Origin of the sequence: Bacillus sp. AFS018417 (assembly GCF_002560985.1) — a bacterium.
GTDB lineage: Bacteria > Bacillota > Bacilli > Bacillales > Bacillaceae_G > Bacillus_A > Bacillus_A rhizoplanae.
The window spans coordinates 55,503-170,845 of record NZ_NTTM01000013.1 but is presented as its reverse complement, the minus strand read 5'-3'; the positions used below and the strand labels follow the sequence as shown (position 1 = coordinate 170,845).

Here is a 115,343-nt window from a genome sequence, read left to right as displayed (position 1 = left end):
GAGTCCGTCTATGAGTGTAGCGGAAGTAACAGATAGCATTACAGCTGGAAAGGTGCATAGCAAAGCATATTATAAGCTAACAATTCCTGAAGGAATACAAGTTGTAGAAATTGCTGATTTAATAGCGAAGGAATTTAAGTTAAATAAAGAAGATGTTATTCGTCAGTTGAATGATAAAGCGTTTGTGCAAAAACTCCAGCAGAAGTATCCAACATTGCTTACTGATAAAATTTTTGATAGCAATATTAAGTATCCATTAGAAGGTTATTTATATCCAGCTACATACCCGTACTATAAAGAGCAAGTAACGTTAGAAGAAATCGTAACGCCAATGCTTGATAAAACAAATAAATTGATTGAGCAAAACGCGCAAAAAATGAAAGAAAGACAATTGGATGTTCATCAATTATTGACAATGTCTTCTTTAATCGAAGAGGAAGCAACGGGTTATACAGATCGGAAAAATATTGCTAGTGTGTTTTATAATCGTTTAGCAAAAGGAATGCCGCTGCAAACAGATCCAACAGTGCTATATGCATTAGGTAAGCATAAGGGACGTGTACTATATGAGGATTTAAAAGTAAATTCTCCGTATAACACATATGTTGTGAAAGGATTACCAGTTGGACCAATTTCGAATTCTGGTGTAAAATCAGTAGAAGCGGCACTTGAACCTGCACAAACAGATTATTATTATTTCTTAGCAGCACCAGACGGTCAAGTGTATTACGCTAAGACGTTAGAAGAACATAACGCGTTAAAACAAAAATATATTACACAAAAGCAATCGTAAATTTTTTGAGGGAAGCGAGAAAAATTCGCATATCCCTCTTTTTTATGATAAAATATATCGGGTTAAAAACTGGTAGAAGAATCGTTTTTAATATAGAAACGGGACGTACAAGCTAAGGATAGAGCAAGCTTGTATTTTTCTTTCCAAAGAGACAATATTCTTTTTTACTTCTCCATGCGATAAGGAGGACTATCTATGGAGCAACAAGATGCAGTTTATGAATATTTGCAGTCTTTTATCGATCCGAAAGATGAGCTGATTCTTGAAATGGAACAGTATGCGATGGAGTACCATGTACCAATTATGGATCGTCTTGGCATGGAGTTTATGTTGCAATTTTTGCGTCTAATTGAGCCAAAGAGCATATTAGAACTAGGTACAGCAATTGGGTATTCTAGCATTCGCATGATGCAAGCCATTCCGAATTCACGCATTGTCACAGTAGAGCGAAATGCGGATCGATATGAAAAAGCACTTGAATATATAAATCGTTCCCTAGTAAAAGAACGCATTTCTGTTATTTTTGGAGATGCTTTAGAAACGGGGGAGCAAGTAAAAGAACATGGCACATTTGATGTCATTTTTATTGATGCAGCAAAAGGGCAATATCGTCGCTTTTTTGATATATACGAGCCGTTATTAAATCCTGGCGGCGTTATTATTTCAGATAATGTACTATATCACGGTCTTGTGACGACAAAAGAGCACATTGAAAATAGACGTACACGCGGTTTAATTAGAAGAATTAAAACGTATAATGAGTGGCTCATGAATCATGAAGGATATGATACAACCATTTTTCCAATTGGTGACGGGGTAGCAGTGAGTAAAAAGAAGGGGTGACGTATAATGAAAAAACCTGAGTTGTTAGTAACGCCAAGAACAGTGGCGGATATTGCACCACTTGCAAAAGCAGGTGCAGATGCAGTAATGATTGGTGAACAAAAGTTTGGTTTACGTTTAGCTGGTGAATTCTCTCGTGAAGACGTAAAAGAAGCAGTAGCTATTGCACATGAAAATAATATGAAAGTGTATGTTGCAATGAATGCGATGTTCCACAATGAGAAAATAGAAGCTTTAAAAGATTACGTTGCATTTTTACAAGAAGTAAATGTAGATGCAGTTGTCTTTGGAGATCCAGCTGTATTAATGACAGTGCGTGAAGTGGCACCAAATATGCAAATGCATTGGAATACAGAAACAACAGCAACAAACTGGTTTACATGTAACTATTGGGGACATAAAGGTGCAAAACGCGCTGTTCTTGCCCGCGAATTAAGCCTAGATGAAATTGTGGAATTAAAAGGAAATGCAGAAGTCGAAGTGGAAGTACAAATTCACGGAATGACATGCATGTTCCAATCAAAGCGTTCTTTAGTAGGAAACTACTTTGAGTATCAAGGCCGCGATATGGAAATTGAAAAGAAGAAATATGAAGAAAATATGTTTTTACATGATAAAGAACGTAATAATAAATATCCAGTCTATGAAGATGAGAACGGCACTCACATTATGAGTCCGAATGATATTTGTTTTATCGATGAATTAGAAGAGTTAATCGATGCTGAAATCGATAGCTTAAAAATTGATGGTGTATTAAAAAGTTCAGAATACATCGTTGCAGTAACGAAGAAATATCGTAAGGCCATTGATTTATGCGTAGAAGATCGCGATGCGTATTATGACGTAAAAGACGACTTATATAAAGAAATTGAAGAAATCCAATCGGTAAATCGCCCGTTAGATACAGGATTCTTCTTCAAAGAAACGGTTTATTAAAAAGGAGGTTCAGCATATGACTGTCAAAGAAATTTCACGTGTAATTGACGGAAAACGTGTTATTGTAAAGAAACCTGAGTTGTTAATACCAGCAGGTAACTTAGAAAAATTAAAAGTAGCTATCCATTACGGTGCAGATGCTGTATATTTAGGTGGACAAGAATTTGGTCTTCGCTCAAATGCAGGTAACTTTACGCTAGAAGAAATGGCAGAAGGCGTTGCATTTGCAAAGAAATATGGTGCGAAAATATACGTAACAACAAATATCTTTGCTCATAATGAAAATATGGACGGCTTAGAAGAATATTTAAGAGGGATTGAAAAAGCGGGTGTAACGGGTATTATCGTTGCAGATCCTCTTATTATTGAGACGTGTAAACGTGTAGCGCCTTCTGTTGAAGTGCATTTAAGTACACAACAATCACTATCCAACTGGAAAGCAGCGCAGTATTGGAAAGAAGAAGGGTTACACCGTCTTGTATTAGCTCGTGAAGTAGGCTATGAAGAGATGAAAGAAATTAAAGAGCACGTTGATATTGAAATTGAAGCATTCGTCCACGGTGCAATGTGTATTGCGTACTCTGGAAGATGTACATTAAGTAATCATATGACGGCACGTGACTCTAACCGTGGTGGTTGCTGTCAGTCTTGCCGCTGGGATTATGACTTAATTCAAACAGTATCGCAACATAAAGAAGCAGAAGAACTTCCTTTATTTAAAGAAGGCGATGCTCCTTTTGCAATGAGTCCAAAAGACTTAAATCTTATTTTATCTATCCCGAAAATGATTGAAATTGGGATTGACAGCTTGAAAGTTGAAGGGCGCATGAAATCAATTCACTACGTTGCAACTGTTGCAACTGTGTATCGTAAAGTGATCGATGCATATTGTGCAGATCCAGACAACTTCGAGTTTAAACAAGAATGGTTAGAAGAACTTGATAAATGTGCAAATCGTGACACAGCTCCTGCATTCTTTGAAGGCGTTCCTGGGTATCAGGAGCAAATGTATGGAAATCATAGTAAGAAAACAACGTATGATTTTGCTGGTTTAGTGTTAGATTATAATGAAGAAACAGGCATTGTGACAATAGAGCAGCGTAACTACTTCAAACCAGGTCATGAAGTTGAGTTCTTTGGACCAGAAATTGAAAACTTTACACAAACGGTGGAAAAAATTTGGGATGAGGATGGAAACGAATTAGATGCAGCGAGACATCCGTTGCAAATCGTGAAATTCAAAGTGGATCGACCAGTGTATGTGAACAACATGATGCGAAAAAGCATACTTCAATAAGAAAGAGTGGTAGTTGAATGGGGACGAACAAGCCTGTTGTAATTGGAATCGCTGGTGGTTCAGGATCGGGTAAAACAAGTGTAACAAAAGCAATCTTTGATCAATTTCAAGGTCATTCTATTTTAATCTTAGAGCAAGATTATTATTATAAAGATCAAAGTCATCTGCCAATGGAGGAGCGCTTAAAAACAAATTATGATCATCCGTTGGCATTTGATAATGACTTGTTAATTGAGCACTTGCATCAGTTGCTTGCGTATAAGCAGATTGAGAAGCCTGTATACGATTACACATTGCATACACGCTCGGAAGAAATTATTCCAGTAGAACCGAAAGATGTAATTATTCTAGAGGGAATTCTTATTTTAGAAGATCCACGTCTTTGCGATTTAATGGACATTAAAGTGTTTGTTGATACAGATGCTGACCTTCGCATCTTACGCCGTATGCAGCGAGATATTAAAGAACGTGGCCGTACGATGGACTCTGTTATTGAACAATATGTAAATGTTGTGCGTCCAATGCACAATCAATTTATTGAGCCGTCTAAGAAATTTGCGGATATTATTATTCCAGAAGGCGGACAAAATCATGTTGCTATCGATATTATGGTTACAAAAATTGCAACAATTCTTGAACAAAAAGTGAATTTGTAATAGCATAGTAAAAGATATACGATAAGAAGGGATTTTTTCCCTTCCTATCGAATACAATGAAACATGCAACCTCACCTAATGTTAGGTGGGGGCATATTTATATGAAATTTCCATACATATCTTCTTTATATAAGGAAGGATTGGAAAAATACGGGGTTGTATGTGACAACTCCACTAGTGTCATTGTGCTAGAAACCTCCGCTATATGATAAGGCGGGGGAGTTTTCATATTGAACTCCTCTTTTTTTCAGGGGATTGGTATATAAAAGGAGTGGAAAACATGGCAACAGAAAAAACATACCCTATGACACTTGAGGGGAAACAAAAGTTAGAGCATGAAGTTGAACAATTAAAAACAGTAAGACGTAAAGAAGTTGTAGAGCGTATTAAAATTGCGCGTAGCTTCGGTGACCTTTCTGAGAACTCTGAGTACGATGCAGCGAAAGATGAGCAAGCATTCGTAGAAGGTCGCATTACACAGCTTGAAAACATGATTCGCAATGCAGTTATTATTGAAGATAACGGTGAAGCTTCTACAGTAGTAACGCTTGGTAAAACAGTTATTTTCCAAGAGTTACCAGGTGGTGAAGAAGAAGCATATACAATCGTTGGTAGCGCGGAAGCTGATCCATTTGAAGGCAAAATTTCTAACGATTCTCCAATCGCGAAGAGCTTAATGGGTAAGCAAATTGGCGAAGAAGTAATCGTACAAACGCCAGGCGGAGATATGCGCGTAAAAATCGTTTCTGTAAAGTAAAACATGAAAAGCTAACTCATCGTATGGTGAGTTAGCTTTTTTCATTTCAAGACTCAGAGAAAATGAAGAAAATCCTCATAGGTGAAAGTTTCACTTCGTATGAATTTCTTCTGTCTGTTTGTATAAAAAGAATTACACCTCGTCAACAATGAAAGACGAGGTGTTTTTTTATGAAAATGCAGCAGCGAATTATCATAATTTTAGTAACCTTTATGTGCATGATGTTTATTTTACTTGGCCGCTTAATACAAATTCAGCTTGTGGAAACGGAGTCGTTTACAGATAAACATATTAATTTAATTGAAAAAAGCGTTGCTCAGCGTACACAGGCAGTTATTGTAGACGATGGGCGCGGTCGTTTTACGGATCGAAATGGTGAAGAGTTGGTGGATGATGATCAGACAGTTTTAATTTTATTTCCATTTCTAAGACGTACGAACTGGCCGGTGCAAAAGATTGCCAATATCATCGGAGTACGAGAGAAAGAAATAGAGCAGCAAATACAAATAGCAAACAAGCCCGTTGTATTTCAACAAGATGAAAAGCCATTGAAATTAACGAAAGAACAAATGCAGCAAATTAACGATCTAAAGATTCCAGGTATTATAGCAGCACATGCAAGATTGAAGCAGAATGGCATCATAGCAGAGCATCTCATTGGAATTACTGGAGAAAATGAGGAGCAGTTTGTAAAGAGGTACGGGGAAAAAGAAAAGAAGAAAACACCGATCGGTATTTCAGGGTTACAACGCTCGTTTGATGAGTTTTTATTATCAGATGGAGAAGCAAAAATACTGTATCATGTTGATGGGCAAGGAGAACCGATTTTTGGAAAAAATGTTAAGTATACATATCCTGCTAATCCTTTTTATCCACTCATTATAGAAACAACATTGGATAAAAGTTTACAAGTGAGAGCGGAAGAACTTATTAATCAGTACAAGCTTGTGAAAGGTGGTCTTATATTACTTGATATTCAAACGAATGAAATTTTAGCGATGGTGAGTAAGCCGTCTTTACATACAAACAACAAGGAAGCGTATAAGCGAGGTGCAAGTAATCAAATGCTTATCCCGCATTTTCCAGGGTCTGTTTTTAAAACAGTTATAGCAGCTGCTGCAATTGAGGAAGGAATACTTACAGCAAAGCGAAGATTTGACTGTGATATGGATCTTTACGGAGAAGGGAAAGCAGATAGGTTGATGGGGACGCTATCGTTTACAGAAAGCTTTGCTCGCAGCTGTAATCGTACGTTTGCAGTGCTTGGGCGTGAACTCTTACAAAAAGATAAAATGATGATTGAGAAGTATGTAGAGGCGTTAGGGGCAGCGAACAGCGTTGGATGGAAAGGCTCTGTTTTTCATACATCTTTATTTCAGCAGCTCGTAGAAGAAAAAGAGGGAACGATTTGGCGTGATGAAAGAGATAAAACAGTTCGAAAAGCAATTGCACAAACTGCAATCGGTCAAAAAGATGTTCGGTTATCACCGCTAGCTGTTGCCAATATGATGGCAACAATTGCAAGAGGAGGTGAAAAGAAAGAAGTCAAAGCTGTTCGGGGCATTACATATAAAAACGGAACGAAATTATTTCATTTTGAAGATCATCTACTACGAGGGAAAACACTCAAAAGAAATACGATAAAGAAGGTGCAGCAATTGTTAAGAGGTGTTGTAACGGCATCAAATGGTACAGGCTCCGCTTATCAATCATTACCATTTACAATAGCAGGGAAATCAGGAACTGCACAAACAGGGAAAGAAAATCATGAAAATCGTTGGTTCGCTGGTTATTTTCCGTATGAAAACCCTCGCTATGCTTTAGTCGTCGTTGATTTAGAAACGAATAGGCAAGACAATGTTGTACCACGCATTTTTGCTGATTATGTAGAAGCGATTGCTAAATGGGAACATAAGAGAAAGTGATAAGGAATATTTTCATTTTGTGAAAAAATAGTCCTAATCCTTCAACCTTTGTGCATTTGATGTTACAATAACAAGTATGAAAAATGTCATGGAGGTTTGAATAATGGCAGGAACTAGATTTCAACAAAAGCAACAAAGGCGTCGTCAAAATGGTGTTTTGAACATTGCAATTGGTATCGTGCTATTAGCGGTCGTGATTGTAGCATATCAACTAATCTTTACTTCTGATAATACAGAGCAAGTTGCTTCTAGTGATAAAAAGGTAGCACAGCAAACTGAAAAAGAAAAAGAAGCTGCGAAAAAGAAAGAAAAAGAAGAAGTAGCTAAGAAGAAAGAAGACGCGAAAGCAGCAGAACAAAAGAAAAAAGAAGAGGAAGAGAAAAAGAAAGCGGAAGAAGAAGCAAAAGCAAAAGAGAATGAAAAAGTATCCGCAGAGAAAACAATTGCAACAGCGACAGAAGCATATACAAAACCAGCTTGGAAGCCAGTTGGTACAGAGCAAGGCCAATCACCAGCAATGACATTCCAAAAAGGAAGTACTGACTGGAATGAGATGATAAAGGCCATTGCTTATGCAATTGATATCCCAGCAGATCAGTTGGTGATTCACCGTATTGGAAATAGCGGAAAACAGAAAGCATACGGAAATGTACAAGATAAACAAACAGGTAAAAAATATTATGTAAATATTGATTGGGTAGAAAATGAGGGTTGGAAACCAACGCTTGTTCAAGTCCTAAATTAAAAAAGAGAGAGGTGATAAAGCCTCTCTCTTTTTTAGCGCAATTTTTTCAATTTAAAATGGACAACAGCGCTATAATATGGTCGTTTACTTTCAGGATCCATAATCATTTGATGTGAAACGTGATGTACTTCCATCATAAGTGCCTTATTATTATCAATTTGTTCATTGATTTTCTTCTCTAGCGATGCTAAATTAGCTGCTTCAAAAAATTCAATTTTATCTTCCATCATTTCAAATGTAAACGACATGAATCACACCTCTTTCCGCATGTTCATAGTTTAGTGTATCAAAGTAGACTAAGAAATACCATGTGCATTTTTGTTGACTTTTTAGTGTATAAGGCATATTATACTGATAAATCCGATAAGAAAAAGGGGAATTTTTATGGGTACAGAATTTAATGAACTATTTGATGAATGGGCTCATACGTATGATTCTTTCGTACAGGGCGAAGATGTACAATATAAAGAAGTTTTCGCTCATTATGAGGAAATTTTAGAGGATGTAGTAAAAAAATCTTTTGGAAATATTTTGGAATTCGGTGTTGGTACTGGCAACTTAACAAATAGATTATTAGCTGCTGGTCACACTGTTTATGGTATAGAGCCGTCACAAGAAATGCGTACGATTGCGAAACAAAAACTTCCGCAAGATGTATTGATTACAGAAGGTGATTTTCTGAACTTTGTTATTCCTTCACATGTTGATACGATTGTCAGCACCTATGCTTTTCACCACTTAACAGATAAAGAAAAAAATGTGGCAATTGCGAAGTATAGTCAATTGCTAAATAAAGGTGGTAAAATAGTGTTTGCTGACACGATATTTGTAGATCAGGAAGCATATGATAAAACTGTTGAAGCTGCGCAGGAGCAAGGATTTCATCAGTTAGCAAATGATTTACAAACGGAATACTATACTCGTATTCCTGTCATGCAATCTATTTTTGAAAACAATGGCTTTCAAGTCACGTTCACCCGCATGAATCATTATGTTTGGGTAATGGAGGCAACGAAGCAATAGAAAGAGGGATTAGATTGAGAATTGCTGTAATCGGAGCGATGGAAGAAGAAGTACGTATTTTACGTGACAAGTTAGAACAAGCAGAAACAGAAACAGTTGCAGGTTGTGAATTTACGAAGGGTACATTAGCAGGACATGAAGTTATCTTGTTGAAGTCTGGTATTGGTAAAGTAAATGCAGCAATGTCAACAACGATTTTATTAGAGCGTTATAAGCCAGAAAAAATTATTAATACAGGTTCAGCTGGTGGATTCCACCATTCTTTAAATGTAGGAGATGTTGTGATTTCAACAGAGGTTCGTCATCATGACGTAGATGTAACTGCATTTGATTATGAATACGGTCAAGTACCAGGAATGCCAGCAGGATTTCCAGCGGATGAAGAACTTGTTGCATTAGCTGAAAAATGTATGCAAGCAGCAGATGGCATTCAAGTTGTAAAAGGTATGATTGCAACGGGAGACTCTTTCATGAGCGATCCAAATCGCGTTGCGTTTGTTCGTGAGAAATTTACTGATCTATATGCAGTAGAAATGGAAGCGGCAGCAGTTGCACAAGTATGTTATCAATATAAAGTGCCATTTGTAATTATTCGAGCACTTTCTGATATCGCTGGTAAGGAATCAGATATTTCGTTCGACCAATTTTTAGATCAAGCAGCTCTTCATTCTACAAACTTTATCGTAAAAGTATTAGAAGAGTTAAAGTAATGTAGCAAAAAGGCAACTGTTTCATATATAGGAAATACATACAGTTGCCTTTTTCTTTTGAGGTGTTAGGTAAGGAGGAAATACGATGAAAGTGTATCGCAGTGTTCATGACCTAATCGGACATACACCGCTTGTTGAAATTACGCGCTTTTTACTTCCAGAAGGTGTTCGGCTTTTTGCGAAGCTTGAGTTTTATAACCCAGGAGGAAGTGTGAAAGATCGGTTAGGGCGAGAATTAATTGAGGATGCTCTTGCTAAAGGGCTTGTTACGCCAGGTGGAACAATTATTGAACCAACAGCTGGCAATACAGGAATTGGACTGGCACTTGCAGCACTTGAGCATAACTTACATGTTATCGTTTGCGTTCCAGAGAAATTTAGTATTGAAAAACAAGAACTTATGAAAGCTCTTGGTGCAACGATTGTTCATACACCAACCTCAAAAGGTATGACAGGTGCTATTGCAAAAGCAGAAGAGCTTCTTGAAGAAATTCCAAATTCATATTCTCCATGTCAATTTGCTAATGAAGCAAATCCACGTGCATATTATAAAACATTAGGTCCTGAACTGTGGGAAGCACTAGACGGAAACATTAACATATTTGTCGCTGGTGCTGGTACCGGTGGAACATTTATGGGAACGGCGTTATATTTAAAAGAGCAAAATCAGCAGATTAAAACAGTTATTGTTGAACCAGAAGGCTCAATTTTAAATGGAGGCGAAGCCGGCTCCCATGAAACAGAAGGAATTGGGCTTGAATTTATACCGCCATTTCTGAATCCAGTATATTTTGATGCCATTCATACGATTTCAGATCGTGATGCATTCTCACGTGTGAAACAATTGGCACAAAAAGAAGGACTTCTTGTTGGCAGTTCTTCGGGTGCAGCGCTTCATGCAAGCTTATTAGAAGCAGAGACAGCAAAACCAGGCACAAATATTGTAACAATTTTTCCAGATAGCAGTGAACGCTATTTGAGTAAGCATATATACAAAGGGTGGGAATAAAAAATGAGAAAAAAAACAAAACTAATTCATGGTATTCATATCGGAGAACCTTCAACTGGAGCTGTGACAGTACCGATTTATCAAACGAGTACGTACAAACAAGAAGGTGTAGGAAATCATAAAGGGTACGAATATTCACGTACGGGAAATCCAACTCGTGCAGCTCTTGAAGAAACAATTGCTGTTCTTGAAAATGGTCATGCAGGATTTGCATTTGGATCAGGTATGGCAGCAATTACAGCGGTGATGATGCTCTTCTCTAAAGGGGATCATGTTGTTTTAACAGATGATGTATACGGCGGAACATACCGTGTGATGTCAAAAGTATTAAATCGCTTTGGAATTGAACATACATTTGTTGATACAACAAACTTAGAAGCAGTAAAAGAAGCAATTCTTCCAAATACAAAAGCAATTTATATGGAAACACCGACGAATCCACTTTTAAAAATTACAGATATTAAACAAATTGCAGCACTTGCTAAAGAACAAAGCTTATTAACAATTGTTGATAATACATTTATGACACCGTATTGGCAAACACCAATCTCTCTTGGTGCAGATATTGTACTTCATAGTGCAACAAAATATTTAGGTGGTCATAGTGATGTTGTTGCTGGAGTAGTAGCTGTAAATAGTGCAGAGTTAGCAGAGGAGCTTCATTTCGTACAAAATTCAACAGGCGGTATTTTAGGACCACAAGATAGCTTTTTATTACTACGTGGTTTAAAAACGTTAGGAGTACGTATGGAGGAGCATGAAGCAAATGCTCGTGCAATTGCTGAGTTCTTACAAAATCATCCGAAAGTAAACAAAGTGTACTATCCAGGACTTAGCAGTCACCATAATCATGACTTAGCAGCAGAGCAAGCAAATGGCTATGGCGCAATTATTTCATTTGATGTAGATAGTAAAGAAACATTAAACGCTGTCCTTGGGAAAGTACAATACTTTACACTTGCTGAAAGTCTAGGTGCAGTAGAAAGCTTAATTTCAATTCCTTCTCAAATGACACATGCTTCTATTCCAGCAGAGCGCCGTGCAGAACTAGGAATTACAGATACATTAATTCGTATTTCAGTCGGAATTGAAGACGGAGAAGATTTAATTGAAGATTTAGCACGAGCATTAGCATAATGGAACAAGCACTACTTCACTCAGTAGTGCTTGTTTTTTATATTTTGAATTTGTGAAACTTTTCACAAATTAGACACACACAAATGAAAAGATCTCGTGTATAGTAAAAAGCATGAAACGAGAAGCTTCACATATATTTATGTGAAATGTTTCACAAACAATGGGATTCATGTAGAAAAGGTAGTTCTATTTTTTTAGCTAATAGGGACATATTTAGACCCCAAGGGACATTATGCGTCCGGAAGCAGAATAGGAGGAAATTACATGGCAGTCAAAGAGAAAGTTGTAAATGAAATGCAAGAAGTAACAGAGATAATTGAGGCGTTAGTAAAGAACGGTCAAAAAGCTTTACAAGCATTAGAAGGATTTACACAGGAACAAATTGACAACATTGTACATGAAATGGCACTTGCGGGTGTGGATCAACATATGCCACTAGCAAAAATGGCTGTTGAAGAAACAGGTCGCGGTGTGTATGAAGACAAATGCATCAAAAATATTTTCGCAACTGAATATATTTGGAATAGTATAAAAAATGATAAAACAGTGGGAATTATTCGTGAGGATCCACATGAGGAAGTTATAGAAATTGCAGAGCCAGTTGGTGTGGTTGCTGGGGTAACGCCAGTAACAAACCCAACTTCAACAACGATGTTTAAAGCAATCATTGCGATGAAAACGAGAAATCCAATTATTTTTGCATTCCATCCTTCAGCGCAGCAATGCTCTATCGCAGCTGCTAAAGCAGTACGCGATGCTGCAGTAAAAGCAGGAGCACCAGAAAATTGCATTCAATGGATTGAAAGACCTTCTGTTGAAGCCACAAAGCAACTTATGAATCATGAAGGAGTAGCACTTGTTCTAGCAACAGGAGGCGCAGGAATGGTGAAATCAGCGTATTCAACTGGTAAACCAGCTTTAGGGGTAGGACCAGGTAACGTTCCGTGTTATATAGAAAAATCAGCACATGTGAAGCGAGCTGTAAATGATGTGATCTTATCGAAAACATTTGATAACGGTATGATTTGTGCTTCTGAACAAGCAATTATTGTAGATAAAGAAATCTATAATGACGTGAAACAAGAAATGATAGCGAACAATTGTTACTTTGTAACAACAGAAGAACGAAAAAAATTAGAGAAACTTGTTATAAATGAGAATACATGTGCAGTAAATAGTGATATTGTTGGGAAATCCCCTCATTACATTGCAGCGTTAGTGGGAATTACAGTACCAGAAGATACGAAAATGCTCGTTGCAGAAATTAAAGGGGTCGGCGCAGCTTATCCGTTATCCCGAGAAAAATTAAGTCCAGTATTAGCTTGTATAAAAGCAAATTCATTAGAAGAAGGGTTGCAGCATTGTGAAAACATGTTAGAGCTTGGCGGTTTAGGTCATTCTGCAGTCATTCACTCTACGGATACAGAAGTACAAAAGCAGTTTGGATTACGTATGAAAGCATGCCGTCTTATTGTAAACGCGCCGTCATCACAAGGCGGAATTGGTGATGTATATAATGCTTTTATTCCATCACTTACACTTGGATGCGGATCATACGGAAAGAACTCTGTTTCTCAAAACGTGACAGCAACACATTTACTGAATATAAAAAGACTTGCAAACAGAAAAAAGAATATGCAGTGGTTCAAGCTGCCACCAAAAATTTATTTTGAAAAACATGCTACGCAATATTTAGCAAGTATGCCGAACATTTCACGTGCATTTATTGTGACAGATCCTGGAATGGTGAAGCTTGGATATGTTGATACAGTAACGTATTATTTACGTCAACATATGAATGATGTAAAGGTAGAAGTATTCTTTGAAGTAGAACCAGATCCATCAGATGAAACGGTATTTAAAGGAGCAGAAATGATGCGAAGCTTCAAGCCGGACGTGATTATTGCTCTTGGCGGTGGGTCAGCAATGGACGCAGCAAAAGGAATGTGGCTATTTTATGAGCATCCAGAAACAGAATTCTTTGGTATCAAACAAAAGTTTTTAGATATTAGAAAACGTACATGTAAATATCCAAAACTAGGAACTAAAGCGCAGTTTGTTGCGATTCCGACAACATCTGGAACAGGATCAGAAGTGACGCCATTTGCAGTTATTACAGATAAAAAGAACAATATCAAATATCCGCTTGCTGATTATGAGTTAACACCAGACGTTGCGATCGTTGACCCGCAGTTCGTTATGACAGTACCGCCGCATGTGACTGCTGACACAGGAATGGACGTATTAACACATGCGATTGAAGCGTACGTATCTATTATGGCAAATGATTATACAGATGGATTAGCTTTAAAAGCAATTGATCTTGTCTTTAAATATTTACCACGTGCATATAAAGATGGAAATGATGAAGAGGCGCGTGAGAAAATGCATAATGCTTCTGCAATTGCTGGGATGGCATTTGCCAATGCGTTTCTTGGTATTAACCATAGCTTAGCACATAAAATTGGACCGGAGTTTCATATTCCGCACGGACGTGCCAATGCGATATTAATGCCGCATGTTATTCGCTATAATGCAATCAAACCGAGAAAACATGCGCTGTTCCCTAAATATGAGTACTTTGTTGCAGATGAGCGTTATGCACATATCGCAAGAATGCTTGGTCTTCCAGCAAGCACAGTAGAAGAAGGCGTGGAATCATTAGTACAAGCCATTATCGCTCTTGGAAAAGAATTAAATATTAATATGAGCGTTGCTGGCCAAGGTGTTGAAAAAGAAGCATTTGAAGCGGTTGTTGATATACTTTCTGAAAGAGCATTTGAAGATCAATGTACAACAGCCAATCCGAAATTACCGCTTATTTCAGAACTAAAAGAAGTATATATGCAAGCATATAAAGGTGTGTAATGAAAGAAAGAGCCGCGTGTATTGCGTCTCTTTTTCTTATGGAAAACTTCTCCCTCATTGGTTGTATTTACTTGCCTACGAAACGATGAAAATATGATACAGTGAAAAGGAGGAGTGATTAAAGAATGAAAGAATTACAGCAAAAAATTGCTGATTATATTCGTTTCGGTCAAGTCATGCTAGCACTAAGTGCATTTTTAATGCTCGGCTTATTACTCCCAAATGGACAAAAAGAAATGGTGCAAATGTTTGCCATGATGGGTGTGATTGCTGCTTTTTTAGGCGGTTCTTTTTATTTTTTCTACCGTGCAAGAGAGCTGCGTGACAAGTTAGAGGAGAACGAAAATGAACAGGTATTATAAATAGAAACGTTACTTAAAGAGTACATACCTTTAAGTAGCGTTTTTTTTATGATAAAAAACAAAAATAGAAAGTAATAGAATGATGAAAAGTGGCATCCTGGTGGGGATAAAGTGAAGCCTCCATCAGTACGTGGCTTAGTGCTCGTTAGTGCAGGATAAGTAGTTATATGTTTAGTGAATCGGAAAAAATCTTATCTCTCTTCATTAGATTTCATTATGCTAGTATGAATTGGATTGTTTGCAAAAAGTGTAAATATTTTCTGTTATTTTTTGTAAAAATAATATTCTTTTGTTTATAATTTACATAAGGGGGAGAGGCTATGTTTCACACAGAACGTTTACAATTTCGGAAATATACAATCGATGATTTAGGTTTCTATGCTTCTTTATGGGCAAACGAACAAGTGATTCGCTACATTGGGAAAGGAACTCCTAAAACGTATGAACAATGCAAAAAAAGTCTTGAAAGCTGGATTCTTCCAGGATATGAGCGTGGACTCGGTTTATTCATGATGTTACATAGAGAGACGGGAGAACCAATCGGTCATGCAGGACTTGTCCGTCAGCGTGTTGATGGAAAAGAAGAAATTGAAATTGGATATTGGCTGCTTCCAAAGTATTGGGGAAACGGATATGCGAAAGAAGCCGCAGCGGCTTTTCGTGATTACGGCTTTCAAGTACTTAAGCTTGAAAAACTCATTTCTCTTATTAATCCCGATCACCCAGCTTCTATTTTTGTAGCAAGAAGAGCAGGTATGGCTTATGAGAAGACGGTGTTATTTCATAATATGGATGTTCTCGTTTATTCAATGAGAAGAGCAGGGATAGGAAACTAATAACCTGCTCTTTTTTATTTCATAAAAAAAGCACTGCAAACAAATTTGTTCACAATGCTTCAATACACATGTTTTCGATTTTCAGTATAGCTTGAAATAAGAAGAAGTGCAGCTTCAACCCCAATATTACGAACGATATGCGGTACGCAAGCACTCCAAGAAAACGAATCTCCTTCTTCTACAATTGCAATATCTTCTCCGTGTTGTACTTCTAATTTTCCGCGCAAGACAAGATGACATTCTTCTCCTTCATGAGCATTTGGCGTGTTTTCTTTCGGAAAGCCAATAGGAATTTCTACTAATGATAAACGCAGTCCGCCTTGCTCAGCTACATGTTCAATTCTTTGCTGGTCTTTTCCGTAAATACTATATTTTCGTTCTTCTTTTTTAACAACTTTCATTCGATCTTTTTGCTCTAACAATAAATAAGGAAGAGGAACATTTAGAAAATGAGCAATTGTTTCTAGAGTAGAAATAGATGGAGATGTTTTATTGTTCTCCACTTGGCTCATAAATCCTTTAGAAAGCCCTGTTCCTTCACAAATTTGCGCAATTGTAATGCCTCTGCGCTGTCGAATTTCACGTATTGTCGAACCGATATTCATAATGCTCGATCTCCTTTTTCTAAACAGATATTTGTATCATAGCAAATCTTTTTTATTTTTTCTCAATAAAAATCAATTGACGAACAAAAAAAATTATTGTATGTTTTGTATTGTAAATAAAAGTTTTATATAACAAAACAATAAAGGAGAAATAACAATGAATCAATATATTGGTAATTTAATTATTCGAATTGTATTAGGAGTTACGTTTTTTGCTCATGGTTTAGCAAAGTTCCAAGCAGGAATCGATAACATTGCAGGCTGGTTTACAAGTATTGGTTTACCAGGGGGTCTTGCATATGGCGTTGCGACAGTAGAATTAGTTGGTGGTATTTGTTTAATTATCGGTTTAGGCGTAAGATATGTCGGACTATTATTTGCACTTATTTTAGTTGGAGCAATTGTAAAAGTAAAATGGTCAGCTGGTTTATTAGGAGATGGAAAAAATCCTGGATATGAAATGGAGCTTGCATTATTAGCAATGGGCGCTTACTTATTTGTTGTGAAAGCAGAAGGATTTGTAGATCGTTTCTTAAAAGCGACAGTATTGAAAAAAGACTAATTTGAACTAGAATAATAGTATGAGTTTTTGATTTTACCTTAATATAGAAATTTGTACAGTGAACTGTGGTCATCATATTCCATTTATTATGAAATAAAGAAAAGGAAGCCTGAATTAGGCTTCCTTTTCTGCATCTCCCGCTATTCGTGGGCAGTAAGCCCCCCCACCTTAAGATTGAGAGAAAAGCGAAGAAGAGAGGTGGGGGATAAAGAACCCCCCCACTGATGGAAGTTTCACTTTATCGTACAATTGCTTTTTCATTTTGTAAAAACATTTCATCAAACTGTTTTGCCATTTCAAAATCAAGTTTTGTCAAACCTTTTGCATTCCATGATGACAACGTGATAATAACTGCTTTATACTGGATAAGGATAAATGGATGATGATTGCGTTCTTCTGATAGTTTGGCCGCTTCAGAAACAAATTCGACACCTTTTAAGTAGTCGGAGAACATGTATTTTCGTTCAATCCATTTTTCGTCTTTTACTGTCCATTTATCCAATTTCATTAACTCTTCTTGAACTTCTTCATTAGTTAGTCGTTGCATTATTTGTCACATCCTTTATTGGGAGTAAGGCAAGCCCGTTATTGATTAAACGCTGAACTTCTTCATTATTTTTAAAGGAAGAAAGCTGTTGTAACAATGCTGCACGTTCTGGAATCTTCACTTTATGTTCTAGTAATAACTCTAAAATCTCAAGGCGCAGTAGCCATTCTTTTTCATAAAACTTATCTAATACGTGATGGATTGCTGCAAGCTGTTCTATATGCTGTTCGTGTAATAAACCTTCGCTGCGAATATCACGAACCGTTTCGTACATTTTTTCAAGTTCTGTTTGCGCGCGTGGTGCAGGTATTACTTCGTCTTCTTCTGTTATTGGGAAGAATGCTGTTGGATCTGCTGCACCAGGGAAAACAGAAGGAATTGCTGAACCAACTGCCATATCAAATGTACCCCAGGCCGCATCAAATAATAAGCGATCTTTTAAAGTGACTGTACAATTTGTAAATGAAATGACAGCGACTTTTTCCTCATTTTTAATAATGTCGGTTACTGTCCCTGTTACATGTACACCGCTTGTAAAAGTAAGCTCAGCTTTGTTACCAACAGAGATTCCTAATGTGTTTAATTCTTCGTCTGTGCAAGACTCTAATGCGATATTATTTTGTAACAATCCAATTGGTGTACCAAACCCATCTTGGTGCACATCTGTAGAATGATTTGGCAATTGTGTATGATTGATAGCTAATGCAGTTGGACTACCTGTTTTTATATAAATAGCCTCGCCACTTTCATCTTTTACTACTTCAACTAGTGTTCCTGTAATTTGTAATCCGCTGTTTAAAGTAACTGTCGCTGTATTTTCAGAACGCAGTGCTTTATCTAAACCTTTTGCACCACCTGATTTGAATGCCATTGTTTCTGAGAATTTTTTAAGTGCTTCAATCAATTCTTCGAAAGAACCACATACAAAAAGCTGCGGTTGCATTTTTGTTACATCGTAGCTCGTTTGAATACATGATTCAATGGAGAATGGAACTTTTTTAACAGCGTCAGTTAAACAATGTTTGCTTTCACCTACAGATGAAAGAAGTCCAGCACCGTAAATTTTCGGATTCTGTATATCACCAATCAATCCGTATTCTACTGTCCACCAGAAAAGACGGGAAATTTGTTCTGCTTCTGATAGGCCAGAAACATGTTTTTGTTTTTCTTCCACTTCTTTCTCTACCGCAATAATTTCCTCTGGAGTAGATGTGCGGCTCTCTTTTACAATCGTTAATTGGCGAACCGCTTCAAATAATTCGTGCTCTTCCTTTGTAGAGAAAGCTTTTGCTCCAATCTGTCCGAACAATTTTACATATTTTGCATATGTAGGATCGAGTAGAATTGGTGCATGTCCAGCTGCTTCATGAACAATGTCAGGAGCTGGTGTATATTCAATATTTTCTACTTTGCGAATATCTGTCGCAATTGGCAGGAGACCATGTCCTTGGAAATCAAAGAATGCTACGCCAGGAATTAAGCCGTCAATTGTAACAGCTCCCCAGCCGCTCGGTGCTAAACAATTGTTCATTTCTTCTACTTTTGGAATGGCATCTATATTAATACCGGAAGACTGTAATCCGTTTACATACGCTGGATGTGCAACGTCTTTTAAAAAGTTATGATTTTGTCTCATAATGTAGCGCCATACAGCGTGATCAATAGGTGTGTATTGGTCGTAATGCTGCTTTGATACAAATGGTTTTAAATGTGATGGAATTTCTGCTGTTTTTGTCATATAGATATATCCCCCTTTATGTAAAAATTGCTATGTTCCGTTTTTTATGCGCGTCACTCCTTCCAAAATAATGTAAACGCTTATAAAATTTTATCATAAAATTCCGAATTATTTAATATTTGTTTTTGCTGCAAATAAGAAAATCCCTATCGGAAAATACGATAGGGATGATAAAAATTGCGGTACCACCCTACTTGTAAACAAAAAACTGTTTACCATTCTCTTAAGATAACGGAAAGAAATCAAATGTAATCTGTTTGCATTATCGACAAAAAAGAAATCGTTTCTATCGTATAACTTCCTAGATTGTTTGTTTAAAACAATGAAACAACAAGAATATATGAACCTACCGATGTAAACGAATCAAGCGGTATGGAAGTTTCACTTTATTTTTGCAAACTTTGTATACTCTTCGCTTCAGTAACGAAAAGCTATAAGAAAATGAAAGGCAGGGGATAAAGTTCATGGAAATGGAGCAAGAGATATTACCATTATTAATACGCGGGGCAACAATCTTTTTATTGGTTTCTTTTGTTATTGCTGCACTGTTATGGTGGAAAACAAAATGTGGTGTATATGGCTGGTTTTTTAGTCATCTTATATTTCTAAGTTTTGGGATTGCAGCTTTGGTACATATTTTACAAGAACCGTCTGTTGGAGAGGGATTTGAGTCGGAAAATAATTCGCTTTATATTGGAATTGCCGGCTTATCGTGGGGAGTTAGCATGCTATTGTTTATAAAAGGAATGCAGGGAATTGCAAAGCTTGTAAAGTGAGGTATTCCTATAATAGAAAATGGATTTCATTTTTAGCAACACCAACTGCCTCTTGGTCGATGGATAGGTTATGTATAATCCGAGCGGATGGAAGTAAGTTTGAAGCAGTTGATCACATGCTGATTCAACCAAAATGGTTTCAATGGGCACCGTCAAAAAATATTTTGGCATATATAGAAGGAGAAGGACGCTTTATCGTCGAAAATAAACATTTAAAATTAAAAGAACTTCCTGCTTTTCAGCAAGCTACTTTCACTCCAAAAGGTTATGTTGATTGGGATTTCACTTGGAACAGTAATACGTTGATTACAATTTCTAGAGCAAAGGAAATGGAATGGTCCAATGATCCGAAGCAACGCCCGCAGCCTTCACTATATCAAATCAATGTTGCGAATGCACAGCAACGTCAAATTACAACCCCACCAAAAGGGTACGGAGATTATTATACGTACTATATAAAACATACAAATCAACTTTTATGGATGCGTTCTAATCGAGAGCAAGCTGATATGTGGATTGCAAACGAAGACGGTTCACAAGCGAGCAAATGGATTCAAAATATAGACGAAGCAGCAAATTATTATGAGGAACGAGATTGGGAAAATGTTGTATCAGTAAAAGAATAAAATATGCGCTCTCTACTGGCAGAGACGCATATTAAAAGAGTGTATAATTTGTGAGAGATTTTTCGGCATCTCTGCAACGTTTTATCCATTGCGTTTCATATTGTGAATGAGGTAAAATTCGATGCTGTAAATGACCAATATGAAAAACCTGTTCTGTTAAGCACCAATCTACACATAATTTATATAAGTCATAATGTAAAGGATCGTCATCCCAATACACAGGAATCTCTTTTATATTTGCTTGCCAATATAAATATGCACGGGTATGACCATCTGTAAAAATAATTTTATCGTCTAATTGTTTAATGGGTAATGGCGTATGTAAAGCAAATACAGGTGGTGAAAAAGTCTGTTGCAATCTCATTATTTTGTCATTGTTTAGAAATAATTGACTTGGCTGCACTTTAAATATATCGATAAAAAAAGAGTTCATTTTGGATCACCTAAGTCTTTTATAAGATTTTCGCCATATAGTATTCATTTCTTGGTTGTCCATCAACAATCAAACCATGCACTGCTTCACCTTCAATAGCAAACCCTATCTTTTTATATAACGTAATGGCTCTTTCGTTATGAGACATGACTGTTAATTCTAGACGCAGTAATTGTTGTGTGCGAGCCCATTGTTCGATTTCCTGAAGTAATCGTTTGCCGATTCCTTGACCTGCATATTGCTGGAGGACGCCAATAACTAAATATGCAGCATGTTGCTTTCGCCTTACTGCTCCGCCGCGAGCTATTATGTAACCAACAAGTTGCTCATCTTTCTCCGCTACTAAGAGTGTTGAATTATGAGGAGAGAGAAGTGCTTGAATCATAGATGTTTGTTTCTCTATCGTAAAGTTTCGCTCATTAGGCTCAAATAACATAAAATTTGTTTCTTGATCAATTGTTTGACATAGCTGCAAAAACGGAGCTGCATCTACTTCTGTAATTTCACGAATCATCAAAATCACCCATTTCTATTTTTGCATAACACATTATATTCGTTATGTAGATGCTGAACTCCTGTAAGGAAAGGGTCATATTACTTTGTTTCCCCCTTAAATTTAGATATATGTGGATCCTCTCTTTTTTTATAAAGAGAGGATTTTTTTGTAAAGAAGAGAAGGAGAAACTTCTATGAGCGAAGGGACTTTATGTTAATACGGAATAGAAAGGGACGTTGATATGAAACTTATTTTTGTCAGACATGGAGAAGGAGAGCATACAACAAATCTGCCGGATAGTTTGCGGAAGAATCATCCATATCTCACAAATAAGGGAAGGGAACAGGCATTATTACTGCAAGAAAATTTACCTCTGCATGAGAGCGATGTATTGATTGTAAGTCCAACAGTGCGAACGTTGCAGACAGCTGCGTTATGGAGTGAGCATGTTGCTTGTAGGAAAGTTGTCCATCCATATATTTCGCCTCGTATTTTTCCATATCGAGAAGGAGCAAGAACGTTGCCTTGTGACAAAATGTTAAGCCAAAAGAACATGCAGCAGTTGTTCCCTCAATTTTCATTAGCAGAAGAACACAATGAAGAGTTATGGAGTAATGGGATCAATACGATTTCAGAGCTTGAGTTTTGCACGGCTGCTCATAGCTTCATTGAATGGTGTAAAACGTTACAAGTTTCACGCGTAATAATTGTTTCTCATGATGGAACGATTACAGCATATAGACAATATGTAATGAAACAAGTATTAATGAGGGAAGACTTTTTAGAGGAAACAGGGATGTATGAAATTCAATTATAGTAGAAAAAAGATTAAAATAAAGTGAAACTTCCATCAGTGAGGGGGAGGTGTTTATAAAAGCCTGGTTGTGTACTAACGATAAGTAGGAGTCTACCCATCTAAAAAGATAAAAATATGCTTTTTTATAAAATTTGACATTGAGAACATAATTTTTTTGTAAATAGTAATGAAAATCATTATCGTCTGTGTTATTATAGGTTCAAGTTTTTATTTGCAAATAAAAGTGGTTATAAAACGTACGTTTGAAATATTTTGTAAAAATTGATAAAAAGCATTCATAATGAATGAAACGAAACCGGTTACGAATGTTGTTGTATTCATGTAATTAATTTAATTACAAAAATCAGGAGGAATATATGGTTATTCAGTTTTTAAGAGAGAACAAAGCAGTTTCCTATGTACTAGCAGTAGTGCGTATTTATATTGGTTATACGTGGCTTATGGCAGGGATGAAAAAGCTAACAGGTGGCGGATTTGACGCAACAGGTTATTTAAAAGGAGCAATTGAACAAGCATCAGGAGCTCATCCTGCAGTGCAATCATGGTGGGCATCTTTTTTAAATGAAGTAGCAATTCCCAATATAGAGCTATTTAATTTTTTAGTTACATGGGGAGAAATTTTAGTTGGAATAGGATTAATTGTTGGATGTTTAACGAAAACAGCTGTATTTTTTGGTCTTGTAATGAACTTTTCCTATATGTTTAGTGGGTCAACGGGTGTGAATCCACAATTAGTAATCTTGTCTATGTTTATTTTAGTTTCAGGTTATAATGCTGGCAAATTTGGTGTAGATGGATTTATTTTATCAAAAATTTTAAATGAAAAATCCCGCAATTATAAAAATCAAGCCGCTTAGCGTATAAAAAGGGTATCTCATCATGAGATACCCTTTTTAACGAATTTGGGGTGATTTTGCTATAAAGTGAAACTTCCATCAGTGGGGGTTAGTAGGATACTTCTTGAAAAACTCATTAACATACTGCATAAACTCTTGCGGCTGTTGACGAAATGGTGCATGTTCGCCTTCTTCGATAATATGAAATGTACTGTTTTTTAAGAATTGATGATACGTTTCGCCGCTTTTCCAGGAAACGCTTTTATCATTTCTTCCCCAAATAATTAACGTTGGCACCTTGATTTCATCAGCATTAATGCGTAAACGGCGCGGCCACATTTTGCCTAACTCGTCATGATGTGCTGTATCTTCACGTTTATACTTAACTTCTTCCTCGCGATATTCTTTCGGAGTAGAGACAGTACTTAAATCAGTTGATAATGTTGGTTTTGGAGATCCTTTGCCGTGCTGTAAAGTTTCTGCTCCTACTGCATCCGTTAAAATAAGGTGGGTTACAGCATCAGGATATAAGTATGTTAAATTTAAAGAAATTTCTCCGCCCATAGAGTGTCCTAATACAGCGAATGTATCATATCCTAATTTTTTCATTAATTTATAATACAAATTTGCTTGGTTTGGGAAGGAATAGCGAAAATCCATCGGTTTTGAAGAATGGCCGAAACCTAAAATGTCGACAGCAATAATTGTATGGTTTTTTGCTAAATCTGGATAAATATCACTAAATCCATTTGATGAGCCCCCAAAGCCATGAAGCATAAGTAAAGGTGGTTTATTTTTACCGATTTGTTTAAAGTAAATGGTTTGTCCATCAATTTCAATCATTTTTTCGTTTGTCTCTAGTTTTGTTGCAATTGTTTCTTTTATTTGTGTTGCTTTTTTTGTTTGCTTCTCAATTGTGCTGCAGCTCGTTAACGTTGTGAGAACAAAGCAGCTGAGCATGTAGAGCTTCCATCGTTTCAAAGTGTTTTCCCCTTTCTAGCATAGCGCTGCATCCATCATAGCAAATATGAAATCTCGTTTACCAGGAAGATTCTCTCCGTTTTTTATCATGAGAGGAGAAAGCAGCGTTTCTTTAAACTCAAATGATAACAGTTTGTCCCTAAAGCTTTTTTGTGAATGAGGAACATCGATACGAACAGTTCCATTCCATTGATTACATATGGATAGCAGTAAATGCAAGGCATATTCTTCATTGTGAGCAATAAGGGGAGTAACGCATAAGGTATTTCCTTTTCGTATACATAACGCAAAAGCTTCTAGTCTATTATTTTTTTCTATTTTTAATGCAAGGTGTGTTCGGTTTAAGAGTATTGAATACAACTTGGAACGATGGGCACCGCTTGCTATGAAATCGAGTTGAATGAGCGTGTTAAGATCCTGACTCGTGATTTGACTAGTAGAAAAGGAGTTGTTTTTTGTTTCTGTGCTATTTCGTTCTAATCGATGAATAGAAGTAATTGTGTTAAATCCATATGTATGATATAACGGCGTACCAGCATCCGTTGCAATGAGAACAAAAGGTTGTAATGGCGGAGCATTTTTTATGCAAATGTCCAGCAAAGAGCGTGCTAATCCTCTTCGTTGAAAATTTGGATGAACAATAAGCATACCAATAGAAGTAAATCCTGTTTTATATGGAAAAACAGCGATACAAGAGATAAGTTTACCTTCGTTATGATGGCCAAACAAAGTACCGATAGAAAAGAAGGTTTCAAATTGTTCCTTCATAAACGCAATGTCATGTAACCAACCCACTGCATCACAAAGAGATAGAAGTTGTGGGATATCAGACTGATTTAGTGCTTTTATCTGCATATATTACACTCCCTCGTTTTTCTTTAGTAGATACATTTTATCATGGAACAATCAAAAGATTCTGTCTTGTTGTGCGTTAAGGAAAGAGAGTGTGTGTACAAACATACTGCATTTGGAAGAATCATATATGTCAATAAGTAAAACGACAAAGAAATACAGCTTGCAACAATATTCACCTTAAATTAACAAAATATTTACATATTTCTAATTTTCTCTTAACAGTTCTCTATTAAATTGGGTAGTGGGGATTGAATTAAAAATTTAGGGGGACCTATAAGGTGAAAAAATTTATGAAGAAAGCATGGCCGTTTGCAGTTGTTTCATCGTTAGCACTTACTTCAATTGTAACATGGAATGTTACGCGTTCAGATGTCATTAGAGCAGATGAAAAAGAAGACAATGCAAAGATTAAAAATGTAATTGTCTTAATCGGGGATGGAATGGGCCCTTCTTATATGACAGCGCATCGTTATATGAAGGATAATCCAAAAACATTTGAAATGGAGCAAACAGAATTCGATAAACACCTTGTAGGCACACAAGTTACATATCCAGAAGATGAGCATCAAAATATTACAGACTCTGCTTCTGCTGCAACTGCAATGTCAGCAGGAATCAAAACATACAATGCAGCTATAGCGGTAGATAATGACGAAACAAACGTAAAGACAGTATTAGAGCAAGCGAAAGAGCGTGGGAAATCAACAGGGTTAGTTGCAACTTCTGAAATTACACATGCAACACCAGCAGCTTTCGGCGCACATGATATTAATCGAAAAAATATGGATGCAATTGCAAATGATTACTTCGATGAAAAAATTAATGGTAAGCATAAAGTAGACGTTCTTCTTGGAGGCGGCGTGAATAACTTTGTAAGAAAAGACCGTAATCTTACAGAAGAATTTAAAAAAGATGGTTATAGCTATGTAACGGATCGTCAGCAATTATTAAATGATAAGAACGATCAAATTCTTGGATTATTTGCGCCAGGCGGTTTCGATAAAATGATTGACCGTAATGACAAAACACCTTCTTTAGAAGATATGACAAATGCTGCAATTGATCGTTTAAATAAAAATAAAAATGGTTTCTTCTTAATGGTAGAAGGCAGCCAAATTGACTGGGCTGGTCATGATAATGACGTTGTTGCAGCAATGAGTGAAATGGAAGACTTTGAAAGAGCATTTAAAGCAGCAATTGAGTTTGCGAAAAAAGATAAGCATACACTAGTTGTAGCAACTGCTGATCATTCTACTGGTGGTCTTTCTCTTGGAGCAAACGGCGTGTACAATTTTGATGTAAAGCCAATTAAAGCAGCAAAACGTACACCTGATTTTATGGCATCTGAAATCGCTAAAGGTGCAAATGTTGAAGAAACATTGAAAAAGTATATTGATTTACAATTAACACCTGAAGAAGTTAAATCTGTGAATGATGCTGCGACGTCAAAAGATGTAACAAAGATTGATAATGCAATTGAAGCAATTTTTAATACACGCTCTTACACAGGTTGGACAACAGGTGGTCATACTGGTGAAGATGTTGGTGTATATGCATTTGGACCAGGAAAATACTTATTTGCTGGCGTTCAAGAAAATACAAACTTAGCAAAACGTGTATTTGATATTATTGGCGGCGGCGACCCAAATAAAGGTAGACGCTAATATGAAGAAAAAGCGGGGCTTCGTTGCCTTGCTTTTTTCTTTTTGATTTTGGAGGGGGCATATATGAAACGAATTCTAAAGAGATTAGGGATTTTAGGCATAATAAGTTTTCAATTATGTGGATGTAGCTCACAAGAAAAAGTACAAAAAGACATAATAAAAAAAGAAGAAACGATTCATAAAGAAGAGAAAAATAAAAAGATGACAAAGCCTATACCGGAGGAAGAACAACAAGCAATTAAAAAGTTAATAGATTCCTATATTCAAACAATAAATGAGAAAAACTTTGAGGGGCATATGGCACTTTTTTCAACGAAGTCATTAGGATTAGAGGATACAAAAGCCCAAAAAGAAGCAGAATTTAAAAATAAGAATAAAAAAATCGAATTATTGGATTTTAGTGTAAGGAATTTTGAAGGAGAGTATGCTGTAGTAGAAACAAAAGAGAAAGAAGAATCTGCTGAAAAGAAAGTTCGTTACACCGTAGGAAAAGAAAATGGTGTATGGAAGATAGAAGAGGTACGTGTGATTGAAGAAGGATAAAGTGAAACTTCCATCAGTAGGGGTCCTACTGCCCGTTAATGCGGGATAAAAAAGAAGTTCTCTAAAATCGAGAACTCCTTTTACACAGGTAATAAAATGCGCTCTGAACACGATTCAATATCATCAATATCTTGACGGATAGATGCCATCTTATTGTCAAGTTCTTCAGCTTTCATAGCGGCATCATGTAATTCCTGCTTTAAATATTCAGGGATATTTCCTTCATATTTATAATACATTTTATGTTCTAAACTTGCCCAGAAATCCATTGCTAACGTACGTAATTGAATCTCTGCAAAAACATCTTGTGTTCCTGAATTTAATGCTAATGGATACTTAATAATCATATGGAGACTTTTATAGCCATTTGGTTTTGGCATTGCAATATAATCTTTAACTTCTATGATTTCCATATCTGTTCGTTTTTCTATCAAATTTTTTAAATAGTAAATATCTTCCACAAAACAACATGTAATTCGAATACCAATAATATCGAATAAATGATGTTGGGCGTTTTCGACAGTTGGTCCTAAGTTTTTTCGTTCTAGCTTTTTAATAATACTTTTTGGTTGTTTTAATCGTGTTTTTATATGTTCAAACGGGTTATAGTCTTCTAGAAACTGAGCTTCCCGGTTCATAATTTCAAATTTTGTTTTGAGTTCTTCAAGAGCAAATGTATAAGGTAATACAAATGCTTTCCAATAATCAACTGTTGATTGGTTATATTCCATTATATACACACCTTTTTCTTATTTGGAAGGTAAGGTTGCTTAAACTAAATACCAAATCATATACGCACATGCTGCGAATGATGAGATCATAAAGCGATAGCGTGTTTTCATTAGGCTGTCCTCCTTCACACATAGTGTTTGTTATAACTATGTACATTTTCTATACTAATTGATTGATGTGAATTCCGTATGAACAAATTGTTTCAGTTATTTGTCTTTTTTATATCGTTGAATTCGAGGTATTTTTTGCGTTCTTTGTATAAGTTTCTGTATGATTGCAGTTTTAATGATTGTAATGGGAAAAAATGATGAAACTATAATTCGATTATATCGATAGTATATATCGAAGAATGAATCAGTTCTTCAAATAAGGAGAACCGTTTTTTTATAGAATTGACAAAGTGAATTACAAAGTTTATGATATAAATCGTAATGATTACGTTTTGTTTCAAAGAATGAATTTTCTAGGAGGTGTAAACTTATGCGTGTAAATATTACATTAGCTTGTACAGAATGCGGTGATCGCAATTATATTACAAAGAAAAATAAACGAAACAATCCAGAGCGTATTGAACTAAAAAAATATTGTCCGCGATTAAAGCGAGTAACATTACATCGTGAAACGAAGTAAACGGCTAGAAATTCTAGTCGTTTTTTGTTATTTGTAAAGGGAATAGGGAGGGGAATACAGTGATATCGTGTGTGATGATATAAATGAATCTATAGTTATATAAAGACAAAAAATAGATAATTTGTACTCTCGATAACAACGTGCTGTGTCAATCTAATATGAAGCTGAGATACATACGGAGGTTTGCTAGAAAAAACGTGGACAAGGATACAAGCAAAAGGAGTTTTATTTCATATATTTATAGTATATTTCAATAGAAAGGAGTTTATTTATTCTTGCCCCCAAAAGATCAAAAATTTTTCCATCCGTATGAGTCTCCGGTTCCGATTGCAGGAGCTCAAAGACCACAAAAATTACACGTATTTACAACAGGACCTATATTGAGAAATCCCAATACTGAGATTGTGGTTGTTACGCTTTTGAATGAGGATTTCTACGAATCCAAAACGGTCACTGTGTCCGTGTTAGATTGGCAAAATACGTGGAATCCTACAGAGTTTGCTAAGGCTGGATTTCTAGCCGGACAAGCTATCAATCCGTCTTTATCGACACAAGGGGTTCAACCGCAGCAAACTAATATCGTTCCTCCTAACAATGTCCAATCGATTTTTACACCTCTTACATTTACGATTCCGCCACGCAGTCTTTTTACGATTCACGCATCTCCACCACAATCTGCACATCTGCCAAGTCCTTGCTACGAAGTGATTGTTACTTTTTCGTCTAATTTTACTCACCCACCTGCTCATATCAGACGTGTCATCGTCAATACATTTGGGACTAATGCTGCGGGTGTGCCGCAAGAGGGAAATACCGTCTTGCATAATCAGTTGATACCTAGTCCTATAACTTCACCTGTTCCTTTCTCTCCAATAGCTCCTCCACCTCCTGTCCTATAAGGATTAGAAACAAAATCTAGGGTTAGGAGATTCGGCACGAATAGCAGCATAAATTTCAATCATTTTTATCCCGCTATTCGTGGGCAGTAAGACCCCCACCTCAAGATTCAGAGAAGAGTGAAGAAGATAGGTGGGGGATAACTGCTGGCATGCGCCCGATTGGGCAGGCTTTCCATCAGTGGGGGATGAAGAAAACCCCCACTGATGGAAGTTTCACTTTATGCCAACATCAATCCCCTTCAATAAGTAATTTGGATGGGACTCTAAATGTATGATAAAAAAGGTTTTGATTTGATAACGGACTTTAAAAAAGACAAGAATTGATATTTGCGTTGTACAGACACAAACAACCACTCGCCCACATACATATAGGAAAGACCACTATTTTTGCGGAGGTGAAGAGGTTGAGTCTGTTCGCCGCAATTGGATATATGATTCGCGAAGTTTTTATTTTCGTATCGTATGTCAAAAATAACGCATTTCCACAGCCGTTGTCGCCTGATGAGGAGAGAAGGTACTTAGAGCTTATGGAGCAAGGAGATGCGCACGCAAGAAATCTCCTCATCGAACATAATTTACGTCTTGTGGCACATATTGTGAAGAAATTTGAAAATACAGGAGAAGATGCAGAAGATTTAATTTCCATCGGTACGATTGGTTTAATTAAAGCGATCGAAAGCTATTCGCAAGGAAAGGGAACAAAATTGGCAACGTATGCTGCTCGATGTATTGAAAATGAAATTTTAATGCACTTACGCGTATTAAAGAAAACAAAAAAAGATGTTTCTCTTCATGATCCAATCGGGCAAGATAAGGAAGGGAATGAAATTTCTTTAATAGATATTTTAAAGTCAGAATCAGAAGATGTGATTGACACCATTCAACTGAGTATGGAACTTGAGAAAATTAAAGAGTATATCGATATATTAGATGAACGGGAAAAAGAAGTAATTGTAAACCGATTTGGTCTTGGCATGGAGAAAGAGAAAACGCAGCGGGAGATTGCGAAAGCACTTGGTATATCGCGGAGCTATGTATCGCGTATTGAGAAGAGGGCATTAATGAAGATGTTTCATGAATTTGTTCGTGCAGAAAAAGAGAAGAAGGGGAAATCTTAAAGATGGAAAGTGCCTGATTTTATTCGAAAGCAGGCACTTTTCTTTTTGGATAAAATGAAACTCCTTTGATAAATCTATGTTCACGGTTGAAAATGATGGGTTCTATCTGTAATATTAAAAGGTGCTAATAATTTATGATATAGAAACAAAAATAGGAAAAACTACATGTAATAGTCTTATTAGAAAATTATATATCATAGTAGGGGGTTTCGCAGTTTGCGACGTACGTTATATCGATTATTGATTGAACTTACAAACGGTCGTTTTACGTCCTATGTATTGCGTAAATTTGCGCAGTCGCGTTTAAGCTCGATTATTATTCCGTCTTATGCGAAAGTATTTCAAATTAGGCAAGATGAGATGGAGAAGGATTTAAAAGAGTACGGAACGCTGCATGAATTATTTACGCGTAAATTAAAACAGGGAAAACGAGCAATTGATACAGAAGTATCCAGCGTTGTGAGTCCGGTTGATGGTGTTTTTGCAGATCACGGTCCTATTGATCAGGCAAAAATGTTTGAGATTAAAGGAAAACAATATTCTATTGTAGATATGCTTGGTACGGAAGAACGAGCAGCACGCTATGCGGGTGGTACATATATGGTTATTTATTTAAGTCCAAGCCATTATCACCGTATTCATAGCCCGCTTTCAGGTGCAGTGACAGAACGTTTTGTACTTGGAAGGAAATCCTATCCTGTTAATGCAGCAGGTATGAAATATGGAAAAGATACGTTATCCAAAAACTATCGCTCTGTAACTGAAATAGAGAGTGAGGGGGCGCGGTTAGCTCTTGTTAAAGTAGGCGCAATGTTTGTTAATAGTATTGAACTGTTGCATGAGAGAGAAGTTATTCAAAAAGGTGAAGAGATGGCTTACTTTACATTTGGCTCTACAGTCGTTCTATTATTTGAAAAAGATATGATTGAAGTAGTTCAATCATTAACTAGTGGGCAAGAGGTTCGTGTTGGTGAAAAAGTCGCAACTCGATTATAAAAGAAGCAGCTTTTATATAGCTCGTTTCACTTTATAATAAAAGAGCCGTCTTATAGATGGCTCTTTTTACAAGTGAAGCAGTATCTGTTTTGCACTGACTGGGCAGTAAAGCTCTAACCTTAATATATAGAGCTTATTAAGGCGATCCGGTCAACTAATCATAAGCGGGTAATAGTCCACCTATGGAAGTTTCACTGTATATGTATTTAAGACGATTTCAAAAGCTTGTCCTCTAGTGAGCGTCTAATGATTTCTTGTTTAATAAGTAAAATGAAGTCGGGATTTAATTTTAATTCTTTTGCTTTATAATAAGACTCAGTGAGTAATTCAGTAGATAACTTTTCCATATGTTTCGCCGTCAAGGCGGTTCACCTCCTGCGAAAAAGGTAAGTTTGTCTCATTTAATGTACCAAAATTTGTCTTATATCACAATCTGTTGGTTATCCACATGCTATCGTGGATAAGATGTGTAATAATTGTTGGTAATTTTAGAATTAACTGAAACTTCAATGTGGAAATTGTGTACAAGTTTATCCACAGGTACGCAATCGAAAAATGCTGTCGAAAAATTTTATCCAACTTTAACGGACAGCAGCCGTTAGAAGATTTATCCTGCTACTAACGGGCAGTAGCAGTGGAAGTTACGAGAAGAATAACTTCCTGTAAGAGCCCGATAAGTTCAACTAACCCTTTTTGAGAGAAAATCGCTCTCAAAAAGAGAAGTTGAACTTTACAAAACCCCTCAAAGAGGTGAAAGAGATTGAGTTTATTTTTACCGAATGAATACGTGAAAAACGTGTATCATATTCAACCTGAAGAATTGGAAAATCGAGGTATAAAAGGGATTATTACTGATTTAGATAATACCTTGATTGAATGGGATCGTCCGAATGCGACGCCGCAATTAGAAGAGTGGTTTGCAAAAATGAAAGAACACGGCATTCAAGTGACAGTTGTTTCGAATAATAACGAACAACGTGTAAAAGATTTTGCTGATCCACTTGGTATTCCGTTTATTCATAGTGCACGTAAGCCGCTTGTTCGTGCTTTTAAACGAGCGCTAACGAAAATGAATCTGCGTGCTGAAGAAGTAGTTGTAATTGGAGATCAATTATTAACGGATGTGCTTGGAGGTAATCGTGTTGGACTGCACACGATTTTAGTTGTTCCAGTTGCACAAACAGATGGGTTTATGACTCGTTTTAACCGGAAAATTGAGCGTAGAATTATGCGTAATATGAAGAAAAAAGGTTTAATTAATTGGGAGGAATAAAGCTTGAATGAGACGTTTAAATGTATTGGATGCGGTGTTGCAATCCAAACAGAAAATAAAAATGAAATTGGTTATGCACCAACTTCTTCGTTAGAGAAAGAACATATCATTTGTCAGCGTTGTTTTCGTTTAAAGCATTACAATGAAATTCAAGATGTGTCATTAACAGATGATGATTTTTTACGCATTTTAAATGGAATTGGACAATCTGATGCGTTAGTTGTTAAAATTGTTGATGTTTTTGATTTTAGCGGAAGCTGGCTACCTGGTTTACACCGTTTTGTTGGAAATAATAAAGTACTTCTTGTCGGCAATAAAGCGGATTTAATTCCAAAATCAGTGAAACCGGAAAAGCTAACACATTGGATGCGCTATAGTGCAAAACAACTTGGGTTAAAGCCAGAAGATGTTTTCTTAATTAGTGCAGCGAAAGGTCAAGGTATTGATGAGCTCGCAAGCGCAATTGAACAATATCGTGATGGAAAAGATGTTTATGTTGTTGGATGTACAAACGTTGGGAAATCAACGTTTATTAACCGTATCATTAAAGAGTTTAGTGAGGAAACGGAAAATGTTATTACGACATCACATTTCCCTGGTACAACGCTGGATTTAATCGATATTCCATTAGATGAAACTTCATCTTTATATGATACACCAGGTATTATTAATCATCATCAAATGGCGCATTACGTTGGAAAGCAAAGCTTGAAAATAATTACTCCAACAAAAGAAATTAAGCCGATGGTATTTCAACTTAATGAAGAACAAACGTTATTCTTTGGTGGATTAGCACGATTTGATTATATAAGCGGTGGTCGTCGTTCATTTACTTGTCATTTATCCAATCGTCTTACAATTCATCGCACGAAGCTTGAAAAAGCAGATGCATTGTATGAAAAACATGTTGGAGAACTATTAAATCCACCAACACCAGAAGAACTTGAGAACATGCCAGAGCTTGTAAAATATGAGTTTACAATTCGTGAACCGAAAACCGATGTTGTATTTTCAGGTTTAGGATGGGTAACAGTGAATGAAGCTGGCGCAAAAATTGCAGCGCATGTACCAAAAGGAGTTAGTGTTTCATTACGTAAATCTTTAATCTAAAGTGGTGAGGACTTGTGAAACAATTATATGGTGTAATTGGAAATCCAATTGGACATTCCTTATCACCGCTTATGCATAATGATGCGTTTACATATTTAGAGATGGATGCACATTATCATGCTTTTCTCGTTCAGGAGAGTGAATTAGGCGAAGCGGTGAAAGGATTGAAGGCACTTGGAGTTATTGGATTTAATGTGACAACGCCGCACAAGGTTTCGATTATGCAGCATTTAGACGAAATTGACCCGTTAGCAGAACAAATCGGTGCGGTAAATACAGTGCTTCATAAAGAAGGAAAATTAATTGGTTATAATACAGATGGAATAGGGTATGTTCGTTCATTGCAATCTATTAGTAAAGAGCCATTAACGAACAAACGTATTTTACTGCTTGGAGCTGGTGGAGCGTGTCGTGCGATTTATTATTCACTTGCAGCCGCTGGTGTGAAAGAGATTGACATTGCGAATCGTACAGTAGAGAAAGCAGCGCAGCTTATTACAGATTGTAGAAGTGAAGTTATGTCTTTGGCGCTTTCCTTAGAAGAAGCAACAGACAAACAAGCACTGTACGATATTATTATCCATACAACGACAGTAGGTATGCACCCGCATGTAGAAGATACACCACTACGCATTCGTGATTTAAAAAAAGGAAGCATTGTGTCTGATATTATTTATAATCCATTTGAAACGAAATTGTTGCAAGATGCGAAGGCGCATGGAGCAATTGTGCAAAATGGCATTGATATGTTTGTATTTCAAGGGGCGCTTGCATTTGAAATTTGGACGGGTCGCTTACCTGATATAGAACGAATGAAACAAATAGTAATGAAAAAGCTTGGAGGCTAAATACATGTTAACAGGAAAACAAAAAAGATTTTTACGTGCTGAGGCACATCACTTAACACCAATTTTTCAAGTTGGTAAAGGTGGAGTAAATGAAAATATGATAAAGCAAATTGCAGAAGCGCTAGAAGTGCGCGAGCTAATGAAAATTAGTGTACTGCAAAACTGTGAATTTGATCGTCATGAAGTAGCAGAAGAGCTTTCGGAAGGTGCAAAAGCAGAGCTTGTACAGGTAATCGGAAACACAATCGTCTTATATAAAGAATCAAAAGAAAATAAACGTATTGTGTTACCAAAAACAAAGTAACGATCTCAGGAAATTTTATTCCAATCACAGTTCGTTGAACCAATCGGGTTTTTATAGGTATCTTGCTTCTTTAACGCATTAGAAGTTTTGGGCGAGATCTATTGCCTGTAAGAACAAGGTAAAGGGGCGTTTTCTTTGAAGAGAATCGGGATTATTGGCGGGACATTTGACCCGCCTCATAATGGACATTTGTTAATTGCAAATGAAGTGTATGATGCATTGCAACTTGATGAGGTCTGGTTTCTACCGAATCAAATCCCCCCTCATAAACGAGATAGGGAAGTTACAAGTGTACGTAATCGTTTAGAAATGATCCATTTAGCAATCGAACAAGAAATGCACTTCTCTGTTTGTTTAGCAGAGCTTGAACGAGAAGGCCCATCTTACACGTATGACACTATGTTACAATTGACAAAGGAGCATCCAGACGTACAATTCCATTTTATTATTGGCGGGGATATGGTCGAATACTTACCAAAATGGTATAACATCGATGAATTATTGAAGCTCGTTACGTTTGTCGGCGTTGCTCGTCCTGGTTATACACTTTCTACTCCTTATAAAATTGTAAAGGTGGAGATTCCAGAATTCGCTGTTTCTTCATCACTTTTACGTGAACGTTTTACAAAGAAGAAGACATGCAAATACTTGCTTCCAAAAGAGGTACAGGAATACATTGAGAGGAATGGGTTATATGGATCGTAAGCGAGCACTTGAAATTGTGAAACAACAAATGCATGAAAAGCGTTATATCCATACAATTGGTGTTATGGAAACGGCCATTGAACTCGCAAAGCAATATGGTGTTGACGAGAAAAAGGCCGAGATGGCAGCGATTTTTCATGATTATGCAAAGTGTAGACCGATTTCGGAGATGGAAGAAATTATTAAACGAGAAAATTTACCAAAAGACTTGTTGCATTATAATAAAGAATTATGGCATGCACCAGTTGGGGCATATTTAGTAGAAAAAGAAGTCGGTATTACAGATGCTGACATATTACAAGCTATTACGTATCATACGAGTGGGCATGAACAAATGACAATGCTTGATAAAGTGATTTACGTGGCGGATTATATTGAACCCGGCCGTAAGTTTCCAGGCGTTAAAGAAGCACGGAAGCTGGCGCGAGAAGATATTAATCAAGCGTTATTATATGCTTTAAAGCATACAGTACAATTTTTAATGGAAAAGAACCAAACGATTTATCCATTAACATTTCAAACGTATAATGCAGTCATTAAGGAGGACTTTACGAAATGAAAGATAGAGAATTGTTAGTATTGGCAGCACGAGCAGCTGACGATAAAAGAGCAGAAGATATTGTTGTTTTAAATATGCAAGGGATTTCCCCGCTTGCGGATTATTTTGTGATTTGCCATGGTAACTCTGATAAACAAGTACAAGCAATCGCTCGTGAAATTAAAGGACAAGCACATGAAGTACACATTGATGTAAAGCGCATGGAAGGTTTTGAAGAAGCGCGTTGGGTGTTAGTTGACCTTGGGGATGTTGTTGTACACGTATTCCATAAAGATGAGCGTGATTACTATAACTTAGAACGTCTTTGGGGCGATGTACCGCGCGAAGATATCGCAGAAGAGTTAGGTCAATGAGATACGAACAATTTGCATTATTGTATGATGAGCTAATGAATGATGTCCCGTATGAAAAATGGATGGAATTTACGGAACAAAGCTTAGAACAAATTGGTAAAACAGATGCGAAAATTCTTGATGTAGCTTGCGGAACGGGGAATGTCACATTGCCCCTTGTGAAAAAAGGATATGATGTAACGGGAGTAGACCTATCAGAAGAAATGTTAACAATCGCTCAGCAAAAGCTATGTGAAGAAGGTCACTTTATTCCTTTTTATCAACAGGATATGCGCGAGTTGGATGTTCCAGGTGAGTTTGACTGCGTGACGATTTTTTGTGATTCGTTAAATTATGTATTGCAAGGGGAAGGCGTTCAAGAAACGTTTCGACGTGTCTATCATCATTTGCATCAAGATGGTTTATTTTTATTTGATGTTCACTCTCTTTATAAAATTCATCACGTATTTCAAAATGAAACGTATACAGTTAATGAAGAAGAAATTTCTCTCATTTGGAACTGCTTCCCTGGTGAAGAAACAAACAGCGTTGAGCATGATTTAACATTTTTTGTACGAGATGAAGAGGAGGATGTGTATCATCGATTTGATGAGTTGCATATGCAGCGTACATATCCTGTTGAAGAATTGACAAAATGGCTTGAAGAAGCTGGTTTTACTGTTCTTCGCGTAACGGGAGACTTCGAAAGAACTGAAGTAACAGAACAAACAGAGCGTATTTTCTTTGTCGCTAAAAAGAATTCATAGTAAAAAAGCAACCGTATGAATGGTTGCTTTTTTACTTATAAAGGTAGACCGCAAAAAAATAAAGCATTTATGAAGGAATATAGTAGTTTTTGTCGTAAGAGATATATTAATGCTTATTAAATTGCTGTTCCACGTGCTCAACATCCTCCTCATACTTCTCATGTGTTCGTTTTAACACCTTGTTAAACATATCTCCAATATGTTCTTCTAAAACGCGAATCCCTTCTCCTGTTATACCGCCTTTTACGCACACTTTCTCCTGCAAAGTCGGCAAGGTGAAAATTTGTTTTTCTAACAGTTTTCCCATCCCAATAATCATTTCGCTCGTTAAAATAGTAGCTTCTTCACGTGTAATATTTGTTTCATCTACAGAGGCGTCGATAAAGCGTTGTAATAAATAGCTGAAAAATGCCGGACCGCAGCTTACGATATCAGATGCCACTCTTGTGATATTCTCTTCAATGATAATAGGCTTAGAGATTTTTTGAAACAATTCCAATAACAGTGTTTGCCATTCTTGTGAGCATTTTTTTCCGAATGTGCATAAGGAGACACCAGCTAATGCGCGATTTGTAATACTCGGGATAATACGAGCAACATGGCAGGATACGATCGTTTCTAATTGTACGGTAGATATAGGGCTTGTAATGGAAACTAGACATTTGTCATTTGTAAGAATAGAAGCATGCTTTGTCAAAATAGGATATATATCGAATGGTTTTACACAAATAAAAATCAGCTCAGAGCGTTCAATTACTTCTTGAATTGTTTTTGCTATATGAATAGAAGGATACTTCTCTTTTATATGATATGCTTTTGCGAAAGTACGATTAATGATAGTAAGACACGAAGGTTTGACAGCCCGGGCTTCGATACATGCATCAATGAGTATATTCCCCATATTCCCTGTTCCTATTATTCCTATGTTCAATGTTTCATCCCCTCCTTCGTAACATCTTTCTCCTAAACAATATGAAGTTTATTTTGAATTTATGAATTAGAGGTGCAAAATGATGATGAATTTGCAAAGAAAGTGGCTCGTTTTGTTTGCAGCAATTGGTATTGTCGGTATTTTATTTGTATGGCAAACAAAAGGTTGGCAAGAACAACCGGCAGTGAAAGTGGAAGCGAATTCTAAGATAGAAGAGAGGAAGGAGAAAACAAAGGTAACAGACTCTAAACTGCCGAAACCGATTGTAGTTGATGTTAAAGGAGCTGTGCATCGTGAAGGGGTGTATGAATTACAAATTGGAGATCGGGTGAAAGATAGTGTTGAAAAGGCAGGCGGATTTTTGCCAGAAGCAGATGTAACAAAGGTAAATTTAGCGCAGCTTGTGCAAGATCAAATGATGATTTATGTACCAAAAAAAGGAGAACAAACTGCTACTGTGAATGAATTTTCCTTGCAGGAAGGGAAAATACAAATTAATACAGCGACAAAGGAGCAACTTGAAAAAATATCTGGCATTGGTCCTAGAAAAGCAGAAAATATTATGAAATATCGCGAGCAGCACGGTCCGTTTCAAAAAGTAGAAGATTTATTGGAGGTTGATGGGATTGGTGAAAAATCGCTGGAAAAAATAAAAGATGAAATAATTGTTCCTTAAATGATTGACGACTTTTTTCTTATTTCGCTAAACTGTAAGAAGATTAAAAAGTAGGTGAAGATAATGGAACGAGTTTCTTGGGATCAATATTTTATGACACAAAGTCATTTGTTATCACTGCGCAGCACGTGTACAAGGCTTGCGGTTGGAGCGACAATTGTGCGGGATAAACGCATTATTGCTGGTGGTTATAACGGATCGATTGCTGGCGGTGTGCATTGTATAGATGAAGGGTGCTATGTGATCGATAATCATTGTGTGCGCACAATTCATGCGGAAATGAATGCAATACTGCAATGTGCGAAATTTGGTGCGAAAACAGATGGAGCGGAAATTTATGTTACGCATTTTCCGTGTTTACATTGCTGTAAAGCAATTATTCAAAGTGGTATTACAGCGGTGTATTATGCAAGAGATTATAAAAATCATCCGTATGCACTTGAGTTATTTGAGCAAGCCAACGTAAGAGTAAAACATGTTCCTCTTGCATTTGACGTAACAACATTGGAAGAACAACAGAAAATGCAGGAGCTAAAACAGCTTTTGTCTTCGTTAGAAACGGACGAAATGACGTTGGAACAGTTGCAACAAGTATTACTGCAGGCAAAAAATATGGTATAAACCGTGAGGTGAGTACGTGTTCCGTGGGCAATGGAGCTACGTTGCAATCTCAGTTATCTTTGGGATTGCAACAGCTTATTCCTCTTTTTCTATCGTTCCTTTTCTTATATTCGGTTGCTATTGTTTAATTTGTTTTTCTCGTACTTCTCTTCCAATACTCTCCTTGATTGTCCTCGTATTTGGTCTTACATATGTATACGCAATCTACGTAGACACACAAAATCATTCTATGCTCTCTTTTCGTGAAACAAACGTAACAGGTACAATTCAAAGTACACCACTTATAAACGGAAATCGTCTTTCTTTTCAGTTAGGAATGGAAAGTAATGAAACAGTGCAGTTGGTTTACAAAATTCCATCTCGCAAATTAAAAGAAGAATTAAAGCAATTACATCCTGGTATGGTGTGTGCGTTTACCGGCACTTTGAAAGGGCCACCACCCCCTCGGAATTTTTATGCGTTTGATTATAAGGATTATTTATATAAACAGCATATTCATGCTCTTTTTGAGGTTGAATCAATCTCGAATTGTGTGCAAAAAGATATTTCCTTTATTCATTGGTTATATTCAGTGAGGCAATCAGCTATTTCTTATATAGGGGAAACGTTTTCTGGGCAGTCAGGAGCCTTTATGAATGCTTTATTGTTTGGTGATCGTCAATATATGACGTTTGAGGTAGAGGAACAGTATCAACAGTTTGGACTTGTTCATTTATTGGCGATATCAGGATCGCATATTGTTCTGTTAACTGCAATGTGTTATTTTGTATCACTTCGAATTGGTATGACACGTGAAAGTACGACGATGCTCCTACTCGTTTGTATTCCGCTGTATATGTTTTGTGCAGGGACCTCACCATCTGTTGTACGAGCATCTATAGCTGCTGTTATTGTGCTAGGAGCACTCACGCAAGCAATCCGAGTCTCGGGGATAGATGCTTTAAGTATGACATTGATGATTATGCTTTTTTATAATCCGTATGTACTATTTGACATTGGATTTCAGTTTTCATTCGTAGGAAGTTTTTCCCTTTTATTATCTTCGTCACGGCTTCTAGCTAGTGAAAATGGTATAGTAAAAAATTCTATGTATCTTTCGGTTATTTCCCAGTTAACAAGTACGCCTATTTTGCTTTATCACTTTGGGTATTTTTCTCCTTACAGTATTCTTCTTAATATGATCTATGTCCCGTTTTTATCTTTATTTGTTTTACCTATGTGCATTGTGCTTCTTATATGTATAGTATTTCTCCCAATTGTGTCGCAGTGGTTAGCTCACATATTGTCTCTATGTATACACGTTTCGAATGTGATGCTCCAAATGTGCGAAGCTTTACCGTTTGTACGTCTTACCTTTGGGCAAACACCGCCATTTATCGTTATGTTATATTGCATGAGTATTGTAAGTGTCCTTTTATCATGGGAGGGACTTATTTGGAGAAAATATCGCATGTTGTTTCTATCGAGCTTTTTTCTGCTTAGTATATGTCATTATGCATTTCCATATGTGAATGCAAACGGAAGTATTACTTATATTGACGTTGGGCAAGGGGATGCGATTTTGATTCGTCTCCCATACAATCAAGGAACGTATTTAATTGATACGGGTGGGACACTTCCAGTAAAGAAAGAAGAATGGCAACAGAAAAAACATGAATTTTCTGTTGGACATGATATTCTCATTCCATTTTTACAAAAAGAGGGTGTGCGAATGATTGATAAATTAATTGTGACACATGGAGATATGGATCACATGGGAGCAGCCAAAGAAGTAATGCAATCCATTGCTGTGAAAGAGGTTGTGCTAGGGAAGAAAATAAAATTCTCTTTACCTGAACAACAAATAAAGCAGCTTGCTGTGCAAAAGAACATACCTATTCGAATTGTAGAAAGAGGAGACAGCTGGAAGGCTGGAGATGCGGTGTTCTCGGTATTATCCCCAGAAGGAGAAGAAAAAGAAGATAATGATCAATCTATTGTGATTTGGACAAAAATAGGAGGACTAACATGGTTATTTACAGGTGATTTAGAAGAAATAGGTGAGAAGCGTCTTATACAATGGTATCCAGAGCTGCATGCAGACGTTTTAAAAGTTGGACATCATGGTAGTAAAACGTCATCTTCACAACAGTTTTTGGATATAGTGCAGCCGAAAACAGCCGTTATTTCTGTTGGAGAAAACAATCGTTATGGACATCCGCATATCGAAGTGTTAGAGCGTTTAAGGGAGCGCGGAATTGAAGTGTGGAGAACGGATGAACAAGGGGCAATTTCTTATGTTTTTCAAGGGGAGACGGGAACGTTTCGCAGTAAGTTAACATATGATGAAACACAGAAAAAAAGAAGACTGCCACATGCAGTCTTTAAGAACCGATAAATTTAATGACTGTTGCGATGATAAATAATGTGGTAAAAAATCCGAATGAAACTATAAAGCCTACCCCTGAATCAGTAGCGTCGTTACGCTTACTTTGAACGTTTTTTTCAAATTCATTCATCTTTGAATCCCTCCCAACATTCCATTTTAGTATAAAATATTGTCAGAAAAAAATCTACAATTTATCCTGTTATTCGTGGACAGTAAAAATTCTCAACTTAAGATTCTGAGAGAGCTGGGAATACCTGTCCGTAAAAGTCCGATTGGTTCAAATAACCAACAATGGAAAACAGCCTCCACTGATGGAAGCTTCACTTTATCAATGCTTTTCCAAGTGTGCTAACAGTTGTCATTCATAGTTGGTAAGGCAGGTGCAAACAATAAAATCAAGGTGATCACCGTTACAAAATAAGATTCCCGGGGCTTATTTTGTAACGTTTTATATAGATCAAGGAACGGGTAGCCGCCTGTTCCTTTGCACTTGTAAAACGGTAGTTGTCACATTACTATAAGTATATAAAGTGTTAGGGAGTAGGAAATTACATGAGTGATGTACATAAAAAAATAAAGAAAAAGCAATTTGCCGCATTATATTTGTTATATGGAACAGAGGCATATTTTATAAATGAAACGCTTCAGCTTTTGACATCAGAAGCCTTACCTGAAGAAGACCGTGAGTTCAACGTTGTTACCTATGACTTAGAAGAAGGATATATAGAAGAAGTAGTTGAAGATGCAAAGACACTTCCTTTTTTTGGAGATCGTAAAATTATCGTTGTGAAATCACCGTTATTTTTAACATCGCAAAAAGCAAAAATTGAGCAAAACGTAAAAATTTTAGAGGAATACATTGCTGAACCTTCACCATTTTCTATTCTTGTATTTATCGCTCCTTTTGAAAAATTGGACGAGCGTAAAAAAATTACAAAGCTCTTGAAAAAAACAGCGGATGTAGTAGAGGCAAATGCAATGCAAGTACAAGATGTACGTAAATGGATTGTAAGCCGTGCGGAAGAAATGCATATTCATATAGAGGAAGGGGCAGCTAGTTTACTATTGGAGCTTGTTGGAAGCAATGTAACGATGCTTGCGCAAGAAATGAATAAGCTTACATTATATGTCGGGATAGGCGGAGAAATTACTACAAGTCTTGTAGCAGAGCTTGTTCCAAAGTCTGTTGAACAAAATGTGTTCGCCTTAACAGAAAAGGTGATAAAAAAAGATATTGCAGGTGCCATGCGTATTTTAGAAGGATTATTTACACAGCAAGAAGAGCCGATTAAACTACTTGCGCTTCTTGTAGGTCAGTTTCGTTTATTATATCAAGTGAAAGAACTTCAGCAGCGTGGTTATGGGCAAAATCAAATTGCATCGCATATTGGTGTGCACCCGTATCGCGTGAAATTGGCTATGAATCAAACGAATTTCTTTTCATTTGAAGCGTTAAAGCGAGTGATTCATGAACTTGCTGAAGCAGATTATAATATGAAAACAGGAAGAATGGATAAACGCCTTGTACTAGAATTTTTTCTAATGCGTTTAAATCATATTGGATAGTGGAAAAATGTTCATGTAAATAACTACATGAACATTTTTTTAGGAAAATAAAAAACGACCCAGACGGATCGTTTTTTTAAACGCTTACGCGTTTACTTGTTTCGCTAAGCGAGATTTTTGACGAGCTGCAACGTTTTGGTGGATAAGACCTTTACGAGCTGCTTTGTCAAGTTTTTTAGAAGCTACTTTGTATGCTTCTTTCGCTGTTTCAAGATCGTTATTGTTAACTAAAGCTTCTACAGTTTTAACAGCTGTACGCATGTCAGATTTGATAGAAGCGTTATGTGCACGACGCTCTTCGCTAAGTTTAGCACGTTTGATAGCAGATTTAATGTTTGCCATATATTTCACCTCCCTGGTGCGATCGAGTGACTCGATACTTACATAGAACAAGTGATATTCTATCAAACGGAGAAGAGAATTGCAATAGTGAGATCGATGAAATTTCAATATAGGAAAAGAATGACTAAAAATGATTTGGGGAATTCTAATGAATATTTATTATAAGTAGTGGAGGAGATTGTATGCGTGAACCGCTTGATTTAAGTAAATATGCGATAAGAACAGATCTTGCATTAGAAGCCCATCAAATGCTGCAAGAGCAGCAAGAAGAAAAAACTGCTATTCAAGGTGTAATTGTGAAAGAGCGCGAAGAAGATGGTATTACGATTACAAAGGTGACGATTGATGAAAGTGCTGTTGAGGCGATGGGAAAGAAACCAGGGAATTATTTAACCTTAGAAGTACAAGGGATTCGTCAGCAAGATACAGAGTTACAACAAAGGGTAGAGGGGATTTTTGCAAAAGAGTTTTCTTATTTTATGGAAGAAATCGGAATTGATAAGGATGCGAGTTGCTTAATTGTTGGTCTTGGTAACTGGAATGTAACACCGGATGCATTAGGGCCAATTGTTGTAGAAAATGTACTTGTCACACGCCATTTATTTAAGTTGCAGCCGGAAAGTATCGAGGAAGGTTTTCGTCCTGTCAGTGCGATCAGACCGGGAGTTATGGGCATTACAGGTATTGAAACGAGCGATATGATTTATGGAGTCATTGAAAAAACGAAACCAGATTTTGTGATTGCAATTGATGCGCTTGCTGCTCGGTCTATTGAACGAGTGAATAGTACCATTCAAATTTCGGATACGGGTATTCATCCTGGTTCTGGCGTTGGGAATAAACGAAAAGAGTTAAGTAAAGAGACGCTAGGTATACCAGTTATTGCAATTGGTGTCCCAACTGTTGTTGATGCGGTTTCAATTACAAGTGATACAATTGATTTCATTTTAAAACATTTTGGGCGTGAGATGCGAGAGGGTGGAAAGCCGGCCCGTTCTTTACTTCCGGCTGGATTTACCTTTGGTGAGAAGAAAAAGCTTACAGAAGAAGATATGCCGGATGAAAAAAGCCGTAATATGTTTTTGGGAGCTGTTGGTACGCTTGAGGAAGAAGAGAAGCGAAAGTTAATTTATGAAGTGTTAGCGCCGCTCGGACATAATTTAATGGTAACACCAAAAGAAGTGGATGCGTTTATTGAAGATATGGCTAATCTCATTGCGAGTGGTTTGAACGCAGCGCTTCATCACCAAGTTGATCAAGATAATACAGGGGCATATACGCATTGATTGTAAAAGGAGAAATAAGAATTGGAGCAATTTACACGTAAATGTATCCTTCTCGTTATTGGTCTATTTCTTATAACGTTAGCGGGTATGCAAGTTGCCAATAGCGGGTTAAAACGGATGAAAGGCTATAACAATCCAACATATGAGCAAATTGCCCACATAACAGGAGCAGACCACGAGGATGTAGAAAGAACAATTCTTGGAGAAACATTTTCCATTGAGGAAAAACAAAAACAACTAGAAGAATTAAAAAGTTTTAATATGCTAGAGAGCATGGGAAAAGGATTGACTTTATTGGTGCAAAATGTAGTTCGCAGTATAACATATACCATTGTTGACAAAATGAAAGGTGCATTTCATTAATCCCGCTACTTTTGGACAGTAAGACTCCCACTTTAAAATTCTGAGAAAACAAAGAAGATAGGTGGGGGATAACGTCCGTAAGAGCTCGATTAGCTAACCACCAGTGGGGGATAAAAAGAAACCCCCACTGGTGGAAGTTTCTTTTCATTTGAAGCGTAAAGAAGCGGCTATCTTACTTAAGAGTAGGGTAGCTTTTCTTCATGATAGAAAAGGTTTGTCTATTGTTTACGGATTGCATATGATAAAAGTAAGAGCACTTGCTTATAACGCTGCACCAGTTTTCATTGAATCTTTGCCCTTGTATTGATATAATCAGTGCTAGTGTATATTGGCGAGATTAGTAGGAGTGAGAAAATAGATGAATAAAGAAGAAAGAGCAAAAAGGCAGTCTAAAATTCGTAACTTTTCCATTATTGCTCACATTGACCACGGAAAGTCAACGTTGGCAGACCGCATTTTAGAGAAAACAAATGCGTTAACACAACGCGAAATGAAAGCACAGTTACTTGACTCTATGGATTTAGAGCGTGAGCGTGGAATTACAATTAAATTAAATGCAGTACAATTAACGTATAAAGCGAAAGATGGAGAAGAATATATTCTCCACTTAATTGATACACCAGGGCATGTCGATTTTACGTATGAAGTATCTCGTAGTTTAGCGGCATGTGAAGGTGCGATACTTGTTGTTGACGCAGCGCAAGGGATTGAGGCGCAAACATTAGCAAACGTATATTTAGCATTAGATAATAATTTAGAAATTTTGCCGGTTATTAATAAAATTGACTTGCCGAGCGCTGATCCAGAGCGCGTTCGTCAAGAGGTAGAGGATGTAATTGGCTTAGATGCATCAGAAGCTGTGCTTGCTTCTGCAAAAGCGGGGATTGGTATTGAAGAGATTTTAGAACAAATCGTTGAAAAAGTACCAGCTCCAGCAGGTGATTCGGAAGAACCGTTACAATGTATGATTTTCGACTCTTTATATGATCCGTACCGCGGTGTAATTGCTTATATCCGTGTTGTAAACGGTACAGTAAAAGTTGGCGATAAAGTACGTATGATGGCAACAGGTAAAGAGTTTGAAGTAACAGAAGTAGGTGTGTTCACACCGAAAACAACGCAGCGTGAAGAATTAACAGTAGGTGATGTAGGCTTCTTAGCCGCATCAATTAAAAATGTTGGTGATACGCGTGTAGGTGATACGATTACACATGCAAAACGTCAAGCGACAGAACCTTTACCAGGGTATCGTAAATTAAACCCAATGGTATTCTGTGGTTTATATCCAATTGATTCTGCACGTTATAATGATTTACGTGATGCATTAGAAAAGCTAGAATTAAATGACTCTGCTCTTGAATTTGAACCAGAAACGTCTCAAGCACTTGGATTTGGTTTCCGCTGTGGATTCTTAGGCTTACTTCATATGGAAATCATTCAAGAACGTATTGAACGTGAATTTAAAATTGATTTAATTACAACAGCACCAAGTGTTATTTATAAAGTATATTTAACAAACGGTGAAGACATGATAGTTGATAACCCATCTAACATGCCAGATCCGCAATCTATTGATCGTGTGGAAGAACCGTATGTAAAAGCATCTATTATGGTTCCAAACGATTATGTTGGAGCAGTTATGGAAATTTGCCAAAGAAAACGTGGTACGTTTATTGATATGCAATATTTAGATGAAACGCGCGTTACTTTGACGTATGAAATTCCACTTTCTGAAATCGTATATGATTTCTTCGATCAATTAAAGTCGAATACGAAAGGATATGCATCCTTTGATTACGAGCTAATTGGTTATAAACCGTCTAAGCTTGTGAAGATGGATATTTTATTGAATGGTGAGCAAGTCGATGCGCTATCTTTCATTGTGCATCGTGACTCAGCATATGACCGTGGAAAAGTAATTGTAGAAAAGTTAAAAGAGTTAATTCCAAGACAGCAGTTTGAAGTGCCTATACAAGCGACAATCGGAAATAAAGTTGTGGCGCGTTCTACAATTAAAGCGATGCGTAAAAACGTATTAGCAAAATGTTACGGCGGTGACATTTCTCGTAAACGTAAACTTCTTGAGAAACAAAAAGAAGGTAAGAAGCGTATGAAGTCCGTTGGTTCTGTAGAAGTACCGCAAGAAGCATTTATGGCTGTATTGAAAATGGATGATAATTAATAACAAAAAGAAGCCGTTTGTACGGCTTCTTTTTGTTTAGGGGAGCAGAGATAATATCTTTTAAAGCTTTGGTTAATATTTAGACATCTGTGTAGCTCTCCTTTACAATAGTGGTAATGCTTTTTAGCAAAGAATAACCAAACAGTAATCATAGCTATGAATTAAAAGTTAGGAGATTGTCGTGTCTGAGAACATTCGAAAAGAAATTCAAGAAAAAATACAAAACGGTGATTTTAATTGTGAAAAGGAACTAACGCTTTCTATCATTAGTGGAAAGTGGAAAGTTGTGATTTTATGGCATTTAGGTGTGGAAGGTCCGCATCGTTTCAGTGAACTTCAGCGTTTATTTCCTAATATTTCTCATAAAGTTTTGTCCAATCAATTAAAAGAATTGACCGAAGATGGAATTATTAATCGGACTGTATACCCAGAAGTACCTCCGCGTGTAGAATATTTTATGACGGAGCTCGGCATGACACTTTTACCAATCGTTGAAATGATGTATGATTGGGGAAAAATGCGAATGGAACAAATTCGCATAGGGTTACAGAAGTAAATAAACCTCCGAAATGCGGGGGTTTTCTTTTTAGAAAGGTAGGAACATAGTTTGATACAAGCTGCATATATTCATATTCCGTTTTGTCAGCATATTTGTCACTATTGTGATTTTAATAAAGTATTTATTGAGCGTCAGCCAGTTGAGCAATACTTGCAATATTTAGAGAAAGAAATTGTGAATACAACCACCAAAACGCCTTTTAAAGAAATGAAAACGATTTTTGTTGGTGGAGGAACACCAACAGCGCTAAATATGGAACAGACAGAGCAATTATTAAATATCATTAATCGTCGTTTACGTCCGTTTGCGCCCGATTGTGAGCTAACTTTTGAAGCCAATCCGGGAGACTTGCCAAAAGAGAAATTGAATCTTCTACTAGAAGGTGGTGTAAACCGGATTAGTTTTGGTGTTCAAACATTTCGAGACGAATTATTGCAAAAAATTGGGCGCAGACATACGAGAGAAGATGCATTCGTAGCAATTCGTGAGGCGCAGGAAGTTGGTTTTACAAATATTAATGTTGATTTAATTTATGCACTGCCGACGCAAACAATAGAAGATGTAAGAGAAACGTTAGATATTGCTTTTACACTTGGGGTTCAACATTTCTCTGCGTATTCTTTAATTGTCGAGCCGAAAACGGTCTTTTATAATTTAATGAATAAAGGAAAACTGAGACTTCCAGGAGAAGATCATGAAGCAAGAATGTATGAAATTGTGATGGATGAGATGGAAAAGCATGGTTATAAACAGTATGAAATTAGTAATTTTTCGAAAGAAGGCTATGAAAGTAGACATAACCTCACATACTGGAATAATGAAGAGTATTATGGTTTTGGAGCTGGAGCTCATAGTTATGTAAATGGCGAGCGAATTCAAAATGCGGGCCCATTAAAACAATATTTCATGAAAATTGATGAGACAGGTTTGCCATATTTAGATGTTCATGGAGTAACGGGACAAGAAAAAATGGAAGAAGAGTTATTTTTAGGGCTGCGAAAAACAGCGGGTGTTTCTAAACTGGAATTTAGAAGAAAATTTGGCGTAGAGATGAACGAAATCTTTGCAAAGCAATTACTTCATAATAAAGAACATGAACTGCTTCAAGAGACGAATACTCATATTTGTTTAACAAGAAAAGGAAAGCTATTAGGAAATGAAGTATTTCAATCATTCTTAGTGGATTAATCTAACTTTAAATTGGATTCTACACTTAGTAGAGCGAAAAGCTAAACCATCTGTAAGAACTTGATTAGCAGCGGAAAAGAATGCTGCTAAAAGTTTCACTGTATCCCGCTCAAACGGACGGTACAGAGAAGTGAATCAAGAAGTTTAACCGTCCGTAAGAGCCCGATTGGTTCAACTAATTAGCAGCAAAAATCGTGCTGCTAAAAGTTTCACTGTATCTCATCACGTTTCCGTTGACAATTCAATATTAATTTTGGTAAGTTAGTAATAGATTTAGCACTCGAAACATAAGAGTGCTAACAGAGGTGATGATGAAATGCTTACGGAACGTCAGCTCTTAATTTTACAAACAATAATTGACGACTTTATCGGGTCTGCACAACCTGTCGGATCAAGAACATTGTCTAAGAAAGAAGAAATTACATTTAGTTCAGCGACAATTCGAAATGAAATGGCTGATTTAGAGGAACTCGGGTTTATTGAAAAAACACATAGTTCTTCTGGGCGCGTTCCTTCTGAAAAAGGATATCGCTTTTATGTAGACCATCTTCTTCCGCCGCAGCATTTGCCAAGTGAAGATATTGTACAAATCAAAGACTTGTTTGCTGAAAGAGTTTTTGAAGCGGAAAAGCTTGCACAGCAATCTGCGCAAATTTTATCAGAACTCACGAATTATACGGCAATTGTTCTTGGGCCAAAAATGAGTGCGAATAAGCTGAAAAATGTACAAATTCTTCCGCTTGATCATCAAACAGCGGTCGCGATTATTGTAACTGATACAGGACATGTACAAAGTAGGACCATCACTGTTCCGGAATCTATTGATTTATTAGATTTAGAAAAGATGGTTAACATTTTAAATGACAAATTATCAGGTGTACCGATGTCGGAACTGCATAATAAAATCTTTAAAGAAATTGTAATGGTTTTGCGCCAGTACGTTCATAATTATGATAGTGTCATGAAAATGTTAGACGGTACATTCCAATTTCCGTTATCTGAAAAAATATATTTTGGTGGAAAAGCAAATATGCTTGCTCAGCCAGAATTCCATGACATTCAGAAGGTCCGATCATTATTCACTATGATTGAAAATGAAGATGCGTTTTATAACATCTTGCAGAGCAAACAAATTGGTATTCAAGTGAAAATTGGACGTGAAAATTCTTCTGCTGCCATGGAAAATTGTAGCTTAATTTCTGCGACATACTCGATTGGGGATGAGCAGCTTGGAACAATTGCGATTTTAGGTCCGACGAGAATGCAATACTCTCGTGTCATTAGTTTGTTGCAATTATTTACAAAACAATTTACAGATGGACTGAACGGTTTATATAAACCGAAATAATAAGAAACTTTCATTTGTGGCGGGGGTATCCCCGCTGCTGATGACCAGTTGGATACAAGAAATTAGATATTTGGGTTAGTGCTGAGTTGTATTGGCCCTGCTTTTTTAAGGAGGTGAAAGTTGTGGAAGAGCGTAATGAACAAGTGGTAGAAGAAGTAAAAGAAGCGCAAACAGAAGAAGCTGTAGCACCAGAAAATAGCGAAGAAACTGTTGGAGAAGAAAAAAGCGAAGCTGCTCTTTTACAAGCAAAAGTAGATGGATTACAAGCGAAATTGACGGAAACGGAAGGTCGCATGCTTCGTCTACAAGCTGATTTTGAAAACTATAAGCGCCGCGTTCAACTAGATAAGCAAGCGGCTGAAAAGTATAGATCACAAAGTCTTGTGTCAGACATTTTGCCAGCTCTTGATAACTTTGAAAGAGCAATGCAGGTAGAAGCAAATGATGAGCAAATGAAATCCTTATTACAAGGGATGGAAATGGTATATCGTCAATTGTTAGAAGCTCTGACAAAAGAAGGTGTTGAAGCAATCGAAGCTGTTGGTAAACAGTTTGATCCGCATGAACATCAAGCTGTCATGCAAGTAGAAGACAGTGAATTTGAATCGAACGCGGTTGTGGAAGAATTCCAAAAAGGCTATAAGCTGAAAGATCGTGTGATTCGACCATCAATGGTTAAAGTAAATCAATAATTACATAAATATAGGAGGTTTCGTCATGAGTAAAATCATCGGTATTGACTTAGGTACAACAAACTCTTGTGTAGCTGTTATGGAAGGCGGGGAACCAAAGGTTATTCCAAATCCAGAAGGTAACCGTACAACTCCTTCTGTTGTAGCTTTCAAAAATGAAGAGCGTCAAGTTGGGGAAGTAGCGAAGCGTCAAGCGATTACGAACCCAAATACAATTATCTCTATTAAACGTCATATGGGTACAGATTACAAAGTAGAAGTAGAAGGTAAAGAATATACACCTCAAGAACTTTCTGCGATTATTTTACAAAACTTAAAAGCTTCTGCTGAAGCATATTTAGGTGAGCCGGTAACAAAGGCTGTTATTACTGTACCAGCATACTTCAACGATGCAGAGCGTCAAGCGACAAAAGATGCAGGCCGCATTGCTGGTTTAGAAGTAGAACGTATTATTAACGAACCAACAGCAGCTGCGCTTGCTTACGGTTTAGAAAAACAAGACGAAGAACAAAAAATCTTAGTATATGACTTAGGTGGCGGTACATTCGACGTATCTATCCTTGAATTAGCAGATGGAACATTCGAAGTTATTTCAACTGCTGGTGACAACCGTCTTGGTGGTGATGACTTTGACCAAATTATCATTGATCATTTAGTAGCTGAATTCAAAAAAGAAAATAACATTGATTTAAGCCAAGATAAAATGGCGCTTCAACGTTTGAAAGATGCAGCTGAAAAAGCGAAGAAAGATCTTTCTGGTGTAACACAAACACAAATTTCATTACCATTCATTAGCGCTGGAGCTGCAGGTCCATTACATTTAGAATTAACATTAACAAGAGCGAAATTCGAAGAACTTTCAGCGAACCTTGTTGAAAGAACATTAGAACCAACTCGTCGTGCATTAAAAGACGCTGGTCTTTCTCCAAGCGAATTAGATAAAGTAATTCTTGTTGGTGGTTCTACTCGTATCCCAGCTGTACAAGAAGCGATTAAACGTGAAACTGGTAAAGAACCATATAAAGGTGTAAACCCTGATGAAGTTGTAGCATTAGGTGCTGCAGTACAGGGTGGCGTACTTACTGGTGATGTAAAAGGCGTTCTATTATTAGACGTAACTCCACTTTCTTTAGGTATTGAAACTATGGGTGGCGTATTCACAAAATTAATCGATCGTAACACAACAATTCCAACAAGTAAGTCACAAGTGTTCTCAACTGCTGCTGACAACCAGCCTGCAGTAGACATTCACGTATTACAAGGTGAGCGTCCAATGTCAGCTGACAACAAAACATTAGGTCGCTTCCAATTAACAGATATCCCACCAGCACCACGTGGTATTCCACAAATCGAAGTAACATTCGATATTGATGCGAACGGTATCGTAAATGTACGTGCAAAAGATTTAGGAACAAGTAAAGAACAAACAATTACAATCCAATCTTCTTCAGGTCTTTCTGATGAAGAAGTAGATCGTATGGTAAAAGAAGCAGAAACAAATGCTGATGCTGACCAAAAACGTAAAGAAGAAGTTGAACTTCGCAACGAAGCAGATCAACTTGTATTCCAAACAGATAAAGTTGTAAAAGATTTAGAAGGCAAAGTAGATGCAGCTGAAGTAGCGAAAGCAACAGAAGCAAAAGATGCATTAAAAGCGGCAATCGAGAAAAATGATCTTGATGAAATCCGTGCGAAAAAAGATGCACTTCAAGAAATCGTACAACAATTAACTGTAAAGTTATATGAGCAAGCTCAAGCTGCTGCAGGATCACAGCAAGCAGAAGGCGCACAAGGCAATGCAGGCGCAAAAAATGATAATGTAGTCGATGCTGAGTTTGAAGAAGTAAAAGAAGATAAGTAATAAAATAAGTAAGATGACAAAAAGTCAAAGTCAAGCGTGCCTTGGCTTTGGCTTTTTTCACGAGTGGAGAAAAGACCGGGTGCACACGAAGTCTTTTGTGTGAGAGTCCAATGTTTTTCTTTTTGCATACTGTAAGTGAGGAAACAGTGTTGCAAAGCACTTTCTTTCGATGTTAAAATTACGTTTATGTGAAAGGATTCGGGGGTTACAAACTTATGAGTAAACGAGATTACTATGAGGTGCTTGGCGTTAGCAAGGGCGCTTCAAAAGATGAGATTAAAAAAGCATACCGTCGTTTGGCGAAAAAGTATCATCCAGATGTAAGTACAGAAGAAAATGCAATTGAAAAATTTAAAGAAGTGCAAGAAGCATACGAAGTATTAAGTGATGATTCAAAACGTGCGCAGTACGATCAATTCGGTCATGCTGATCCAAATCAAGGCTTTGGTGGTTTTGGCGGTGGCGACTTCGGTGGCGGTTTCGGTTTTGAAGACATCTTTAGTTCATTCTTTGGTGGTGGAGGCGGTAGACGCCGTGATCCAAATGCGCCGCGTCAAGGTGCAGATCTTCAATATCAAGTTTCTTTAAATTTTGAAGAAGCAATTTCTGGTAAGGAAATGGATATTGAAATTCCAACTGAAGATCCTTGTAATACATGTAGTGGTAGCGGAGCAAAACCGGGAACTTCGAAAGAAACATGTAAACATTGTTCTGGAACAGGGCAAGTTAGCGTGGAGCAAAACACGCCATTTGGTCGTATTGTGAATCGTCAAGCTTGTAGACAATGCTCTGGAACAGGTCAAATAATTAAAGAAAAATGTACAACATGCCATGGCTCTGGAAAAGTACGTAAACGTAAAAAAATTAACGTTAAAATTCCAGCAGGTATTGATAATGGTCAACAAATTCGCGTGTCTGGTAAAGGAGAAGCTGGTGTAAACGGCGGACCAGCAGGTGATTTATATGTAGTAGTTCGTGTAATAGAGCATGAATTCTTCCATCGCGAAGGTGATGATATTATTTGTGAAATGCCATTAACGTTTGCGCAAGCAGCACTTGGAGATGAAGTGGAAGTTCCGACTGTGCATGGAAAAGTAAAGTTAAAAATTCCAGCAGGAACACAAACAGGAACAGAATTCCGTTTAAAAGGAAAAGGTGCGCCAAACGTACGCGGATATGGGCAAGGTGATCAATATGTTGTTGTTCGTGTTGTTACACCAACAAAATTAACATCACACCAAAAAGAATTGTTGAGAGAATTTACAGGTCAAGAAGACCATGATGATAGCCTATTTAAAAAGCTTAAGCGAGCTTTTAAAGGGGAATAATGGAAATAAAAAATGGAGTTGGTAAATTGTGAAATGGTCAGAAATTAGTATTCATACAACAGAGGAAGCAGTAGAAGCAATCTCGCATATTTTACACGAAGCAGGTGCAAGCGGTGTTGCGATTGAAGATCCTGCTGAATTAACCAAAGAGCGTGAACAACAATTTGGTGAGATTTATGCGTTAAATCCAGCTGAATATCCAACGGAAGGTGTACTTGTAAAAGCGTATTTTCCAAAGAATGATGCTTTGCAAGAAACAATTACAAATGTAAAATCATCCATTGATCAGTTGCCTTCTTACGGAATCGAGATTGGAGCAGCAACTGTATCTGTTAATGAGGTAGATGAAGAGGATTGGGCTACTGCTTGGAAAAAATATTATCATCCAGTGAAAATTTCTGATACATTTACAATTGTGCCAACATGGGAAGAATATACACCTTCCTCACCAGAAGAAAAAATTATTGAGTTAGATCCAGGAATGGCATTTGGTACAGGAACGCATCCAACAACAACGATGTGTATTCGTGCTTTAGAAAAAACAGTACAACCTGGTGACACTGTTATTGACGTTGGAACAGGATCTGGCGTGTTAAGTATTGCCGCTGCTAAATTAGGTGCTGCTTCTATTCAAGCATACGATTTAGATCCAGTTGCAGTAGAAAGTGCTGAAATGAACGTTCGACTAAATCATACAGAGAATGTTGTAACTGTTGGACAAAACAGTTTATTAGAAGGTATTGAAGGGCCTGTTGATTTAATTGTTGCGAATCTACTAGCAGAAATTATTTTATTATTCCCAGAAGATGCAGCAAAAGTTGTTAAGCAAGGTGGATTATTCATTACATCAGGTATTATTGCTGCGAAAGAAAAAATTATAACAGAAGCGTTAGTAAAAGCAGGTTTTACAGTAGAAGAAGTGTTAACGATGGAAGATTGGGTAGCAATTATTGCGCGTAAAGGGTAAGATAGAATTTCCCTTTTTTAAGAGTTTATTGCCCTTTTGACGGGAGAATATAAGCGGACAGTCTCTCGCTGACAGTAGTGAGGGACTTACCGTTTGTTCAGTCCAAACTATACTGTTTGGCTCTTTTCGTAAGCATGCGTTTACGAAAAGAGCTAAACTTTACTAAGGTGATATGATGCAGCGTTATTTTGTAGAAGAGCAAAACATAAATGAAACGACAATTCGTATTGTAGGAGATGATGTGCATCACATTGGAAGAGTGATGCGTATGACGCCTGGTGATCACATTTATTGTTGTACAAATGGGAAAACAGCAATTTGTACAATTGCTGAAATTACCAATGAATTTATAAATACGACTATTGTAGAATGGATAGAGATGTCAAGTGAACTACCTGTGTTTGTGACAATTGCTAGCGGACTGCCTAAAGGAGATAAGCTTGAGTTGATTTTACAAAAAGGAACTGAGCTTGGAGCAGCCGCCTTTTTACCGTTTCAAGCATCTCGATCTATTGTAAAATGGGATGCGAAAAAAGCCGGTAAAAAAGTAGAGCGTTTTAATAAAATCGTAAAAGAGGCAGCCGAGCAGTCTCATCGCAGTGAAGTTCCTACTGTGTATGCACCTGTTTCTTTTAAAGAGCTTCTCACGATGAGTAAAGACTATGACAGTTGTCTTGTTGCATATGAAGAAGAAGCGAAGCAAGGTGAAAAATCAAATTTTGCTAAGGCTTTAACAAAGTTAGAACCAGGGCAAAAGGTACTCATTGTATTTGGGCCAGAAGGTGGTTTAACAGAAGGGGAAGTGTCTTCTCTTTCTGAACATGCTTTTGTACCTTGCAGTTTAGGACCAAGAATATTGCGGACAGAAACGGCGCCTTTATACGCGCTAAGTGCTGTCTCTTATCATTTTGAATTAATGGGGTGAATATATATGGCAACTGTTGCGTTTCATACGTTAGGTTGTAAAGTAAACCACTACGAAACAGAAGCGATTTGGCAACTGTTTAAACAAGGTGGTTATGAGCGAACTGAATTTGAGAAAACAGCTGATGTGTATGTGATTAATACATGCACAGTAACGAATACAGGGGATAAAAAAAGTCGTCAAGTCATTCGTCGTGCCGTTCGTCAAAATCCTGATGCGGTAATTTGTGTAACGGGATGTTATGCACAAACATCTCCAGCAGAAATTATGGCAATTCCAGGTGTGGATATTGTTGTCGGAACGCAAGACCGTGAGAAAATGCTTGGCTATATTGAAGAATATCGTAATGAACGTCAGCCAATTAATGCTGTACGTAACATTATGAAAACACGTGTATATGAAGAATTAGACGTACCGTATTTTACAGATCGTACGCGTGCATCTTTGAAAATTCAAGAGGGATGTAACAACTTCTGTACGTTCTGTATTATTCCGTGGGCTCGTGGTTTAATGCGTTCTCGCGATGGAAAAGAAGTTATTCGTCAAGCACAGCAATTAGTAGATGCTGGTTATAAAGAAATCGTCTTAACAGGTATTCATACAGGTGGATACGGTGAAGATATGAAAGATTATAATTTGGCAGGATTACTTCGCGATATGGAAGCGCAGGTAACAGGTTTAAAACGTCTTCGTATTTCTTCTATTGAGGCAAGTCAAATTACTGATGAAGTGATTGAAGTGCTGCGCGACTCTAAAGTTGTTGTACGTCATTTACACATTCCGCTTCAATCTGGATCTAATACCGTATTGAAGCGTATGCGTCGTAAATATACAATGGAATTTTTCCAGGAGCGTTTAGATCGCTTAAAAGAAGCGTTACCAGGACTAGCAATTACTTCTGATGTTATCGTTGGTTTCCCTGGTGAAACAGAAGAGGAGTTTATGGAAACGTTCAATTTCATTAAAAATAATCGTTTCTCTGAACTCCATGTATTCCCGTATTCAAAACGTACAGGAACACCAGCAGCACGTATGGACGATCAAGTGCCAGAAGAAATCAAGAACGAGCGTGTACACCGCTTGATTGCATTATCTGATCAATTAGCGAAAGAATATGCATCTCAGTTTGAAGGTGAAGTTCTTGAAATTATTCCAGAAGAACCATTTAAAGAAGCTGATCGTGAAGGATTATATGTAGGTTATACAGATAATTACTTAAAAGTTGTTTTTGAAGGATCTGAAGAATTAATCGGTAAATTGATTAAGGTGAAAATCACGAAAGCCGGTTACCCTTATAATGAAGCACAATTTGTTCGTGTGCTAGAAGATGTATCTCCAAAAGAATCAGCAAGCGCGTAAGAGAAGAGAAAAGCATGTAAACAGTTTTGTTTGCATGCTTTTTTATTTGATGGAGAAGTTAAAATATGAAAACGCTATACTTTATGATATAATGCTGAAGATTAAGGTTGTCAGACAACTAACAAGTAACAAAATCACTGAGTATAAGTTGAGAAAGGGGCAATTTTTAAATGAACTACGCAAAATTAATTGATCATACGTTATTAAAACCAGATGCAAAAAAAGAAGCAATCGTTACTCTATGCGAAGAGGCAAAACAACATGATTTTGCGTCTGTATGTGTAAATCCAACATGGATTGAAACAGCAGCAGAAATTTTAAAAGGGACAGACGTAAAAGTTTGTACCGTAATTGGTTTTCCTCTTGGAGCAAACACATCAGAAACGAAAGCATTTGAAACAAAAGATGCAATCGCAAAAGGCGCAACAGAAGTTGACATGGTGATTAACATCGGTGCGTTAAAAGATAAAAACGACGAGTTAGTAGAGCGTGATGTTCGCGCTGTTGTAGAAGCTGCAAAAGGAAAAGCACTTGTAAAAGTAATTATTGAAACATGTCTATTAACAGAAGAAGAAAAAGCTCGTGCTTGTGAATTATCTGTAAAAGCAGGCGTTGATTTTGTAAAAACATCAACAGGATTTTCAACAGGCGGTGCAACAGTAGAAGATGTTGCATTAATGAGAAAAACAGTGGGACCAGATATCGGTGTAAAAGCATCAGGCGGTGTTCGTGACGAAAAAGGCATGGACGCAATGGTAGAAGCAGGTGCAACGCGCATTGGTACAAGCTCTGGTGTAGCGCTAGTAAGCGGAAAAACAGCAACAACTGATTATTAAAATAAAAGCGGAAGCGGCTCGTTTAGAACATGAGGGCGTTGGAAGTCTTGACGCAGAGGCGATTTTTGCCTCGTAGGAAAGAATGAAACGACCGAATGTTCTAGCCGCTGCAGCTGGATAAAATAAAAGCGGAGCCGACTGTTCAGTCCTGGCAGCTAAGATTTTTTAACACGAGGGTCTAGGATATTGTATCTAGATGATGAATAAAAGAAGCGAACATTTTTGTAGAATAATGTCGCATTGATATAGAATTTTATATCGAAATTGAACATATCGTGAAAAAAGAAGTGCGATTGCTCTTCTTTTCTTTTATCAGATAGTTGACCTAAAAGTATAAAATGTATTATAATCGTAAAAGACATGCTGAGTAAGTGTTTCTTTTTTGCATGCTGAATTTAGGATGTAAGTGGATGTTTCGGAGGGAGGGAAAGAGAATGTCAAAAACAGTCGTTCGTAAAAACGAGTCTTTGGAGGATGCACTTCGCCGTTTTAAAAGATCAACTTCTAAAGCTGGTACGCTTGCTGAAGCAAGAAAACGCGAGTTCTATGAAAAGCCAAGCGTAAAACGTAAGAAGAAATCTGAAGCGGCAAGAAAGCGTAAGTTCTAAGAGAGGGTGTAATTTATGAGTCTTCTCGGTCGTTTAAACGATGATATGAAACAAGCGATGAAGAATAAAGAAAAAGAAAAATTAACCGTTATTCGTATGGTTAAGGCTGCTTTACAAAATGAAGAAATTAAACTGCAGCACTCTCTTTTAGAAGATGAGGAATTAACAGTTTTAACTCGTGAAGTAAAACAGTATAAAGACTCCCTCCTTGAATTTGAAAAAGCGGGTCGTGAGGACCTTGTTGATAAACTGAAAAGCGAAATTCAGATTTTAGAAACATATTTGCCAGAGCAATTAACAGAAGAAGAATTGGCTGCTGTTATTCAGCAAACTATTTCTGAAGTTGGTGCAGCTTCTAAAGCTGATATGGGCAAAGTGATGAGTGCTGTTATGCCGAAAGTAAAAGGTAAAGCAGATGGCTCACAAGTGAATAGGCTTGTTTCACAACTATTAGCATAAAAAAGCGTCTCATTTATAATGAGACGCTTTTTTATGTTTTTTTTCAATTTGGACGTGATATTACAAGCTTTTTTTTCATACATATGGGATGAGAGGGGGGTCTTCGATGAGAAAGTTGCAGCAAATGAAAAATTGGATCACTAAGCAGATAGACCTACCTGCAGATGTATTCATGGATCTGCCGAGAATTACCCTTGTCGGGCAGGTACATATTTATATAGAAAATCATCGTGGATTATTAGTATTTAGTGATAAAGAGGTGCGGCTTTTGTTAAAGCAAGGACAATTATTAATAAAAGGGGACTCTTTTGTTATTAAAACGATTCTTCCAGAAGAGCTTTTACTTGAAGGAACTATTGAGCAAGTCTTGTTTTTAGAAGGAGAAAAGAAAGATAGATAAAGTGAAACTTCCATTCGTGAGGTGTTCTTTCTCACGAATGGTTAGTTGAAGAAATCGGGCTCAAACAGTCGATTAGTATTCGCCTCTTAGTTTTACTACTACCGACTGTTTGAGCGGGACAAAGTGATAGGAAAGGTGCAGGTCTTTATGGGGGACTGCGCCTTTTTCAGAAAGCTGATGGGGGCGAGCTATGAAAAATCAGTGGTTTACAAGATGGATTGGGTATGTGAAGGTGCGGATTCAAGGAAGAGGAGTAGAACGATTTATTAATGAATGTGTACGGCGTGATATTCCTGTTTGGAATGTGAAGAAAGTTGCAGATGATACACTTGTATTTTGCATGCCGCTTCGTGATGTGAAACGATTACGTCCGATTTACCGTAAAAATGAATGTAAACTGTACTTCATTGGACGTTATGGGCTGCCATTTTGGAATAAACGCTTACTTCGAAATAGTGGTTTTCTTGTTGGTTTTTTCCTTTTTTTCTTTATTGTTATCGTTTTATCAAACATGGTATGGAAAATAGAAATAACAGGGGCAAAGCCAGAGACGGAATATATTATGATGAAAGAATTGGACAAAATGGGTATTAAGAAAGGGAAGCTGCAATTTCAAATGCCTAGTGTAGAGACTGTACAGCGTTATTTGACTAATAATATTAATGCCATTACGTGGATTGGTTTGGAAGTGAAAGGAACGACATATCGCTTTAAAATAGTTGAAAAAAATGAACCGAAAAAAGAAAAAGAACAGGTGCCGCAACATTTAGTTGCAAAAAAAGAAGCGATTATTACGAAGATGTTTGTGGAGATTGGAAAGCCAGCAGTTATGAAAAATGATTATGTGCAAAAGGGACAACTTCTTGTATCGGGGGTATATGGGAAAGAAGATAGCCCGACAATTGTTTCTGCTAAAGGGGTTGTATTTGGTGAAACTTGGTACAAGTCTGAAGTGGAGGTACCTTTGAAAACGACATTTCAAGTCTATACAGGGAATTCATATAGAGAACATTATCTTACTTTCGGAAACGTAAAAATAAAAATATGGGGATTTCAGCATGATAAGTATAAGCGGTCTAAAACGGAGACAGTAAGACATGATGTTAAGTTGCTTGGTTTTACACTGCCGATTGCTTATGAAAAAGCGATTGTACGTGAAGAGGAGGAAGCAAACCGTGAATATACAGAAAAACAGGCAATTGCGGTGGCGGAGGAAATGGGACAAAAAGAATTAAAGAAAAAACTGGATGAACGTGCTATGATTATAGGGAAGAAAGTTTTGCATAAACAGGTTGAGAATGGGAATTTAAAATTATTGTTGCATTATACAGTGATTGAAAATATTGCAGAGGCTCAACCGATATCTGAATCCGATATTCAAGGAGATTGAGTAATTAATGGCTGAACAATTAGTAGAGATGAATCAACAATTGGAAAACCATAATGAAGCAATTGCTTTGTTTGGAGTAAATGATGCGCATTTAAAAGTAATTGAGAACGAACTTGAGGTATCGATTGTTACGAGAGGGGAATCTGTTCGTGTATCTGGAACAGAAGAAGCGTTAGCTCTTGTTGAAGGTATATTACAACAGCTTCTAGTTGTTATTCGCAAGGGTGTATCGATTTCTGAGCGTGATGTAATCTACGCGATTCAACTTGGCCGCCAAGGGAAATTGGCTCATTTTGAAGAGTTATATGAAGAAGAAATCTTTAAAACAGCAAAAGGTAAGTCCATCCGTGTGAAAACGATAGGACAAAGGCAATATATTTATGCCATTAGGAAGAATGATATTGTTTTTGGAATGGGACCAGCAGGTACTGGCAAAACCTACTTAGCTGTAGTAATGGCTGTTCGTGCATTAAAAAATGGTGATGTGAAAAAAATTATTTTAACAAGACCTGCTGTTGAAGCTGGAGAAAGTTTAGGTTTTTTACCTGGAGATTTGAAAGAAAAAGTGGATCCGTATTTACGCCCTCTTTATGATGCTCTTCATGATGTGCTTGGGCAAGAACATACGCAAAGAATGATAGAACGCGGTATTATTGAAATTGCCCCGTTAGCATACATGAGAGGACGAACACTCGATGATGCGTTTGTTATTCTAGATGAAGCACAAAATACAACAGGAGCGCAAATTAAAATGTTTCTAACGCGTCTTGGATTTGATTCGAAAATGGTTATAACGGGAGATCCATCCCAGATTGATTTACCGAAAGGTGTGAAATCTGGCCTTTCTATTGCAGCGAATGTATTAGACCGTGTACCTGGACTTTCGTTTATTAAACTAGAGCAATCGGATGTTGTTCGTCATCCGCTCGTACAGCGCATTATTGAAGCATATGATAAAATGGAATGATCCTGCTTGTAAGGATCATTTCTTTTTATCCCGCTCAAACAGTTGGTAGTAGCAGGTCAAAGAAGAGAAGGCCAACCAACTGTAAGAGCCCGATTGGTTCAACTAACCATTCGTAAGGAAAAAGCGCCTCACGAATGGAAGTTTCACTTTATATCAGGAGAGGAGAAGGTATTGTAATTATGTCAGGGTTTCAAGAAGTTGCTAAGTGGTTTCGCAATACACAACATTCGAAAAAACTGAGCTGGATTTCTTATGTTTTATTAGGAGCGGTGCTATTTTTGGCGCTGATGAATAATGTAAAACCGGAACAATTAGATGTCAAAATGTTGTCTATTTCAAAAAAGACAATCCATTCTCCTGTTAAAATTGAAGATAAAGTAACGACAGAAAAGAAAAAGAGAGAAGCGGCTCAAAAGGTCGAGGATCAGTATACGTATCGAAGTGAATATAAACAAAACCGGATTGATGTTGTGAATTCGGTCTTTGATGCAATAAAAGAAGTGGATTCAGAGGCAAATGCTTCGGCACCAAATGCGCAAAAAAACTTGTCGACTACAGAACGATTGGATAAATTAAAAAAGAAATTGCCAACGGATTTAACGAAAAGTTTGTCTGATCAAGTGTTATTGCAATTTTTAAATGCGACAGAAGATCAGCTTCTTGTGGCGAGGGAATCAACCGTCACAGCTGTCAATAATTTAATGAGTTATCATATTAAAATGAATGAAGTGGATCAGTTTAAAGACCGTATTACTAACGAGTTAAAAAACGTATCTGTTAGTAACGAATTGAAACAAGCAATTACCGCACTTGGTCAGTATGCGATCGTACCAAACTATTTTTACGATTCGTCTGCTACGAAGGAACAGAAGCAAATGGCGATGGATCAAGTGGATCCTGTCTATATTTTACAAGGTCAAATTCTTGTAAAAGAAGGTGAAACAATTACAAGAGAAGTGTATGAACAGTTGAAGTTAGTAGGATTACTGAATCAAAGTAATTCATTTCAACCATTTTTAGGACTAGCTATTTTTATTGGTGTTCTTCTATTTTTTATGCATAAGCAATTTAATGCGTTTTTAAAGTCGAAAAGAGAGGACAAGCCATATATTTTAGCATATACAACAATTGTCGCCATTACAGTTGTTTTAATGAAAATTATTAGTTTGTTTCAAAAGTTAGAATATGCCGGTATTGCTTATATTGCTCCGGTTGCAATGGGAACTATATTAGTGAAGCTGATGATTGGTGATCGATTTGTTTTTATAACAAGTGTGATTTTTTCAGTGTGCGGTAGTATTTTATTTAATGAAGAGGTAACGAGTACACTTAATTATTCAGTTGGGATTTATGTATTGCTTAGCTCGCTTTCTGTTAGCATTTTTTTACGGGAAAAAAATCGTCGTACAATGTTGCTGCAAACTGGGATACTTGTATCTATTTTAAATGTGGTTGTATTAGCAGCTTTATTGCTACTGCGCAATGGAAACTTTTCACCGATTGAGATTGGAACACATTTATTAATGGCAGCAGCATCTGGGATTATTTCATCGGTTTTAGCAATGGGGATTTTGCCATATTTAGAAAGTGGTCTTGGTCTTGTTTCTAGTATGAAGTTGGTGGAATTAGCAAGTCCAAATCATCCATTGCTTCGCAAAATTTTATTAGAAGCACCAGGAACGTATCATCATAGTGTCATGGTCGCGAATTTATCAGAAGCGGCATGTGAAGCTGTTGGGGCGAATGGTGTGCTAGCACGTGTAGGAGCATATTATCATGATATCGGAAAAACAGTGCAGCCGCATTTCTTTATTGAAAATCAAATGGGAATCTCAAATCCCCATGATCGATTGGACCCTGAAACAAGCAGAGATATTATAATTGCCCATGTTACAAATGGAGTAAAAATGTTAGAAGAACATCATATTCCGCAAGAGATTATTGATATCACAGCGCAGCATCATGGAACTACTTTGTTAAAGTATTTCTACTATAAAGCAATGCAAGAGGATAAAGAGAAGTACACAGAAGAGATGTTTCGTTATCCAGGTCCAAAAGCAACATCAAAAGAATCGGCTATTGTCGGTGTTGCTGACAGTGTAGAAGCGGCAGTGCGTTCCATGAATGCACCAACACCAGAGCAAATTGATAATCTTGTTCATAGTATTATTAAAGACCGTCTACAAGATGGACAATTCAGTGAATGTAATTTAACATTTAAAGAACTGCAAATTGTGGAGAAAACATTATGTGAAACATTAAATGGAATTTTCCATTCTCGGATTAAGTATCCGAAATTATCAGAAGAAAAGGTGAAGTAAATGGGGTTAATAATTGACTTTTTTGATGAAACGGAAGAAGTAAAAGAAGAGTATGTTGAACTAATTCAACAGTTAGTTGAAAAAGCAGCAGAGACAGAATCTGTAGAAGACGGAGCGGAACTTTCAATTACATTTGTAAATAATGAGCGCATTCAAGAAATTAACCGTGAATATCGTGATAAAGATCAGCCAACAGACGTAATCTCTTTTGCGATGGAAGATATGGGCGAAGGAGAAATGGAAATTGTCGGTGTGGACATGCCCCGCATGTTAGGCGATATTATTATTTCTATTCCGAGAACGAAAGAGCAGGCTGAAGAATATGGCCATTCTTTTGAGCGTGAGCTTGGTTTTTTAGCGGTGCATGGCTTTTTGCATTTGCTTGGTTATGATCATATGACAGAAGAAGAAGAAAAGGTTATGTTTGAAAGACAAAAAGAAATTCTCAATGCTTTTGGATTGGGTAGATGAAAAAAGGAAAACTTATAAACAGTTTCCGCTATGCATTTGCTGGAATTTTCTTTTGTCTTCTCCATGAACGAAATGTACAAAATCATTGTTTAGCAACGTTCATTGTTAGTGGCCTTGGTTTTTATTTTCATATTACGAAAACAGAATGGCTTATTTTACTTTTGACAATTGGGGGGGTATTTGCACTAGAAATCGTTAATACAGCGGTGGAGAAAACGGTTGATTTAGTAACGACTGAGGTGAAACCACTTGCTAAAATAGCAAAAGACGCAGCAGCAGGCGCGGTGTTATTTTTCTCGATTATTGCCGTTGTAATTGGTGCTATTATCTTTGGACCGTATATGATATAGTTGCATTCCAAAGATTTTTATCTTTTCATATTGTAAATGGAAAGGAAGAGAAACTGTGAACAGCAAAGAATTAATTCAAGAAGCAATCGAAGCGCGTAAACAAGCATACGTACCGTATTCTAAATTTCAAGTAGGTGCTGCCTTATTAACGACAGACGGGAAAGTATATCGTGGTTGTAATGTTGAGAATGCATCATATGGTTTGTGTAACTGCGCGGAAAGAACAGCGCTATTTAAAGCGATTTCGGAAGGAAGTACAGAATTTACTGCAATTGCAGTTGTAGCGGATACAAAACGTCCAGTACCTCCTTGTGGAGCGTGTCGTCAAGTTATGGTAGAATTGTGTGAGTCAAATACAAAAGTGTATTTGACAAATTTAAAAGGTGACATACAAGAAACAACAGTAGGAGAATTGTTACCAGGAGCATTTTTAGCGGAGGATTTACATGAATAGAGAAGGTTTTAAATCAGGTTTTGTCTCTATTATTGGGAGACCAAACGTTGGGAAATCAACATTTTTAAACCGAATTATCGGTCAAAAAATTGCGATTATGAGTGATAAACCACAAACAACACGTAATAAAATTCAAGGTGTGTACACAGAAAATGATGCGCAAGTCATATTTATTGATACACCAGGTATACATAAACCAAAGCATAAGCTTGGCGATTTTATGGTTAAAATGGCTCAAACAACAATAAAAGAAGTAGACATTGTTTTGTTTATGGTCAATGCAGAGGAAGGCTTTGGACGTGGTGAAGAGTTTATCATTGAAAAATTGCAAGAAACGAAGCGACCAGTATTTTTAGTAATTAATAAAATTGATCAAGTTCATCCAGAGGAGCTGCTTGGACTTATTGATAAATACCGTACGTTATATGATTTTGCCGAAATTGTGCCCATTTCAGCATTAGAAGGAAATAATGTAGATGCGTTAATTGGTGCGATTAAAAAATATTTACCAGAAGGCCCGCAGTATTATCCGGAGAATCAAGTGACAGACCATCCGGAGCGCTTTATTATTGCAGAACTTATTCGTGAAAAAGTATTGCATTTAACACGTGAAGAAGTGCCGCATTCTGTTGCGGTTGTTATTGATGCAATTCAAAAGCGTGAAGGCGGGGCAGTTTATGTTAATGCAACAGTCATTGTAGAACGTCCATCACAAAAAGGAATTGTGATTGGGAAACAAGGAAAGATGTTAAAAGAAATTGGAAAGAGAGCGCGCTTTGATATTGAGTCGCTTCTTGGTTCAAGAGTATTTTTAGAGCTGTGGGTAAAAGTGCAGAAAGATTGGCGTAACAAAATGTCACAGTTACGCGACCTTGGTTTCCGTGAAGACGAATATCTATAAAGTGAAACTTCCATTCGTGAGATGTTTTTCTTCACGAATGGTTAGTTGAACCAATCGAGCTTTTACTGCCCACAAATAGTGGATAAAAACTGTATATTTTAGAAAAAATTTTCTCACATGAAAATGAACAAAATGGGTCATTTTAATAACAAAGAAAGAAATTGGGTTACATGCACGCTTACTAAGAAAGGTGGATTCTTATGTTAGATTTTACCTGGAAAGTTTTCTCGAAAACAGGAAGCATTGAAACGTATCTGCTCTTAAAAGAGATGGAAAAAAGTGCAGAGGATGAAATGCATCAGCATGACGAAATATTAGTAGAGCTGGATTCTCCAATTTCCTAACCCATTTTGTTCGAACCTTGGATGGTGACGAACATGTTTCAAAAAATTGAGGGAATTGTCATTCGAACGATTGATTATGGAGAAACAAACAAGATTGTAACTATATTTTCCCGCGAATTAGGGAAAGTTAGCGCAATGGCCAGAGGAGCTAAAAAACCTAAAAGTAGACTGGCATCCATTTCTCAATTATTAACTCACGGCCATTTTCTTATTCAAATGGGTTCTGGTTTAGGGACATTACAGCAAGGTGAAATTATTTCTTCTATGCGAGAAATCCGTGAAGATTTATTTTTAACAGCTTATGCGTCATTTATTGTTGAATTGACTGATAAAGCCACAGAAGAGAAAAAACATAATCCATATTTATTTGAAATGTTATATCAAACGTTGCATTATATGAGTGAAGGGGTTGACCCGGAAGTTTTAGCGCTAATCTATCAAACGAAAATGTTGCCAGTTTTCGGGCTTAATCCATACTTTGATACATGTGCGATTTGTCACCAGTCAACAGATTTTGTCGCCTTCTCTGTTAGGGAAGGCGGCTTTCTTTGTAAACATCACGCTGAGCAAGACTCGTATCGTATTGCAATTGGAGAAGCTGTTCACAAGCTGTTGCGGTTATTTTATCATTTTGATTTAGCGCGTCTTGGAAGTGTATCTGTTAAAGAAGACACGAAGAAACAAATGCGCACAGTATTGAATATGTACTATGATGAGTATTGTGGGATCTATTTAAAATCAAGACGTTTTTTAGACCAGTTGGATAAATTTCAAATATAGTGGACCAAATGAGGTCTTTTTTACATACTTTCTTTTTCGAATGATATATTTAGTATATAATATTTAAGAGATAGTATAACTCTTTTCGTTTTGTAATGAAGGTGGTGATTATCATAGAACTGAATAAGCGCCAAGAACATATCATCCAGATTGTAAAAGATAACGGTCCAATTACAGGAGAAGCGATTGCTGAGCAATTAAATTTAACGAGAGCAACGCTTAGGCCAGATTTAGCTATTTTAACAATGGCGGGTTATTTAGAAGCGCGTCCACGTGTTGGCTACTTTTATACCGGGAAAACAGGTGGGCAATTGCTTTCTGAGGCAGTTAAAAAAATTATTGTACAAGATTATCAATCTAGGCCAGCTGTGATTGATAAAAACGTTTCTGTATATGATGCAATCTGTGCAATGTTTTTAGAAGATGTCGGTACTTTATTTATCGTTGACCAAAATACATTGTTAGTCGGTGTTGTTTCTCGAAAAGATTTGCTAAGAGCAAGTCTAGGAAAGCAGGATTTAACGTCATTACCGGTAAATATTATTATGACAAGAATGCCGAATGTTACGATGTGTCGCAAGGAAGATAGCTTGTATGATGTTGCAATGGATTTAATAGAAAAGCAGATTGATGCTGTTCCGGTTGTGAAGGACACGAAACAAGGATTAGAAGTTGTCGGTCGCATCACAAAAACTAATATTACGCGTGCATTCGTTGATTTAGTGAATCATGAGTAAGTGCAATTCGTTTAAAGTGAGGTAATGCAATGAATAGTAAAATTGTATATGTCGTATCTGATTCGGTTGGAGAAACAGCTGATTTAGTTGTTCGAGCAGCGATGGGCCAATTTCCATTTGCGCCGGATATTAGACGTGTACCGTACGTAGAAGATACAGGGACATTAAAAGAAGTTATTTCTATCGCCAAAAGTAATGATGCGCTTATTTGTTTTACGTTAGTAAAGCCCGATATGCGAAAATATTTACGGGAAGAAGCGGCAAAAGAAGGTGTAGAGGCTTATGATATTATCGGTCCTCTTATCGATCAAATTGAAGAAGTAACAGGGCAAATCCCAAGGTATGAGCCAGGGGTTGTACGAAAGTTGGATGAAGAGTATTTCAAAAAGATTGAAGCGATTGAATTTGCTGTGAAATATGACGATGGTAGAGATGCGCGTGGTCTTTTAAAAGCTGATATCGTATTAATTGGAGTGTCTCGTACATCAAAAACACCACTTTCACAATATCTTGCACATAACAAGCGATTAAAAGTTGCCAATGTTCCTCTCGTACCCGAAGTGGATCCGCCGGAAGAATTATATCGCGTGCCGAAAGAAAAATGCTTTGGTTTAAAAATAACGCCCGATAAATTAAATCATATTCGCAGGGAACGTTTAAAATCTCTTGGATTAAGTGATGGAGCAAGTTACGCCAACATTAATCGTATTAAAGAAGAGATTGAACACTTTGAACGTGTAGTGAATAAAATCGGTTGTCCTGTTATTGATGTATCGAATAAAGCGATTGAAGAAACAGCAAATATTATTGTGAATGCAGTGCAAAACCGACAGAAGTTTTAGCACATTTACCAAAGGTGAATGTGCTTTTTTCACTCAATTATGAAAAAACAATGGACATCTAGCTAAGTTTAGAAAAATATATTATAATAAAAAATTGTGATAAAAACATTCATTTTACGTTTAGACTTTAATTTTTCAGAATAAACTAGGGATAGGATTTGTAAAGGAAATACTTTTACGTAAAATCGACAAAAATCTGAACAAGAAAACACACATTATGGAAGGATTCACAGAAGGGATGTAGAATAGAGAAATATGCAAAACATCACTAAAATTTTTGTTGATGCAGATGCATGTCCAGTGAAGGAAGAAATTTTGCACGTCGGTGCAAAATTTCATGTCGACATTTGGTTTATCGCATCCTACTCTCATCAGTCAAGAAGCCAAAAAGGAAATTAGGTATATGTAGATTCTGCACAAGACGAGGTGGATTTTTACATCTATCAACGTGCAAAAGCAGGAAATCTCGTTATCACACAAGATATGGGATTTGCTGGTCTTCTCGTCAAAAAAGGAGTATACGTATTATCTCCGCGCGGCACAATTGTGACCGATGAGCATATGGATACAATTTTATATAATCGATATGTATCTGCGAAGTTACGTAGACAAGGAACCTTTACAAAAGGGCCAAAATCATTTTCTAAGTGTGATGGACAATGTTTTTTGTCTAGTTTAGAAAAAATATTGTCGAATTATAAAGGAATTCTTTAGTTTGTATCGAATACAAAATACGACACGGAGATGGAGTTATGGGGAACAGAATTCCCGAGGAAGTTGTAGAACAAATTCGTACATCGTCTGATATTGTTGAAGTCATTGGGGAATATGTGCAGCTTAAAAAACAAGGTCGAAATTATTTTGGGCTTTGTCCTTTTCATGGCGAGAACTCACCGTCGTTTTCTGTTTCTGCTGATAAGCAAATTTTTCATTGCTTCGGATGTGGAGAAGGGGGAAATGTTTTTTCCTTTTTAATGAAAATAGACGGACTGTCTTTTGTGGAAGCTGTACAAAAATTAGGTGAGCGAAATGGAATTCCTGTTGCTAACTTTACATCAGACTTAGAGCAAAAACAAAACATATCTGATGATAGTATGATTATGTTGCAAGCTCATGAGCTTTTGAAAAAGTATTACCATCATCTTTTAGTAAATACAGAAGATGGGAAACAATCGCTTTCGTATTTGCTAGAGCGAGGTATTACGAAAGAAATGATTGCAAAATTTGAAATTGGATATGCCACTCCTGCTTGGGATGCAGCGGCGAAAATCTTGCAAAAGCGAGGTTTCTCACCAGCTGTTATGGAACAAGCTGGGTTACTTGTTCGCAGTGAGAAGGATGGCAGTTATCATGATCGTTTTCGTGGACGAGTTATGTTTCCAATTCATACACTGCAAGGAAAAGTAGCTGCTTTTAGTGGACGGGCATTAGGAGATGATACTCCTAAGTATTTGAATAGCCCAGAAACGCCTATTTTTCATAAAAGCAAGCTACTATATAATTTTCATCAAGCAAGGCCATTTATTCGAAAACGAGGGCAAGTTCTTCTCTTTGAAGGATATGCGGATGTTTTAGCAGCTGTGAAAAGTGGAATTGAAGAATCTGTTGCAACAATGGGCACTGCTTTAACTGAGGAACAGGCGAAGCTTCTGCGGCGTAATGTTGAAACTGTTGTTCTTTGCTATGATGGTGATAAAGCAGGACAAGAAGCAACAATGAAAGCAGGACAATTGTTATTGCAAACCGGTTGTGAAGTGAAAGTTGTCTCTATGCCAGATAAATTAGACCCTGACGAATATGTACAGCGATACGGGACAACACAGTTTCAGAAACTTGTACATGCAAGTATAAGTTTTGTTGGATTTAAAATAAATTATCTTCGTTTAGGGAAAAATTTGCAAGATGAATCTGGAAAAGAAGCTTATGTGAAAAGTGTTTTAAAAGAGTTAGCGTCATTGCAAGACGCAATGCAGGCAGAATCGTATTTGAAGGCATTGTCACAGGAATTTGCTTACTCAATGGAAACACTACTTGGGCAATTGCACCAATATCGCAAAGAACAAAAGGTACAGCAAAAACAGACAAAGCCAATTTCGCAGCCTTCTCAAATTGTTCATGCGAAGCCGAAATTTTCTGGTTTTGAAAGAGCTGAAAGAGAGCTTATTTATCATATGTTGCAAAGTGTAGATATCGCTTTTCGTATCGAGCCTCATATAGAAGATTTTCATACGGAAGAACATAAAGGGATTTTATATGAGCTATACGCATATTATGAAAAGGGAAATGAACCGTCAGTCGGAAACTTTTTAAGTTGGCTTTCTGATGAAAAGTTAAAAAATATTGTAACCAATATTTCAACAGATGAAATGATTAATCCCGAATACTCAGAAGAATTGCTTCAAGGTAACGTAGATGCTTTGCGTCGGCATAAGCAAAAAATAAAGAAAATGGAAAATATTTTTACGCTCAAGCAAATGGAAAAAGAAGACCACTTGGCAGCAGCGCGTTTTTTCCAAGAGTATTTACAAAAGCGAAAAGCAAGAAAATAGCTTTTTGTATAAAAACTTATTATAATCATTGTTTGTATCTCGCGTAAGGAGGGGAACAAATGGCTGATAAACCAGCTCGTTCTAAACAAATTGAAACTGATATAACACTTGAGCAAGTGAAAGAGCAACTCACAGAGCTCGGAAAAAAACGTGGCGTTCTTACATATGAAGAGATTGCAGAACGCATGAGCGGATTTGATATTGAATCCGAACAAATGGATGAATATTATGAATATTTAGGTGAACAAGGAATTGATTTAGTTGGCGACAACGATGAAGATCCAAACACACGTCAATTAGCTAAAGCAGAAGAAGAGTTTGACTTAAATGATTTAAGTGTACCGCCAGGTGTGAAAATTAATGATCCTGTGCGCATGTACTTAAAAGAAATTGGTCGTGTTGACTTACTATCTGCTGAAGATGAAATTGCTCTTGCAAAACGTATTGAAGAAGGCGATGAAGAAGCGAAGCGTCGCCTTGCAGAAGCAAACTTACGTCTTGTTGTAAGTATTGCAAAACGTTATGTTGGCCGCGGTATGCTTTTCTTAGACTTAATTCAAGAAGGGAATATGGGTCTAATTAAAGCAGTTGAAAAGTTTGATTACCGCAAAGGGTATAAATTTAGTACGTATGCAACATGGTGGATTCGCCAAGCGATTACACGTGCAATTGCGGACCAAGCAAGAACAATTCGTATACCAGTTCATATGGTTGAAACAATTAATAAATTAATTCGTGTTCAACGTCAGTTATTACAAGATTTAGGTCGTGAGCCGTCTCCTGAAGAAATCGGTGAAGAGATGGATTTGTCTCCTGAAAAAGTACGCGAAATCTTAAAAATTGCACAAGAGCCAGTATCTCTTGAAACGCCAATTGGTGAAGAGGACGACTCTCATTTAGGTGACTTTATTGAAGACCAAGAAGCAACATCTCCTGCAGAGCATGCAGCATATGAGTTATTAAAAGAGCAATTAGAAGATGTATTAGATACATTAACAGATCGTGAAGAAAATGTTCTTCGTCTTCGTTTCGGCTTAGACGATGGACGAACTCGTACGCTTGAAGAAGTTGGAAAAGTATTCGGCGTTACGAGAGAGCGTATTCGTCAAATTGAAGCAAAAGCGCTTCGTAAATTAAGACACCCAAGCCGTAGCAAACGTTTGAAAGATTTCTTAGAATAGAGATTTGTTTAAAGTTTACTTCATTAATATGGAGTAAACTTTTTTCTTTTGTTAATTTTTGTTAAAATTTAGCCATCGAAAGCAATTACAATTCTTGTAATTTATTTTACAGAATTGTCTTTTGATTTGCAAATGGTCATTTTTCGATTTTTCGATTAATTTCGTGTATTCCTAGCAAAAATATGTGGAAAATATAACTGTTTATGATGAGAAAAGAGGATATTTATCAAAAATTTACATGATTTTGTAGCAGAATAATTGATAGAATATATGGAATATTTTTAACTTAGTATAGTTTGGTCTTTTCTGGTAGGGCGTTTTCAAGTACAATAGAAATGACTGAATCATCAAATTATTAGGGGATATAGAGGGGGAAAAAGAAAAAATGAAGCGTAATCCGTTAATTCCATTTGCTCTTATTGCTGTATTGGGAATTGTTATTATGTTTGTATTTTCATTTCAAGGCATGCATAAATCAAAGGAACTAGCTGAAGCGAAGAAACACGGGGGAAAAACGACACAAACAGCAGCAAAGCCTGAAGAGATTGTAAAACAAAGTTGTACAAGCTGTCATGGTGATCAGTTGCAAGGGGCAGTTGGTCCTAATCTACAAAAAGTGGGCGACAGACTTTCAAAAGATCAAATCCAAGAAGTTATTTTAAAAGGAAGAGGAAATATGCCAGCAGGTATTATTCCGGCGGATCAAGCATCAAAAGTTGCGGATTGGTTATCAAAGAAAAAATAATATTTTATTACATAGATAACTCTTTGCGCCTAAGCGAAGGGTCTTTTTTTGTTCCGTTATTCGTGGGCAGTAAGACTCCCGCCTTAAGATTGTGAGAAAACAAAGAAGATAGGTAGGAGGTAAACTGCTCGTAAGAGCCCGATTGGTTCAACTAACCATCAGTGGGGGATGAAGAAAAACCCCCCACTGATGGAAGTTTCACTTTATTATGTTTGCTTTCTGTTTGCCTTCTTTTTAAAATAGGATAAAGATAATCGTAACAAAGCAATGTGAGGACTACATGAAACAATTATTTTTTGATATATGGATAAATTGGGAGAAAGGTTTTTGAAAAATAAATGCTTTGTAAGGGGAGGGAAATGATTTATTCCCTTGCAACAACGACTATAAATTCTTTATCATGGAGACAGACTGAAAAGAGAAGGAGTAATTGAAACAAATGAATGAAGTAAAGCTTTCAAAACGATTAGAAGAAGTGGTGCTTGAAATTCCAACAGGTTCCACTGTTGCAGATATTGGTTCGGATCATGCTTATTTACCTTGCTATACGATTTTACATAATATTGCCACACAAGCGGTAGCGGGAGAGGTTGTAGAAGGTCCGTTCCGTTCCGCTCAAGCTACAGTAGCAGAGTGCGGATTGCAAGATAAAGTGAACGTACGTAAAGGGAATGGCTTAGAAGTAATCGCGCCAGGTGAAGTAGATGTAATTACAATTGCAGGTATGGGTGGTGCGTTAATTCGTGATATTTTAGAGAATGGAAAAGAGAAGCTTATTGGTGTAACTCGTTTAATTCTACAACCTAATATTGCTGCGCATCATATTCGCGAATGGTTTATTGAAAATGGCTGGGAATTAATAAAAGAAAAAATTGTAAAAGAAGACGGGAAGATTTACGAAATTTTAGTAGGGGAACAGGGTAATACCCTTGCACCGTACAATGAGAAAAAAGAAGAAGCTTTATTAATGGGACCATTTTTAATGAAAGAGAAAAATGAAGCGTTTGTAGAAAAATGGGAGAGCGAGCGAAAAAACTTTAAAAATATTTGCAAGCAATTAGAACTTGCGACAGAGACAGAAGATACAAAAGTAAAGCGTGCAGAAGTGTTAGAGAAGATACGTATGATTGAGGAGGTTTTATCGTGAGTAAAACGCCGAATGGATATGAAATCATTTCTTTATTTGAAAGTATGTACCCAAAACATTTAGCAGTCGAAGGTGATAAGGTGGGATTGCAAATTGGGGCATTAAATAAATCGGTAGAGAATGTTTTAATCGCTCTTGATGTAACGGAAGGCGTTGTACAAGAAGCGATAGAAAAAGGGGCAAATTTAATTATTGCTCATCACCCGCTGATCTTTAATCCATTAAAAGTAATTCATACAGAGCAAGCATACGGGCGTATTATTGAAATGTGTATAAAACATGATATTGCGGTTTATGCTGCTCACACAAATGTGGATATCGCAAAAGGTGGTGTGAATGATTTACTTGCAGATGCTTTAGGGTTGCAGGAAACGGAAGTGCTTGTTCCTACTTATGCAGAAGAAATGAAAAAGCTAGTTGTATTTGTTCCTTCTTCGCATGCAGAAACAGTACGTCAAGCGATTGGTGACGCAGGAGCAGGTCATATCGGCAATTATAGCCACTGTACGTTTAATAGTGAGGGTACTGGTACGTTTCTGCCGCAAGAAGGAACGAATCCGTATATCGGAGAGACAGGGCGTTTAGAACAAGTGGAAGAAGTTCGTATTGAAACAATTATCCCGGCTTCCTTGCAGCGTAAAATCATGAAAGCAATGCTAGGGGCACATCCGTATGAAGAAGTGGCATATGATATTTATCCGCTAGAGAACAAAGGTGAAACATTAGGACTTGGGAAAATTGGATATTTACCACAAGAAATGACATTACAGCAGTTTGCAGAGCATGTGAAGGAATCCCTTGAAGTGAAGGGGGCTCGCGTTGTTGGGAACTTACATGATACTGTGAAAAAAGTAGCGGTACTTGGCGGGGATGGAAATAAATATATGAAGCAAGCGAAGTTTAAAGGAGCAGACGTATATGTAACAGGAGATATGTATTATCATGTTGCACATGATGCGATGATGTTAGGGTTAAATATTGTAGACCCAGGGCATAACGTGGAGAAAGTGATGAAAAAAGGCGTGCAAAAACAATTACAAGCAAAAGTAGATGAGAGAAAGTTTACTGCGCGTATTCATGCTTCAGAATTACATACCGATCCATTTACATTTGTATAAAATGCAAAGTAAAATCCGTTATCTCATAAGATAACGGATTTATTTGTATTATCTCGCTATTTGTGGGAGGCTTACTGCCCGTAAAAGCCCGATTGGTGAGATCTTTCCATCAGTGAGGGAACCTCCACTGATGGAAGTTACACTTTATTTTGCCTTTACTTTTGGTAAGATTTTTTGTAATGGTACGTTTCGCTTACGCTCCCACGTTGCAGGATTTGTTGGATCGTACTGTTCAAAAAATGCGATTACTTCTTTTGTAATAGGTGTTGGTGTAGAAGCGCCTGCAGTAATAGCGACTGTTTCTACGCCTTGTAGCCATTCTAATTGAATTTCACTTACATCGGCAACGCGGTATGCTTTTGTGCTGGCAATTTCTTCAGACACTTGTGCAAGACGGTTAGAGTTATTACTTTTTGGATCGCCAACAACAATTGTTAAATCAGCAGCAGTTGCTTGTTTTGCGACAGCCTCTTGACGCACTTGCGTAGCAAGGCAAATCTCTTTATGAAATTCTGCTGTTGGAAACTTTTCTTGGATGTTCTCCATAATATGTTGAACATCCCATTGACTCATCGTCGTTTGATTTGTGACCAAAATTTTATCAGTTGGAATGGCAAGTGTTTCAAGGTCTGCTGCTTTCTCAATGAGATGGACAATATCTGGGGCAATTCCAACTGCACCTTCAGGCTCAGGATGTCCTTTTTTACCGATATAAATAATATGGTAGCCTTCTGCTTTTTTTGCTTCAATTAAGTCGTGTGTTTTTGTTACGTCAGGACATGTCGCATCAATTGTTGTTAGTCCTTTTTCTTTTGCGCGCTGCTTTACTTCAGGAGATACACCGTGAGCTGTAAAAATAACAGTGCCAGACTCAATTTTCTCTAAAATATCTAAGCGGCTTGGGCCATCAAGCGTAATAATGCCATCTTCTTCAAACGCATCTGTTACGTGTTTGTTATGGACAATCATCCCTAAAATATAAATTGGTCTTGGTAAAGTTTTATCCAGCGCTGCATTGCGCGCAATGACCATCGCGTCTACAACACCGTAGCAATAGCCGCGAGGAGAAATTTTAACAATTTTCATATAATTAATCCGCTCCTTTAAAAAAGGATTTGTTTGATAAAGTTAATCCTTTTTATTATAAAGGAGAAGGAAGCGGATGACAAAGAAATGTTACACATATAACTTTGGTTTAGGAGTAGTTGACTGTAAGGTTTCTACGTTTGCATCATCTTCAAGCATGATTTGAGAAGTAAGTGGTTTGCTTGTAATAGGTATTTGTTTAGGTGGAGTGGGAGGTATTATTTCGACTTCTTCTGTTTCTTTTTCCTCAGTACTTTTTCCAGATGTAAGTATTTTCATTATGTTAGGAATACTGCGGACAATCGGGCCGTATTGCTGCACGACGGGTCCAACGGATTGGGCCATTTGGACAACTTTTTCAACGTTGTTTAGCATTCCAGTGGGGTTTGAAATGAAGTTAGTGAAAAAGCTGCCAATCCCACTAGATGTACTTCCTGCTGCTCCTGCTGCTCCGCGTGTTTCATTTGGTGCCATCATTTGAGGTTGCATCATTCTTTGCTGCTGCTGCGGTTGCATATATGGGTGGTTTTGCTGCTGCTGCGGTTGCATATATGGACGGTTTTGCTGATATGGTATATTTGAGTAGGTTTCCATTTGTCTATAAGGGGGCATCATATGCATATATTCTGCAGCTGGGTCGTTTTTTTTAAACAATTTTGCAAGAAAGCCTTTCTTTTTAGGCATCATCGGTTGCATACCTGGTGACGGTTGCATGCCTGGTGACGGATACATCGTATAAGGATAGGGAGGCTGACCGTACATTTGTTGATATGGAGGAGATTTCATACGCATTAGGAAATCCTCCTTTCTTCAATTTGGTAATATACATCACAATATGCAATTGACAGTAAGAAGGTTAGTTTTTCCCCTGAAAAGCTAAACTAAAGATAGATTTTACTGATAGATTTCGATATAATGTTAACTTGACTGATTAATGAACGCAGTAGAAATAAGAAAGAAGGTGGAATGTATGACAGTGCAAACATTTACACAGTATAATTTTCAACCATTTTTAATAGATGCAATTCGTGAATTACGTTTTTCAGAACCGACAGAAATTCAACAGAAGATTTTCCCGGTCGTGAAAAAGGGCATTAGCATTATCGGACAATCACAAACAGGATCTGGAAAAACACACGCGTATTTACTTCCAACGTTAAATCGTATTGATGCAAGCCGAGAGGAAGTACAGCTCGTAATTACAGCTCCAACTCGTGAATTAGCACAGCAAATTTATGGAGAAATCGTCAAGATAACAAAGTTTTGTGAAGAAGACAAAATGATTACAGCGCGTTGTTTTATCGGTGGGACAGATAAACAGCGTTCAATTGAAAAGTTGAAGAAACAACCGCATGTTGTTGTCGGAACACCGGGCCGTATTAAAGATTTAGTGGAAGAGCAAGCGCTATTTGTACATACGGCTTCGATTATTGTTGTCGATGAGGCAGATTTAATGCTTGATATGGGCTTTATTCACGATGTGGATAAAATTGCAGCGCGTATGCCGAAAAATTTACAAATGCTTGTTTTCTCAGCGACAATTCCGCAAAAGTTAAAACCATTTATGAAGAAATATATGGACAACCCGGAGCATATTCATATTAATCCGAAGCAAGTAGCAGCAGTTAATCTTGAACATCATCTTATTCCATCAAGACACCGTAATAAAGTTGAGCTTGTGAAAAATATGTTACTGCAATATCAGCCGTATTTAGCGATCGTGTTTACAAATACAAAAAAAATGGCTGATGAAGTAGCTGATGGTTTAGCGGAGCGCGGTTTAAAAGTTGGTCGTATTCATGGTGATTTATCCCCTCGTGACCGCAAGAAAATGATGAAACAAGTTCGTGATTTAGAATTCCAATACATTGTAGCTACGGATTTAGCTGCACGTGGTATTGATATCGAAGGAATTAGTCATGTTATTAACTATGAAATTCCGTCCGATTTAGATTTCTTTATTCACCGTGTTGGTCGAACTGCACGTGCTGGGTACTCTGGTATTGCAGCAACAATTTATGATCCGGCTGATGAAGAAGCATTAGATACTTTAGAGAAGCAACGCCATATTGAATTCCAACACGTTGATTTGCGTGCTGGTGAGTGGGTTGAATTAGGACCTCGTCGTCGTCGTCAAAGTCGTAAGAAACCAGATGATAAATTAGATGCTATGGCGCAAAAAGTTGTGAAGAAACCGAAAAAAGTAAAACCGAACTACAAGAAAAAACTTGAATGGGAACGCGAAAAAATTAAGAAAAAATATAGCAAAAAGAAAAGATAAGGGATTCCTTATCTTTTTTTGTGGAGAAGTTAGCAGTGTCAGGTTTCTACAAATTATGTTATCATTATAGCTATTGTATTTATAAGAGGTGATTGCATGTTGAAAATTGGATCTCACGTTTCGATGAGTGGAAAGAAAATGCTATTAGCAGCAAGTGAGGAAGCTGTATCCTATGGTGCAACAACGTTTATGGTTTATACAGGGGCACCGCAAAACACGAGAAGGAAACCGATTGAAGAGTTAAATATAGAAGCTGGACGTAAACATATGGAACTTCATGGGATTGAAGAAATCGTTGTTCATGCACCTTATATTATTAATATTGGTAACACAACGAAGCCTGAAACATTCCAACTAGGTGTGGATTTTCTTCGTATGGAAATTGAAAGAACATCAGCATTAGGTGCTGCAAAACAAATTGTGCTTCATCCAGGAGCGCATGTTGGAGCAGGTGCGGATGCAGGAATTCAAAAAATTATTGAAGGATTAAATGAAGTGTTAACAACTGATCAAACGGTGAACATTGCGCTAGAAACAATGGCTGGAAAAGGAACAGAGTGCGGGCGCAGCTTTGAAGAGCTTGCTAGAATCATTGATGGTGTAACACATAATGAGAAATTATCTGTCTGCTTTGATACTTGTCATACACATGACGCTGGTTATGATATTGTTAATGATTTTGACGGTGTTTTAAACGAGTTTGATAAAATTATAGGTATTGATCGTTTGCAAGTATTGCACATTAATGATAGTAAAAATGAGCGCGGTGCTAGAAAAGACCGTCATGAGAATATCGGTTTCGGTCATATTGGTTATAAAACATTGCATCACATTGTGCATCATCCACAATTACAGCATGTACCGAAAATTCTTGAAACACCATATGTAGGTGAGGATAAACAAGATAAAAAGCCGCCGTACAAATTTGAAATTGAAATGCTGAAAAACGGTATGTTTGATGAAGAGATTCTTCAGAAAATTAAAGGTCAATAAAAAAGGGGAAAACCCCTTTTTTATTTTGTTAATTTTTGGAATATAGTATTGATTTGCTGTGCAGTAGCAGGAGAGGTAATCTTTGCAATTTGTTTTAAAAGTTGCAATTTTTCTTGAGTATCATAAATATTAATATGTTTTCCTTGAATTAATGTAACGATTTTGTCTGCTTGTTCGCTTGTAATAGATACTCCATATTCTATACTGTATTTTAATAATTCTTTAGAAGTCATGGTGTTTAATTTTTTGTTTACAAACTGTTGAATGAGGTTCATGGTGCTGCCTCCTTTGTTTTGTCCTCATATCCGAATATATGTGGAATATGCTTGTATATATTCCAAAGCAGGCTGTTTTCTCATCAGAAAAATAAGAGTATGCTATAATAAAAGAATAAAACTATATAAAAATCATTTAAGGAGGTAACATGGAAAAAAAACAGCATAGAAAAGAAAGTATAATTCATCTTTTGTATCGTCTTGTTATGATTGTGATAGGTGCTGGCTGTGCAGCAGTTGCACTCGAACTATTTTTAATCCCAAACAAAATTATTGATGGTGGTATTATTGGTGTTTCCCTCATATTAGATTACCTTACACCAAATATTTGGTGGCTAAGCTTTTCCACTTTAGTTGTAATCCTCAATTTACCATTTATGTACTCAGGTTATAAGCAAATCGGAAAAACATTTATGTTATCTTCAGTTTTTGCCGTTGTATGTTTAGCTTTCATTGAGTCAACATTACATTCTATTCAGCCCTTTACGACAGAGCCGATTTTAGCGACTGTCTTTGGTGGATTAATTTTAGGTGTTGGTGTTGGGCTTGTAATTAGGCATGGCGGTTCATTAGATGGAGCGGAAATTCTAGGTATTTTACTAACAAAGAAATTACCGTTTTCTGTTGGTGAATTTGTGATGTTTATGAATATTTTCGTCTTTTCTTGGGCGGCATTTGTGTTTGGAGTAGAACAAGCAATGTATTCTGTTATGACATACTATATTGCCTTTAAAACAATTGATACAGTAATTCAAGGTTTAGATGAAACAAAAGCAGTTATTATTGTATCAGACTATTATGAAGAGGTATCAAATGCAATTTTACATCGACTTGGTCGCGGAACAACGAAGTTGATTGGGAAAGGTGGCTATACGGATAAAGAAAAAGAAGTCATCTATGCAGTTATTACTCGTTTAGAGGTAACGAAGCTAAAATCGATTGTTCATGAAGTAGATGAAAAGGCTTTTATTACCATTATGAATACGCAAGAAACAAAAGGTGCAAAATTTAAATCAGCAATTCACTAAAAGCAGAGAGATTTTCTCTGCTTTTTGCTATAATAGAAGGGTTGTCTAAAATGAGAGGTATATTTTAGGACAGATTGGTTTACAAGTCCTAATGAGCTATAATATAATTCAAATAGAAATAAATCGGAATCATTCTGAATTAAAATAGGTGAGATATGATGGAATATATATTAGAAATCGAGAATTTAACCTTTCGTTATGAAGAGCGAAATGTGTTAGAGAACATTCAATTGCAAGTTCCTAAAGGAGCTTTTTTAGGTTTAGTAGGCCCAAATGGATCGGGAAAATCTACATTATTGAAATGTATATTAGGTATTTTAAAACCGAAGCAAGGGACAATTCGGTTGTTTGGTGTCGATAGTAAAAAGTTTAAAAATTGGAATAAAATTGGATATGTTTCACAAAAGGCAAATAGCTTCAACTCTGGATTCCCAGCAACTGTATTTGAAGTTGTTTCGATGGGACTTGTTTCTAAAAAAGGTTTGTTTCGTTTTTTATCAAAATCTGATAAAGAAAAAGTAAGACAGGCTATCGACAATGTTGGAATGAGTGATTTTGCAACTCGGAATATTGGAGAGCTTTCCGGAGGACAACAGCAGCGCGTCTTTATTGCAAGAGCACTTGTCAGCGATCCAGAGCTATTGATTTTAGATGAACCCACAGTAGGTGTAGACGTAAAAAACGTTGAGAGTTTTTACGAAATGCTTGCACATTTAAATAAGAAATTAGGAATTACACTTATTCTTGTGACGCATGATATTGGCGCGGTGACAGAAAAAGTGACGCATGTGGCTTGCTTAAATCAGCATTTACATTTCCATGGAAATGTAGAGACATTCCGAGAGTTAGAAGATGCTGAAATGTCGTTATTATATGGGCATCATGTTCATCGTTTAGAGCATGATCACGAGCATCACGGGGGGATACGATGATACAGGATTTTTTACAATATGACTTTTTACGAAATTCTTTATATGCTGGAATTTTAATTGGAATTGTTGCCCCGTTGCTAGGTGTTTTTGTTGTAATTCGTCGTTTATCATTCATTGCTGATGCGTTAAGTCATGTTACGTTGTCAGGTATTGCAGCGAGCTTATTGCTAGAAAAAACAGTATTTACCGGTGGCTTTTTAAATCCATTATATATGGGAATGGTATTTTCTATTGGCGGTGCCTTACTCATTGAAAAATTAAGAACGGTATATAAACATTATCAAGAATTAGCAGTTCCAATTATTTTATCAGCTGGTATTGGAATTGGTGTTGTGTTCATTTCGCTTGCGAATGGATTTAATACAGATTTATTTAGTTATTTGTTTGGTAGTGTGAGCGCGGTAACAAGCGGCGATTTACTCATTATTGGATTGGTTGCTATTGTTGTGCTCGTTGTTATCATTTCATTATACAAAGAACTGTTCTTATTATCTTTTGATGAAGAATATGCTGTAGCAACAGGTTTGCGTGCAAAATGGATTCACTTTATTTTTATTATTTTAGTTGCACTTGTGATTGCGGTTTCGATGCGTGTTGTCGGTATTCTTCTCGTTTCATCGTTAATGACATTACCGGTTGCAGCGAGTATTCGCATTGCGAAAGGATTTAAGCAAACGATTTTTTACTCTATTGTATTTGGGGAAATTTCGGTAGTCGGAGGTATGTTAGCTTCTTATCAGCTTGACATCGCTCCAGGTGGTACAATTGTTGTGTTAGCAGTTCTTATTTTAATTGGTGCAATCTTATGGGAGAAGAAAAAAACTGCGTAAAGTAGGGATGATTATGAATCTTACAGAAGCTTTACACCTTATGAAGGAGAAAGGCTATAAACATACCGGAAAAAGAGAAGAGATGCTTCGCCTATTTGCAGCTCACAATAAATATTTAACAGCGAGAGATGTTTTAGCTAATATGAAAGATGATTATCCGGGATTAAGTTTTGATACCATTTATCGCAACTTAACTGTATTTGTAGAAATTGGTATTTTGGAACAGACTGAATTAAATGGTGAAAAGCATTTTCGCTTCAAATGTTCTACTACAGAACACCATCACCATTTCATTTGTTTAGATTGCGGGGGAACGAAGGAAATTACATCGTGTCCAATGGAACTAATGAATAAAGATTTTAAAGGATTTGAAGTAACTGGGCATAAGTTCGAAATATATGGACGCTGTCCGAAGTGTGCACAATAAAAAGCTTGTCAGTTTTGAAACTGACAAGCTTTTTTATTAGAATTTTTTCACCTTATTTTTCTTGTTTTGCCGCATATTCTGCTGCAATTTTATCAATTTCTTTTTTTAATTCTTCTACCATTGTTTCTTCTGGTACTTTACGTACAATTTCGCCTTTACGGAAGAGTAGACCTTCTCCGCGTGCTCCGGCAATCCCGATATCAGCTTCACGTGCTTCACCAGGACCATTTACTGCGCAGCCAAGTACTGCAACTTTAATCGGTGCTTTAATTTTTGAAATATACTCTTCTACTTCATTTGCGATGCTAATTAAGTCAATTTCAATACGTCCACAAGTTGGACAAGAGATTAATGTAGCAGCGTTAGAAGCAAGGCCGAATGATTTTAATAATTCACGCGCTACTTTTACTTCTTCAACTGGGTCTGCACTTAACGAAATACGTAGTGTGTTACCGATGCCTTTGCTTAAGATAGCTCCAAGACCAGCAGCGCTTTTTACAGTTCCAGCAAATAAAGTTCCGGATTCTGTAATACCAAGGTGTAATGGATAATCGAAAGCACGTGATGCTTTTTCGTATGCTTCAATTGCTAAGTTCACATCGGATGCTTTCATCGATACGATGATATCGTGAAAATCTAGATCCTCTAAAATTTTAATGTGATGCAATGCGCTTTCTACCATACCATCCGCTGTTGGGTATCCATATTTTTCTAAAATGTGACGTTCTAATGAACCTGCATTTACACCGATGCGAATTGGAATACCGCGTTCTTTTGCAGCGTTTACAACTGCTTCAACTTTATGGCGGCGACCGATGTTTCCTGGGTTGATACGAACTTTGTCAATACCGCCTTCAATTGCTTTTAATGCTAGGCGATAGTCAAAATGAATATCAGCAACAAGAGGGATATTAATTTGTTTTTTAATATCAGCAATTGCGTCTGCAGCACGCTCATCTGGAACGGCTACACGGACAATTTGACAACCTGCTTCTTCTAAACGTTTAATTTCGGCAACTGTTGCTTCCACATCATGCGTTTTTGTTGTTGTCATACTTTGTATAATTAATTCATTATTACCGCCGATTGTTAAATTTCCAACTTTAACAGGACGTGTTTTTGTACGATGAGTTATTTCATTCACGAATAGATCGCTCTCCTTATAAAAGAAGTTTCTTATTTTGTAGACAAATACATTTATATTGTATGCAGTATTTGTCTCCTGAAGCCAAATGTCTAGCTTCACTTTTTCTATTGTATCAGCGCTTTGCTGCAATTGACAAGAATTATGTGATACTGTTATGGATAGAGAGGAAATTTGTATTTTTTCCCAATTTGTAATTTTGCAGGAGATTCACTTTGGTTTAATCCTTTAAAATCTGTAACAACCTTTTCAATAGAAGGGATTTTTTTTTTGTTAATTTCCTCTGTAATGGATAGAACGGTATCGCCTGTTTTTACTTCAATGATTTTATATTTTGTTGATGATATATTTTCTTTTTGGTCGTTTTTTGAAGCTTTAGCCGAAGTTTCTTTTGTTTTGGAATATGTATGAAGTAACGGTAAAGTGCCGATTGTCATATCGTAGTACAAGACGTAACCGAGAACAAGCAACAATAAGACACCGCCAAGTCTTTTCATATTTCTTCACTCCTTTGTAGAGAAATATATGCTTGTCCAAAAAAAAAATGCCTTGAAGGCATTTTTTATAGTGAATTTTTTTCTTTTGGTTTTGGTACTTCTTTTATTGTTAAATAAAGAACAATCAGAACAACGGTAATAAATAGGAACAACGAGCCTGGGACGTTAATTTTTAACAAATCCATTATCATAAAGAATATAGTTGGGATTGTATAGCTGTAGGCAGTTAATGTCCAAATTTGTTTGTACGATAGTTTACGCTGTCCGCTCATTGCAGAACCGATAAATGCTAATAGCGTAACGCCAAGGAATGTAATGAAGAGCTGGAATAAGTAAATAAGTGTTCCGATAACGAACATAGCAACTGGATATATGCTATCGACAAATGAAACTAATTCTTGAATATCTTTCTTTTCAAAAGTTGTATTTCCTAAGTCACTATATGGAAATGATTGTGTTTTTTGTTCTGCTGTTGAAATCACTTTATCTTTTAAGATGAACACACCATCTCGGTTGGGATATGCACTTGCATCCGTTGCATTTGGGTCAAATACAAAAATAAAATCTGTGTCATCTTTTACAATGGGTTTGTCGATGTCTGCGTGAAGTTCGCCATTTTCAATTTTAAAATCAGGTACATCTTTTTCGATAGAATGATTAACTAGACTAATACCATCTTGAATGAAACTTCCAAATAGAATCGTTTTTGGAACGGTAGCAAGTAAACATAGCAACATTATGTAAAGAATCGTTTTTCCGATTTTTTGAAAACGAAAAAGTGCCATCTCTTTTGGTGCATATAAGCTTTTAAACAGTTGCGTAAATATGGACATGAATTCACTTCCTTCTTTTAAATATATTGATTTACCATCTCATTGTAACGTACGTTTCTAAAGAATCACAAGATATATCATGTGTGATAGGAAAATACAATTGACACATTTCTTTTTATTATGGTAAATTTATCTTACATTTTTATATATACTTATACATTCCATGGTAGTTTATCTGACTAGAGCATACAGGATGCCTTAGTAGTTATTCGTATATATTGTGGACCCTTAGCTCAGCTGGTTAGAGCAGACGGCTCATAACCGTCCGGTCGTAGGTTCGAGTCCTACAGGGTCCATATCCATTTCATATATTGATACATAACACATAAGCTTCCTTATAGAAGGAAGCTTTTTTTACAAAATGTATGAGCATTTCGTTTGAAAAGAAATGGAAAATTTGCTACTTTAATGTTAGCGAGGCAATACGTTAAATTTGTTTTCAGCCCTATGTAATTAGGGTAAAATGAATTTGTATGCCGAGTTATTATCGGCAAATACATACAATGGGAGGAATATAACAATGGCAAAACATGAATTACCAAATTTACCTTATGCGTATGATGCATTAGAACCTCATTTTGACAAAGAAACAATGAACATCCATCATACAAAACATCACAACACATACGTAACAAACTTAAATGCTGCATTAGAAGGACATGCGGAATTAGCAGAAAAAAGCATTGAAGAATTAGTTGCAAACTTAAACGAAGTGCCAGAGGCAATTCGCACAGCAGTACGCAATAACGGTGGTGGACATGCAAACCACTCTTTATTCTGGACAATCCTTTCTCCAAATGGCGGCGGACAACCAGTAGGTGAACTTGCAAGCGCAATTGAAGCAAAATTCGGCAGCTTTGATGCATTTAAAGAAGAGTTTGCAAAAGCAGGCGCAACTCGCTTCGGTTCTGGTTGGGCATGGCTTGTTGTAAACAATGGTGAGTTAGAAGTAACAAGCACACCAAACCAAGATACTCCATTAATGGAAGGTAAAACTCCAGTTTTAGGACTAGACGTTTGGGAGCATGCATACTACTTACATTACCAAAATCGTCGTCCTGACTACATCGGTGCATTCTGGAACGTTGTAGATTGGAACGCAGTTGAAAAACGTTACCAAGACGCAAAATAATTATAATTGTAAAAGCTAGGAGATGCTTCTCCTAGCTTTTTTTGTTTTCTTACACCGGTCCGATTGGTAGAGCTCACATCAATGGAGAAAAACGTTCCGTTGAAAGAAGTTTCACTTTACCCCTTCTTCTTTACATAATTGTGTTCTTCTTTGGAAGACTAGAACATGAAGTAAAGGAGAGTTCATATGAAATGGAAACATTTAATTGGCGATGTTGAGGTGAATCGTGACTTAGTATTATTACTCATAATTGGCGGGTTATATGCGTTGGCTATTTCATTGTCGAATACGTTTGTTAATATTTATTTATGGAAACAAACGAAGGACTTTGTGAATATTGGCCTTTATAATTTAGCAAGCGTTATTTTACAACCACTGACATTTATTGTTGCCGGAAAATTAGCGAAACGAGTAGATCGTACGATTTTGCTCCGAATCGGTGTGACAACATTAGCTATTTTTTTTATTGTTGTGTTACTAACAGGAACAAATGCTTCGCAGTATATTTTACTAATCGGCAGTTTACTTGGAATGGGATATGGATTTTACTGGCTCTCATTTAATTTATTAACATTTGAAATTACAGAGCCGGAGACACGTGATTTTTTTAACGGATTTCTCGGATTGCTTAGCTCATTTTCGGGTATGATTGGTCCAATTGCATCCGGATTTATCATTTCGCGTATGGAAAAGTGGAGTGGTTATACATTCGTTTTTTTTCTGTCTTTAACCTTATTTACTATTGCAATTGTTGTCAGTTTTTTTCTGACAAAGCGTGAATGTGAAGGGCGTTATGAACTTGTTGAAGTAATGAAAGAGCGAAAGAATAATAAAAACTGGGGAAGAATTACACTTGCTCACTTTTTTCAAGGTTTACGAGAAGGTACATTTATATTTGTTATTTCTGTATATGTGTATTTGGCTTCTGGAAGCGAATTAGCGCTAGGAAAATATGGACTTGTGAATTCTGCTGTTTCTTTCATTTGCTATTATTTAGTAGCACGTGTAATGAAAAAGGAATGGAGAAAAAAAGCCATTTTACTCGGTGGAATCATTTTATATGCAGTTGTATTTTTAGTTGTCTTTCATGTTACGTATACGAAATTGCTTATTTATGCAGCTTGTATTGCTGTGGCATATCCAATTCTTCTTGTTCCATACGGTTCGATGACATATGATATAATTGGCAGAGCCAAATATGCAAAAGAGCGGCGAGTAGAATATATTGTCGTTCGTGAACTATGGTTAAACGGAGGAAGAATTTGTTCCGTTTTAAGCTTTCTACTAGCGGTTTCGTTATTTCCGGTAGAAAAAAGCTTGCCCGTTTTATTATTAATATTGGGTGCTGGACATTTACTCATCTATTTTGCGATTCGAAATGTCACATATGATGATGAAAAGGCGCATTCAACAAGGCTAGAAGTTGTACAAACGACTCAAAATACAACCGAAGGAGAAGGTTAACTTCTGCCCTATTTTATGTTAAAATAATAAAACGTATATAACAGTGGCGAGGACACCTGAAGAAGGTGTCCCTTTCCGCTTGCATAGCTGTTGGCAGAGGGGGTTCGTATGAGCAAGAAAAAGAAAAAGAAGAAAGCCACGCTTCCGTTTCGGTTGAATGTGTTGTTTTTTTGTGTGTTTTTACTGTTTTCGACAGTTATTATCCGCTTAGGAATGGTACAGATTGTACATGGTGAAGATTATAAAAATGAAGTAGCCAAAAAGGAAAACTCAACGGTAAGTACTCCTGTTCCACGCGGAAAGATTTATGACAGGTATGGTCGTGCGGTTGTAGATAATACACCACTTCGAACGATTACGTATACAAGAATGAAGGGGTCGAAACCTGAAGAACGTTTAGAAACTGCAAAGCAACTTGCGAAACTAATTGATGTACCGACGGATAAGTTAACAGAACGAGATAAAAAAGATTTTTGGATACTGTTAAATCCAGAGCGAGCAAAAGAAAAAATTACGAAAAAAGATGAAGCGGATCTCACAGCGAAAAAGATTGACGATAAGGAACTAGCGCAGCGTCAACTTGACCGTATTACAGAAGCAGAATTAAATGAATTAACTCCACAGGATTTAGAAGTGTTAGCAATTAAGAGTAAAATGGATAGCGGTTATACAATGACGCCGCAAATTATTAAGAAAGATGCTACACCTGAAGAATATGCTGTAATTAGTGAGAACTTAGAAAAGTTGCCAGGGGTAGACACTACGGTTGATTGGGATCGTAACTATGCTTATGGTGATATGTTCCGCACTGTACTTGGCGGTGTAACGAGTTCTGATGAGGGATTACCGCGAGAGAATCTAGATTACTACTTAGTTCGTGATTACGATCGTAATGATCGCGTCGGAAAAAGTTATATTGAACAGCAATACGAAGACGTGTTGCATGGTACAAAAGCAGAAGTGAAAAATATTACAGACTCAAAGGGCAATATTATTGAAACAGATTACGTATCTAAAGGAGAAAGTGGAAAGAATTTAACTCTGACTATTGATATGGAGCTGCAAAAGAAGGTTGAACAAATTATTGAGGAAGAAATGAAAAAAGCGAAAGCTACAGGTGAAGCGGGCTATATGGACCGTGCGTTTGTTGTTATGATGAATCCGAAAAACGGAGAAATTTTATCAATGGCTGGTAAACAATTTGTCAAAGATGAAAATGGACAACCTACTATACAAGATTATGCACTTGGCACCATGACGAGTTCATATGAAATGGGTTCAACTGTAAAAGGAGCAACTGTTTTGACAGGATATCAAACAGGAGCAATTCAGCCGGGAGAAGTACTTGTTGATGAACCAATCAAACTTAAAGGTACGCCGGTGAAAAAATCGTGGAAAACAATGGGGCCAATTAATGATTTAACAGCCCTGCAACAATCTTCAAACGTATATATGTTTAAAACAGCGATGAAAATCGCAGGTGTAGATTATGTTCCAAATGGTACATTAAGTATTAAACCAAAGGACTTTGATACAATGCGTTATTACTATAGTCAATTTGGTCTTGGAGTGCCAACTGGAATAGATTTACCAAATGAAGTGTCTGGAGTAAAAGGACTGGAAGGAAAACCAGGGAACTTACTCGACTTAGCAATTGGACAGTATGACACATATACACCGCTTCAATTGGCACAATATGTATCTACGATTGCAAATGGTGGTTATCGTATGAAGCCGCAGATTGTAAAAGAAATTCGCAGGCCGACTTCAAAACCAGAAGATTTAGGTCCAGTAGTAGAATCGATGGAGCCGGTTGTTTTAAATCGAATAGATATGAAAGATGATTATATTAAGCGCGTCCAAGAGGGCTTTAAAATGGTAATGCAAACACCGAATGGAACAGGTCATTCTGCTTTTGCTAATGCGACATATGATCCGGCCGGAAAAACAGGAACAGCTCAGGCAGCTTATGCTGGTCCAGATCAAAAAGAAGTAAGAGCACAATTAGGTCAATCGCCAACTACGTATAATTTAACGATGGTTGGATATGCGCCGGCATCTGATCCGGAAATTGCATTTTCTGTTGTTGTTCCGTGGATGACCAATGATCACAATCCAATAAACAAAAATATTGCACGCCGAATTACGGACGCATATTTCGATTTGAAAAAGCAAGAAACTAGCGGACAAGCTGGACAACCAGCAGATACTACGAAAACAAATCAATAAGGATAAAAAATATGTAAGATTGGCACACTATCTGTGAAGATAGTGTGCTTTTTTTTATGTGTGCTGCATATAGTGATGACAGAAGTGTACAAGCTTATGGAATAAGGGTTGTGTTTTCGTAAATAATGAATGAAATGGGATTTATCCCGCATTAACGGGCAGTAAGATTCCCCCACCTCAAGATTCAGAGATATGCGAAGAAAATAGGCGGGGATAACTGTCCGTAAAANNTGGAAGTTTCACTTTATCACGTTATTCGCAGACATTAAGACTCTCGCCTCAAGATTCAGAGAAAACAAAGAAGGTAGGAGGGGAAGCATTCACTGATGGAAGATAGGCTACAGATGCATAATTACTTGTTCGTTAACGCATAGGAAATGTTGATATTTACGAAACTTTTACAAACTGTTAAAACCGAGTTGATAGTGCGGCATAATTGCTTGTTCGTTAACGTATAAAAAATGTTGGTATTTACAAAACCTTTACAAATTATTAAAACCGAGTTAATAGTTCAGCATTATTCTTATATGTGTACTTCTGTTATCAGAAGGCCCCTAGGAGGAAATATTACGTGAAACGTAATAGAGCATACACCATGGTTATATTATCGATATTTTTTTTATCTGCTCATACGTTACCTATTTCTGCTGCGAATATTGTAGGGAAAGTACAAATTGATGGATCTTCTACAATTTTTCCAATTATGGAAGCAGTAGCAGAAGAGTATACGAAACGAGAACCCTCTGTAAAACTTTCCATTGGTATATCTGGAACAGGGGGAGGATTTCATCGTTTTGGAAAAGGAGAAGTGGATATAACAAACGCTTCTAGGCCGATGAAAAAAGAAGAAGAGCAACTGGCTAAAAAGCATCACATCTCGTATACGCCACTTCAAATTGCTTATGATGGTCTTACGCTTATTGTGAATCGTGAGAATACGTGGGCAGATAATCTTACAATAGAAGAGTTACAAACAGTATGGAGTGAAAGTGAAACAACGAAAAAATGGTCACAAATTCATCCGAAATGGCCGCAGGAAACGATACAATTTTACGCACCAGGGGTGGATTCTGGTACGTATGATTATTTTCAAAATGTAGTGTTACAAAAAAAGCTCATAACAAAAACAGTTACATTATCCGAAGATGACAATGTTCTAATAAGAGGTGTTATGAGTAATAAACACGCAATTGCATTTGTTGGATATGCATATTATGCCGCGAATCGTGACAAAGTAAAGGCCGTAAAAATTAACGGTATTCCCCCGACGAAAGAAACAATTCAATCCGGGGCATATAAGCCGCTGTCTAGGCCGCTCTATGTATATGTAAACAATTCTTCAATTCGAGCAAAAAAAAGTGTTGCAAATTATGTATCTTTTATGATGAGACACGCAGGAGAGCTCGTAGAGGAGATTGGATATGTGAAGTTACCGCAATATAAATATAATCAACAGCTGCAAATGTTAACAGAAATACAAAAATAATGTCAGGATGGAGAGGGGTTTTCATCTTTGGCTCGTAATGATAAGAGTCACGTTACGGTTTCTGTTCAACATTTGATTGAAAGAAATATAGGCAAGCGAAAGAATGCACAGCGAATCAATCAAATGGTTCCTTTCGTATTACGAATAATCGCCAGTATCTCTATTGTTACAACGATAGGAATTATTGTAACTTTAGCAAATGAAACATTTATGTTTTTTGAAAGAGTATCAATATATTCCTTTTTTACAGAAAAAGAATGGCTTCCTTTTTTTGAGAATCCTAAGTTTGGTATTTTACCGCTTATATATGGAACTGTGCTTGTTACTATCATTGCAATGGTTGTTGCGATTCCGATTGGATTAGGATGTGCGATATTTTTAAGTGAATACGCTTCTAGTGCAGCAAGAAAGGTATTAAAACCGGCATTAGAATTGCTAGCGGGGATTCCGACAATTGTATACGGTTTTTTTGCTTTAACAGTTGTTACACCTGTTTTGCAGCGCATTGTTCCGGATCTACAGTTTTTCAACGCACTTAGTCCAGGGATTGTAATTGGTATCATGATGATTCCAACGATTGCATCTCTTAGTGAGGATGCGATGCGTGCTGTTCCGCATCAGGTGCGAGAAGCTTCCTTTGCGATCGGAGCTACTCGTCTTGAAACGGCAAAGAAAATTGTATTACCAGCAGCTTTTACGGGAGTTGTAGCAGCAATTGTGCTAGCCGCCTCAAGAGCAGTTGGAGAAACGATGATTGTTGTCATTGCGGGTGGTTCAACGCCAAGCTTATCATTAGATCCGACACAGTCTATTCAGACACTAACGGCTTATATTGTGCAAGTTAGCTTAGGGGATGCTCCTTATGGAACGCTGACCTATTACAGCATGTATGCTGTCGGAGCAACACTATTTATTTTTACACTTATCATGAATATGATTGCGCAGTATATTATGCGTCGTTTTAAGGAGGCGACATAATATGCGCATGTTAAACGAGCGAAACATAGAAGAACATATGCCTTCTCGATTTTGGAAAGATCGTGTATGCAAGATTGCATTTCGTATGACTATGTTATTTTCACTTTGTATATTAATTTTTTTACTATATCAAATTTTTCAACAAGGTATAACATATATTTCATTTGATTTTTTCACCAATTTTGCATCGCGAAATCCGGAGGAAGCTGGTATTGCAGCTGCTTTATCGGGAACGATTTTATTTATGAGTGTTGTTACTCCTACTTCTTTTTTATTTGGAGTCGGAACAGCTCTTTATTTAGAATACTATGCCAAGCAATCATTGTTTACAAGAATGATAAAAATCAACATTCAAACGTTGGCAGGAGTGCCATCTGTTGTTTTTGGATTATTAGGGTTAACAATGTTTGTATATGGATTGCAGTTAGGTGAAAGTATATTGGCAGCAGCATTAACGATGAGTCTTCTCGTTTTGCCGACAGTTGTTGTAGCAGCGCAAGAGGCACTTCGATCTGTACCGAGATCTCTGTTAGAAGCATCTTATGGAGTGGGAGCAACGAAGTGGCAAACAATGTCTCGTGTTGTTATCAGGGCAGCAATGCCAGGAATTTTAACAGGCTGTATTTTGGCGTTATCACGAGCGATTGGAGAAGCAGCGCCATTACTTGTCATTGGAGCACTTGCTTTTGCAAACTATGTACCGCTTGATGTATTTGATAAATTTACAGTTTTACCAATTCAAATCTTTAATTGGATGAGCAGGCCGCAGGAGGAGTTTCAACATGTAGCAGCAGCTGGAATTATCGTGTTACTACTGTTGTTGCTTTTTATAAATACTTTTGCAATATGGCTACGAAATCGTAAGTAAGAAAGACATGGATGAAAGGGGAATTTCAAAATGGTATCTACAGTAGTAAATGTACAGGTGAAAAATGAAGAAAAGACTGTACCTCAGACAAAAAAGGTTGTATTTGATACGAAAAATTTAAACTTATGGTACGGAGAAGACCACGCATTAAAGGATATTAATTTAAGTATTTACGAGAATGAAGTGACGGCAATTATTGGCCCGAGTGGCTGCGGAAAATCTACGTATTTAAAAACGTTAAATCGTATGGTTGAACTAGTGCCAATCGTTCGGACAACAGGGGTGATTGAATATCGTAATCGTAACATTTTCGAGAAATCTTATCCTGTTGAGGAATTACGTACACATGTTGGAATGGTATTTCAGAAGCCAAATCCATTTCCAAAATCAATCTACGAAAATGTTGTGTACGGCCCGAAAATTCATGGTATTCGCGATAAGAAAACGTTGGACGAAATTGTTGAGAAGAGTTTGCGCGGTGCGGCGATTTGGGATGAATTAAAAGATAGATTACATGATAATGCGTATGGGCTATCAGGTGGACAGCAACAACGTTTATGTATTGCACGTTGCTTAGCGATTGAACCAGATGTCATTTTAATGGATGAACCAACATCAGCGTTAGATCCAATTTCTACATTAAAAGTGGAAGAGTTAATTCAAGAGTTAAAGAAAGATTTCAGTATCGTTATTGTTACGCATAATATGCAACAAGCAGCGCGTATTTCTGATAAAACTGCTTTCTTCTTAAGCGGAGAAGTTGTGGAATATACAGAAACGAATAAATTATTTACAACTCCAACAGACAAACGAACAGAAGATTATATTACAGGACGATTCGGTTAATAGTGTCTGTTTGAGAGAGAAATGTATGTTCTTATCAATTGGAATATTTCGGTGAGAGCTTCATCTTATATTGGAGCACGTGTAACGAATAAAGGGGGACCAACATGGTACGCGAACAATTTCAGTATGATTTGCAAGCATTACAGCAAAAAATTATTGAACTAGGTGAATTAGCAAAACAAGCTCTTGAAATTGCAATGGAAGGATTGCGCACAAGAGATGTAGAGAAGGCGCTTGAGGTAATCGATGGTGATTATCGTATGGATAATTTGGAAGAAGAAATTAATGACTTTGCATTAATGTTGATTACGAAACAACAACCTGTTGCTAGTGATTTACGAAGAATTTTTATTTCTATTAAAACTGCAACAGATTTAGAACGTATTGCAGATCACGCGGTAAATATTGCTAAGTCAACAATCCGTCTTGGTGAAAAAGAAGTATCTGTATCATTACAAAACCTTGAAAATATGTTCGGAATTGCAATAGATATGCTGCAAAATGTGATTCAAGCTTATAGAGAAGAAAACTTAACATATGCGAAAAAGATTGCTGAGATGGATGATGAAGTTGATGAACTTTATGGGAAAGCAATTCGTGAGTTTATTTCTTCTATTCCAGATCAGCCAGAGACGATTGGACAAATTACACAGCTGTCGTTTATTGCACGTTATATTGAACGAGTGGCTGATCATAGTACAAACATTGCAGAAAATGTATTTTATCTTGTAAAAGGGAAGCATTATTTATTAAATGAATAAAAATTGTTAAAAGAGAGGGATGCAAAGTGTTCCTCTCTTTTTTAGTCAAAATATGACAAAAAAGGATTATTGTTACTTGCTTGTTGCGGTGGTAAGATGGATTATAATGCAATAAAAAGAAAACGCTTACTTTTTCGTGGGACGAAAGTTTCACTTTACCCCGCTCAAACGGTTGGTAAGAAGTATAAGCAAGAAGAAGGTCAAACCACCCGTAAGAGCCCGATTGGTTCAACTAACCTTTCATGAAAAAACGTTCATGAAAGGAAGTTTCACTTTATTCTTCTACGTGAAGAGAAAAGAGGGATGTATGGAGCCTTTGCATATTTTAATGTTGGCATGGGAATATCCCCCGATGATGGTAGGAGGCCTTGGAAGGCATGTGTATGAATTATCCCGTGCTCTTGCACATAATGGACATTATGTGCATGTAGTAACGGTACACGAAGAGCATTGCACGACATATGAAAAGGTACATGATGTACATGTGCATCGTGTGTCAGTTGATGATCGTGAAAAGTATCATTTTTATGAGTGGATTGCTCAGTTAAACAAGTCTATGTTTGCTTATACACAGGAACTGTGTAAATGTTATACGTTTGATGTGATTCATGCTCATGATTGGCTTGTTGCTATTTGTGCGATGGAACTGCAAAAACAGCAACATTTGTCTCTCGTTACAACCATTCATGCAACGGAACGTGGACGTAATGGTGGAATTTATACATCACTGCAATGGCAAATACATATGCATGAAAAAGAGCTAGTAAAAGAATCTAACATTGTGATTGTTTGTAGTCAGTTTATGAAAGATGAGGTTGTACGAGATTTGGAAGTAAATGGTGAGGGTGTTTTTGTACATCCAAATGGGATTGACCGTCATTTCTTTCATGCTGTTACGCCTTCATTAGAAATTACGAGGCGTTATAATTTAGCAGAAAGATTGGTTATATTTTCAATTGGTCGTATTGTCAATGAGAAGGGTTTTTATACGATTATTGAAGCTGCGCCGCAGATTATTAAGCTATACCCACAGGTTATATTTATTATTGCAGGCCAAGGGCCCATGTTAGAGCAGTACCGTGCAGTTGTTCAAGGAAGAGGACTGCAACACTCTATCTTTTTTCTCGGTCATATTACAGAGGAAGAACAACGAGCTTTTCTCCAAAGGTGTGATGTATTATTAATTCCAAGTTTGTATGAACCTTTTGGGATTGTTGCATTAGAGGGGATGCTTGCAAAGAGACCAGTTTTGGTTTCGCGTGTGGGTGGCCTGCAAGAGATTATTATAGATGGTGTGAATGGGTTTCAAATGGAATCAGGTTGTTCGCAAAATTTGAGTGAGAAATTAATATTTATTATAGAACAACGAGAATTTGCTCAGTGCGTGGCAAATAAAGGATATGAAGATGTTCTTGTTCACTATAGTTGGGGTGAAATTGCAAGAGCAACCGCACACACGTATGAAAAAGCAGTTCAACATCATAAATGTGGAGGTTGAATGCCAATGAAGGGGGTTATTTTAGCAGGAGGGAAAGGGACGCGTTTACGTCCGTTAACATGTAACCTTCCCAAGCCCATGTTGCCTCTACTACAAAAGCCAGTGATGGAATATAGTATTGAACTATTGAAAGAGCATGGTATTCGAGAAATTGCTATTACTGTTCAATATATGAGTTCCGTTATTCAAAATTATTTTGGTGATGGTAGTAAATGGGGAGTAAAGCTCTATTATTTTGAAGACACTCCTCCTCTTGGTACGGCGGGGAGTGTAAAACAAGCAGAGAAGTTTTTAGATGAGCCATTTGTTGTGATTAGCGGAGATGCGCTAACAGATTTTCAGCTGTCAAAAGGGATTGATTTTCATAACAGTCATAACGGAATAGTTACAATGTTTGTAAAAGAAGTAGCTAATCCGTTATCGTATGGATTAGTTGTAACAAATCAGCGTCATGAAGTTATTAAATATATTGAAAAGCCAAGCTGGAACGAAGTAATTTCCAATACAGTAAACACTGGTATTTATATTATGAACCCCGAGATTTTTTCTTATATTACACCTCATACGTTTTTTGATTTTAGTCATCATGTATTTCCTTTATTGGAAAACAAAGAAGCCATGTATGGATATGTAGCGGATGGATATTGGCTTGATATTGGAACATTTGCTCAATATCGTCAGGCGCAATTTGACTTGCTTACAAAGAAAGTTCATGTACCTATTCCATATACAGAAGTGTTGCCAATGGTATGGATTGGCGAAGATGTAACAATTGAAAAAGGAACAAAGATCCACGGTCCTGCTTTTATTGGTGAAGGAACAACAATACAAACAGGAGCTGTTATTGAGCCGTATTCTATTATCGGTAAGCATAGCATGATTTCTGCATATACTCGTCTTCAAAAAAGTATTTTACTCCCCCATACGTACATAGGAAAGCAATGTGAGTTGCTTGGAACAACAGTTGGGGCAAGTACAATTATTGAAGATGGAGTTACTTTATTTGAAAAGAGTGTTGTGGCTGATCAATGTCGAATTGGACGGAATGTAGTGATCAAGGCGAAGGGAAAAGTATGGCCAGAGAAAGTGGTTGAAAACAGTACAATTATTGCTTCATCTGGAATTAGAGAGCATGAAAATATTTCGTGTTTTCTGCAGAAAAGTCGTATGTGTGGAAGAAGTAATTTAGATATTACACCGCAAGTTGTTGTGAAATTGGCAATGGCATACGGTTCTTTATTAGAAGAAGGAGGAAATTTGCTGATTGGCAGCAGTGCACATGCAGAAGTAGAAATGTTTAAACATATTTTTTTACATGCTGTTCATACAGTGGGATTGCATACAATGGAATGCCAAGAAATAAATGAGTCTTGTTTTCGATATGCGGTCGGGCAAACAAATGTCATTGGCGGTGTGTATTTTTATAAGGGGCAAGATGAGAAACTAGTCATTCAATTTTATAATGAAGAAGGAACGGGATTAACATATAAAAAGCAAAAAGAAATAGAAAATTTGTATATGGCGGAGTCATTTCGATATGTCGATTGTAAAAAAATCGGTAATAACGAAGTCATACATGTTTGTTCAAAAATGTATATTGAATCTGCTCTGCAATTAATAGATGTACCAGCTATAAAAAAACAAACATTCCATCTTCTTATAAATAAGTGCGATGAAATGTTTCAGTCTTTGTTACTATCTTTTTTACAGAAAATTGGCTGCACAGTAACGTGGATATATGCGGCTGAGAAAAAAGAGCATATTAAGTCATTAATGAAATCGAGTCAAGCAGATATGGCTATTATGTTTCGGGAACAGGGAAATACATTTGAGTTATATGATTCTTATGGGAATATTTACAAAAATACAAATTGTGAGGAGATTGATATTCCAAATTTATTATTTGAAAAAGATGAATGTGTCTATCCATTACCATTAAAGTTAGGAGAATGTTATCTTCTTTTTTATATGCAGAATGAAAATAAGCAATTATTTCAAATGAGATGGCAGCAAGATATTTTATTTCGAATTGGTAAATTATTGGAGTTAATTGTTCTTCAAGGGAAGACACTTCCGGCAATGTTAGAGCAATATCCACCACTTTACTTATTATGTGACGAGGTAGTTTGTTCATGGAATGAGAAAGGAAAAGTGTTAGGGATGTTGCTTAGAGACATGGCACAGCGGGAGTTTGAGGTATTAGAGGGAATTAAGTTTACACATGCGGAAGAAGAGTGGTCCTATGTTGTTTCTGATGTAAATCAACCGAAATTTCTTGTGTATTCTCAAGCAAGAAATCCAGTCATAGCAAAGGAAAATATGAATACTCTTATAGAAAAAATTAGACAATATCAAAAGGTGTAGAATTTTTATTTTAAAAGTGGTATTATAGTATAGTCTGATTTAAGTTATTAGTGACTGGAGGGAAATAAGAATGCGTGTAAATATTACTCTAGCATGTACAGAATGCGGAGATCGTAACTATATCTCAAAGAAAAACAAACGTAACAACGCTGAGCGTCTTGAGCTTAAAAAATATTGCAAGCGTGACAAGAAGTCTACGTTACACCGCGAAACAAAGTAAGCAGTAGGATATTTTCCTACTGTTTCTTTTGTATATAGGGGGAATTTATGATGAAGGAAGAGAAAAAAAGATTACGAAAAGAAATATTGCAGCGTATGAATGCTTTATCGGAAGAACAGTATACGACTTTATCAGCAAAAATTGTGGATTCTTTATATAAACAACGAGAATGGATTGAGGCAAAAACAATCGGGATTACACTTTCTATGGAACGTGAAGTAAATACATATGCAATTATTGAAAAGGCATGGGAAGAAGGGAAAGCAATTGTTGTCCCAAAATGTAATCGTGAAACGAGAACAATGACATTCCGCCAAATTACGAATTTTGAACAATTAGAAACGGTTTATATGAATTTACGAGAGCCAGATCCGTCTATAACAGAAGAGGTATCAGCAGAGGAGATTGATTTACTTCTCGTGCCAGGTGTTGCGTTTACGCGAAAAGGAGAGCGGGTAGGATATGGCGGAGGATATTATGATCGTTATCTTGTGAACTATAAAGAGAAAACGCTATCATTAGTTTTTGATTTTCAAATTGTCTCTCATATCCCAGTTGAACCGTTTGATAAAACTGTACAAAAAATTATTACAGAAAAAGAAACAATCTCTATTTTGGAACTTACATAGGTCAATTATAAATTGACGATTCTTTTTCATGTTTATTATAATAAAATATGTGAACGTTTTCTTATTATGTTTTTATAGTAAGTGGACATAGAGGGTGAAAGAATGATATCTGTTTATGATATTCAACAATTATTAAAGAAATTTGGAACGATTATTTATACAGGAGACCGTGTTGCGGACTTACAATTAATGGGCGATGAGCTTCGTGAATTATATAAATCACAGCTGATTGAGCCAAAAGATTATCAAACTGCCTTATTTTTATTAAAGCAGGAAATTCAAAAAGAGATAAAGTGAAACTGCCATCAGTGGGGGGTATCCCCCCACTGATGGCTAGTTGAACCAATCGGGCGCATGTCAGCAGTTATTCCCCGTCTATCTTCTTTGTTTCCTCAGAATCTTGAGGTGGGGGTCTTACTGGCCGCGATTAGCTGAAGAAATCGATGAAGGAAGGATAGTAAAATGGAAGAGAAATGGTTGGTTGGTGTTGATCTTGGTGGAACAACAATTAAGTTAGCGTTTATTAACATTTACGGTGAGTTTTTACATAAATGGGAGATTCCGACAAATATAAGTGAACAGGGAAAACATATTACACTTGATATTGCGAAAGCAATTGATAAAAAGTTAGAAGAATTAGGTGAGTTAAAAAGCAAATTAATCGGAATTGGGATGGGTGCCCCAGGACCTGTTCATGTTGCTTCTGGAATGATTTATGAAGCAGTAAACTTAGGATGGAAAAACTATCCTCTTAAAGATTTATTAGAAGTAGAAACTGGTTTACCAGTTGTCGTTGATAATGATGCTAACATTGCAGCACTTGGAGAAATGTGGAAAGGTGCTGGAGAAGGTTCAAAGGATATTGTTTGTATGACACTTGGAACAGGTGTTGGTGGCGGTGTCATCACAAATGGTGAAATCGTACATGGTGTAAGCGGAGCAGCTGGTGAAATTGGTCATATTACAGTTGTAACAGAAAATGGTTTTGCTTGTAATTGCGGGAAATCAGGATGCTTAGAAACGGTTTCTTCAGCAACTGGTATTGTACGCATTGCGATGCAAAAAATGCAGGAAACAGATGAAGCAAGTGTACTACGTTCGATGCTAGAACAAGAAGGAAGCATTACATCGAAAGACGTGTTTGATGCACTTGCACAAGGTGATATATTAGCAGCGAAAATAGTAGACAAAGTTGCTTCTTATTTAGGATTAGCGGTGGCAAACCTTTCTAGTACATTAAATCCAGAAAAAATTGTTATTGGTGGTGGCGTATCAAAAGCAGGTGATGCATTGCTGCAACCAATTCAACGCTATTTCGAAAGATATGCATTTCCACGTGCTGTTAAAAGCACAAAACTAGCAATTGCGGCACTTGGAAATGATGCTGGAGTAATCGGCGGTGCTTGGCTTGTGAAAAAGTATATTTATGAAGCAAAGTAAAGTGAATCTTTATATGTGTTGAAGGTTAACAAATGAATAATCTTTTGCGAGCATAATAAGAAAAAGGAAGGGGGATCCCTTCCTTTTTGCATATGCTAGAAGTCATGATGTATGTAGAGAGTTTAGACAAGTTGCTTAATGTGTTGGTGGATAGCCATTATTTATAAAGGTCATGACTGTAAACCAACCGAAAACAAGTACAGTTGCAACGGAAAAACCTCCAGCAAGAAGGTTCTTATCTCGCAACGTTTTAAGAGAAGAGTATACACCTAACAGAGTGACTAACGCAAAAATAATAACAAGACCCATACATATCCCCCTCTACTCTCTCATTTTTGCTTGAGTTTTTGTAATATTTTTTCATTTTTATTGTACATGTTTTCCATATTGTTGTCGAGGTATCGTTTCTTTTCTTATGAGAAGAAAATGTTGTATGATGAAAATGAGTGTAACGACTGGAGGAGATTAAGAGTGAATTGGATTCAGATGCCGTTAGGCACACTGCAAACAAATGCGTATATTTTAAGTAATGATCAAAAAGAATGTATTATTTTTGATCCAGGTAGTGAAGGGGAAAAACTTGTAAATTATGTAAAGAAAGAACAGTTAAAGCCGTTAGCTATTTTATTAACACACGCACATTTCGATCACATTGGTGCGGTAGATGAAGTACGTACTGCTTTTCAAATTCCGGTTTATGTTCATCAAGAGGAGGCTGATTGGCTAGGAGATGCTACTTGTAATGGCTCGCAAATTTTTATGATGAATCGTAGTATTACGGCAAAACCTGCGGACCACATCATCGAGGAAGAAGGAGTATTAACAATTGGTTCGTTTTCATTTGATATGTATGAAACACCAGGTCATTCACCAGGAAGTATTTCGTACTATTGCAAAGAAGCAAATGCTGTATTCTCCGGAGATGTTTTATTTCAAATGAGCATTGGCCGTACTGATTTGCCAGGAGGCAGTTTCCAAGAATTAATCATGAGTATTGAAGAGAAGTTATTTGTACTGCCGGATGATACAAAAGTGTTATGTGGACATGGCCCAGAAACAACAATTGGTTTTGAAAAAGAAAATAATCCATTTTTACAATAGGGGTACGAGGATGGAACACGTTCTAAAACAAGCAATGGAAAAAGAAATAGATCAGTCTATTTCTTATAGTACATATATGAGCCTTGCATTATATGACGTAAACAATGGCTATTATATGAAAGAACGTGAAAAAATCGGAAGGCAAGGAGATTTTTTTACAAGCAGTAATGTGTCTTCTGTTTATGCAAAAACATTTGCTCATTTTTTTATTCAGCTTGTGAAATCAGAAGTTGTTTCACCGCATATATGTGAAATTGGTGGGGGAACAGGAAGATTTGCGTATGACATGTTACAAGAGTGGCAAACGATATCTCCTGATACGTTTGAAAATATGCAATACTCAATTATAGAGGTGAGTCCGTTTCATAGAGAGTTGCAGAAACAACAACTTATTTCTTTTTCAAATGTTTCGCAATATGCATCCTATGAGGAATTGGGAGCTTCCTTTACAGGAATTGTTTTTTCAAATGAGTTGTTTGACGCGTTTCCTGTAGAAGTGATAGAGAAACGAGAAAGAATGTTATATGAAGTACGTGTAAAGTATAACAGTGAAGGTAGACTTGTTGAAGTATTGCGACCGCTGGATAGTGAAAGTGTTATAAAGTATTTGCAAAGACATCAAATTTCACTATATGAAGGACAACGATTTGAAGTACCGTTACAAATGAATGATTATGTAAAACAGCTGACAAGTTGGCTGCAAGAAGGATTGCTTATAACGATAGATTATGGTTATACAAATGAAGAATGGGCGCATCCAGCTCATCGTGAAGGAAGCCTGCGAAGCTATTATAGGCATCAAATGATTCCTGATCCTCTTCAATTTCCAGGAGAGATGGATATAACAACTCATATTCATTGGGATGCCTTGAAGACAGTTGGAGAAGAGAAAGGATTACAAACAGTATGGCATACGAAGCAAAGAGAATTTTTGCTAGCTGCAGGTATTTTAGAACAGCTTGTAAATCATGAAGATCGTAATCCGTTTTCTGATAAGCAAAAGAAAAATCGTGCGATTCGTTCTATGATTTTACAAGGTGGTATAGGTGATGCTTTTGATGTTGTGATTCAGCAAAAGGGGATTTCGCGTTTAAACTTAGAGCATTATCTACATATTTTTTCATAAGACAAGGCGCAGAGTAAAACTCTGCGCCTTGTTTTGTAGGTTAATACGACGTTTTGTTTAGGATTATGTAGTATTTATATTTTTTCTCATGATATATATTTATATTAAAGATATGAGATTAAAAATATACAATACACCCTGTTTTTATTTAAATACCCCTAACCTAGTAATACGCGAACTAATTGAATAATCGTTTCATTTTCTACTTTGTAGTAAATTTCTAGCCCTTTTCTTTCGCTCGAAACAATCTTAGCGCTTTTTAATTTTGCTAAATGTTGGGAAATTGTAGATTGGGGCATGTTTAAACCTGTATACATTGTAGAAACGTTACTTGGACCTCGTTCAATTAATCCTTTTACAATACATAAACGAACTGGATGAGCAAGTACTTTTAATAATTCCGCATTATTTTCATACAATTCTAATTCCTTTTGAAAGGTTTCTAACATATTCTTTTCCACCTCCATGCGTGCTGTTATACCATAATATACATAACAAAATTTTAAAGCAATGAAAACAGTTGTTGCAAAAAAAATGCCCTAAAGTAAAGAAACTGTAAGAAAAGAGAACATGGTGTAAATAAATTAGATAATTTTGGACGTTTTTCCAATGAGGTAAATCAAGGTTTGTAGATTGAAATAACGGATATTTTTGTTCTTAATAAAAAACATTTTCATTTATGTCACAATTTTACCATATTTTATTTTTCTTTCAATAATATAATTGAAAATTTTTGGAATAATTAGAAAAGGAGTTATATATATCAATCTAGAAATTAATAAGGATGGAAAGAAGGGATAGTCATGAGGATAGAATTTTTAGGAACAGGCGGAGCCACACCGATTCCGAGACCAGGGAGTTATAGCAAAGTAAGCAAAGAGGCGAGGGAAAAAGGTTTACCATATAGTAGAATGGGACCAAGTGTTTTTATTCACGATCTTCATTTATTAATTGATACACCAGAAGAAATACGATTGCAATTAGAGAGATCTCACATTTCAAAAGTAGAAGCCGGGATTTACTCACATTGGCATCCTGATCATACGATGGGCCGGAGAATTTGGGAAACGATGGCGTTTGAAACGAACAAAGCTTGGGCTACTACTGTGTATGTACCAGAGCAAGTAGCAGAAGATATGGAAAAATTTCTAGGATCGTGGGATCATCTGCAATTTATGCAGCAACAAGGATGGATTGATTTAATCGTATTACGAGATGAGCAATCTTTCGTGAAAAATAAAGTGAAAGTTACTCCGTTTCGTTTACATGAACAATATGTGTATGCGTTTTTATTAGAAGAAAAAGAAAAGCGGGTATTGATTGCAATGGATGAATTATATAAATGGGAACCACCCGCTCACCTAATTGGTAATTTAGATGTAGCTATTTTGCCGATGGGAATCGTCGAGTTTGATTGGAAGACGAAAGAGCAAATAAGAGACCGTGCTTTTATTGAGCGTATACGCGAGGCGACGTTTGAAGATACGCTAGAAGTAGCGAAGCAATTACAAGCAAAACATACAATCATTACGCACATTGAAGAAGTAGATAATCTTGGATATGACGAACTGAAAGAAATCGAAGCTGAATTGCGGGCAGAAGGTATGAATATAACGTTTGCTTACGATACGATGCAGATTGAAGTGTAGAGGGGCAAAATACATGGCTACATCAAAAGGAAATCTCTATGGAAGCTTATTTTACTGGTGATGGGAGAGAAAGAATATATGATGTCACTTCCAATTCTAAAAGCTAATAATCAAGATGTGAGCGTTATTTTAAAGCATTCTGCAGCTGGGGTATATGAAAGTACTGGTAAGACAGTTAACCCTTCGAAAGAAAAGGTATATGCAATGTTTACCGCTATACTGGAAAAAGGGGGATATTATCTAGTAGCCAAAGAAGAGGATCAAATACAAGGATGGATTCTTCTTGGTCAAAATAGAGATTACTTTACAGATGCAATCCATGGATTTATCTATGATTTATTTGTCTTACCTGAATATCGTGGAAAAGGACTATCTAAGATACTTATCCAGCACGGAATTGAGGAGTTAAAATTAAAGGGCTATGAAGAAATAGGTTTAAATGTATTTGCATCGAATACGGCGAAAGAATTATATAAAAGATTAGGTTTTAAAGAAACACAAATTTTAATGAAATTATCCGTTTAATAGATTTAAAGCTAAATGAATTTTCTTCATCTAGCTCTCTTATTTCTCCTAACGGAAAGTATTTGTTTTGAGTCTATAATTATTTTCTACCTATAAATCGCTTCTATGCATGACCAGATTTAACCTTTTTTAAGAGATAACGACCTCTTCTACATACGTAAGCGCATGCTCAAAGTCCGCAATTAAATCGTCTGCGTTTTCTAATCCAACAGATAAGCGTAGCAGTGAATTTGAAATCCCTCGTTTTTCACGTTCTGCTTGTGACATCGCAGCGTGTGACATTTTTGCTGGATACGAAAGAATCGATTCAACAGCTCCTAAACTAACAGCGAATACGGGAAGCTGAATATGTGCTAGAAATTGGCGTAATGCATGTTCAGATTCTAGTGTAAAGGAAAGGACAGCTCCTGCTGATTTTGCCTGAGCGTGCTGTGTTTCATATCCGGCGTGGGACAGTAATCCAGGATAGTAGATATCTTTAATTTTTGGATGCCCTTGCAAATAGCAGGCAATTTTTTCAGCGCTTCGTGAAGAGTGCTCTAAGCGAACGTGCAATGTTTTTAAGCCGCGAAGGACGAGGGAACAATCTTGCGGTCCTAATATAGCTCCAAAAGAATTTTGTAAAAAGCCAACTTTCTTTGCAAGCTCTTCATCTTTTACGACTGCCAATCCGGCGGTAACGTCGCTATGACCGGCAATAAATTTTGTTGCACTATGGAGAACGATATCAGCCCCAAGTTCTAATGGCTTTTGATATAGTGGTGTTAAAAATGTATTATCAACAAAAGTGAGCACACCAACAGATTTGGCAAGTTCACAAACGGCTTTAATATCTGTCACTTTTAATAATGGATTTGATGGTGTTTCAACATAAAAAACTTTTGTATTCGGCTGAATAGTGCGTTCTACTTCTTCTAAATTTGTCATGTCAACGAATGTGTGAGAAACGCCGTATCGAGAGAGAACTTCAGTTACAATTCGATATGTACCTCCGTATACGTCTTCAGAAATAAGAACATGGTCTCCTTGTGATAAAAGAAGAAAAGCTGTTGAAATAGCAGCCATGCCAGATGAGAACGCAAATCCTTTGCTCCCGCCTTCTAGTAAAGCAATTATTTTCTCGAGAGCTTCGCGCGTTGGATTTCCAGAGCGACTATAATCATATTTTCCAAATGCATCTACATCAAATTGATGAAATGTGGATGTGTTATAAACAGGAACATTGACAGCTCCTGTTTGTTTGTCATGTTTAAAACGATTATGAAGTAAAAGCGTATCTAGTGAATAACTCATATTCTCACTCCTTCTTTTACTTGTTTAAGTGCTTGCTGTAAGTCTTGAATTAAATCATCTTGATTCTCAATTCCCACAGAGAAGCGGAGCAGACGATTACAAACGCCGCGGGCAGTGCGAATGTCTTCTGGTATATCGGCATGCGTTTGTGTTGCTGGGTATGTAATGAAGCTTTCTACGCCGCCAAGGCTTTCTGCAAACGTAATAAGAGACAGAGATTGTAAGAATGGATCAATCCATGCTTCTTTTTTCAGTTTAAAAGAGATCATACCGCCTTTTCCCGGATAAAACACATCGGTTATAGATTCCTCCCCTTGTAAATAGGCAACAATTGCTTTTGCGTTTTCTTCATGCTGCTTCATGCGCAGTGCTAATGTTTTCATGCCGCGTATTAAAAGCCAAGAATCAAATGGGCTTAACACAGCTCCAGATGCATTATGATAGTGGGCAAGTTCCTCGCATAGTTTTGCACCTTTAGCAACGACAAGTCCGCTTAACACATCGTTATGACCTCCTAAATATTTTGTAGCACTATGCAGGACAATGTCCGCTCCAGTTGTTAATGGTTGTTGTAAATACGGCGTGTAGAATGTGTTATCAACAATAAGAAGCAAGTTGTGCCGTTTTGCAACGGTAGCAACTGCTGCGATGTCCGTTACTTGCATAAGCGGGTTTGTTGGTGTTTCTATGAAAATTGCTTTTGTATTTGGTGAAATTGTTTTTTCAATTTCTTGTATATGCTGCGTATCTACGTATCTACATCGAACATCCCATTTTTGTTCGTGCTCTGTAAATAAACGATATGTTCCGCCGTATAAATCTTCAGATACAATAAGTTCGTCACCAGATCGGAATAGTGAAAGGACAAGAAGAACAGCAGCCATTCCTGAGCTACAGGCATAGCCTTGCTCTCCTTGCTCTAAGTCGGTGATTGCGCGCTCTAATAGAAGACGTGTTGGGTTTCCTGTTCGGGAATAATCAAACCCTGTTGACCTTCCAATTCCTTCGTGGCGGTACGCAGTGGAGAAGTAAACGGGTGGATTGACTGCTCCTGTTGTTGTTTCACTGCGATTTCCAATTTGAGCAAGCTTCGTTTCAATTGTAGACATAATAGAATTCCTCCTTATACAAAATAAAAAAGCCTTCTAAGAAGAAGGCTTATATATGACGAATATAGTCTTCTTCTTATCTGTCAAATCATTTCTCAATTTGCTGGAATTAGCACCTTATTAACAAATAAAAAGCTTGTTAATGGTTGCTGAGGCGTCAATGGGCCAGTCCCTCGACCTCTCTCGATAAGAATTCGAAATATGAAGTTTTTTTATTATGTTTTTTTACTTTACAACAAATTTAGAAAGAAACGCAACTATATTTTGAATAATTTTATTTTTCTTTATTTTCGTTGACTTTCTCACTTCAACATGCTAAATTAATGAAAAAATTAACAAAGATTGTTAATAAGTGAACGGATAGTGTTTACTTTTGGCATTCACAATAGAATGAACTCTTATCAAGAGTGGTGGAGGGAAAGGCCCTGTGAAACCCAGCAACCTTCAAACAACGTGTTTGAAACGGTGCTAAGACCTGCAGAACAAATTGTTCTGAATGATGAGAGGAGGATGAAATGCTGTCCCCCTCTTCATTGAGAAGAGGGGGTTTTTTATATTAGAAAGAAGAGAGGGAGATATGTGAAATTACTAGATTTATTGCAAAGAGGAATTGTTATTGGGGACGGGGCAATGGGAACATTGTTGCACTCTCATGGTTTACAAAGCTGCTTTGAAGAGTTGAATTTATCTGAACCGGAGCGGATTATTTCGATTCATAAACAATATGTTGCAGCCGGAGCAGATGTTATTCAAACAAATACATACGGAGCAAATGAAGGAAAACTTCGCATGTATGGATTGGAGGATCGCGTAAGAAAAATTAATCGTGCCGCTGTAAGACATGCAAAAGCAGCTGTGACAGAAAAGAATGCAATTGTTGGAACAATCGGTGGTATGAAACACATTGGAGCAGTTACAACGACTGATATGGAACGAGAATTTATGCTCTTAGAGCAAGCAAATGCCTTACTAGAAGAAAATGTTGATGGGCTATTATTAGAAACCTTTTATGATGAATTTGAATTGCTTCATGCAGTGAAAGTATTACGAAAGCAAACAAACGTCCCTCTTATTGCACAGCTTGCTCTTCACGAAGCTGGTACAACTCAAAATGGAAATAGTGTAGATGGTGTATTGAAGCGGCTTATAGAGTATGGTGCAAATGTGGTCGGATTAAATTGTCAATTAGGGCCGCTTCATATGATCGAATCTTTTAAAACAATAGCAATTCCTGAATATGGTTATTTATCTGCATATCCAAATGCCGGTCTTCCTAAATATGTAGAAGGTCGTTATGTATATGAAGGAAGCCCTGCTTATTTTGAAGAGATGGCGCCAGAATTTATTAAGCAAGGAGTTAGGTTACTTGGTGGTTGTTGCGGTACAACCCCTGCTCATATCGAAGCAATGAAGCGGGCACTTAAAAATGAGCGTCCTGTAACAGCTAAAGAAGTTGTAAAGCGTGCAGAAGTAATAGCAACGAAGCGTGTAAATACAGTGAATCGAATTACATTAGCAGAAAAAGCGAAGAAAGAAACGACAGTGATTGTTGAGCTTGATCCGCCAAAAACTTTGGATACGCAACGGTTTTTTGAAGGAGCAAAAGCGTTGAAGCGTGCGGGAACAGATGCTATTACGTTAGCAGATAATTCCTTAGCATCACCGCGTGTATCAAATATGGCGATGGGTGCGTTATTAACAAAGCATGATATTCCTGTATTGACCCATTTAACGTGCCGTGATCATAATGTGATCGGGCTGCAGTCTCATTTACTTGGATTAGCAGCGCTCGGTATGGAGGAAGTATTGGCATTAACAGGGGATCCAGCACGCGTTGGTGATTTTCCGGGTGCAACATCTGTATATGACCTTTCTTCTGTAGAGCTTATTAAAATGATTAAAGAAATGAACAATGGGCGTTCTATTTTAGGGAAATCAATTGGAGCAGCTACTCATTTTTCAGTGGGCGGAGCCTTTAATCCGAATGTAAGACATATAGAAGCAGCTGTAAAACGCATGGAGAAAAAAATTGTAGCTGGCGCTGAGTATTTTTTAACGCAGCCCATTTATGATGCGGCAGTCATTCGAAACGTATATGAAGCAACGAAGCATATCGAACAGCCGATTTTTATTGGCATTATGCCACTTGTAAGTAAACGAAATGCAGATTTTCTACATTTTGAAGTACCAGGTATTACTCTTCCAGAAGAAGTGAGAAGGCGTATGGACGGGCATAGAACGTCAGAAGAAGCAGTGGCAGAAGGAATTCTTATATCTCAAGAGTTAATTGATGTCGCGATGGAATTATTTAACGGTATTTATTTAATTACACCATTTTTAAAGTACGAAGTGACAGAAGCACTTGTTAGGTATATTCAAGCGAAGAAAGAGCAGAAAGAAGGAATAAATGTATGAGACCAATCGAGGAAAGATTGCAGCAAGAAATTTTAATTTTAGACGGTGCAATGGGAACGATGATTCAACAAGAAGACCTTTCAGCTGCAGATTTTGGTGGTGAAGAGTATGAAGGCTGTAATGAATATTTAGTAAAAACACGCCCAGATGTTATTATACATATTCATAAAGAGTATATCGAAGCAGGAGCAGATATTATTGAAACGAATACATTTGGTGCAACGAACATTGTACTAAGTGATTATAATATCTCTCACTTAGATGAGGAGTTAAATGAAAAGGCAGCTCAATTAGCGAAACGAGCTGTAATAGAGAGCGGCAAAGAAGTATATGTAGCAGGTGCGATGGGGCCAACGACAAAAGCGATTAGTGTTACGGGTGGGGTGACGTTTGAAGGGCTTATTGAGGCATATACAAGACAGGCGCGCGGGTTACTGCGTGGTGGAGTAGATTTGTTACTTGTAGAAACAAGTCAAGATATGAGAAATGTAAAAGCAGCCTGTTTAGGAATTGAAAAGGCATTTATCGAGACAGAGAAAAAAGTTCCTCTTATGATTTCCGGAACAATTGAACCGATGGGAACGACGTTAGCTGGGCAAACAATTGAGGCATTTTACTTATCGGTAGAGCATATGAATCCATTATCAGTAGGGCTAAACTGCGCAACAGGACCAGAGTTTATGAGAGAACATATTCGTTCACTTGCAGAGTTATCAGAGTGCTATATTTCTTGTTATCCAAATGCTGGGCTTCCGGATGAAGACGGTCATTATCATGAATCGCCGCATTCGCTTGCATATAAAGTGAAGCAGTTTGCAGAAGAAGGTTGGGTCAACATTGTTGGTGGTTGTTGCGGAACGACGCCAGCACATATTCGTGCGATGAAAGAGGCGTTGCTATCATTTCAGCCACGTGTGAAGCAAGAAAGAAAAGGGCATGGAATTAGCGGGCTTGAAGCGTTGCAATATGAAGATGCAATGCGCCCGTTATTCGTTGGGGAGCGTACGAATGTAATTGGTTCACGGAAATTTAAACGTCTTGTTGCAGAAGGGAATTTTGAAGAAGCAGCAGAAGTAGCAAGGGCACAAGTAAAGAAAAATGCCCATATTATCGATATTTGTATGGCAGATCCAGATCGTGATGAAATAGAAGATATGGAGAATTTCCTGCAAGCTGTGACGAAAGTATTAAAGGTGCCAATTATGATCGATTCGACAGACGAACAAGTTATGGCGAGAGCTCTTACTTATTTGCAAGGAAAAGGAGTGATTAACTCCATTAACTTAGAAAATGGAGAAGAGCGTTTTGAAAAGGTGATTCCACTTATTAAACAGTACGGAGCCGCTATTGTTGTTGGAACAATTGATGAAATTGGTATGGCGGTAACGGCCAAGCGGAAGCTAGAAATTGCCAAAAGAAGTTATGAATTATTAACAACAAAATACGGGGTACGTCCATCTGATATTATTTTTGATGCACTTGTATTCCCTGTTGGAACAGGTGATGAAGAATATATCGGTTCAGCGGCAGCAACAATTGAAGGCATTCGGCTTATAAAAGAAGCGATGCCCGAGTGTTTAACGATATTAGGTGTAAGTAATATTTCGTTTGGTTTACCACCAGCAGGACGCGAAGTATTAAATTCAGTCTTTTTATATCATGCCACAAAGGCAGGCTTAGATTATGCAATTGTTAATACTGAAAAACTAGAGCGCTATGCCTCTATTTCTGAAGAAGAAAAAGCATTAGCAAACGCTCTTTTGTTTGAAACAACGAAAGAAACGTTAGAAAAGTTTACAAACTTTTATCGAAATGTGAAGCAGAAAGAAGTCGTAGCAGCTGAAACGTTAACGCTTGATGAGCGCTTATCTCATTATATTGTTGAAGGAACGAAGCAAGGATTACACGATGACTTGCAAGCTGCGCTTGATGAAGGAAGAAAGCCGCTTGACATTATTAACGGGCCGCTTATGGCAGGAATGGATGAAGTAGGACGCTTATTTAATAATAATGAGCTAATTGTTGCAGAAGTGTTGCAAAGTGCAGAAAGCATGAAAGCGGCGGTTGCTTATTTAGAGCCATATATGGAGACAAATGATAGTGCGAAGAAAGGGAAAGTATTGCTTGCAACAGTAAAAGGGGATGTACATGATATCGGTAAAAATTTAGTGGAAATTATTTTATCGAATAATGGATATGATATTGTGAACCTCGGTATTAATGTGCGATCTGACCGCATTATTCAAGAGGTAAAAGAACAAAAGCCTGATATTATTGGATTATCAGGATTACTTGTCAAATCTGCGCAGCAGATGGTGACAACAGCGGAAGATTTAAAAGCAGCAAATATCGATGTTCCCATCGTTGTCGGCGGAGCTGCGCTGACGCGGAAATTCACAGAAACGCGCATTTCTCCTTCTTACCAAGGACTTGTCTTATACGCAAGCGATGCGATGACAGGGTTAGATCTTATCAATCGTCTGCAACACGAAGAGGAACGCGAAAAGATGCGTGAAGAAAAAGCGAAGCGCCACTTACATATTGTTGCAAAAGAAGAGAAAAAAGTAGTAGAGGTACCAGTTCAAATTGAAAAATTACCGCTAGTGCCAGTGATTGTACCAGATTCTACAAAACGTGTCGTTCTCCGCGATATTCCAGTAGCACATCTTGCTCCGTTTTTAAATCGACAAATGTTACTTGGTCATCACTTAGGTTTAAAAGGGAATGTAAAAAAGTTGCTGCAAGAAGGGGATAGAAGGGCTCATGAACTGAATGACTTAATAGATGAATTGCTTCGTGAAGGAGAATCGTGGTTGCGTCCGAGCGCTGTATATCAATTCTTTCCTGCACAAAGCGAAAACCAAGATATTTTAATTTATGACCCGAAAGACCCAACGCGTGTATTAGAGCGGTTTACATTCCCAAGACAAGGGAAGGCACCGCACCGGACGTTAGGTGATTATTTACGACCGGTTGGAGATGAAATGGATTATGTTGCTTTTTTAGCTGTAACAGTTGGAAAAGGCGTACGCGCCGTAGCAGAAAGGTGGAAAGAGCAAGGTGATTATTTGCG

120 protein-coding genes, 1 tRNA gene, 1 pseudogene and 2 riboswitches (2 of these 124 cut by a window edge) are annotated in these 115,343 nt (G+C 37.1%); of the genes and pseudogenes, 99 read left to right on the top strand and 23 right to left on the bottom strand.

What is annotated here, in order from left to right; genetic code table 11:
* The 8 genes from mltG to CN326_RS07715 all read left to right on the top strand — a co-directional run.
* Positions 1–793: the 3' portion of an endolytic transglycosylase MltG gene (gene mltG / locus CN326_RS07750; protein WP_098308054.1), read on the top strand. 272 nt of this gene lie to the left of the window's left edge; 793 of the gene's 1,065 nt are visible here — the last part of the coding sequence; its start codon lies off the left edge, out of view; the stop codon is at positions 791–793.
* A gap of 195 nt (positions 794–988) precedes the next feature.
* Entirely contained in the window at positions 989–1,636 is a 648-nt protein-coding gene (locus CN326_RS07745; RefSeq protein WP_098307959.1) for an O-methyltransferase, read from the top strand.
* A 6-nt stretch (positions 1,637–1,642) separates the two neighbouring features.
* Positions 1,643–2,572: a peptidase U32 family protein gene (locus CN326_RS07740; protein WP_098307957.1), complete on the top strand. Its 930-nt coding sequence runs from the start codon at positions 1,643–1,645 to the stop codon at positions 2,570–2,572.
* A 16-nt stretch (positions 2,573–2,588) separates the two neighbouring features.
* On the top strand, positions 2,589–3,869 hold the full coding sequence (locus CN326_RS07735; protein WP_098307955.1) for a peptidase U32 family protein: 1,281 nt from the start codon (positions 2,589–2,591) through the stop codon (positions 3,867–3,869).
* A 17-nt stretch (positions 3,870–3,886) separates the two neighbouring features.
* Positions 3,887–4,525, top strand: coding sequence for a uridine kinase (udk, locus tag CN326_RS07730; protein WP_098307953.1), 639 nt, complete (start codon positions 3,887–3,889; stop codon positions 4,523–4,525).
* A gap of 280 nt (positions 4,526–4,805) precedes the next feature.
* On the top strand, positions 4,806–5,282 hold the full coding sequence (greA, locus tag CN326_RS07725; RefSeq protein ID WP_098307951.1) for a transcription elongation factor GreA: 477 nt from the start codon (positions 4,806–4,808) through the stop codon (positions 5,280–5,282).
* Positions 5,283–5,452: 170 nt separating this feature from the next.
* A complete protein-coding gene (locus tag CN326_RS07720; protein WP_098307949.1) occupies positions 5,453–7,207 on the top strand; it encodes a peptidoglycan D,D-transpeptidase FtsI family protein in 1,755 nt (584 codons plus the stop codon).
* Between the two features lie 100 nt (positions 7,208–7,307).
* The gene (locus tag CN326_RS07715; protein ID WP_098307947.1) at positions 7,308–7,952 is read left to right on the top strand and encodes a YrrS family protein; all 645 of its coding nucleotides are present in this window, start codon (positions 7,308–7,310) and stop codon (positions 7,950–7,952) included.
* Between the two features lie 32 nt (positions 7,953–7,984).
* Here the strand turns inward: CN326_RS07715 and CN326_RS07710 are convergent, their stop codons facing one another.
* The gene (locus tag CN326_RS07710) at positions 7,985–8,200 is read right to left on the bottom strand and encodes a YrzA family protein (RefSeq protein WP_098307945.1); all 216 of its coding nucleotides are present in this window, start codon (positions 8,198–8,200) and stop codon (positions 7,985–7,987) included.
* A 136-nt stretch (positions 8,201–8,336) separates the two neighbouring features.
* Between CN326_RS07710 and CN326_RS07705 the strand changes: the two genes are divergently transcribed.
* The 7 genes from CN326_RS07705 (at position 8,337) to CN326_RS07675 (ending at position 15,897) form a co-directional block, all read left to right on the top strand.
* On the top strand, positions 8,337–8,975 hold the full coding sequence (locus CN326_RS07705) for a class I SAM-dependent DNA methyltransferase (RefSeq protein WP_098307943.1): 639 nt from the start codon (positions 8,337–8,339) through the stop codon (positions 8,973–8,975).
* A 14-nt stretch (positions 8,976–8,989) separates the two neighbouring features.
* Positions 8,990–9,685 (top strand): 5'-methylthioadenosine/S-adenosylhomocysteine nucleosidase, encoded by a 696-nt coding sequence (gene mtnN, locus CN326_RS07700; RefSeq protein ID WP_098307941.1) that lies wholly within the window; start codon positions 8,990–8,992, stop codon positions 9,683–9,685.
* Positions 9,686–9,770: 85 nt separating this feature from the next.
* Complete coding sequence (locus tag CN326_RS07695) at positions 9,771–10,694, top strand: O-acetylserine dependent cystathionine beta-synthase (RefSeq protein ID WP_098307939.1); 924 nt, start codon at positions 9,771–9,773, stop codon at positions 10,692–10,694.
* Between the two features lie 3 nt (positions 10,695–10,697).
* Complete coding sequence (locus CN326_RS07690; RefSeq protein WP_098307937.1) at positions 10,698–11,831, top strand: bifunctional cystathionine gamma-lyase/homocysteine desulfhydrase; 1,134 nt, start codon at positions 10,698–10,700, stop codon at positions 11,829–11,831.
* A gap of 264 nt (positions 11,832–12,095) precedes the next feature.
* Positions 12,096–14,699: a bifunctional acetaldehyde-CoA/alcohol dehydrogenase gene (gene adhE / locus CN326_RS07685; RefSeq protein WP_098307935.1), complete on the top strand. Its 2,604-nt coding sequence runs from the start codon at positions 12,096–12,098 to the stop codon at positions 14,697–14,699.
* 125 nt (positions 14,700–14,824) lie between these two features.
* Positions 14,825–15,061, top strand: a complete 237-nt coding sequence (locus CN326_RS07680; RefSeq protein ID WP_098307933.1) for a YrhC family protein — start codon at positions 14,825–14,827, stop codon at positions 15,059–15,061.
* Positions 15,062–15,381: 320 nt separating this feature from the next.
* Positions 15,382–15,897 carry a GNAT family N-acetyltransferase gene (locus CN326_RS07675; protein WP_098307931.1) on the top strand — a complete coding sequence of 172 codons (516 nt, stop codon included), beginning with the start codon at positions 15,382–15,384 and terminating at the stop codon, positions 15,895–15,897.
* A gap of 59 nt (positions 15,898–15,956) precedes the next feature.
* On the opposite strand, the gene CN326_RS07670 is transcribed toward CN326_RS07675, so the two are convergent.
* Complete coding sequence (locus CN326_RS07670; RefSeq protein WP_098307929.1) at positions 15,957–16,502, bottom strand: helix-turn-helix domain-containing protein; 546 nt, start codon at positions 16,500–16,502, stop codon at positions 15,957–15,959.
* Between the two features lie 157 nt (positions 16,503–16,659).
* Here CN326_RS07670 and CN326_RS07665 point away from each other — a divergent pair, with 157 nt between their 5' ends.
* A complete protein-coding gene (locus CN326_RS07665) occupies positions 16,660–17,064 on the top strand; it encodes a DoxX family protein (RefSeq protein ID WP_098307928.1) in 405 nt (134 codons plus the stop codon).
* 238 nt (positions 17,065–17,302) lie between these two features.
* Here the strand turns inward: CN326_RS07665 and CN326_RS07660 are convergent, their stop codons facing one another.
* Positions 17,303–17,614, bottom strand: a complete 312-nt coding sequence (locus tag CN326_RS07660; protein WP_098307926.1) for a 4a-hydroxytetrahydrobiopterin dehydratase — start codon at positions 17,612–17,614, stop codon at positions 17,303–17,305.
* Entirely contained in the window at positions 17,595–19,349 is a 1,755-nt protein-coding gene (locus CN326_RS07655; RefSeq protein ID WP_098307924.1) for an aromatic amino acid hydroxylase, read from the bottom strand. The genes CN326_RS07660 and CN326_RS07655 overlap by 20 nt, the downstream gene beginning before the upstream one ends.
* A 464-nt stretch (positions 19,350–19,813) precedes the next feature.
* On the opposite strand from CN326_RS07655, the gene CN326_RS07650 reads away from it, so the two are divergent.
* Positions 19,814–20,125, top strand: a complete 312-nt coding sequence (locus CN326_RS07650) for a hypothetical protein (RefSeq protein ID WP_098307922.1) — start codon at positions 19,814–19,816, stop codon at positions 20,123–20,125.
* A pseudogene (locus tag CN326_RS07645) lies at positions 20,125–20,751 on the top strand (translocation protein TolB); the annotation flags it as partial. The gene CN326_RS07650 and the pseudogene CN326_RS07645, both read left to right, overlap by 1 nt.
* A gap of 31 nt (positions 20,752–20,782) precedes the next feature.
* On the opposite strand, the gene CN326_RS07640 reads toward CN326_RS07645, so the two are convergent.
* Together CN326_RS07640 and CN326_RS07635 are read right to left on the bottom strand one after the other, a co-directional pair.
* On the bottom strand, positions 20,783–21,184 hold the full coding sequence (locus CN326_RS07640) for a hypothetical protein (RefSeq protein WP_098307920.1): 402 nt from the start codon (positions 21,182–21,184) through the stop codon (positions 20,783–20,785).
* A gap of 19 nt (positions 21,185–21,203) precedes the next feature.
* Positions 21,204–21,698, bottom strand: coding sequence for a GNAT family N-acetyltransferase (locus tag CN326_RS07635; RefSeq protein WP_098307918.1), 495 nt, complete (start codon positions 21,696–21,698; stop codon positions 21,204–21,206).
* Positions 21,699–21,921: 223 nt separating this feature from the next.
* Here CN326_RS07635 and CN326_RS07630 point away from each other — a divergent pair, with 223 nt between their 5' ends.
* Both CN326_RS07630 and CN326_RS07625 read left to right on the top strand, forming a co-directional pair.
* A complete protein-coding gene (locus CN326_RS07630) occupies positions 21,922–22,497 on the top strand; it encodes a histidine phosphatase family protein (RefSeq protein WP_098307916.1) in 576 nt (191 codons plus the stop codon).
* Positions 22,498–22,853: 356 nt separating this feature from the next.
* On the top strand, positions 22,854–23,354 hold the full coding sequence (locus tag CN326_RS07625) for a DoxX family protein (RefSeq protein WP_098307914.1): 501 nt from the start codon (positions 22,854–22,856) through the stop codon (positions 23,352–23,354).
* Between the two features lie 78 nt (positions 23,355–23,432).
* Here CN326_RS07625 and CN326_RS07620 read toward each other — a convergent pair whose 3' ends face one another.
* Both CN326_RS07620 and CN326_RS07615 read right to left on the bottom strand, forming a co-directional pair.
* The gene (locus CN326_RS07620) at positions 23,433–24,314 is read right to left on the bottom strand and encodes an alpha/beta fold hydrolase (RefSeq protein ID WP_098307912.1); all 882 of its coding nucleotides are present in this window, start codon (positions 24,312–24,314) and stop codon (positions 23,433–23,435) included.
* Between the two features lie 15 nt (positions 24,315–24,329).
* Positions 24,330–25,169, bottom strand: coding sequence for a GNAT family N-acetyltransferase (locus CN326_RS07615; protein ID WP_098307910.1), 840 nt, complete (start codon positions 25,167–25,169; stop codon positions 24,330–24,332).
* A gap of 278 nt (positions 25,170–25,447) precedes the next feature.
* Here CN326_RS07615 and CN326_RS07610 point away from each other — a divergent pair, with 278 nt between their 5' ends.
* Together CN326_RS07610 and CN326_RS07605 are read left to right on the top strand one after the other, a co-directional pair.
* On the top strand, positions 25,448–26,833 hold the full coding sequence (locus CN326_RS07610) for an alkaline phosphatase (RefSeq protein ID WP_098307908.1): 1,386 nt from the start codon (positions 25,448–25,450) through the stop codon (positions 26,831–26,833).
* 63 nt (positions 26,834–26,896) lie between these two features.
* Positions 26,897–27,376 carry a hypothetical protein gene (locus CN326_RS07605; RefSeq protein WP_098307906.1) on the top strand — a complete coding sequence of 160 codons (480 nt, stop codon included), beginning with the start codon at positions 26,897–26,899 and terminating at the stop codon, positions 27,374–27,376.
* Between the two features lie 80 nt (positions 27,377–27,456).
* Here CN326_RS07605 and CN326_RS07600 read toward each other — a convergent pair whose 3' ends face one another.
* Entirely contained in the window at positions 27,457–28,107 is a 651-nt protein-coding gene (locus CN326_RS07600) for a GTP pyrophosphokinase (RefSeq protein ID WP_098307905.1), read from the bottom strand.
* Between the two features lie 481 nt (positions 28,108–28,588).
* On the opposite strand from CN326_RS07600, the gene rpmG (CN326_RS07595) reads away from it, so the two are divergent.
* From rpmG (CN326_RS07595) to CN326_RS07575, 4 genes are all read left to right on the top strand, one after another.
* On the top strand, positions 28,589–28,738 hold the full coding sequence (rpmG, locus tag CN326_RS07595) for a 50S ribosomal protein L33 (RefSeq protein ID WP_001265619.1): 150 nt from the start codon (positions 28,589–28,591) through the stop codon (positions 28,736–28,738).
* Positions 28,739–29,013: 275 nt separating this feature from the next.
* On the top strand, positions 29,014–29,637 hold the full coding sequence (locus CN326_RS25015; protein ID WP_098307904.1) for a hypothetical protein: 624 nt from the start codon (positions 29,014–29,016) through the stop codon (positions 29,635–29,637).
* Positions 29,638–30,041: 404 nt separating this feature from the next.
* On the top strand, positions 30,042–30,755 hold the full coding sequence (sigK, locus tag CN326_RS07580; protein WP_098307902.1) for an RNA polymerase sporulation sigma factor SigK: 714 nt from the start codon (positions 30,042–30,044) through the stop codon (positions 30,753–30,755).
* A 216-nt stretch (positions 30,756–30,971) separates the two neighbouring features.
* Positions 30,972–31,751 (top strand): phosphatidylserine decarboxylase, encoded by a 780-nt coding sequence (locus tag CN326_RS07575; RefSeq protein WP_098307900.1) that lies wholly within the window; start codon positions 30,972–30,974, stop codon positions 31,749–31,751.
* Between the two features lie 206 nt (positions 31,752–31,957).
* Here the strand turns inward: CN326_RS07575 and sda are convergent, their stop codons facing one another.
* Positions 31,958–32,113, bottom strand: coding sequence for a sporulation histidine kinase inhibitor Sda (gene sda / locus CN326_RS07570; protein ID WP_141524996.1), 156 nt, complete (start codon positions 32,111–32,113; stop codon positions 31,958–31,960).
* A gap of 398 nt (positions 32,114–32,511) precedes the next feature.
* Between sda and CN326_RS07565 the strand changes: the two genes are divergently transcribed.
* The 8 genes from CN326_RS07565 to CN326_RS07530 all read left to right on the top strand — a co-directional run bounded on the left by CN326_RS07565 (position 32,512) and on the right by CN326_RS07530 (position 37,649).
* The gene (locus tag CN326_RS07565; RefSeq protein WP_098307898.1) at positions 32,512–33,024 is read left to right on the top strand and encodes a YqeG family HAD IIIA-type phosphatase; all 513 of its coding nucleotides are present in this window, start codon (positions 32,512–32,514) and stop codon (positions 33,022–33,024) included.
* Between the two features lie 3 nt (positions 33,025–33,027).
* Entirely contained in the window at positions 33,028–34,134 is a 1,107-nt protein-coding gene (yqeH, locus tag CN326_RS07560; protein WP_098307896.1) for a ribosome biogenesis GTPase YqeH, read from the top strand.
* Between the two features lie 14 nt (positions 34,135–34,148).
* On the top strand, positions 34,149–34,982 hold the full coding sequence (gene aroE / locus CN326_RS07555; RefSeq protein ID WP_098307894.1) for a shikimate dehydrogenase: 834 nt from the start codon (positions 34,149–34,151) through the stop codon (positions 34,980–34,982).
* A 4-nt stretch (positions 34,983–34,986) separates the two neighbouring features.
* On the top strand, positions 34,987–35,286 hold the full coding sequence (gene yhbY, locus CN326_RS07550) for a ribosome assembly RNA-binding protein YhbY (RefSeq protein ID WP_098307893.1): 300 nt from the start codon (positions 34,987–34,989) through the stop codon (positions 35,284–35,286).
* 135 nt (positions 35,287–35,421) lie between these two features.
* Complete coding sequence (locus tag CN326_RS07545) at positions 35,422–35,991, top strand: nicotinate-nucleotide adenylyltransferase (protein ID WP_098307892.1); 570 nt, start codon at positions 35,422–35,424, stop codon at positions 35,989–35,991.
* Complete coding sequence (gene yqeK, locus CN326_RS07540) at positions 35,981–36,550, top strand: bis(5'-nucleosyl)-tetraphosphatase (symmetrical) YqeK (protein ID WP_141524995.1); 570 nt, start codon at positions 35,981–35,983, stop codon at positions 36,548–36,550. The genes CN326_RS07545 and yqeK overlap by 11 nt, the downstream gene beginning before the upstream one ends.
* Positions 36,547–36,903, top strand: a complete 357-nt coding sequence (gene rsfS, locus CN326_RS07535) for a ribosome silencing factor (RefSeq protein ID WP_098307888.1) — start codon at positions 36,547–36,549, stop codon at positions 36,901–36,903. The genes yqeK and rsfS overlap by 4 nt, the downstream gene beginning before the upstream one ends.
* Positions 36,900–37,649 (top strand): class I SAM-dependent DNA methyltransferase, encoded by a 750-nt coding sequence (locus CN326_RS07530; protein ID WP_098307886.1) that lies wholly within the window; start codon positions 36,900–36,902, stop codon positions 37,647–37,649. The genes rsfS and CN326_RS07530 overlap by 4 nt, the downstream gene beginning before the upstream one ends.
* 106 nt (positions 37,650–37,755) lie before the next feature.
* Here the strand turns inward: CN326_RS07530 and comER are convergent, their stop codons facing one another.
* On the bottom strand, positions 37,756–38,580 hold the full coding sequence (gene comER, locus CN326_RS07525; protein WP_098307884.1) for a late competence protein ComER: 825 nt from the start codon (positions 38,578–38,580) through the stop codon (positions 37,756–37,758).
* A 79-nt stretch (positions 38,581–38,659) separates the two neighbouring features.
* Between comER and CN326_RS07520 the strand changes: the two genes are divergently transcribed.
* The 3 genes from CN326_RS07520 (at position 38,660) to CN326_RS07510 (ending at position 42,254) form a co-directional block, all read left to right on the top strand.
* Positions 38,660–39,256: a helix-hairpin-helix domain-containing protein gene (locus tag CN326_RS07520; protein ID WP_098307882.1), complete on the top strand. Its 597-nt coding sequence runs from the start codon at positions 38,660–38,662 to the stop codon at positions 39,254–39,256.
* 63 nt (positions 39,257–39,319) lie between these two features.
* Positions 39,320–39,877 (top strand): ComE operon protein 2, encoded by a 558-nt coding sequence (locus CN326_RS07515; RefSeq protein WP_098307880.1) that lies wholly within the window; start codon positions 39,320–39,322, stop codon positions 39,875–39,877.
* 16 nt (positions 39,878–39,893) lie between these two features.
* Complete coding sequence (locus CN326_RS07510; RefSeq protein ID WP_098307878.1) at positions 39,894–42,254, top strand: DNA internalization-related competence protein ComEC/Rec2; 2,361 nt, start codon at positions 39,894–39,896, stop codon at positions 42,252–42,254.
* Here the strand turns inward: CN326_RS07510 and CN326_RS07505 are convergent.
* On the bottom strand, positions 42,241–42,375 hold the full coding sequence (locus CN326_RS07505; protein WP_098307876.1) for a YqzM family protein: 135 nt from the start codon (positions 42,373–42,375) through the stop codon (positions 42,241–42,243). The genes CN326_RS07510 and CN326_RS07505 overlap by 14 nt on opposite strands.
* Positions 42,376–42,797: 422 nt before the next feature.
* On the opposite strand from CN326_RS07505, the gene holA reads away from it, so the two are divergent.
* Positions 42,798–43,811, top strand: a complete 1,014-nt coding sequence (holA, locus tag CN326_RS07500; RefSeq protein ID WP_098307874.1) for a DNA polymerase III subunit delta — start codon at positions 42,798–42,800, stop codon at positions 43,809–43,811.
* 84 nt (positions 43,812–43,895) lie between these two features.
* On the opposite strand, the gene rpsT is transcribed toward holA, so the two are convergent.
* On the bottom strand, positions 43,896–44,153 hold the full coding sequence (gene rpsT, locus CN326_RS07495) for a 30S ribosomal protein S20 (RefSeq protein WP_098307872.1): 258 nt from the start codon (positions 44,151–44,153) through the stop codon (positions 43,896–43,898).
* A 182-nt stretch (positions 44,154–44,335) separates the two neighbouring features.
* On the opposite strand from rpsT, the gene gpr reads away from it, so the two are divergent.
* The 34 genes from gpr to CN326_RS07320 all read left to right on the top strand — a co-directional run bounded on the left by gpr (position 44,336) and on the right by CN326_RS07320 (position 76,811).
* Positions 44,336–45,439 carry a GPR endopeptidase gene (gene gpr, locus CN326_RS07490; RefSeq protein ID WP_098307870.1) on the top strand — a complete coding sequence of 368 codons (1,104 nt, stop codon included), beginning with the start codon at positions 44,336–44,338 and terminating at the stop codon, positions 45,437–45,439.
* 21 nt (positions 45,440–45,460) lie between these two features.
* Positions 45,461–45,802, top strand: coding sequence for a YqxA family protein (locus CN326_RS07485; RefSeq protein WP_098307868.1), 342 nt, complete (start codon positions 45,461–45,463; stop codon positions 45,800–45,802).
* Positions 45,803–46,160: 358 nt separating this feature from the next.
* The gene (lepA, locus tag CN326_RS07475) at positions 46,161–47,984 is read left to right on the top strand and encodes an elongation factor 4 (RefSeq protein ID WP_098307864.1); all 1,824 of its coding nucleotides are present in this window, start codon (positions 46,161–46,163) and stop codon (positions 47,982–47,984) included.
* Positions 47,985–48,165: 181 nt separating this feature from the next.
* The gene (locus tag CN326_RS07470; RefSeq protein WP_098307862.1) at positions 48,166–48,540 is read left to right on the top strand and encodes a winged helix-turn-helix transcriptional regulator; all 375 of its coding nucleotides are present in this window, start codon (positions 48,166–48,168) and stop codon (positions 48,538–48,540) included.
* Positions 48,541–48,591: 51 nt separating this feature from the next.
* Complete coding sequence (gene hemW, locus CN326_RS07465; RefSeq protein WP_098307860.1) at positions 48,592–49,731, top strand: radical SAM family heme chaperone HemW; 1,140 nt, start codon at positions 48,592–48,594, stop codon at positions 49,729–49,731.
* Positions 49,732–50,047: 316 nt separating this feature from the next.
* Positions 50,048–51,079, top strand: a complete 1,032-nt coding sequence (gene hrcA / locus CN326_RS07460; RefSeq protein WP_098307858.1) for a heat-inducible transcriptional repressor HrcA — start codon at positions 50,048–50,050, stop codon at positions 51,077–51,079.
* 122 nt (positions 51,080–51,201) lie between these two features.
* On the top strand, positions 51,202–51,771 hold the full coding sequence (gene grpE, locus CN326_RS07455; RefSeq protein ID WP_098307856.1) for a nucleotide exchange factor GrpE: 570 nt from the start codon (positions 51,202–51,204) through the stop codon (positions 51,769–51,771).
* A gap of 25 nt (positions 51,772–51,796) precedes the next feature.
* Complete coding sequence (gene dnaK, locus CN326_RS07450) at positions 51,797–53,632, top strand: chaperone protein DnaK (protein WP_098307854.1); 1,836 nt, start codon at positions 51,797–51,799, stop codon at positions 53,630–53,632.
* Positions 53,633–53,847: 215 nt separating this feature from the next.
* Positions 53,848–54,960 carry a molecular chaperone DnaJ gene (gene dnaJ / locus CN326_RS07445; protein ID WP_098307852.1) on the top strand — a complete coding sequence of 371 codons (1,113 nt, stop codon included), beginning with the start codon at positions 53,848–53,850 and terminating at the stop codon, positions 54,958–54,960.
* Positions 54,961–54,988: 28 nt separating this feature from the next.
* Positions 54,989–55,927 (top strand): 50S ribosomal protein L11 methyltransferase, encoded by a 939-nt coding sequence (prmA, locus tag CN326_RS07440; RefSeq protein WP_098307850.1) that lies wholly within the window; start codon positions 54,989–54,991, stop codon positions 55,925–55,927.
* A gap of 175 nt (positions 55,928–56,102) precedes the next feature.
* Positions 56,103–56,852: a 16S rRNA (uracil(1498)-N(3))-methyltransferase gene (locus CN326_RS07435; RefSeq protein ID WP_098307848.1), complete on the top strand. Its 750-nt coding sequence runs from the start codon at positions 56,103–56,105 to the stop codon at positions 56,850–56,852.
* A gap of 6 nt (positions 56,853–56,858) precedes the next feature.
* On the top strand, positions 56,859–58,211 hold the full coding sequence (mtaB, locus tag CN326_RS07430; RefSeq protein WP_098307846.1) for a tRNA (N(6)-L-threonylcarbamoyladenosine(37)-C(2))-methylthiotransferase MtaB: 1,353 nt from the start codon (positions 56,859–56,861) through the stop codon (positions 58,209–58,211).
* Between the two features lie 170 nt (positions 58,212–58,381).
* Positions 58,382–59,047 (top strand): deoxyribose-phosphate aldolase, encoded by a 666-nt coding sequence (gene deoC / locus CN326_RS07425; protein ID WP_098307844.1) that lies wholly within the window; start codon positions 58,382–58,384, stop codon positions 59,045–59,047.
* Between the two features lie 434 nt (positions 59,048–59,481).
* Positions 59,482–59,655: a 30S ribosomal protein S21 gene (gene rpsU, locus CN326_RS07420; protein ID WP_020062243.1), complete on the top strand. Its 174-nt coding sequence runs from the start codon at positions 59,482–59,484 to the stop codon at positions 59,653–59,655.
* Between the two features lie 15 nt (positions 59,656–59,670).
* Complete coding sequence (locus tag CN326_RS07415; RefSeq protein ID WP_098307842.1) at positions 59,671–60,114, top strand: GatB/YqeY domain-containing protein; 444 nt, start codon at positions 59,671–59,673, stop codon at positions 60,112–60,114.
* Between the two features lie 106 nt (positions 60,115–60,220).
* Positions 60,221–60,514: a sporulation protein YqfC gene (gene yqfC, locus CN326_RS07410; RefSeq protein ID WP_098307840.1), complete on the top strand. Its 294-nt coding sequence runs from the start codon at positions 60,221–60,223 to the stop codon at positions 60,512–60,514.
* Between the two features lie 190 nt (positions 60,515–60,704).
* Positions 60,705–61,904, top strand: a complete 1,200-nt coding sequence (yqfD, locus tag CN326_RS07405; RefSeq protein WP_098307838.1) for a sporulation protein YqfD — start codon at positions 60,705–60,707, stop codon at positions 61,902–61,904.
* A 7-nt stretch (positions 61,905–61,911) separates the two neighbouring features.
* Positions 61,912–62,871 carry a PhoH family protein gene (locus CN326_RS07400; protein ID WP_098307836.1) on the top strand — a complete coding sequence of 320 codons (960 nt, stop codon included), beginning with the start codon at positions 61,912–61,914 and terminating at the stop codon, positions 62,869–62,871.
* A 179-nt stretch (positions 62,872–63,050) separates the two neighbouring features.
* The gene (locus CN326_RS07395) at positions 63,051–65,192 is read left to right on the top strand and encodes an HD family phosphohydrolase (RefSeq protein WP_098307834.1); all 2,142 of its coding nucleotides are present in this window, start codon (positions 63,051–63,053) and stop codon (positions 65,190–65,192) included.
* Complete coding sequence (gene ybeY / locus CN326_RS07390) at positions 65,193–65,663, top strand: rRNA maturation RNase YbeY (protein ID WP_098307832.1); 471 nt, start codon at positions 65,193–65,195, stop codon at positions 65,661–65,663.
* Positions 65,660–66,013, top strand: a complete 354-nt coding sequence (locus CN326_RS07385; RefSeq protein WP_098307830.1) for a diacylglycerol kinase family protein — start codon at positions 65,660–65,662, stop codon at positions 66,011–66,013. The genes ybeY and CN326_RS07385 overlap by 4 nt, the downstream gene beginning before the upstream one ends.
* 55 nt (positions 66,014–66,068) lie before the next feature.
* Entirely contained in the window at positions 66,069–66,467 is a 399-nt protein-coding gene (locus CN326_RS07380; RefSeq protein WP_098307828.1) for a cytidine deaminase, read from the top strand.
* The gene (era, locus tag CN326_RS07375; protein ID WP_098307826.1) at positions 66,460–67,368 is read left to right on the top strand and encodes a GTPase Era; all 909 of its coding nucleotides are present in this window, start codon (positions 66,460–66,462) and stop codon (positions 67,366–67,368) included. Before CN326_RS07380 ends, era begins: the two co-directional genes overlap by 8 nt.
* A 200-nt stretch (positions 67,369–67,568) precedes the next feature.
* On the top strand, positions 67,569–67,712 hold the full coding sequence (locus CN326_RS07370; protein WP_098307824.1) for a YqzL family protein: 144 nt from the start codon (positions 67,569–67,571) through the stop codon (positions 67,710–67,712).
* 33 nt (positions 67,713–67,745) lie between these two features.
* The gene (recO, locus tag CN326_RS07365) at positions 67,746–68,492 is read left to right on the top strand and encodes a DNA repair protein RecO (protein WP_098307822.1); all 747 of its coding nucleotides are present in this window, start codon (positions 67,746–67,748) and stop codon (positions 68,490–68,492) included.
* Between the two features lie 104 nt (positions 68,493–68,596).
* Positions 68,597–69,229, top strand: a complete 633-nt coding sequence (gene ccpN, locus CN326_RS07360; RefSeq protein ID WP_098308050.1) for a transcriptional regulator CcpN — start codon at positions 68,597–68,599, stop codon at positions 69,227–69,229.
* A gap of 29 nt (positions 69,230–69,258) precedes the next feature.
* Positions 69,259–70,071, top strand: a complete 813-nt coding sequence (locus CN326_RS07355) for a pyruvate, water dikinase regulatory protein (protein WP_098307820.1) — start codon at positions 69,259–69,261, stop codon at positions 70,069–70,071.
* A 255-nt stretch (positions 70,072–70,326) separates the two neighbouring features.
* The gene (locus CN326_RS25010; RefSeq protein ID WP_253630421.1) at positions 70,327–70,470 is read left to right on the top strand and encodes a hypothetical protein; all 144 of its coding nucleotides are present in this window, start codon (positions 70,327–70,329) and stop codon (positions 70,468–70,470) included.
* A 27-nt stretch (positions 70,471–70,497) separates the two neighbouring features.
* A complete protein-coding gene (locus CN326_RS25005) occupies positions 70,498–70,785 on the top strand; it encodes a DUF188 domain-containing protein (protein WP_253630420.1) in 288 nt (95 codons plus the stop codon).
* Between the two features lie 38 nt (positions 70,786–70,823).
* A complete protein-coding gene (dnaG, locus tag CN326_RS07345) occupies positions 70,824–72,620 on the top strand; it encodes a DNA primase (protein WP_098307818.1) in 1,797 nt (598 codons plus the stop codon).
* Between the two features lie 59 nt (positions 72,621–72,679).
* Complete coding sequence (gene rpoD / locus CN326_RS07340; protein WP_098307816.1) at positions 72,680–73,801, top strand: RNA polymerase sigma factor RpoD; 1,122 nt, start codon at positions 72,680–72,682, stop codon at positions 73,799–73,801.
* 385 nt (positions 73,802–74,186) lie between these two features.
* Positions 74,187–74,546: a cytochrome c550 gene (gene cccA, locus CN326_RS07335; RefSeq protein WP_098307814.1), complete on the top strand. Its 360-nt coding sequence runs from the start codon at positions 74,187–74,189 to the stop codon at positions 74,544–74,546.
* A 439-nt stretch (positions 74,547–74,985) separates the two neighbouring features.
* Entirely contained in the window at positions 74,986–75,693 is a 708-nt protein-coding gene (locus CN326_RS07325) for a tRNA (adenine(22)-N(1))-methyltransferase (RefSeq protein ID WP_098307812.1), read from the top strand.
* Positions 75,690–76,811, top strand: a complete 1,122-nt coding sequence (locus CN326_RS07320) for a Nif3-like dinuclear metal center hexameric protein (protein WP_098307810.1) — start codon at positions 75,690–75,692, stop codon at positions 76,809–76,811. The genes CN326_RS07325 and CN326_RS07320 overlap by 4 nt, the downstream gene beginning before the upstream one ends.
* Positions 76,812–76,955: 144 nt before the next feature.
* Here CN326_RS07320 and CN326_RS07315 read toward each other — a convergent pair whose 3' ends face one another.
* Entirely contained in the window at positions 76,956–77,897 is a 942-nt protein-coding gene (locus tag CN326_RS07315; protein ID WP_098307808.1) for a 4-hydroxy-3-methylbut-2-enyl diphosphate reductase, read from the bottom strand.
* Between the two features lie 90 nt (positions 77,898–77,987).
* Positions 77,988–78,689 carry a VrrA/YqfQ family protein gene (gene vrrA, locus CN326_RS07310; RefSeq protein WP_440602569.1) on the bottom strand — a complete coding sequence of 234 codons (702 nt, stop codon included), beginning with the start codon at positions 78,687–78,689 and terminating at the stop codon, positions 77,988–77,990.
* Positions 78,690–78,867: 178 nt separating this feature from the next.
* Between vrrA and CN326_RS07305 the strand changes: the two genes are divergently transcribed.
* Together CN326_RS07305 and CN326_RS07300 are read left to right on the top strand one after the other, a co-directional pair.
* A complete protein-coding gene (locus tag CN326_RS07305) occupies positions 78,868–80,178 on the top strand; it encodes a DEAD/DEAH box helicase (protein ID WP_098307806.1) in 1,311 nt (436 codons plus the stop codon).
* A 96-nt stretch (positions 80,179–80,274) separates the two neighbouring features.
* Entirely contained in the window at positions 80,275–81,171 is an 897-nt protein-coding gene (locus tag CN326_RS07300) for a deoxyribonuclease IV (RefSeq protein ID WP_098307804.1), read from the top strand.
* Positions 81,172–81,191: 20 nt separating this feature from the next.
* On the opposite strand, the gene CN326_RS07295 is transcribed toward CN326_RS07300, so the two are convergent.
* Positions 81,192–81,446 carry a DUF2624 domain-containing protein gene (locus tag CN326_RS07295; RefSeq protein ID WP_098307802.1) on the bottom strand — a complete coding sequence of 85 codons (255 nt, stop codon included), beginning with the start codon at positions 81,444–81,446 and terminating at the stop codon, positions 81,192–81,194.
* 149 nt (positions 81,447–81,595) lie between these two features.
* On the opposite strand from CN326_RS07295, the gene CN326_RS07290 reads away from it, so the two are divergent.
* The 4 genes from CN326_RS07290 to CN326_RS07275 all read left to right on the top strand — a co-directional run bounded on the left by CN326_RS07290 (position 81,596) and on the right by CN326_RS07275 (position 84,663).
* Positions 81,596–82,474, top strand: coding sequence for a YitT family protein (locus tag CN326_RS07290; protein WP_098307800.1), 879 nt, complete (start codon positions 81,596–81,598; stop codon positions 82,472–82,474).
* Positions 82,475–82,632: 158 nt separating this feature from the next.
* Positions 82,633–83,406: a metal ABC transporter ATP-binding protein gene (locus tag CN326_RS07285; protein ID WP_098307798.1), complete on the top strand. Its 774-nt coding sequence runs from the start codon at positions 82,633–82,635 to the stop codon at positions 83,404–83,406.
* A complete protein-coding gene (locus CN326_RS07280) occupies positions 83,403–84,236 on the top strand; it encodes a metal ABC transporter permease (RefSeq protein ID WP_098307796.1) in 834 nt (277 codons plus the stop codon). The genes CN326_RS07285 and CN326_RS07280 overlap by 4 nt, the downstream gene beginning before the upstream one ends.
* A 13-nt stretch (positions 84,237–84,249) precedes the next feature.
* Positions 84,250–84,663: a Fur family transcriptional regulator gene (locus CN326_RS07275; protein WP_098308046.1), complete on the top strand. Its 414-nt coding sequence runs from the start codon at positions 84,250–84,252 to the stop codon at positions 84,661–84,663.
* A 52-nt stretch (positions 84,664–84,715) separates the two neighbouring features.
* Here the strand turns inward: CN326_RS07275 and ispG are convergent, their stop codons facing one another.
* The 3 genes from ispG to CN326_RS07260 form a co-directional block, all read right to left on the bottom strand.
* A complete protein-coding gene (gene ispG, locus CN326_RS07270; RefSeq protein ID WP_098307794.1) occupies positions 84,716–85,807 on the bottom strand; it encodes a flavodoxin-dependent (E)-4-hydroxy-3-methylbut-2-enyl-diphosphate synthase in 1,092 nt (363 codons plus the stop codon).
* Between the two features lie 155 nt (positions 85,808–85,962).
* Positions 85,963–86,304 (bottom strand): hypothetical protein, encoded by a 342-nt coding sequence (locus CN326_RS07265; protein ID WP_098307792.1) that lies wholly within the window; start codon positions 86,302–86,304, stop codon positions 85,963–85,965.
* A 65-nt stretch (positions 86,305–86,369) separates the two neighbouring features.
* Positions 86,370–87,137 carry a DUF1189 domain-containing protein gene (locus CN326_RS07260; RefSeq protein WP_098307790.1) on the bottom strand — a complete coding sequence of 256 codons (768 nt, stop codon included), beginning with the start codon at positions 87,135–87,137 and terminating at the stop codon, positions 86,370–86,372.
* A gap of 222 nt (positions 87,138–87,359) precedes the next feature.
* On the opposite strand from CN326_RS07260, the gene CN326_RS07255 reads away from it, so the two are divergent.
* From CN326_RS07255 to CN326_RS07185, 15 genes are all read left to right on the top strand, one after another.
* A tRNA-Ile gene (locus CN326_RS07255) sits at positions 87,360–87,433 on the top strand.
* Positions 87,434–87,657: 224 nt separating this feature from the next.
* Positions 87,658–88,269, top strand: coding sequence for a superoxide dismutase [Mn] (sodA, locus tag CN326_RS07250; RefSeq protein WP_098307788.1), 612 nt, complete (start codon positions 87,658–87,660; stop codon positions 88,267–88,269).
* Positions 88,270–88,455: 186 nt separating this feature from the next.
* Positions 88,456–89,733 (top strand): MFS transporter, encoded by a 1,278-nt coding sequence (locus tag CN326_RS07245; RefSeq protein ID WP_098307786.1) that lies wholly within the window; start codon positions 88,456–88,458, stop codon positions 89,731–89,733.
* Positions 89,734–89,841: 108 nt separating this feature from the next.
* Entirely contained in the window at positions 89,842–91,962 is a 2,121-nt protein-coding gene (locus CN326_RS07240) for a peptidoglycan D,D-transpeptidase FtsI family protein (protein ID WP_098307784.1), read from the top strand.
* 595 nt (positions 91,963–92,557) lie between these two features.
* A complete protein-coding gene (locus CN326_RS07235) occupies positions 92,558–93,448 on the top strand; it encodes a PstS family phosphate ABC transporter substrate-binding protein (protein ID WP_098308044.1) in 891 nt (296 codons plus the stop codon).
* Positions 93,449–93,475: 27 nt separating this feature from the next.
* The gene (gene pstC, locus CN326_RS07230) at positions 93,476–94,426 is read left to right on the top strand and encodes a phosphate ABC transporter permease subunit PstC (RefSeq protein WP_098307782.1); all 951 of its coding nucleotides are present in this window, start codon (positions 93,476–93,478) and stop codon (positions 94,424–94,426) included.
* Position 94,427: 1 nt separating this feature from the next.
* Positions 94,428–95,294: a phosphate ABC transporter permease PstA gene (gene pstA, locus CN326_RS07225; protein WP_098307780.1), complete on the top strand. Its 867-nt coding sequence runs from the start codon at positions 94,428–94,430 to the stop codon at positions 95,292–95,294.
* Between the two features lie 30 nt (positions 95,295–95,324).
* Positions 95,325–96,140 (top strand): phosphate ABC transporter ATP-binding protein, encoded by an 816-nt coding sequence (gene pstB / locus CN326_RS07220; protein WP_098307778.1) that lies wholly within the window; start codon positions 95,325–95,327, stop codon positions 96,138–96,140.
* Between the two features lie 104 nt (positions 96,141–96,244).
* Complete coding sequence (gene phoU / locus CN326_RS07215; RefSeq protein ID WP_098307776.1) at positions 96,245–96,901, top strand: phosphate signaling complex protein PhoU; 657 nt, start codon at positions 96,245–96,247, stop codon at positions 96,899–96,901.
* Between the two features lie 307 nt (positions 96,902–97,208).
* A complete protein-coding gene (locus CN326_RS07210; RefSeq protein WP_176524546.1) occupies positions 97,209–98,399 on the top strand; it encodes a glycosyltransferase family 4 protein in 1,191 nt (396 codons plus the stop codon).
* A 6-nt stretch (positions 98,400–98,405) separates the two neighbouring features.
* Positions 98,406–100,763, top strand: a complete 2,358-nt coding sequence (locus CN326_RS07205; protein WP_098308042.1) for a sugar phosphate nucleotidyltransferase — start codon at positions 98,406–98,408, stop codon at positions 100,761–100,763.
* Positions 100,764–100,833: 70 nt separating this feature from the next.
* Complete coding sequence (gene rpmG / locus CN326_RS07200) at positions 100,834–100,983, top strand: 50S ribosomal protein L33 (RefSeq protein WP_012095458.1); 150 nt, start codon at positions 100,834–100,836, stop codon at positions 100,981–100,983.
* Between the two features lie 50 nt (positions 100,984–101,033).
* Entirely contained in the window at positions 101,034–101,612 is a 579-nt protein-coding gene (locus CN326_RS07195) for a 5-formyltetrahydrofolate cyclo-ligase (RefSeq protein ID WP_098307772.1), read from the top strand.
* A gap of 102 nt (positions 101,613–101,714) precedes the next feature.
* Positions 101,715–101,909 carry a YqgQ family protein gene (locus CN326_RS07190; RefSeq protein WP_141524992.1) on the top strand — a complete coding sequence of 65 codons (195 nt, stop codon included), beginning with the start codon at positions 101,715–101,717 and terminating at the stop codon, positions 101,907–101,909.
* A gap of 165 nt (positions 101,910–102,074) precedes the next feature.
* A complete protein-coding gene (locus CN326_RS07185) occupies positions 102,075–103,052 on the top strand; it encodes an ROK family glucokinase (RefSeq protein WP_098307768.1) in 978 nt (325 codons plus the stop codon).
* A 135-nt stretch (positions 103,053–103,187) separates the two neighbouring features.
* Here CN326_RS07185 and CN326_RS07180 read toward each other — a convergent pair whose 3' ends face one another.
* On the bottom strand, positions 103,188–103,361 hold the full coding sequence (locus CN326_RS07180; protein ID WP_098307766.1) for a DUF2759 domain-containing protein: 174 nt from the start codon (positions 103,359–103,361) through the stop codon (positions 103,188–103,190).
* Positions 103,362–103,523: 162 nt separating this feature from the next.
* On the opposite strand from CN326_RS07180, the gene CN326_RS07175 reads away from it, so the two are divergent.
* Together CN326_RS07175 and CN326_RS07170 are read left to right on the top strand one after the other, a co-directional pair.
* Positions 103,524–104,153, top strand: a complete 630-nt coding sequence (locus tag CN326_RS07175; protein ID WP_098307764.1) for an MBL fold metallo-hydrolase — start codon at positions 103,524–103,526, stop codon at positions 104,151–104,153.
* 10 nt (positions 104,154–104,163) lie between these two features.
* Positions 104,164–105,279 (top strand): class I SAM-dependent methyltransferase, encoded by a 1,116-nt coding sequence (locus CN326_RS07170; protein WP_098307762.1) that lies wholly within the window; start codon positions 104,164–104,166, stop codon positions 105,277–105,279.
* Positions 105,280–105,437: 158 nt separating this feature from the next.
* Here CN326_RS07170 and CN326_RS07165 read toward each other — a convergent pair whose 3' ends face one another.
* The gene (locus tag CN326_RS07165; protein ID WP_000894376.1) at positions 105,438–105,728 is read right to left on the bottom strand and encodes an ArsR/SmtB family transcription factor; all 291 of its coding nucleotides are present in this window, start codon (positions 105,726–105,728) and stop codon (positions 105,438–105,440) included.
* A 354-nt stretch (positions 105,729–106,082) separates the two neighbouring features.
* Here CN326_RS07165 and CN326_RS07155 point away from each other — a divergent pair, with 354 nt between their 5' ends.
* Positions 106,083–106,928 carry an MBL fold metallo-hydrolase gene (locus tag CN326_RS07155; protein ID WP_098307760.1) on the top strand — a complete coding sequence of 282 codons (846 nt, stop codon included), beginning with the start codon at positions 106,083–106,085 and terminating at the stop codon, positions 106,926–106,928.
* Positions 106,929–107,006: 78 nt separating this feature from the next.
* Positions 107,007–107,453 (top strand): GNAT family N-acetyltransferase, encoded by a 447-nt coding sequence (locus CN326_RS07150; RefSeq protein ID WP_255258106.1) that lies wholly within the window; start codon positions 107,007–107,009, stop codon positions 107,451–107,453.
* A gap of 129 nt (positions 107,454–107,582) precedes the next feature.
* Here the strand turns inward: CN326_RS07150 and metC are convergent, their stop codons facing one another.
* Together metC and CN326_RS07140 are read right to left on the bottom strand one after the other, a co-directional pair.
* Positions 107,583–108,746 carry a cystathionine beta-lyase gene (gene metC, locus CN326_RS07145; RefSeq protein WP_098307758.1) on the bottom strand — a complete coding sequence of 388 codons (1,164 nt, stop codon included), beginning with the start codon at positions 108,744–108,746 and terminating at the stop codon, positions 107,583–107,585.
* Positions 108,743–109,855, bottom strand: a complete 1,113-nt coding sequence (locus tag CN326_RS07140) for a methionine biosynthesis PLP-dependent protein (protein ID WP_098307756.1) — start codon at positions 109,853–109,855, stop codon at positions 108,743–108,745. The genes metC and CN326_RS07140 overlap by 4 nt, the downstream gene beginning before the upstream one ends.
* Before the next feature lie 73 nt (positions 109,856–109,928).
* A riboswitch (SAM riboswitch) is annotated at positions 109,929–110,048 on the bottom strand.
* 202 nt (positions 110,049–110,250) lie between these two features.
* Positions 110,251–110,361: riboswitch (SAM riboswitch) on the top strand.
* Positions 110,362–110,434: 73 nt separating this feature from the next.
* Here CN326_RS07140 and CN326_RS07135 point away from each other — a divergent pair.
* Both CN326_RS07135 and metH read left to right on the top strand, forming a co-directional pair.
* The gene (locus CN326_RS07135; RefSeq protein ID WP_098307754.1) at positions 110,435–112,270 is read left to right on the top strand and encodes a bifunctional homocysteine S-methyltransferase/methylenetetrahydrofolate reductase; all 1,836 of its coding nucleotides are present in this window, start codon (positions 110,435–110,437) and stop codon (positions 112,268–112,270) included.
* Positions 112,267–115,343, top strand: the 5' portion of a protein-coding gene (gene metH, locus CN326_RS07130) for a methionine synthase (RefSeq protein WP_098307752.1). The gene runs 325 nt beyond the window's last position; the window shows 3,077 of its 3,402 coding nt (coding positions 1–3,077); it begins with the start codon at positions 112,267–112,269; its stop codon lies beyond the right edge, outside the window. The genes CN326_RS07135 and metH overlap by 4 nt, the downstream gene beginning before the upstream one ends.

What these genes read in the sequence shown, in the direction of transcription:
- CN326_RS07745 (WP_098307959.1), top strand. Translation starts at nt 989, where the DNA reads ATGGAGCAACAAGATGCAGTTTATGAATATTTGCAGTCTTTTATCGAT.
- CN326_RS07740 (WP_098307957.1), top strand. Translation starts at nt 1,643, where the DNA reads ATGAAAAAACCTGAGTTGTTAGTAACGCCAAGAACAGTGGCGGATATT.
- CN326_RS07735 (WP_098307955.1), top strand. Translation starts at nt 2,589, where the DNA reads ATGACTGTCAAAGAAATTTCACGTGTAATTGACGGAAAACGTGTTATT.
- udk (WP_098307953.1), top strand. Translation starts at nt 3,887, where the DNA reads ATGGGGACGAACAAGCCTGTTGTAATTGGAATCGCTGGTGGTTCAGGA.
- greA (WP_098307951.1), top strand. Translation starts at nt 4,806, where the DNA reads ATGGCAACAGAAAAAACATACCCTATGACACTTGAGGGGAAACAAAAG.
- CN326_RS07720 (WP_098307949.1), top strand. Translation starts at nt 5,453, where the DNA reads ATGAAAATGCAGCAGCGAATTATCATAATTTTAGTAACCTTTATGTGC.
- CN326_RS07710 (WP_098307945.1), bottom strand. Translation starts at nt 8,200, where the DNA reads ATGTCGTTTACATTTGAAATGATGGAAGATAAAATTGAATTTTTTGAA.
- CN326_RS07705 (WP_098307943.1), top strand. Translation starts at nt 8,337, where the DNA reads ATGGGTACAGAATTTAATGAACTATTTGATGAATGGGCTCATACGTAT.
- CN326_RS07695 (WP_098307939.1), top strand. Translation starts at nt 9,771, where the DNA reads ATGAAAGTGTATCGCAGTGTTCATGACCTAATCGGACATACACCGCTT.
- CN326_RS07690 (WP_098307937.1), top strand. Translation starts at nt 10,698, where the DNA reads ATGAGAAAAAAAACAAAACTAATTCATGGTATTCATATCGGAGAACCT.
- adhE (WP_098307935.1), top strand. Translation starts at nt 12,096, where the DNA reads ATGGCAGTCAAAGAGAAAGTTGTAAATGAAATGCAAGAAGTAACAGAG.
- CN326_RS07680 (WP_098307933.1), top strand. Translation starts at nt 14,825, where the DNA reads ATGAAAGAATTACAGCAAAAAATTGCTGATTATATTCGTTTCGGTCAA.
- CN326_RS07675 (WP_098307931.1), top strand. Translation starts at nt 15,382, where the DNA reads ATGTTTCACACAGAACGTTTACAATTTCGGAAATATACAATCGATGAT.
- CN326_RS07670 (WP_098307929.1), bottom strand. Translation starts at nt 16,502, where the DNA reads ATGAATATCGGTTCGACAATACGTGAAATTCGACAGCGCAGAGGCATT.
- CN326_RS07665 (WP_098307928.1), top strand. Translation starts at nt 16,660, where the DNA reads ATGAATCAATATATTGGTAATTTAATTATTCGAATTGTATTAGGAGTT.
- CN326_RS07655 (WP_098307924.1), bottom strand. Translation starts at nt 19,349, where the DNA reads ATGACAAAAACAGCAGAAATTCCATCACATTTAAAACCATTTGTATCA.
- CN326_RS07650 (WP_098307922.1), top strand. Translation starts at nt 19,814, where the DNA reads ATGGAAATGGAGCAAGAGATATTACCATTATTAATACGCGGGGCAACA.
- CN326_RS07640 (WP_098307920.1), bottom strand. Translation starts at nt 21,184, where the DNA reads ATGAACTCTTTTTTTATCGATATATTTAAAGTGCAGCCAAGTCAATTA.
- CN326_RS07635 (WP_098307918.1), bottom strand. Translation starts at nt 21,698, where the DNA reads ATGATTCGTGAAATTACAGAAGTAGATGCAGCTCCGTTTTTGCAGCTA.
- CN326_RS07630 (WP_098307916.1), top strand. Translation starts at nt 21,922, where the DNA reads ATGAAACTTATTTTTGTCAGACATGGAGAAGGAGAGCATACAACAAAT.
- CN326_RS07625 (WP_098307914.1), top strand. Translation starts at nt 22,854, where the DNA reads ATGGTTATTCAGTTTTTAAGAGAGAACAAAGCAGTTTCCTATGTACTA.
- CN326_RS07615 (WP_098307910.1), bottom strand. Translation starts at nt 25,169, where the DNA reads ATGCAGATAAAAGCACTAAATCAGTCTGATATCCCACAACTTCTATCT.
- CN326_RS07605 (WP_098307906.1), top strand. Translation starts at nt 26,897, where the DNA reads ATGAAACGAATTCTAAAGAGATTAGGGATTTTAGGCATAATAAGTTTT.
- CN326_RS07600 (WP_098307905.1), bottom strand. Translation starts at nt 28,107, where the DNA reads ATGGAATATAACCAATCAACAGTTGATTATTGGAAAGCATTTGTATTA.
- rpmG (WP_001265619.1), top strand. Translation starts at nt 28,589, where the DNA reads ATGCGTGTAAATATTACATTAGCTTGTACAGAATGCGGTGATCGCAAT.
- yhbY (WP_098307893.1), top strand. Translation starts at nt 34,987, where the DNA reads ATGTTAACAGGAAAACAAAAAAGATTTTTACGTGCTGAGGCACATCAC.
- yqeK (WP_141524995.1), top strand. Translation starts at nt 35,981, where the DNA reads ATGGATCGTAAGCGAGCACTTGAAATTGTGAAACAACAAATGCATGAA.
- rsfS (WP_098307888.1), top strand. Translation starts at nt 36,547, where the DNA reads ATGAAAGATAGAGAATTGTTAGTATTGGCAGCACGAGCAGCTGACGAT.
- CN326_RS07530 (WP_098307886.1), top strand. Translation starts at nt 36,900, where the DNA reads ATGAGATACGAACAATTTGCATTATTGTATGATGAGCTAATGAATGAT.
- CN326_RS07520 (WP_098307882.1), top strand. Translation starts at nt 38,660, where the DNA reads ATGATGATGAATTTGCAAAGAAAGTGGCTCGTTTTGTTTGCAGCAATT.
- CN326_RS07515 (WP_098307880.1), top strand. Translation starts at nt 39,320, where the DNA reads ATGGAACGAGTTTCTTGGGATCAATATTTTATGACACAAAGTCATTTG.
- CN326_RS07505 (WP_098307876.1), bottom strand. Translation starts at nt 42,375, where the DNA reads ATGAATGAATTTGAAAAAAACGTTCAAAGTAAGCGTAACGACGCTACT.
- holA (WP_098307874.1), top strand. Translation starts at nt 42,798, where the DNA reads ATGAGTGATGTACATAAAAAAATAAAGAAAAAGCAATTTGCCGCATTA.
- rpsT (WP_098307872.1), bottom strand. Translation starts at nt 44,153, where the DNA reads ATGGCAAACATTAAATCTGCTATCAAACGTGCTAAACTTAGCGAAGAG.
- gpr (WP_098307870.1), top strand. Translation starts at nt 44,336, where the DNA reads ATGCGTGAACCGCTTGATTTAAGTAAATATGCGATAAGAACAGATCTT.
- lepA (WP_098307864.1), top strand. Translation starts at nt 46,161, where the DNA reads ATGAATAAAGAAGAAAGAGCAAAAAGGCAGTCTAAAATTCGTAACTTT.
- hrcA (WP_098307858.1), top strand. Translation starts at nt 50,048, where the DNA reads ATGCTTACGGAACGTCAGCTCTTAATTTTACAAACAATAATTGACGAC.
- dnaK (WP_098307854.1), top strand. Translation starts at nt 51,797, where the DNA reads ATGAGTAAAATCATCGGTATTGACTTAGGTACAACAAACTCTTGTGTA.
- dnaJ (WP_098307852.1), top strand. Translation starts at nt 53,848, where the DNA reads ATGAGTAAACGAGATTACTATGAGGTGCTTGGCGTTAGCAAGGGCGCT.
- CN326_RS07435 (WP_098307848.1), top strand. Translation starts at nt 56,103, where the DNA reads ATGCAGCGTTATTTTGTAGAAGAGCAAAACATAAATGAAACGACAATT.
- mtaB (WP_098307846.1), top strand. Translation starts at nt 56,859, where the DNA reads ATGGCAACTGTTGCGTTTCATACGTTAGGTTGTAAAGTAAACCACTAC.
- deoC (WP_098307844.1), top strand. Translation starts at nt 58,382, where the DNA reads ATGAACTACGCAAAATTAATTGATCATACGTTATTAAAACCAGATGCA.
- rpsU (WP_020062243.1), top strand. Translation starts at nt 59,482, where the DNA reads ATGTCAAAAACAGTCGTTCGTAAAAACGAGTCTTTGGAGGATGCACTT.
- CN326_RS07415 (WP_098307842.1), top strand. Translation starts at nt 59,671, where the DNA reads ATGAGTCTTCTCGGTCGTTTAAACGATGATATGAAACAAGCGATGAAG.
- yqfC (WP_098307840.1), top strand. Translation starts at nt 60,221, where the DNA reads ATGAGAAAGTTGCAGCAAATGAAAAATTGGATCACTAAGCAGATAGAC.
- yqfD (WP_098307838.1), top strand. Translation starts at nt 60,705, where the DNA reads ATGAAAAATCAGTGGTTTACAAGATGGATTGGGTATGTGAAGGTGCGG.
- CN326_RS07400 (WP_098307836.1), top strand. Translation starts at nt 61,912, where the DNA reads ATGGCTGAACAATTAGTAGAGATGAATCAACAATTGGAAAACCATAAT.
- CN326_RS07395 (WP_098307834.1), top strand. Translation starts at nt 63,051, where the DNA reads ATGTCAGGGTTTCAAGAAGTTGCTAAGTGGTTTCGCAATACACAACAT.
- ybeY (WP_098307832.1), top strand. Translation starts at nt 65,193, where the DNA reads ATGGGGTTAATAATTGACTTTTTTGATGAAACGGAAGAAGTAAAAGAA.
- CN326_RS07385 (WP_098307830.1), top strand. Translation starts at nt 65,660, where the DNA reads ATGAAAAAAGGAAAACTTATAAACAGTTTCCGCTATGCATTTGCTGGA.
- era (WP_098307826.1), top strand. Translation starts at nt 66,460, where the DNA reads ATGAATAGAGAAGGTTTTAAATCAGGTTTTGTCTCTATTATTGGGAGA.
- CN326_RS07370 (WP_098307824.1), top strand. Translation starts at nt 67,569, where the DNA reads ATGTTAGATTTTACCTGGAAAGTTTTCTCGAAAACAGGAAGCATTGAA.
- recO (WP_098307822.1), top strand. Translation starts at nt 67,746, where the DNA reads ATGTTTCAAAAAATTGAGGGAATTGTCATTCGAACGATTGATTATGGA.
- CN326_RS07355 (WP_098307820.1), top strand. Translation starts at nt 69,259, where the DNA reads ATGAATAGTAAAATTGTATATGTCGTATCTGATTCGGTTGGAGAAACA.
- CN326_RS25010 (WP_253630421.1), top strand. Translation starts at nt 70,327, where the DNA reads ATGCAAAACATCACTAAAATTTTTGTTGATGCAGATGCATGTCCAGTG.
- dnaG (WP_098307818.1), top strand. Translation starts at nt 70,824, where the DNA reads ATGGGGAACAGAATTCCCGAGGAAGTTGTAGAACAAATTCGTACATCG.
- rpoD (WP_098307816.1), top strand. Translation starts at nt 72,680, where the DNA reads ATGGCTGATAAACCAGCTCGTTCTAAACAAATTGAAACTGATATAACA.
- cccA (WP_098307814.1), top strand. Translation starts at nt 74,187, where the DNA reads ATGAAGCGTAATCCGTTAATTCCATTTGCTCTTATTGCTGTATTGGGA.
- CN326_RS07325 (WP_098307812.1), top strand. Translation starts at nt 74,986, where the DNA reads ATGAATGAAGTAAAGCTTTCAAAACGATTAGAAGAAGTGGTGCTTGAA.
- CN326_RS07315 (WP_098307808.1), bottom strand. Translation starts at nt 77,897, where the DNA reads ATGAAAATTGTTAAAATTTCTCCTCGCGGCTATTGCTACGGTGTTGTA.
- vrrA (WP_440602569.1), bottom strand. Translation starts at nt 78,689, where the DNA reads ATGCGTATGAAATCTCCTCCATATCAACAAATGTACGGTCAGCCTCCC.
- CN326_RS07305 (WP_098307806.1), top strand. Translation starts at nt 78,868, where the DNA reads ATGACAGTGCAAACATTTACACAGTATAATTTTCAACCATTTTTAATA.
- CN326_RS07300 (WP_098307804.1), top strand. Translation starts at nt 80,275, where the DNA reads ATGTTGAAAATTGGATCTCACGTTTCGATGAGTGGAAAGAAAATGCTA.
- CN326_RS07295 (WP_098307802.1), bottom strand. Translation starts at nt 81,446, where the DNA reads ATGAACCTCATTCAACAGTTTGTAAACAAAAAATTAAACACCATGACT.
- CN326_RS07290 (WP_098307800.1), top strand. Translation starts at nt 81,596, where the DNA reads ATGGAAAAAAAACAGCATAGAAAAGAAAGTATAATTCATCTTTTGTAT.
- CN326_RS07285 (WP_098307798.1), top strand. Translation starts at nt 82,633, where the DNA reads ATGGAATATATATTAGAAATCGAGAATTTAACCTTTCGTTATGAAGAG.
- CN326_RS07280 (WP_098307796.1), top strand. Translation starts at nt 83,403, where the DNA reads ATGATACAGGATTTTTTACAATATGACTTTTTACGAAATTCTTTATAT.
- CN326_RS07275 (WP_098308046.1), top strand. Translation starts at nt 84,250, where the DNA reads ATGAATCTTACAGAAGCTTTACACCTTATGAAGGAGAAAGGCTATAAA.
- CN326_RS07265 (WP_098307792.1), bottom strand. Translation starts at nt 86,304, where the DNA reads ATGAAAAGACTTGGCGGTGTCTTATTGTTGCTTGTTCTCGGTTACGTC.
- CN326_RS07260 (WP_098307790.1), bottom strand. Translation starts at nt 87,137, where the DNA reads ATGTCCATATTTACGCAACTGTTTAAAAGCTTATATGCACCAAAAGAG.
- sodA (WP_098307788.1), top strand. Translation starts at nt 87,658, where the DNA reads ATGGCAAAACATGAATTACCAAATTTACCTTATGCGTATGATGCATTA.
- CN326_RS07245 (WP_098307786.1), top strand. Translation starts at nt 88,456, where the DNA reads ATGAAATGGAAACATTTAATTGGCGATGTTGAGGTGAATCGTGACTTA.
- CN326_RS07240 (WP_098307784.1), top strand. Translation starts at nt 89,842, where the DNA reads ATGAGCAAGAAAAAGAAAAAGAAGAAAGCCACGCTTCCGTTTCGGTTG.
- CN326_RS07235 (WP_098308044.1), top strand. Translation starts at nt 92,558, where the DNA reads ATGGTTATATTATCGATATTTTTTTTATCTGCTCATACGTTACCTATT.
- pstA (WP_098307780.1), top strand. Translation starts at nt 94,428, where the DNA reads ATGCGCATGTTAAACGAGCGAAACATAGAAGAACATATGCCTTCTCGA.
- pstB (WP_098307778.1), top strand. Translation starts at nt 95,325, where the DNA reads ATGGTATCTACAGTAGTAAATGTACAGGTGAAAAATGAAGAAAAGACT.
- phoU (WP_098307776.1), top strand. Translation starts at nt 96,245, where the DNA reads ATGGTACGCGAACAATTTCAGTATGATTTGCAAGCATTACAGCAAAAA.
- CN326_RS07210 (WP_176524546.1), top strand. Translation starts at nt 97,209, where the DNA reads ATGGAGCCTTTGCATATTTTAATGTTGGCATGGGAATATCCCCCGATG.
- CN326_RS07205 (WP_098308042.1), top strand. Translation starts at nt 98,406, where the DNA reads ATGAAGGGGGTTATTTTAGCAGGAGGGAAAGGGACGCGTTTACGTCCG.
- rpmG (WP_012095458.1), top strand. Translation starts at nt 100,834, where the DNA reads ATGCGTGTAAATATTACTCTAGCATGTACAGAATGCGGAGATCGTAAC.
- CN326_RS07195 (WP_098307772.1), top strand. Translation starts at nt 101,034, where the DNA reads ATGAAGGAAGAGAAAAAAAGATTACGAAAAGAAATATTGCAGCGTATG.
- CN326_RS07190 (WP_141524992.1), top strand. Translation starts at nt 101,715, where the DNA reads ATGATATCTGTTTATGATATTCAACAATTATTAAAGAAATTTGGAACG.
- CN326_RS07185 (WP_098307768.1), top strand. Translation starts at nt 102,075, where the DNA reads ATGGAAGAGAAATGGTTGGTTGGTGTTGATCTTGGTGGAACAACAATT.
- CN326_RS07180 (WP_098307766.1), bottom strand. Translation starts at nt 103,361, where the DNA reads ATGGGTCTTGTTATTATTTTTGCGTTAGTCACTCTGTTAGGTGTATAC.
- CN326_RS07170 (WP_098307762.1), top strand. Translation starts at nt 104,164, where the DNA reads ATGGAACACGTTCTAAAACAAGCAATGGAAAAAGAAATAGATCAGTCT.
- CN326_RS07165 (WP_000894376.1), bottom strand. Translation starts at nt 105,728, where the DNA reads ATGTTAGAAACCTTTCAAAAGGAATTAGAATTGTATGAAAATAATGCG.
- CN326_RS07155 (WP_098307760.1), top strand. Translation starts at nt 106,083, where the DNA reads ATGAGGATAGAATTTTTAGGAACAGGCGGAGCCACACCGATTCCGAGA.
- CN326_RS07150 (WP_255258106.1), top strand. Translation starts at nt 107,007, where the DNA reads ATGATGTCACTTCCAATTCTAAAAGCTAATAATCAAGATGTGAGCGTT.
- metC (WP_098307758.1), bottom strand. Translation starts at nt 108,746, where the DNA reads ATGAGTTATTCACTAGATACGCTTTTACTTCATAATCGTTTTAAACAT.
- CN326_RS07140 (WP_098307756.1), bottom strand. Translation starts at nt 109,855, where the DNA reads ATGTCTACAATTGAAACGAAGCTTGCTCAAATTGGAAATCGCAGTGAA.